The organism is Microbacterium insulae, from assembly GCF_042677065.1.
Classification (GTDB): Bacteria; Actinomycetota; Actinomycetes; order Actinomycetales; family Microbacteriaceae; genus Microbacterium; species Microbacterium insulae.
In genome coordinates this window covers 1,975,417-2,088,274 of sequence record NZ_JBHTII010000001.1, presented here as the reverse complement: position 1 = coordinate 2,088,274, position 112,858 = coordinate 1,975,417, and the positions used below count along the sequence as shown (strand labels likewise).

At 69.9% G+C, this 112,858-nt stretch carries 107 protein-coding genes (1 of these 107 cut by a window edge); 26 read left to right on the top strand and 81 right to left on the bottom strand.

Going from position 1 to position 112,858, the window contains the following annotated elements; all coding sequences use genetic code 11:
- Positions 1–81: 81 nt before the first annotated feature.
- From ACFQ0P_RS09660 to ACFQ0P_RS09645, 4 genes are all read right to left on the bottom strand, one after another.
- Positions 82–630: a type 1 glutamine amidotransferase domain-containing protein gene (locus ACFQ0P_RS09660; protein WP_204978490.1), complete on the bottom strand. Its 549-nt coding sequence runs from the start codon at positions 628–630 to the stop codon at positions 82–84.
- Positions 631–709: 79 nt separating this feature from the next.
- Complete coding sequence (locus ACFQ0P_RS09655; RefSeq protein ID WP_204978489.1) at positions 710–1,810, bottom strand: ABC transporter permease; 1,101 nt, start codon at positions 1,808–1,810, stop codon at positions 710–712.
- A complete protein-coding gene (locus ACFQ0P_RS09650) occupies positions 1,807–2,784 on the bottom strand; it encodes an ABC transporter ATP-binding protein (RefSeq protein WP_204978488.1) in 978 nt (325 codons plus the stop codon). The genes ACFQ0P_RS09655 and ACFQ0P_RS09650 overlap by 4 nt, the downstream gene beginning before the upstream one ends.
- Before the next feature lie 36 nt (positions 2,785–2,820).
- Positions 2,821–3,828 (bottom strand): glycerophosphodiester phosphodiesterase family protein, encoded by a 1,008-nt coding sequence (locus tag ACFQ0P_RS09645; RefSeq protein WP_204978487.1) that lies wholly within the window; start codon positions 3,826–3,828, stop codon positions 2,821–2,823.
- A gap of 152 nt (positions 3,829–3,980) precedes the next feature.
- On the opposite strand from ACFQ0P_RS09645, the gene ACFQ0P_RS09640 reads away from it, so the two are divergent.
- The 3 genes from ACFQ0P_RS09640 to ligD all read left to right on the top strand — a co-directional run bounded on the left by ACFQ0P_RS09640 (position 3,981) and on the right by ligD (position 6,702).
- Positions 3,981–4,889 carry a Bax inhibitor-1/YccA family protein gene (locus ACFQ0P_RS09640; protein ID WP_204981339.1) on the top strand — a complete coding sequence of 303 codons (909 nt, stop codon included), beginning with the start codon at positions 3,981–3,983 and terminating at the stop codon, positions 4,887–4,889.
- A gap of 144 nt (positions 4,890–5,033) precedes the next feature.
- A complete protein-coding gene (locus ACFQ0P_RS09635; protein ID WP_204978486.1) occupies positions 5,034–5,393 on the top strand; it encodes a helix-turn-helix domain-containing protein in 360 nt (119 codons plus the stop codon).
- Between the two features lie 64 nt (positions 5,394–5,457).
- Complete coding sequence (ligD, locus tag ACFQ0P_RS09630) at positions 5,458–6,702, top strand: non-homologous end-joining DNA ligase (protein WP_204978485.1); 1,245 nt, start codon at positions 5,458–5,460, stop codon at positions 6,700–6,702.
- On the opposite strand, the gene ACFQ0P_RS09625 is transcribed toward ligD, so the two are convergent.
- Positions 6,699–7,217 carry a TetR/AcrR family transcriptional regulator gene (locus tag ACFQ0P_RS09625; protein WP_204978484.1) on the bottom strand — a complete coding sequence of 173 codons (519 nt, stop codon included), beginning with the start codon at positions 7,215–7,217 and terminating at the stop codon, positions 6,699–6,701. The genes ligD and ACFQ0P_RS09625 overlap by 4 nt on opposite strands.
- Before the next feature lie 80 nt (positions 7,218–7,297).
- On the opposite strand from ACFQ0P_RS09625, the gene ACFQ0P_RS09620 reads away from it, so the two are divergent.
- On the top strand, positions 7,298–8,008 hold the full coding sequence (locus ACFQ0P_RS09620; protein WP_204978483.1) for an MBL fold metallo-hydrolase: 711 nt from the start codon (positions 7,298–7,300) through the stop codon (positions 8,006–8,008).
- Positions 8,009–8,030: 22 nt separating this feature from the next.
- On the opposite strand, the gene ACFQ0P_RS09615 is transcribed toward ACFQ0P_RS09620, so the two are convergent.
- The 10 genes from ACFQ0P_RS09615 to ACFQ0P_RS09570 form a co-directional block, all read right to left on the bottom strand.
- Complete coding sequence (locus ACFQ0P_RS09615) at positions 8,031–8,618, bottom strand: ClpP family protease (protein WP_204978482.1); 588 nt, start codon at positions 8,616–8,618, stop codon at positions 8,031–8,033.
- Entirely contained in the window at positions 8,615–9,241 is a 627-nt protein-coding gene (locus ACFQ0P_RS09610; RefSeq protein ID WP_204978481.1) for a ClpP family protease, read from the bottom strand. The genes ACFQ0P_RS09615 and ACFQ0P_RS09610 overlap by 4 nt, the downstream gene beginning before the upstream one ends.
- A gap of 79 nt (positions 9,242–9,320) precedes the next feature.
- Positions 9,321–10,715, bottom strand: coding sequence for a glycosyltransferase (locus tag ACFQ0P_RS09605; RefSeq protein ID WP_204978480.1), 1,395 nt, complete (start codon positions 10,713–10,715; stop codon positions 9,321–9,323).
- 221 nt (positions 10,716–10,936) lie between these two features.
- Positions 10,937–12,520 carry a glutamine-hydrolyzing GMP synthase gene (guaA, locus tag ACFQ0P_RS09600; RefSeq protein ID WP_204978479.1) on the bottom strand — a complete coding sequence of 528 codons (1,584 nt, stop codon included), beginning with the start codon at positions 12,518–12,520 and terminating at the stop codon, positions 10,937–10,939.
- On the bottom strand, positions 12,517–13,062 hold the full coding sequence (locus ACFQ0P_RS09595; protein WP_204978478.1) for a DUF3817 domain-containing protein: 546 nt from the start codon (positions 13,060–13,062) through the stop codon (positions 12,517–12,519). The genes guaA and ACFQ0P_RS09595 overlap by 4 nt, the downstream gene beginning before the upstream one ends.
- Before the next feature lie 9 nt (positions 13,063–13,071).
- Positions 13,072–13,908, bottom strand: coding sequence for an SURF1 family protein (locus ACFQ0P_RS09590; RefSeq protein WP_378772028.1), 837 nt, complete (start codon positions 13,906–13,908; stop codon positions 13,072–13,074).
- Positions 13,905–15,023, bottom strand: a complete 1,119-nt coding sequence (locus ACFQ0P_RS09585) for a GuaB3 family IMP dehydrogenase-related protein (RefSeq protein ID WP_204981337.1) — start codon at positions 15,021–15,023, stop codon at positions 13,905–13,907. Before ACFQ0P_RS09585 ends, ACFQ0P_RS09590 begins: the two co-directional genes overlap by 4 nt.
- Positions 15,024–15,071: 48 nt before the next feature.
- Positions 15,072–16,760 (bottom strand): ABC-F family ATP-binding cassette domain-containing protein, encoded by a 1,689-nt coding sequence (locus tag ACFQ0P_RS09580; protein ID WP_204978477.1) that lies wholly within the window; start codon positions 16,758–16,760, stop codon positions 15,072–15,074.
- 69 nt (positions 16,761–16,829) lie between these two features.
- Positions 16,830–17,144, bottom strand: coding sequence for a DUF2277 domain-containing protein (locus tag ACFQ0P_RS09575; RefSeq protein ID WP_204978476.1), 315 nt, complete (start codon positions 17,142–17,144; stop codon positions 16,830–16,832).
- Between the two features lie 52 nt (positions 17,145–17,196).
- On the bottom strand, positions 17,197–17,862 hold the full coding sequence (locus ACFQ0P_RS09570; protein ID WP_204978475.1) for a TetR/AcrR family transcriptional regulator: 666 nt from the start codon (positions 17,860–17,862) through the stop codon (positions 17,197–17,199).
- 95 nt (positions 17,863–17,957) lie between these two features.
- Here ACFQ0P_RS09570 and ACFQ0P_RS09565 point away from each other — a divergent pair, with 95 nt between their 5' ends.
- The gene (locus ACFQ0P_RS09565; protein WP_204978474.1) at positions 17,958–19,406 is read left to right on the top strand and encodes a DHA2 family efflux MFS transporter permease subunit; all 1,449 of its coding nucleotides are present in this window, start codon (positions 17,958–17,960) and stop codon (positions 19,404–19,406) included.
- Between the two features lie 38 nt (positions 19,407–19,444).
- On the opposite strand, the gene ACFQ0P_RS09560 is transcribed toward ACFQ0P_RS09565, so the two are convergent.
- The 3 genes from ACFQ0P_RS09560 to guaB all read right to left on the bottom strand — a co-directional run bounded on the left by ACFQ0P_RS09560 (position 19,445) and on the right by guaB (position 22,795).
- Positions 19,445–20,065, bottom strand: coding sequence for a TMEM175 family protein (locus ACFQ0P_RS09560; protein ID WP_204978473.1), 621 nt, complete (start codon positions 20,063–20,065; stop codon positions 19,445–19,447).
- Between the two features lie 129 nt (positions 20,066–20,194).
- A complete protein-coding gene (locus ACFQ0P_RS09555) occupies positions 20,195–21,058 on the bottom strand; it encodes an endonuclease domain-containing protein (RefSeq protein WP_204978472.1) in 864 nt (287 codons plus the stop codon).
- Between the two features lie 234 nt (positions 21,059–21,292).
- The gene (guaB, locus tag ACFQ0P_RS09550) at positions 21,293–22,795 is read right to left on the bottom strand and encodes an IMP dehydrogenase (RefSeq protein ID WP_204978471.1); all 1,503 of its coding nucleotides are present in this window, start codon (positions 22,793–22,795) and stop codon (positions 21,293–21,295) included.
- 265 nt (positions 22,796–23,060) lie between these two features.
- Here guaB and ACFQ0P_RS09545 point away from each other — a divergent pair, with 265 nt between their 5' ends.
- The 4 genes from ACFQ0P_RS09545 to ACFQ0P_RS09530 all read left to right on the top strand — a co-directional run bounded on the left by ACFQ0P_RS09545 (position 23,061) and on the right by ACFQ0P_RS09530 (position 27,173).
- Positions 23,061–24,365, top strand: a complete 1,305-nt coding sequence (locus tag ACFQ0P_RS09545) for a branched-chain amino acid ABC transporter permease (protein WP_204978470.1) — start codon at positions 23,061–23,063, stop codon at positions 24,363–24,365.
- A gap of 3 nt (positions 24,366–24,368) precedes the next feature.
- Positions 24,369–25,340: a branched-chain amino acid ABC transporter permease gene (locus ACFQ0P_RS09540; RefSeq protein WP_204978469.1), complete on the top strand. Its 972-nt coding sequence runs from the start codon at positions 24,369–24,371 to the stop codon at positions 25,338–25,340.
- A gap of 163 nt (positions 25,341–25,503) precedes the next feature.
- Positions 25,504–26,379, top strand: coding sequence for an ABC transporter ATP-binding protein (locus tag ACFQ0P_RS09535; RefSeq protein WP_204981336.1), 876 nt, complete (start codon positions 25,504–25,506; stop codon positions 26,377–26,379).
- A 44-nt stretch (positions 26,380–26,423) separates the two neighbouring features.
- A complete protein-coding gene (locus ACFQ0P_RS09530; protein WP_204981335.1) occupies positions 26,424–27,173 on the top strand; it encodes an ABC transporter ATP-binding protein in 750 nt (249 codons plus the stop codon).
- 50 nt (positions 27,174–27,223) lie between these two features.
- Here the strand turns inward: ACFQ0P_RS09530 and ACFQ0P_RS09525 are convergent, their stop codons facing one another.
- Positions 27,224–27,763 (bottom strand): putative immunity protein, encoded by a 540-nt coding sequence (locus tag ACFQ0P_RS09525; RefSeq protein WP_204978468.1) that lies wholly within the window; start codon positions 27,761–27,763, stop codon positions 27,224–27,226.
- A 96-nt stretch (positions 27,764–27,859) separates the two neighbouring features.
- The gene (locus ACFQ0P_RS09520; protein WP_204978467.1) at positions 27,860–29,146 is read right to left on the bottom strand and encodes an ABC transporter substrate-binding protein; all 1,287 of its coding nucleotides are present in this window, start codon (positions 29,144–29,146) and stop codon (positions 27,860–27,862) included.
- A 249-nt stretch (positions 29,147–29,395) separates the two neighbouring features.
- On the opposite strand from ACFQ0P_RS09520, the gene ACFQ0P_RS09515 reads away from it, so the two are divergent.
- Genes ACFQ0P_RS09515 through ACFQ0P_RS09505 form a run of 3 tightly spaced genes read left to right on the top strand, consistent with a single transcriptional unit; the run spans position 29,396 to position 32,224 of the window.
- The gene (locus ACFQ0P_RS09515) at positions 29,396–29,608 is read left to right on the top strand and encodes a heavy-metal-associated domain-containing protein (RefSeq protein ID WP_204978466.1); all 213 of its coding nucleotides are present in this window, start codon (positions 29,396–29,398) and stop codon (positions 29,606–29,608) included.
- The gene (locus ACFQ0P_RS09510; protein ID WP_204978465.1) at positions 29,608–31,905 is read left to right on the top strand and encodes a heavy metal translocating P-type ATPase; all 2,298 of its coding nucleotides are present in this window, start codon (positions 29,608–29,610) and stop codon (positions 31,903–31,905) included. The genes ACFQ0P_RS09515 and ACFQ0P_RS09510 overlap by 1 nt, the downstream gene beginning before the upstream one ends.
- 10 nt (positions 31,906–31,915) lie before the next feature.
- Positions 31,916–32,224, top strand: a complete 309-nt coding sequence (locus ACFQ0P_RS09505; RefSeq protein WP_378772022.1) for a metal-sensitive transcriptional regulator — start codon at positions 31,916–31,918, stop codon at positions 32,222–32,224.
- Between the two features lie 37 nt (positions 32,225–32,261).
- Here ACFQ0P_RS09505 and rarD read toward each other — a convergent pair whose 3' ends face one another.
- Together rarD and groES are read right to left on the bottom strand one after the other, a co-directional pair.
- Positions 32,262–33,185 (bottom strand): EamA family transporter RarD, encoded by a 924-nt coding sequence (gene rarD / locus ACFQ0P_RS09500; protein WP_204981333.1) that lies wholly within the window; start codon positions 33,183–33,185, stop codon positions 32,262–32,264.
- 167 nt (positions 33,186–33,352) lie between these two features.
- Entirely contained in the window at positions 33,353–33,649 is a 297-nt protein-coding gene (gene groES, locus ACFQ0P_RS09495; RefSeq protein ID WP_017203655.1) for a co-chaperone GroES, read from the bottom strand.
- 168 nt (positions 33,650–33,817) lie between these two features.
- On the opposite strand from groES, the gene ACFQ0P_RS09490 reads away from it, so the two are divergent.
- On the top strand, positions 33,818–35,014 hold the full coding sequence (locus ACFQ0P_RS09490) for a class I SAM-dependent methyltransferase (protein WP_204978464.1): 1,197 nt from the start codon (positions 33,818–33,820) through the stop codon (positions 35,012–35,014).
- Here the strand turns inward: ACFQ0P_RS09490 and ACFQ0P_RS09485 are convergent.
- The 10 genes from ACFQ0P_RS09485 to ACFQ0P_RS09440 all read right to left on the bottom strand — a co-directional run bounded on the left by ACFQ0P_RS09485 (position 35,001) and on the right by ACFQ0P_RS09440 (position 44,480).
- A complete protein-coding gene (locus ACFQ0P_RS09485) occupies positions 35,001–35,480 on the bottom strand; it encodes a hypothetical protein (protein WP_378772020.1) in 480 nt (159 codons plus the stop codon). The two genes, ACFQ0P_RS09490 and ACFQ0P_RS09485, sit on opposite strands and share 14 nt — an antisense overlap.
- The gene (gene tsaD / locus ACFQ0P_RS09480) at positions 35,477–36,547 is read right to left on the bottom strand and encodes a tRNA (adenosine(37)-N6)-threonylcarbamoyltransferase complex transferase subunit TsaD (protein WP_204981331.1); all 1,071 of its coding nucleotides are present in this window, start codon (positions 36,545–36,547) and stop codon (positions 35,477–35,479) included. The genes ACFQ0P_RS09485 and tsaD overlap by 4 nt, the downstream gene beginning before the upstream one ends.
- Positions 36,544–37,041 carry a ribosomal protein S18-alanine N-acetyltransferase gene (rimI, locus tag ACFQ0P_RS09475; RefSeq protein WP_204978463.1) on the bottom strand — a complete coding sequence of 166 codons (498 nt, stop codon included), beginning with the start codon at positions 37,039–37,041 and terminating at the stop codon, positions 36,544–36,546. Before rimI ends, tsaD begins: the two co-directional genes overlap by 4 nt.
- Positions 37,038–37,697 (bottom strand): tRNA (adenosine(37)-N6)-threonylcarbamoyltransferase complex dimerization subunit type 1 TsaB, encoded by a 660-nt coding sequence (gene tsaB, locus ACFQ0P_RS09470; RefSeq protein WP_204978462.1) that lies wholly within the window; start codon positions 37,695–37,697, stop codon positions 37,038–37,040. The genes rimI and tsaB overlap by 4 nt, the downstream gene beginning before the upstream one ends.
- A 61-nt stretch (positions 37,698–37,758) precedes the next feature.
- Entirely contained in the window at positions 37,759–38,208 is a 450-nt protein-coding gene (tsaE, locus tag ACFQ0P_RS09465) for a tRNA (adenosine(37)-N6)-threonylcarbamoyltransferase complex ATPase subunit type 1 TsaE (RefSeq protein WP_204981330.1), read from the bottom strand.
- Between the two features lie 95 nt (positions 38,209–38,303).
- Positions 38,304–39,428 carry an alanine racemase gene (gene alr, locus ACFQ0P_RS09460; protein ID WP_204978461.1) on the bottom strand — a complete coding sequence of 375 codons (1,125 nt, stop codon included), beginning with the start codon at positions 39,426–39,428 and terminating at the stop codon, positions 38,304–38,306.
- Entirely contained in the window at positions 39,425–39,787 is a 363-nt protein-coding gene (locus ACFQ0P_RS09455; protein ID WP_204978460.1) for a holo-ACP synthase, read from the bottom strand. Before ACFQ0P_RS09455 ends, alr begins: the two co-directional genes overlap by 4 nt.
- Positions 39,788–39,858: 71 nt before the next feature.
- Positions 39,859–41,712 carry a glutamine--fructose-6-phosphate transaminase (isomerizing) gene (glmS, locus tag ACFQ0P_RS09450; protein WP_204978459.1) on the bottom strand — a complete coding sequence of 618 codons (1,854 nt, stop codon included), beginning with the start codon at positions 41,710–41,712 and terminating at the stop codon, positions 39,859–39,861.
- Positions 41,713–41,793: 81 nt separating this feature from the next.
- Positions 41,794–42,747 carry a type I pantothenate kinase gene (gene coaA, locus ACFQ0P_RS09445; RefSeq protein ID WP_204978458.1) on the bottom strand — a complete coding sequence of 318 codons (954 nt, stop codon included), beginning with the start codon at positions 42,745–42,747 and terminating at the stop codon, positions 41,794–41,796.
- A 125-nt stretch (positions 42,748–42,872) separates the two neighbouring features.
- Positions 42,873–44,480: a M28 family metallopeptidase gene (locus ACFQ0P_RS09440; protein WP_204978457.1), complete on the bottom strand. Its 1,608-nt coding sequence runs from the start codon at positions 44,478–44,480 to the stop codon at positions 42,873–42,875.
- A gap of 182 nt (positions 44,481–44,662) precedes the next feature.
- Here ACFQ0P_RS09440 and ACFQ0P_RS09435 point away from each other — a divergent pair, with 182 nt between their 5' ends.
- The 3 genes from ACFQ0P_RS09435 to ACFQ0P_RS09425 all read left to right on the top strand — a co-directional run bounded on the left by ACFQ0P_RS09435 (position 44,663) and on the right by ACFQ0P_RS09425 (position 47,739).
- Positions 44,663–45,607: a Ppx/GppA phosphatase family protein gene (locus ACFQ0P_RS09435; protein WP_204978456.1), complete on the top strand. Its 945-nt coding sequence runs from the start codon at positions 44,663–44,665 to the stop codon at positions 45,605–45,607.
- A gap of 93 nt (positions 45,608–45,700) precedes the next feature.
- Positions 45,701–46,360, top strand: a complete 660-nt coding sequence (locus ACFQ0P_RS09430; protein WP_204978455.1) for an arsenate reductase/protein-tyrosine-phosphatase family protein — start codon at positions 45,701–45,703, stop codon at positions 46,358–46,360.
- Positions 46,351–47,739: a polysaccharide biosynthesis tyrosine autokinase gene (locus ACFQ0P_RS09425; RefSeq protein WP_204978454.1), complete on the top strand. Its 1,389-nt coding sequence runs from the start codon at positions 46,351–46,353 to the stop codon at positions 47,737–47,739. The genes ACFQ0P_RS09430 and ACFQ0P_RS09425 overlap by 10 nt, the downstream gene beginning before the upstream one ends.
- Here the strand turns inward: ACFQ0P_RS09425 and ACFQ0P_RS09420 are convergent.
- Positions 47,728–49,776: an SGNH/GDSL hydrolase family protein gene (locus ACFQ0P_RS09420; RefSeq protein ID WP_204978453.1), complete on the bottom strand. Its 2,049-nt coding sequence runs from the start codon at positions 49,774–49,776 to the stop codon at positions 47,728–47,730. The genes ACFQ0P_RS09425 and ACFQ0P_RS09420 overlap by 12 nt on opposite strands.
- 40 nt (positions 49,777–49,816) lie before the next feature.
- Here ACFQ0P_RS09420 and ACFQ0P_RS09415 point away from each other — a divergent pair, with 40 nt between their 5' ends.
- Together ACFQ0P_RS09415 and ACFQ0P_RS09410 are read left to right on the top strand one after the other, a co-directional pair.
- Positions 49,817–50,914, top strand: a complete 1,098-nt coding sequence (locus tag ACFQ0P_RS09415) for a hypothetical protein (RefSeq protein ID WP_204978452.1) — start codon at positions 49,817–49,819, stop codon at positions 50,912–50,914.
- On the top strand, positions 50,905–52,143 hold the full coding sequence (locus tag ACFQ0P_RS09410; protein WP_204978451.1) for a lipopolysaccharide biosynthesis protein: 1,239 nt from the start codon (positions 50,905–50,907) through the stop codon (positions 52,141–52,143). The genes ACFQ0P_RS09415 and ACFQ0P_RS09410 overlap by 10 nt, the downstream gene beginning before the upstream one ends.
- Here the strand turns inward: ACFQ0P_RS09410 and ACFQ0P_RS09405 are convergent.
- Both ACFQ0P_RS09405 and ACFQ0P_RS09400 read right to left on the bottom strand, forming a co-directional pair.
- Positions 52,131–54,419, bottom strand: coding sequence for a glycosyltransferase (locus tag ACFQ0P_RS09405; protein WP_204978450.1), 2,289 nt, complete (start codon positions 54,417–54,419; stop codon positions 52,131–52,133). The genes ACFQ0P_RS09410 and ACFQ0P_RS09405 overlap by 13 nt on opposite strands.
- Positions 54,416–55,018 (bottom strand): acetyltransferase, encoded by a 603-nt coding sequence (locus ACFQ0P_RS09400; protein ID WP_378772011.1) that lies wholly within the window; start codon positions 55,016–55,018, stop codon positions 54,416–54,418. The genes ACFQ0P_RS09405 and ACFQ0P_RS09400 overlap by 4 nt, the downstream gene beginning before the upstream one ends.
- A gap of 96 nt (positions 55,019–55,114) precedes the next feature.
- On the opposite strand from ACFQ0P_RS09400, the gene ACFQ0P_RS09395 reads away from it, so the two are divergent.
- From ACFQ0P_RS09395 to ACFQ0P_RS09385, 3 genes are read left to right on the top strand one after another with little or no spacing between them, the layout of a single operon-like run.
- A complete protein-coding gene (locus ACFQ0P_RS09395) occupies positions 55,115–56,395 on the top strand; it encodes a glycosyltransferase family 4 protein (RefSeq protein ID WP_378772008.1) in 1,281 nt (426 codons plus the stop codon).
- A complete protein-coding gene (gmd, locus tag ACFQ0P_RS09390; RefSeq protein ID WP_204978449.1) occupies positions 56,392–57,444 on the top strand; it encodes a GDP-mannose 4,6-dehydratase in 1,053 nt (350 codons plus the stop codon). The genes ACFQ0P_RS09395 and gmd overlap by 4 nt, the downstream gene beginning before the upstream one ends.
- Positions 57,437–58,408: a GDP-L-fucose synthase family protein gene (locus ACFQ0P_RS09385; RefSeq protein ID WP_204978448.1), complete on the top strand. Its 972-nt coding sequence runs from the start codon at positions 57,437–57,439 to the stop codon at positions 58,406–58,408. The genes gmd and ACFQ0P_RS09385 overlap by 8 nt, the downstream gene beginning before the upstream one ends.
- A gap of 3 nt (positions 58,409–58,411) precedes the next feature.
- Here ACFQ0P_RS09385 and ACFQ0P_RS09380 read toward each other — a convergent pair whose 3' ends face one another.
- From ACFQ0P_RS09380 to rplM, 5 genes are all read right to left on the bottom strand, one after another.
- Positions 58,412–59,857: a sugar transferase gene (locus ACFQ0P_RS09380; protein ID WP_204978447.1), complete on the bottom strand. Its 1,446-nt coding sequence runs from the start codon at positions 59,855–59,857 to the stop codon at positions 58,412–58,414.
- Between the two features lie 8 nt (positions 59,858–59,865).
- Positions 59,866–71,391 (bottom strand): PA14 domain-containing protein, encoded by an 11,526-nt coding sequence (locus ACFQ0P_RS09375; RefSeq protein WP_204978446.1) that lies wholly within the window; start codon positions 71,389–71,391, stop codon positions 59,866–59,868.
- A 372-nt stretch (positions 71,392–71,763) separates the two neighbouring features.
- Positions 71,764–73,122, bottom strand: a complete 1,359-nt coding sequence (glmM, locus tag ACFQ0P_RS09370) for a phosphoglucosamine mutase (RefSeq protein ID WP_204978445.1) — start codon at positions 73,120–73,122, stop codon at positions 71,764–71,766.
- A gap of 16 nt (positions 73,123–73,138) precedes the next feature.
- Positions 73,139–73,612, bottom strand: coding sequence for a 30S ribosomal protein S9 (gene rpsI, locus ACFQ0P_RS09365; RefSeq protein WP_204978444.1), 474 nt, complete (start codon positions 73,610–73,612; stop codon positions 73,139–73,141).
- Positions 73,613–73,638: 26 nt separating this feature from the next.
- Entirely contained in the window at positions 73,639–74,085 is a 447-nt protein-coding gene (gene rplM / locus ACFQ0P_RS09360) for a 50S ribosomal protein L13 (RefSeq protein WP_204978443.1), read from the bottom strand.
- 221 nt (positions 74,086–74,306) lie between these two features.
- Between rplM and ACFQ0P_RS09355 the strand changes: the two genes are divergently transcribed.
- Positions 74,307–75,173, top strand: coding sequence for a hypothetical protein (locus ACFQ0P_RS09355; RefSeq protein WP_204978442.1), 867 nt, complete (start codon positions 74,307–74,309; stop codon positions 75,171–75,173).
- Positions 75,174–75,185: 12 nt separating this feature from the next.
- Here the strand turns inward: ACFQ0P_RS09355 and ACFQ0P_RS09350 are convergent, their stop codons facing one another.
- Positions 75,186–75,890 carry an endonuclease/exonuclease/phosphatase family protein gene (locus ACFQ0P_RS09350; RefSeq protein ID WP_204978441.1) on the bottom strand — a complete coding sequence of 235 codons (705 nt, stop codon included), beginning with the start codon at positions 75,888–75,890 and terminating at the stop codon, positions 75,186–75,188.
- Positions 75,891–76,138: 248 nt separating this feature from the next.
- Here ACFQ0P_RS09350 and ACFQ0P_RS09345 point away from each other — a divergent pair, with 248 nt between their 5' ends.
- Positions 76,139–77,023, top strand: a complete 885-nt coding sequence (locus ACFQ0P_RS09345) for a response regulator transcription factor (protein ID WP_204981328.1) — start codon at positions 76,139–76,141, stop codon at positions 77,021–77,023.
- Here the strand turns inward: ACFQ0P_RS09345 and ACFQ0P_RS09340 are convergent.
- Positions 76,996–77,964: a glycosyltransferase gene (locus tag ACFQ0P_RS09340; protein ID WP_204978440.1), complete on the bottom strand. Its 969-nt coding sequence runs from the start codon at positions 77,962–77,964 to the stop codon at positions 76,996–76,998. The genes ACFQ0P_RS09345 and ACFQ0P_RS09340 overlap by 28 nt on opposite strands.
- A 163-nt stretch (positions 77,965–78,127) precedes the next feature.
- On the opposite strand from ACFQ0P_RS09340, the gene ACFQ0P_RS09335 reads away from it, so the two are divergent.
- Complete coding sequence (locus ACFQ0P_RS09335; RefSeq protein WP_204978439.1) at positions 78,128–79,786, top strand: sensor histidine kinase; 1,659 nt, start codon at positions 78,128–78,130, stop codon at positions 79,784–79,786.
- Complete coding sequence (locus tag ACFQ0P_RS09330; protein WP_204978438.1) at positions 79,783–80,961, top strand: GGDEF domain-containing protein; 1,179 nt, start codon at positions 79,783–79,785, stop codon at positions 80,959–80,961. Before ACFQ0P_RS09335 ends, ACFQ0P_RS09330 begins: the two co-directional genes overlap by 4 nt.
- A gap of 42 nt (positions 80,962–81,003) precedes the next feature.
- Here ACFQ0P_RS09330 and truA read toward each other — a convergent pair whose 3' ends face one another.
- Complete coding sequence (gene truA, locus ACFQ0P_RS09325) at positions 81,004–81,858, bottom strand: tRNA pseudouridine(38-40) synthase TruA (protein ID WP_204978437.1); 855 nt, start codon at positions 81,856–81,858, stop codon at positions 81,004–81,006.
- Between the two features lie 102 nt (positions 81,859–81,960).
- Here truA and ACFQ0P_RS09320 point away from each other — a divergent pair, with 102 nt between their 5' ends.
- Positions 81,961–84,036, top strand: a complete 2,076-nt coding sequence (locus ACFQ0P_RS09320; protein WP_204978436.1) for an acyltransferase family protein — start codon at positions 81,961–81,963, stop codon at positions 84,034–84,036.
- Between the two features lie 183 nt (positions 84,037–84,219).
- On the opposite strand, the gene ACFQ0P_RS09315 is transcribed toward ACFQ0P_RS09320, so the two are convergent.
- The 38 genes from ACFQ0P_RS09315 to ACFQ0P_RS09130 form a co-directional block, all read right to left on the bottom strand.
- Positions 84,220–84,690: a DUF559 domain-containing protein gene (locus ACFQ0P_RS09315; protein WP_204978435.1), complete on the bottom strand. Its 471-nt coding sequence runs from the start codon at positions 84,688–84,690 to the stop codon at positions 84,220–84,222.
- A 588-nt stretch (positions 84,691–85,278) separates the two neighbouring features.
- A complete protein-coding gene (rplQ, locus tag ACFQ0P_RS09310) occupies positions 85,279–85,878 on the bottom strand; it encodes a 50S ribosomal protein L17 (RefSeq protein ID WP_204978434.1) in 600 nt (199 codons plus the stop codon).
- Between the two features lie 40 nt (positions 85,879–85,918).
- Positions 85,919–86,908: a DNA-directed RNA polymerase subunit alpha gene (locus ACFQ0P_RS09305; RefSeq protein ID WP_204978433.1), complete on the bottom strand. Its 990-nt coding sequence runs from the start codon at positions 86,906–86,908 to the stop codon at positions 85,919–85,921.
- Between the two features lie 126 nt (positions 86,909–87,034).
- Positions 87,035–87,433 carry a 30S ribosomal protein S11 gene (rpsK, locus tag ACFQ0P_RS09300; RefSeq protein ID WP_056117708.1) on the bottom strand — a complete coding sequence of 133 codons (399 nt, stop codon included), beginning with the start codon at positions 87,431–87,433 and terminating at the stop codon, positions 87,035–87,037.
- A 32-nt stretch (positions 87,434–87,465) separates the two neighbouring features.
- Positions 87,466–87,840, bottom strand: coding sequence for a 30S ribosomal protein S13 (gene rpsM, locus ACFQ0P_RS09295; protein ID WP_204978432.1), 375 nt, complete (start codon positions 87,838–87,840; stop codon positions 87,466–87,468).
- A 151-nt stretch (positions 87,841–87,991) separates the two neighbouring features.
- Positions 87,992–88,108, bottom strand: a complete 117-nt coding sequence (gene rpmJ, locus ACFQ0P_RS09290) for a 50S ribosomal protein L36 (protein WP_005050492.1) — start codon at positions 88,106–88,108, stop codon at positions 87,992–87,994.
- A 69-nt stretch (positions 88,109–88,177) separates the two neighbouring features.
- Entirely contained in the window at positions 88,178–88,399 is a 222-nt protein-coding gene (infA, locus tag ACFQ0P_RS09285; protein WP_005050493.1) for a translation initiation factor IF-1, read from the bottom strand.
- Positions 88,400–88,576: 177 nt separating this feature from the next.
- Positions 88,577–89,266 carry a DsbA family protein gene (locus ACFQ0P_RS09280; protein ID WP_204978431.1) on the bottom strand — a complete coding sequence of 230 codons (690 nt, stop codon included), beginning with the start codon at positions 89,264–89,266 and terminating at the stop codon, positions 88,577–88,579.
- 10 nt (positions 89,267–89,276) lie between these two features.
- A complete protein-coding gene (gene map / locus ACFQ0P_RS09275; protein WP_204978430.1) occupies positions 89,277–90,116 on the bottom strand; it encodes a type I methionyl aminopeptidase in 840 nt (279 codons plus the stop codon).
- A gap of 3 nt (positions 90,117–90,119) precedes the next feature.
- Positions 90,120–90,719, bottom strand: coding sequence for an adenylate kinase (locus tag ACFQ0P_RS09270; protein WP_204978429.1), 600 nt, complete (start codon positions 90,717–90,719; stop codon positions 90,120–90,122).
- A complete protein-coding gene (secY, locus tag ACFQ0P_RS09265) occupies positions 90,716–92,041 on the bottom strand; it encodes a preprotein translocase subunit SecY (RefSeq protein ID WP_204978428.1) in 1,326 nt (441 codons plus the stop codon). Before secY ends, ACFQ0P_RS09270 begins: the two co-directional genes overlap by 4 nt.
- 100 nt (positions 92,042–92,141) lie before the next feature.
- Positions 92,142–92,795: a 50S ribosomal protein L15 gene (rplO, locus tag ACFQ0P_RS09260; RefSeq protein ID WP_204978427.1), complete on the bottom strand. Its 654-nt coding sequence runs from the start codon at positions 92,793–92,795 to the stop codon at positions 92,142–92,144.
- Positions 92,795–92,980 (bottom strand): 50S ribosomal protein L30, encoded by a 186-nt coding sequence (gene rpmD / locus ACFQ0P_RS09255; protein WP_023954062.1) that lies wholly within the window; start codon positions 92,978–92,980, stop codon positions 92,795–92,797. Before rpmD ends, rplO begins: the two co-directional genes overlap by 1 nt.
- The gene (rpsE, locus tag ACFQ0P_RS09250) at positions 92,980–93,630 is read right to left on the bottom strand and encodes a 30S ribosomal protein S5 (RefSeq protein ID WP_378772377.1); all 651 of its coding nucleotides are present in this window, start codon (positions 93,628–93,630) and stop codon (positions 92,980–92,982) included. The genes rpmD and rpsE overlap by 1 nt, the downstream gene beginning before the upstream one ends.
- Before the next feature lie 32 nt (positions 93,631–93,662).
- Positions 93,663–94,022, bottom strand: a complete 360-nt coding sequence (rplR, locus tag ACFQ0P_RS09245) for a 50S ribosomal protein L18 (RefSeq protein WP_204978425.1) — start codon at positions 94,020–94,022, stop codon at positions 93,663–93,665.
- 2 nt (positions 94,023–94,024) lie between these two features.
- Complete coding sequence (rplF, locus tag ACFQ0P_RS09240) at positions 94,025–94,561, bottom strand: 50S ribosomal protein L6 (protein ID WP_204978424.1); 537 nt, start codon at positions 94,559–94,561, stop codon at positions 94,025–94,027.
- Between the two features lie 6 nt (positions 94,562–94,567).
- On the bottom strand, positions 94,568–94,966 hold the full coding sequence (rpsH, locus tag ACFQ0P_RS09235; protein WP_204978423.1) for a 30S ribosomal protein S8: 399 nt from the start codon (positions 94,964–94,966) through the stop codon (positions 94,568–94,570).
- Positions 94,967–95,078: 112 nt separating this feature from the next.
- Complete coding sequence (gene rplE, locus ACFQ0P_RS09230; protein ID WP_204978422.1) at positions 95,079–95,669, bottom strand: 50S ribosomal protein L5; 591 nt, start codon at positions 95,667–95,669, stop codon at positions 95,079–95,081.
- A 2-nt stretch (positions 95,670–95,671) separates the two neighbouring features.
- The gene (gene rplX, locus ACFQ0P_RS09225; protein ID WP_204978421.1) at positions 95,672–96,031 is read right to left on the bottom strand and encodes a 50S ribosomal protein L24; all 360 of its coding nucleotides are present in this window, start codon (positions 96,029–96,031) and stop codon (positions 95,672–95,674) included.
- 3 nt (positions 96,032–96,034) lie between these two features.
- Entirely contained in the window at positions 96,035–96,403 is a 369-nt protein-coding gene (gene rplN, locus ACFQ0P_RS09220) for a 50S ribosomal protein L14 (protein WP_204978420.1), read from the bottom strand.
- A gap of 34 nt (positions 96,404–96,437) precedes the next feature.
- Complete coding sequence (gene rpsQ, locus ACFQ0P_RS09215) at positions 96,438–96,821, bottom strand: 30S ribosomal protein S17 (RefSeq protein ID WP_204978419.1); 384 nt, start codon at positions 96,819–96,821, stop codon at positions 96,438–96,440.
- Complete coding sequence (gene rpmC / locus ACFQ0P_RS09210) at positions 96,821–97,135, bottom strand: 50S ribosomal protein L29 (RefSeq protein WP_179437246.1); 315 nt, start codon at positions 97,133–97,135, stop codon at positions 96,821–96,823. Before rpmC ends, rpsQ begins: the two co-directional genes overlap by 1 nt.
- Positions 97,135–97,554 (bottom strand): 50S ribosomal protein L16, encoded by a 420-nt coding sequence (rplP, locus tag ACFQ0P_RS09205; RefSeq protein ID WP_045275476.1) that lies wholly within the window; start codon positions 97,552–97,554, stop codon positions 97,135–97,137. The genes rpmC and rplP overlap by 1 nt, the downstream gene beginning before the upstream one ends.
- Positions 97,554–98,306: a 30S ribosomal protein S3 gene (rpsC, locus tag ACFQ0P_RS09200; protein ID WP_204978418.1), complete on the bottom strand. Its 753-nt coding sequence runs from the start codon at positions 98,304–98,306 to the stop codon at positions 97,554–97,556. Before rpsC ends, rplP begins: the two co-directional genes overlap by 1 nt.
- The gene (gene rplV, locus ACFQ0P_RS09195; RefSeq protein ID WP_204978417.1) at positions 98,306–98,704 is read right to left on the bottom strand and encodes a 50S ribosomal protein L22; all 399 of its coding nucleotides are present in this window, start codon (positions 98,702–98,704) and stop codon (positions 98,306–98,308) included. Before rplV ends, rpsC begins: the two co-directional genes overlap by 1 nt.
- A gap of 25 nt (positions 98,705–98,729) precedes the next feature.
- The gene (rpsS, locus tag ACFQ0P_RS09190) at positions 98,730–99,011 is read right to left on the bottom strand and encodes a 30S ribosomal protein S19 (protein ID WP_204978416.1); all 282 of its coding nucleotides are present in this window, start codon (positions 99,009–99,011) and stop codon (positions 98,730–98,732) included.
- A gap of 12 nt (positions 99,012–99,023) precedes the next feature.
- Positions 99,024–99,863, bottom strand: a complete 840-nt coding sequence (gene rplB / locus ACFQ0P_RS09185; protein WP_204978415.1) for a 50S ribosomal protein L2 — start codon at positions 99,861–99,863, stop codon at positions 99,024–99,026.
- Between the two features lie 24 nt (positions 99,864–99,887).
- Positions 99,888–100,187, bottom strand: coding sequence for a 50S ribosomal protein L23 (gene rplW / locus ACFQ0P_RS09180; protein ID WP_204978414.1), 300 nt, complete (start codon positions 100,185–100,187; stop codon positions 99,888–99,890).
- Positions 100,184–100,846 (bottom strand): 50S ribosomal protein L4, encoded by a 663-nt coding sequence (gene rplD / locus ACFQ0P_RS09175; RefSeq protein ID WP_204978413.1) that lies wholly within the window; start codon positions 100,844–100,846, stop codon positions 100,184–100,186. Before rplD ends, rplW begins: the two co-directional genes overlap by 4 nt.
- A gap of 4 nt (positions 100,847–100,850) precedes the next feature.
- On the bottom strand, positions 100,851–101,510 hold the full coding sequence (gene rplC / locus ACFQ0P_RS09170; protein WP_204978412.1) for a 50S ribosomal protein L3: 660 nt from the start codon (positions 101,508–101,510) through the stop codon (positions 100,851–100,853).
- Between the two features lie 8 nt (positions 101,511–101,518).
- A complete protein-coding gene (rpsJ, locus tag ACFQ0P_RS09165; protein WP_013584016.1) occupies positions 101,519–101,827 on the bottom strand; it encodes a 30S ribosomal protein S10 in 309 nt (102 codons plus the stop codon).
- Between the two features lie 482 nt (positions 101,828–102,309).
- A complete protein-coding gene (locus ACFQ0P_RS09160) occupies positions 102,310–102,525 on the bottom strand; it encodes a hypothetical protein (protein ID WP_204978411.1) in 216 nt (71 codons plus the stop codon).
- A 106-nt stretch (positions 102,526–102,631) separates the two neighbouring features.
- A complete protein-coding gene (locus ACFQ0P_RS09155; protein ID WP_204978410.1) occupies positions 102,632–103,798 on the bottom strand; it encodes a nucleotide sugar dehydrogenase in 1,167 nt (388 codons plus the stop codon).
- Between the two features lie 129 nt (positions 103,799–103,927).
- Entirely contained in the window at positions 103,928–105,121 is a 1,194-nt protein-coding gene (gene tuf, locus ACFQ0P_RS09150) for an elongation factor Tu (protein ID WP_127818193.1), read from the bottom strand.
- A gap of 153 nt (positions 105,122–105,274) precedes the next feature.
- Positions 105,275–107,389, bottom strand: coding sequence for an elongation factor G (gene fusA / locus ACFQ0P_RS09145; RefSeq protein WP_204978409.1), 2,115 nt, complete (start codon positions 107,387–107,389; stop codon positions 105,275–105,277).
- A gap of 113 nt (positions 107,390–107,502) precedes the next feature.
- On the bottom strand, positions 107,503–107,973 hold the full coding sequence (rpsG, locus tag ACFQ0P_RS09140) for a 30S ribosomal protein S7 (protein ID WP_204978408.1): 471 nt from the start codon (positions 107,971–107,973) through the stop codon (positions 107,503–107,505).
- Between the two features lie 5 nt (positions 107,974–107,978).
- The gene (gene rpsL, locus ACFQ0P_RS09135; RefSeq protein WP_018171438.1) at positions 107,979–108,347 is read right to left on the bottom strand and encodes a 30S ribosomal protein S12; all 369 of its coding nucleotides are present in this window, start codon (positions 108,345–108,347) and stop codon (positions 107,979–107,981) included.
- A 321-nt stretch (positions 108,348–108,668) separates the two neighbouring features.
- Positions 108,669–112,858 carry the 3' portion of an FtsK/SpoIIIE domain-containing protein gene (locus ACFQ0P_RS09130; RefSeq protein ID WP_204978407.1) on the bottom strand. Its footprint extends 298 nt past the window's final position, so the window shows 4,190 of its 4,488 coding nt (coding positions 299–4,488); the start codon falls outside the window, past its right edge; the stop codon is at positions 108,669–108,671.

Sequence of the window (112,858 nt, the reverse complement as noted above, 5' to 3'; positions counted from 1 at the left end):
CGAATCCGGCGTGGCGCGACTCGCCACGCCGGATTCCCTGCGTACTCGGAGACTCGCCCGCTCCGCGCGACCCGACGCGGGTCAGGCCGTCTGGCCGGCGTGACGGCCTTCGGCGATCTCCTCGACCACCTTGGCGTTGAAGGCGGGCAGGTCGTCCGGCGTGCGGCTCGACACCAGACCCTGGTCGACCACGACCTCCTCATCGACCCACTCGGCACCGGCGTTGCGCAGGTCGGTCTTGAGGCTGGGGTAGCTCGTCACGGTGCGCCCCTCGAGTACACCCGCCTCGACGAGCGTCCAACCGCCGTGGCAGATCACACCCACGGGCTTGCCCTGGGCGAAGAAGTCGCGCGCGAGCGCTACCGCCCCGTCGTCCATGCGCAGGTTGTCGGCGTTCACGACGCCTCCCGGGAGGACGAGCGCGTCGAACTCCGCCGCCGAGGACTCCCCCGTTACGGCGTCGACGGACTGCGAATGCCCGTTCTTGCCCTCGATCGTGCCGGCCTCGGGCGCGATCAGCACCGCCTCGGCTCCGGCATCCGTCACCGCCTGCCACGGCGACGTCAGCTCGCTGTCTTCGAATCCGTCGGTCGCGACGAACGCGACCCGCTTCCCTGTGAGATCGGTCATTCCCCCACGCTAGGAAACCCGACCGCCGGTCCGGAGGGGGTTGACAGGTCGGGTGCCGCGCGCCGCACGGCGACCCCGCTCAGGCGATGCGGGTGCCGGGGGGAAGTCGCCGCGCCGGGGTGTCGGTGCGCGACCACGCCCACCACAGCAGACCGGCCGAGAGCAGGAGCTGCAGCCCCAGTCCCACGAACCAGCTGGGCGTGGACTGCTCGATGATCTGCTCGGGAGTGCGCTGCTGCTCGGCCGAGGGCGGGCTGCACTCGTCCCACGTCAGCTCCGCCTCGGGAGCCTGCTGCGCGCTGCGGATGCCCAGCTTGATCTGACCGAACAGGTCGACCGGGTAGCCCCGATCGTCGAAGGTGTTCGGCGTGGCATCCGCGAGGATCACGAAGGGGTTCGCGGCGAGCATCCACCACACGCGGTCGAATCGCGGAACCTCCTGCGTGTACGAGTACCACTCGCCGCACTCGGGGGACGGATCCTGCACGCACGGATACTCGTCGCTCGGAGTCTCCCCCGGCATGCACGGGAACTCGTCGTCCTCGTACGCCTCCCAGTCGATCGACCGGGTGTTCTGCGTCTGCTCGGTGCGCATCGTCGCCCCGAGCAGCCCGAATGCGATCGGGGTGCCGATCACGAGCGCCGCGACGACGAGGTAGGTGGTGGCGACCGAGAACAGCGGGCGCGCGATGATGCCGCTCAGCGCGACACCGATCGCGGCGATGACGCCGACCTCGACGACGAGGACGAGCAGCGAGATCGCGATGGTCGCGGCATCCGCACCGCCGGCCAGCGTCGCGATCACCAGGAACGGGATCGCGACGGCCACGAACGCGAGCCCGGTGACCCACGCGGCGAGGAACTTGCCGACGATGATCTCGGCAGTCGTCGCCAGCGTCACCTGCACGGGTGCGAGCGTGGCCGCGTCCCGGTCGCCGTTGATCGAGTTGCCGCTGAGGGTCGGCGAGACCAGCACGATCAGCAGCAGCGTGATGTAGACGATCGTGGAGTAGATCGCCGACCCCTGGTCCCGCTGCGCCCAGCTGAACGCCAGGAACGAGAGGGCCGTGACGATCACGAGGATGAGCGCGAAGACACCGAGCAGCACGTACCAGGCGATGCTGCGGGTGCGCTGGATCAGCTCGAGGCGGACGATGGTCCCCAGTCGCTGCGCGTTCACGGGGTGACCTCCTCGTCGGGCGCGGTGGGCGCGGTCGGGGCAGGCGGGGCGGGCGGCACGCCCTTCCCGAGGTCGAGGAAGGTGTGCTCGAGGCTGCCCTGGGCGGCGGCGAACTCGGCCACGGGCAGGTCGGCTGCGATGAGGGAGCGCAGCGCGGCCGCCGCGGCCTCGTCCGAGTCGAACTCGACGAGGACGTCTCGCCGGTCGACGCGCGCGGAGGCGCCGAGCACGCGCGCGATGCGTTCGGCGGCGACGGATGCCTCGTCCCCGGCGAGCCTCACCCTCCAGGGGCGCGCACGGCGCGATGCGGCGGCCACCCGGCGGCTGTCGACGGTCTCGCCGTCGACCATGAAGACGGCGTCGTCGACGACCTCCTCGAGCTCGCTGAGGATATGGCTGGACACGAGGACCGTGCGACCCTCCCCCGCGAACCGGCGCAGCAGAATGCGCAGGTCGATCCGCGCCTGCGGGTCGAGTCCCGACGCGGGTTCGTCCAGCAGCAGCACGCGCGGCTCGTGCACGAGGGCGCGCGCGAGTCCGAGCCGCTGCTTCTGGCCGCGCGAGAGCACCTTCGCAGCGGAGTCGGCGAGCGCGCTCAGCCCGACCTCGGCGAGCAGGGCCTCGGCGCGGGCCGCGGCGTGCGGCTTCGGCATCCCGTACAGCTGCCCGGTCACGACGAGGGTCTCGCGGGACGTCAGCGACCCCCACGCGCCCAGCGCGTCGGGCATCCATCCGATGAGGGCCCGGGCGGCATGCGGGTCGGCGACGGGGTCGACGCCGTCGATGCGGATCGTCCCGTCGTCGGGCGCGAGGAGCGAGGCGAGCATGAGGAGGAGCGTGGTCTTCCCGGCGCCGTTGGGCCCGACAAGACCCGTGACACGGCCCGCGTGGGCCTGGAGCGTCGCGCCTCTCACCGCGTGGATGTCGCCGAAGGAGCGCCGGACGCCGTGGACGTCGATGCCGGGAGAGGTCATGGGACTCACCATCTCATATCGGCGCGACGTCGCCCGTCAGGAGCGGAAGAACGCCACGCCGAGGTCGGGGTGGTCGACGAAGACCCCGTCGACGCCGGCATCCCGGATCCTCCCCCACTCGGCTTCCCAGTCGCCGAACGCCGCCGGGCCGCCTCGCCCGCGGAACTGGCCGATCAGGTAGCTGTTCTCGGGTCGGCATGTCCACGTGTACACCCGCAGCCCCCGCTCGTGGGCGTCGGCGACGACCGTGGACGTCCCTGCCCGGCCGAGCTTGTCGGGCGCGAGGATCATGCGCTTGTCGACGCTGATGCCGTCGACCCGCCCGACGAGGCCGTCGAGGCCCGCGGGAGCCGCCGTCTGCCGGTACGTCAGTGCGGACGTGCCCTGCCGCGAGAGGAGATCGAAGGGGCGCCCAGCCGCTTCGAGCAGGTACACGTAGGTCGCCCGGATGCCGCGTTCCTGCAGCTGGAAGAGGACGGTCGACTCGAACGCCTCGATCGTGAGAGGCAGGGCGCCCTCCGCCCAGCCCGCCTCGCGCAGCTCGGCGTCCACGAGTGCCGCGACATCCCACCCCAGGGCGGCGAAGTACGTCGCGTGCTTGATCTCGAGGACGACGCCGATCTCCCGGCCCTGGGCCAGCGACGCGTCGCGCACGAGGTCGAGGACGTCCTTCAGGCGCAGCACGGGCTGCTGATCGTCGAACGTCGCGCTCGACGGCCGGATCTTCGGCAGGCGCTCGCGGCAGCGGAGCCCGGCCAGCTCCTCCCACGTGAAGTCCTCGGTGAACCATCCGGTCAGCTCCGCGCCGTCCACGGTCTTGGTCGTCCGGCGGTCGCGGTACTCCGGGCGGTCGGCGACGTCGGTGGTCCCCGAGATCTCGTTCTCGTGACGAACGACGAGAACCCCGTCGGCGGAGACGACGACATCGGGTTCGACGCCGTCGACACCGAACTCGAGCGCGAGGTCGTACGACGACCGGGAGTGCTCGGGGCGATACCCGGGGGCGCCGCGATGACCGATCACGAGAGGAGTCGATCGCGGCATCGCTCCAGGCTACCCGCGGGGTCCGTCGGGGGCGGGCCACGGCATCCCTCATAGCCGTCTCACAGCGCCGGGCGTGCCGCCGCGCCGGGCCGTCGGATATCGTTGATCAACAGCACCGTGCTGTGCAACCCGTGACTTGGAGTGTGAGAGCAGTGGCCCTCAATAACCCCGCGTTCAACAACCCCGCCTTCCAGGACTCGAAGGCCGCGCAGACCTACCCCGGTCGCCCCGGCCTCCAGCCGCCCGCCGCGCAGACGCAGACCGCCTCGGCCCAGCACGCCGGAACGGATGCCGCGGCCCAGGCGCAGCTCGAGGGCATGTACGCCGCCCCGGCCGCCGGTGCCGTCGACACCGACCGCATGACGGTCGAGGACACCATCTGGAAGACCGTCGGCCTGTTCGCCATCCTGCTGGTCACCGCCGTCGGCGGCTGGATCTGGACGATGGCCCCCGTCGCCGAGACCGGCCAGCCGACCCTCATGCCGTGGATCGTCGGCATGCTCGGCGGTCTGGTCCTGTCGCTCGTGGTGATCTTCACCTCGCGCAAGAAGATCCGCCCGGCGCTCATCTTCGGGTACGCCGCATTCGAGGGCCTCTTCGTCGGCGGCATCTCGGCGTACTTCGAGATGATCTGGGAGGGCATCGTCCTGCAGGCGACCCTCGGCACCCTGTCGGTCGTCGGCGTGACCCTCGCCCTTTTCGCGAGCGGCAAGATCCGCGCGTCGAAGAAGGCCACGAAGGTCTTCATGATCGCGATGGTCGGCTACCTCGTGTTCTCGCTGCTGAACCTGGTGCTCATGTGGACGGGCATCAACACCAACCCGTGGGGTCTCCTCGGCGGCACCATCGCCGGGATCCCGATCGGTCTGCTCATCGGTGTGCTCGTCGTCATCATGGCGGCGTACTCGCTCGTGCTCGACTTCGACTCGATCCAGCGCGGCGTGCGCAACGGCGCCCCCCGTCAGTACGGCTGGCTCGGCGGCTTCGGCATCATGGTGACGGTCGTCTGGCTCTACATCGAGATCCTCCGCATCATCGCGATCGTCCGCGGCTCGAACTGAGTCGAGTGCGCGCGCAGCGCGTGTATCGAGATCTTCCGCAGGGTCGCACCTCATCCAAGAACGGCCGTCCGGGTTTCCGGGCGGCCGTTCTGCTGTGAGCGGAAGGGCTCGGCGGGCGCGGCATCCGCGTCCTATCGTGACGGCATGGCCGAGATCATCCCGCTGCCGACGACGTCCGCCCCGCGAGCGCCTCGCTCCCCGCGGCCGGCGCGCGAGCCCGAGCCGCTGTGGCGGGACGCGCTCGGCGAGCAGCTTCGCCGTCTCCGTCACGACCGCGGCGAGCGCCTCGCCGACACCGCGGAGCGCGCGGGGCTGTCGCCCCAGTACCTCTCCGAGATCGAGCGCGGTCTCAAGGAGCCGTCGAGCGAGATGATCGCCGCCGTCGCCGGCGCCCTCGAGGTCACGCTGGTCGAGCTGACCGCGGCGGTGGCCGACGAGCTGCGCGGTGCCGAGGCATCCCGCGCAGCCGCAACCTGCCGCGGCACCGTCGCCCTCGCCGCCTGACCGCGCCGCCTGATCGGAAGGCAAGCCCTGGCCGCTGTCCGCGGGCGCCGCTAGCGTGGGCCGGGTGAGCCCAGCGCGCAAAGAGGAGTTCCTCGACGTCGACGGACGCGAGGTGCGGGTGTCGAGCCCCGACAAGGTCGTGTTCCCGGTTCCCGGCCTCACCAAGCTCGAGATCGTGCAGTACTACCTCGCCGTCGCAGACGGGGCGCTGCGCGGCGCCGGTGGCCGGCCGATGGTGCTCAAGCGCTTCGTCAAGGGCATCGCCCAGGAGGCCTTCTTCCAGAAGCGCGTGCCCGAGAACCATCCCGATAACATCGACACCGCGACCCTGCACTACGCGCGCGGCACCTCGGCCGAAGAGGCCGTGATCCGGGATGCCGCGGGCCTGGCGTGGGTCGTCAATCTCGGGTGTCTCGACCTCAATCCGCATCCCGTGCGGGCCGAGGACCTCGATCATCCCGACGAACTTCGGATCGACCTCGATCCCATGCCCGGAGTGGACTGGTCGCAGATCGTCGACGTAGCGATGGTCGCGCGCGAGGTCCTCGACGACGTCGGGCTCGTGGGCTGGCCGAAGACGAGCGGGTCCCGCGGACTGCACATCCTCGTGCGGATCGCCCCCCACTGGGACTACAAGCAGGTGCGGCTGGCCGCCGAGACCCTCGCCCGCGAGGTCGAGAACCGCGCTCCCGGTCTCGCGACCGCCCGCTGGTGGAAGGAGGAGCGCGGCGAGAGCGTGTTCGTCGACTTCAACCAGAACGCCAAGGACCGCACGGTGGCCTCGGCCTACTCGATCCGCCCCTTGCCCGACGCGCGGGTCTCCACCCCGATGGACTGGGACGAGGTCGGCGTGCGCCGGCCCGAGGAGTTCACCGTGCGCTCGGTGCTCGAGCGCTTCGCGGCGATCGGCGATCCGCACCGCGGCATCGACGACGCCGTCGGCACCCTCGACGGCCTCCTCGCCCTCGCCGACGAGCTGGGTCCCGCCGAGAAGCCGCCGCGCGGGGGCGACGCCGACGGAAGACGGCAGTCGACGATGCCCCTGATCGAGGTCGCGCGCACGAAGACCAAGCCCGAGGCCCTCGACGCGCTCGAAGTGTGGAAGTCGCGGCATGCGTCGGCGGCGGAGCTGCTGCACCCGGCTGACGTCCTCGTCGACGGAATGCGGGGCTCGAGCTCGCTGTGGTATCGCGTGCGCGTGAACCTGCAGCACGTGCCCGACGACGAGCGACCGGCGCAGGAGGACCTGATCGCCGACTACGACCCGTGGGCGGGCAAGGTCTGGCCCGGAAGCCCGGGAACGGGTTAGGCGCTCTGCGCGAGGCGGGCGATCCCGTACTCGAACGCCGCGTCCACGTCGCCGCCGAGCCGGAACGCGCCGGCGAGCTCCATGCTCACGAACCCGGTCGCCCAGGCCGTGAGCAGGCGCGCCTCCTCGAGCGCGCGCTCCTCCCCCACCGCCTCCCGGGCGGCCCGCAGCACCGGCTCGCTGGCCCGGCCGAGGGCCTCGTCGTTCCCCGGGATCGCGTACAGCAGACGGAAGGCCTCGGGCCGGTCCCGCGCGAAGGCGCGGTATCCGCGGGCGAGCTCGGCGAGGGAGCCGTCGGATGCCGCGAGCCGACCGCCGAGATCCTCTACGGTCGCCTCGACGATGAGCCGCAGCAGCGCTTCTCGGTCGCGCACCCGCTTGTAGAGCGAGGGTGGCCGCACACCGACGCGGTCGGCCACGGCCTGCATCGTGACGGCGGATGGACCCCCGCGCTCGAGCAGGTCCCGGCCCGCGTCGACGATGGCTTCGAGCGAGGTGCGGTCTGGTGCCGGCATCCGGTCCTCCTGGCAAGGCTATTGACATAAGCCATCATGGCTACGTACAATAGCCTACACCTCGAAGCGAAAGAATCAGAATGCGACTCAACTCCCACCTCCACCGCATCGGCAACGACATCGTGGCCGCCTATCTCGTGGTGACACCCGAGGGCATCACCGTCATCGACGCGGGTCTTCCCGGGCACTGGGACGACCTGAAGACCGAGCTCGCCGAACTCGGACGATCGTTCGACGACATCCGCGGCCTGATCCTCACCCACGGTGACAGCGACCACATCGGGTTCGCCGAGCGTCTTCGCCGCGAGCACGGCGTACCCGTCTTCGTGCACTCGGCGGACGCCGACCGGGCGCGCGGGGGCGACAAGCCCAAGACGGCGATGGGACCCCTGCGCGTGGGTCCGACCGCCGGCTTCTTCGCCTACGCGGTGCGCAAGCGCGGCTGGCGCACCGAGTACCTGACCGAGGTGACCGAGGTCGCCGACGGAGACGTGCTCGACCTCCCGGGTTCACCGCGAGTGATCGGCCTGCCCGGTCACTCGCCGGGGAGCATCGCCATCCACGTCCCGATCGCCCGCGCGGTGTTCGTGGGCGACGCCCTGACCACGCGCCACGTGCTGACCGGCCGCCTCGGCCTTCAGCCGGCCCCGTTCACCGATGAGCCCGCACGAGCGGTCGACTCGCTCGATCGGCTGTCGGGTCTCGACGCGACCTGGGTGCTGCCCGGGCACGGGGCGCCCTGGCAGGGCTCGCCCGACACGGTCGCCGCCACCGTCCGCGCGGCGGGCTGATTCATCGCGTGCTCGAGTCGTCTCAGCGCGGCTCGAGCACGTGGTCGGCGAGGCCGTACGCGACCGCGTCCGGGGCGGTGAACACCCGGTCGCGGTCGGTGTCGGCGCGCAGCTGCGCGGCATCCTTTCCCGTGTGCCGCGCAAGGATCGCCTCGACGTCCCCACGCACCCGCACGAGCTCGTCCGCCTGCAGGATGAGGTCGGGGATCGCGCCCCTCCCCTGTCCCGCGGGCTGGTGCAGCACCACCCGGGCGTGCGGGAGGACCGCGCGCTTCCCCGCGGCGCCGGCCGCGAGCATGACGGCGCCCACCCCGATCGCCTGTCCGACGACGGTGGTGGCGACATCCGGCCGCACGTGCTGCATCGTGTCGTAGACCGCGAGCATCGCCGCCGGGTCACCCCCCTCGCAGTTGATGTAGAGCTGGATGTCGCGCTCCGGACTGTCGGCGTCGAGGTGCAGCAGCTGCGCGATGAGCGCGTTCGCGACGCCGGCGTCGATGCCCGTCCCGAGGTAGACGACGCGTTCGGACAGCAGGTGCGAGTAGACGTCCATGACGCGGTCGCCGCGTGGATGCTGCGCCACGACGTTCGGGATCGTGTAGGAGCTCATGCCGCCTCCCCGGGTGCGAGGCCGAGACCCGCGGGGCGCCGGCGCCGGGGAACGACCTGGTCGAAGTCGTCGACGATCCCGTCGATGAACCCGTAGTCGAGCGCCTGGGCGGCGGTGTACCACCGGTCGTGGAGGGAGTCTTCGAAGATGCGGTCGGCGCTCTGCCCGGTGTCTTCGGCGATGAGCCCGAGCACCGTGTCGCGCATATGCCGCAGATCGTCGGCCTGCACCTCGACGTCGACCGCCGAGCCACCGATCCCCGACGACCCCTGATGCATGAGGATGCGCGCGTGCGGCAGGGCGCGCCGCTTGCCCCTCGTGCCGGCGGAGAGGAGGAACTGCCCTGCGCTGCACGCGAGGCCGAGCGCGAGGGTGGCCACGTCGTTGGGGACCAACCGCATGATGTCGCGGATCGCGAGCATCGAGGGCACCGATCCGCCCGGCGAATGGATCCAGAGAGCGATGTCGGATGTCTCGTCCTCCGCCGCGAGGGCGAGGAGCTGCGTTGCGAGGAGGGTGCCGTTGTCGTCGTCGAGCGGACCGTCGAGCACGAGCACCCGCTGGTGGAACAGCTCGCGCCGCGCTTCGGCCCCGAACAGGGGGATCTTGCCTTCTTCAGCCATGACTCCAGCGTGCGGGCGAGGCGGGTGCGCGGCATCCCGTTCCGCCGTCGGCGGCTCCGCCCCGGGCGGAGCGCGGGCGTCAGACTCTGCGCGAGGGCGCGGCGAGGACGTCCTGCACCGCCTGAGCGAGGGCGGCGGTGACCCGGTCGGGGTCGACGCGGCGGGCCATCTGCGCGGCCTCGCGGGAGAGCCGCGCGTGCTCTTCGGGGTCGGCGATCACGCGCACGATCGCGGCCGCGAGGGCGGCCTCGTCGCCGTTCGGCACGAGCACGCCGCCGCCGCGCGCCAGGTGGTCGCGGGGGCCGTAGGGGACGTCGTAGGCGATGACGGGCGTGCCCCGCACCATCGCCTCGACGATGGCGAGGGCCTGCCCTTCGAAGGCCGACGTCGTGAGGAACGCGGATGCCGCGTCGAGCACGCGCTCGGGATCTTCGGTGATCCCGCGCAGGACGACATGAGCGGTGAGACCCTCGTCCTCGATGAGCCGCTGCAGGGCATCCTGCTCGGCGCCGGCCCCGTAGATGTCGAGGGTGGCGTGGGGGACCTCTTTTCGCACCTCGCGGAAGGCGCCGATCGCGTGGTCGACGCGCTTTCCCGGCGCGAGGCGGTTCAGCATGACGACGCGTCCCGGAACCCTCTCCGAGCCCGGCACGACGGCGGAGGCGGCGGGGACGCCCGCGGGGATCACGAGGTGCACGCCGGCCTCCCCGAACCTGTCGATGACGTCGGAGCGCTGCGCTTCGCTCAGCCACAGCACGGCGTCGAACCGCTCGGCGAGGCTGAACCAGCGTGTCCACAGCGGGTTGAGCGGCGCATCGGGCGTGTGGGGAGGCTCGAGATGGATGGTGTGGATGGAGTGGATGAGTCGGACGCCGGGGTCGTTCCACCCTGCGATGAGCTCTCCGAGCTGGCGGGACTCGCAGATCACGACGACCGGTTTCCCGTCGGCGGCGGAGCGCAGCTCGTCGACGACCGCGGCGAGCCACGCGCGGTACAGCGCGCCGAACCCTTCGACGACACCCGCGACGCGGCCGTCGCGGCCGTACACGGCGACCGGCGCGGTGGTGATGTGCCAGTCCGGGTCGCCGTGGATCACCGGCAGCCCCACGATCGGTCGCCCGTCGGCGTCGTTGATGCGGCGGTACTCGAGGGCGGGATCGGGGTCACCGGGCTGCGCGGCGTCGAGGAGCCACGCCGCCGCGCCGCCGCCCGGGTGGGAGGCCTCGTCGAAGAGGTTGCGCATGCGGTCCGCGCCGGTGATGAGGCCGCGCTCGTCGAAAGCGCGGCGATGCCTGGCGTGGTCGGCCGGCGTGCCGGGGTCGAACGTCAGGATGAGGGGTCCGCGGCCTCCCTCGACACCGGCCGCCGCCATCTGCCGTGCGCGGGCGAGGATCGCCATCGCGTAGCCGCCGTCGTGGTCGGGGATGAGCCGGCTCGACAGGATGAGGTAGGAGGCATCCGGGAACGTCGTCACCCTCTCATCCTCCCGCATCGGCCGCCGAGGTTCAGCGGGCCGGCGCACCCGCCGAGGTTTCACACCCTTCCGATTCCGTAGTGAGTACTCGCTCACAGGGACTCACGTGAGAACCCGCTCACACCGCACACCCGGGACCGCTCGGGGTCTGTGAGCACGAACTCATATACGAGGATCGGATGCCGCTCGAGCCGCAACACCGCGGCGCGAGAACGACACCGTCATTCCCACTCGATGGTGCCGGGGGGCTTCGACGTGACGTCGAGCACGACGCGGTTGACCTCGCGCACCTCGTTGGTGATGCGGTTCGAGATGCGGGCGAGCACGTCGTAGGGCAGGCGGGTCCAGTCGGCCGTCATCGCGTCCTCGGACGAAACCGGGCGCAGCACGATCGGGTGGCCGTAGGTCCGGCCGTCTCCCTGCACGCCCACGGAGCGGACATCGGCCAGCAGCACGACCGGGCACTGCCAGATCTCCCCGTCGAGTCCCGCGCGCGTCAGCTCCTCGCGCGCGATGGCGTCGGCGTCACGCAGAATCTCGAGGCGGTCAGCGGTGACCTCGCCCACGATCCGGATGCCGAGCCCGGGGCCCGGAAACGGCTGGCGGCCGACGATCGCCTCCGGCAGGCCGAGCTCGCGGCCGATCGCGCGCACCTCATCCTTGAAGAGCGTCCGCAGCGGCTCGACGAGCTCGAACTGAAGATCCTCGGGCAGGCCGCCGACATTGTGATGGGACTTGATGTTCGCCGTCCCGGTGCCTCCACCGGACTCGACGACGTCCGGATAGAGCGTGCCCTGCACGAGGAAGCGGATCGGCTCGCCGTCGGCTGCGGCCTCCGCGATGAGCTCGCGCTCGGCCGCCTCGAAGGTGCGGATGAACTCGCGGCCGATGATCTTGCGCTTCTCCTCGGGATCGGACACCCCGGCCAGCGCGGCGAGGAACTGCTCGCGCGCATCGATCGTGACCAGCCGCACCCCGGTCGACGCGACGTAGTCGTTCTCGACCTGCTCTCGCTCGCCCTTGCGCAGGAGGCCGTGATCGACGAAGACCGCGACCAGCTGATCGCCGACGGCCTTGTGAACCAGGGCGGTCGAGACCGCCGAGTCGACCCCGCCCGACAGCGCCGACAGCACGCGGCCGCTGCCGACCTGCTCGCGGATCCGCTCCACCTGCTCGGCGATGACGTTCCCGCTGTTCCAGTCGGCCGGAAGGCCGGCCGCCTTGTGGAGGAAGTTCTCGATGACCTGCTGACCGTGGTCGGTGTGCTTCACCTCGGGATGCCACTGCACACCGTAGAAGCGCTTCTCGTCGCTGCCGAACGCGGCCACCGGGGTGGCCGTCGTCGAAGCGAGCACATCGAACCCCTCGGGCGCGCGGGAGACCTGATCGCCGTGGCTCATCCACACGTTCTGATCCGCCGGCTGCCCGCCGAGGAGCACCCCGCCGTCACCGGTGAGCGAGGCATCCGTCGCGCCGTACTCGCGCAGCCCCGTGTTGGCGACCTCGCCGCCGAGGGCCTGGGCCATGACCTGGAAGCCGTAGCAGATGCCGAGCGTCGGCACTCCGAGGTCGAACACGCCCGCGTCCAGCGACGGCGCACCCGGCTCGTAGACCGAGGACGGGCCGCCCGACAGGATGATGCCGACCGGATTGCGCTCAGCGATGTCGGCGGCCGACGCCGTGTGCGGCACGATCTCGCTGTAGACCCCCGCCTCGCGCACGCGCCGTGCGATCAGCTGGGCGTACTGCGCCCCGAAGTCGACGACGAGGACGGGACGCTGCGAGGTTTCGGTCTGCTCTGTCAACGCTGGTTCTCCGTGGGGATCGCGTGGGTGAGGGTCGAATGGGTGGCCTGCGAGTGGAGCTCCGCATCCTCGCGGGTCTTCAGGTAGGACGTGACCTCGCGGCCGACCTTGGCCTCCATGAAGAACGACAGCAGCGGCACGATGCCGCCCAGCGCGAGGAGGAGGAACCGGCCGAAGGGCCAGCGCATGAGGCTCCACACGCGGAAGCACGAGAACAGGTAGACGACGTAGAACCAGCCGTGGGCGACCAGGATGAACAGCGACAGGTTGAAGCCGTCGCCGGTCGAGATCATCTCGCAGTCGTTGGTCATCGGTGCGAACAGCGACCACCACTCGCAGCCGGGGCCGGCGATGACCGGCGCGAACCACAGGAAGCCGCCGGAGCCACCGAGGAAGAGCTCGACATGCAACGGCGTGTATTTGAGGATCATCTCGGCCACGAGCAGCAGCAGGCCGACGCCGGTGATGATCGAGCACACCTGGTAGAACTTCAGGGCTCCACGGATCGCGGGGAAGGACGCGAGCTTCGGGGCGCGGGGCATGCGGCCAGTCTACCCGCGGGATTCCGGGGAGATTTCCGGCTCGAGGTCCTCGACCTCCTTCTCCCACGCGTCGCGCGCGAGGCGATACCAGAGGTAGAACGCGAACCCGGCGAAGATCGCCCACTCGGCCGCATAGAAGATGTTCAGCCAGTTGACGGTCGACCCCGCCGCAGGGGCGGGCGAGGAGATGTCCTCGAGCGGCGACGGAGCCTCCTGCGAGGCGATGTACGGGCGGTAGACCGACAGCCCCTCCACGTCGCTCCACTGGCCGAGGAGCGCGGCGGGAGACATGCGCGTCAGGGTCTGCGGGTCCGCGTCGCGCGGCGGCGGCACCGGCCCCTCGTCCGAGATGAGGCGCCCCGTCACCTCGACCGGAGTCTTCACGGGGGTGGATGCCTCGCGGTCGAGCTCGTCGACGGCCGCCTGCGCCGCGGCGAGCGTGGGCGCCCACCCGAGCGCGACCGCGACCGAGGTCTTCTGCTCGCTTCCCGCGATGCGCAGCTGCCCGGTGACCCAGTAGCCCTCTACGTCGTCATTGAACCGCGAGTGGACGATCACGAAGTCGCCGGGAAGCCAGAACCCTTCGGTGCTCACGCGCTGGCCGACGAGCGGCTCGGGGAGGTACTCCCCCGGCGCGGCGACGTCCTCGAGCGGACGCACGACCTCCGTCGCGCCCGGGGGTGGCGGGTCCGTGTCGATCGCGCGGCCGAGCTGCCACTGGCCGAGCCACGCGAACACACCCGCCACGACCAGGCACAAAAGCAGCACGCCGATCCACTGCGGGCGCAGCATCACCTCGCGCAGCGTCGGCGGGAACACCTCGCGGGCGTCGGCGGGCTCGGTCATCCCGCGCTGTACGGCGCCACCACGACCTCGACGCGCTGGAACTCCTTGAGGTCGGAGTACCCGGTGGTGGCCATCGACTTCCGCAGCGCGCCGATGAGGTTCGCGGTGCCGTCCGCGACCGGCGCCGGGCCGTAGAGGATCTCCTCGAGGGTGGCCACCTGGTCGACCTTCACGCGGCGTCCGCGGGGAAGCTTGGCGTGATGCGCCTCGGGACCCCAGTGGTAGCCCTGGCCCGGAGCATCCGTCGCGCGCGCCAGCGCCACGCCGAGCATGACGGCGTCGGCGCCCATCGCGAGCGCCTTGACGATGTCGCCCGACGTGCCCACGCCGCCGTCGGCGATCACGTGGACGTAGCGGCCGCCCGACTCGTCGAGGTAGTCCCGGCGGGCACCCGCGACATCGGCGACGGCGGTCGCCATCGGCGCGTGCAGACCGAGCGTCGCGCGCGTGGTGGATGCCGCGCCCCCGCCGAACCCGACGAGCACCCCCGCCGCGCCCGTGCGCATGAGGTGGAGGGCCGCGGTGTAGGTCGCCGCGCCGCCGACGATGACCGGCACGTCGAGGTCGTAGATGAACTTCTTGAGGTTCAGGGGCTGATCCACCGACGACACGTGCTCGGCCGACACCGTGGTGCCGCGGATCACGAACAGGTCCACGCCCGCAGCGACGACGGTCTCGTAGAGCTCCTGCGTGCGCTGCGGTGTGAGTGCTCCCGCGACGGTGACCCCGGCGGCCCGGATCTCGGCCAGGCGGTCGCGCACGAGCTCGGGCTTGATGGGCTCGGCGTAGAGCTCCTGCATGCGGCGGGTCGCGGCCGCCTTCTCGAGGCCCGCGATCTCGGCGAGCAGGGGCGCCGGGTCGTCGTAGCGGGTCCACAGCCCCTCGAGGTCGAGCACGCCGAGGCCGCCCAGCTGCCCGAGCATGATCGCGGTCTGCGGGCTCACGACGGAGTCCATGGGTGCACCCAGGACCGGGATGTCGAAGCTGAAGGCGTCGATGGTCCACGTGGTGGAGACGTCCTCGGGGTTGCGCGTACGCCGAGAGGGCACGACCGCGATGTCGTCGAACGTGTACGCGCGACGTGCGCGCTTGGCGCGGCCGAGTTCGATGTCCATGCTCACGAGGCCAGCCTACCCGCCGGGTTTCCGGCCGCGTTTCGCGGCTCAGCGGTCGCGGGCGACACGGGCCTCGTCCCACACCGGCGCATCGGCCTCGTAGACGCGGCCGTCGGCGCCGAAGACGACGAACCTGTCGAAGCTCCGCGCGAGCCACCGGTCGTGGGTGACCGCCAGCACGGTGCCCTCGAATCGTGCCAGTGCGTCCTGCAGCGCCTCGGCCGACACGAGGTCGAGGTTGTCGGTGGGCTCGTCCAGGAGGAGCAGCGTCGCACCGGAGAGCTCCAGCAGGAGGATCTGGAACCGCGCCTGCTGCCCGCCCGACAGGCTGTCGAACGCCTGCTCGGCCTGGCCGACGAGCCCGTAGCGGTCGAGGGCGGAGCTCGCGGCATCCCTCGGCAACCCCGCGCGGGCGTCTTCTCCACGGTGCAGGATGTCCAGAAGCGTGCGGCCGGCGAACTCGGGGTGCCGGTGGGTCTGCGCGAACCATCCCGGGACCACGCGGGCTCCGAGCACCGCGCGACCGGTGTGGGCGACGGCGTCGAGGGCCGCTCCCGTCGTGGTGACGTGGCCGAGCCGCGCGTCCGGGTCCGTCCCGCCGCGGGCGAGCAGGCGGAGGAAGTGGGACTTGCCCGAGCCATTCGAGCCGAGGACCGCGACACGGTCTCCGAACCACACCTCGAGGTCGAAGGGCCGCATGAGACCCGTCAGCTCGAGGCCCTCGGCGACGACGGCGCGCTTGCCGGTGCGGGCGCCGCGGAGGCGGAGCGCAAGGTCCTGCTCGGGCGGCCGCTCCTGCGGCGGGCCGGCCTCCTCGAACTTGCGCAGTCGCGTCTGCGCCGCGCGGTATCGCGACGTGAAGCTGTCGTTGGCGGTCGCCTTCACCTTGAGCGTCGCCACGAGGGCCTTCAGCTTCGCGTGCTGCTCGTCCCACCGGCGCCTCAGCTCGTCGAGGCGGGCCATGCGGTCCTCGCGTGCGCGGTGGTATGTTCCGAAACCGCCGCCGTGCACCCACGCCGTGCTGCCGGCACCGCCGGACTCGAGCGTCACGATGCGATCGGCCGCACGCGCGAGCAGCTCGCGATCATGCGAGACGAGCAGCACCGTCTTGGGCGTCTCGCGCAGGCGCTCCTCGAGCCAGCGCTTGCCCGGGACGTCGAGGTAGTTGTCGGGCTCGTCGAGCAGCAGGACCTGGTCCGGCCCGCGCAGGAGAGCCTCGAGCGCGAGCCGCTTCTGCTCGCCGCCCGACAGCGTGGTCAGCTCGCGGAACCGCGCGCGGGTGAACGGGATGCCGAGGGCCGCGGTCGCGCAGGTGTCCCACACCGTCTCGTACTCGTAGCCGCCCGCTTCGGCGTAGTCGGCGAGCGCGCCGGCGTAGCGCATCTGCGTGTCGAGGTCGTCGCGCTCGATGATCGCGGCCTCGGCGTCCTCCAGTTCTCGCGCGGCCTTGCGCACGCGGGTCGGGGCCACCGAGATGAGCAGGTCGTGCACCGTCTGGCCGGCCCCGCCGTGCCCGACGAACTGGTCCATGACCCCGAGCCCGCCGTCGATGGACACGACTCCCGAGAGCGCGGGGGTCTCGCCCCGGATGATGCGCAGCAGGGTCGTCTTGCCCGCGCCGTTGGGACCGATGAGAGCGGTCGTCGACCCTTCGCCGACGCGGAACGACACCTCGTCGAGCAGGGGCCGGCCGTCCGGAAGCGCGTACGAGACGGCGGCGATGTCGATGTACCCCACGGTGTTCCTGTTCTGCTCGCCGCGGCGTCCCGCAGCGAGCCGACCAGCTTATCGTCCGCCCGGGGTCGATCAGGAGGCCGCGCGTGCGTCGCGCTTCTGCTGCTGGAACGCGCGCAGCGCTTCGTACCGATCGGCGGAGCGCGCCTGCCGCTTGGCCGCCTCCTCCTGCCGGTTCTTGGGCGGTGCCGTGGTCACGAGGTCATCGAGCAGGTGGCGCGTCGCATGGGCGATCTCGGAGACGGCGCGGTCGAAGACCTCCTGATTGGCCTTCGAGGGCCTCGCCGCGCCCGTGATCTTGCGCACGTACTGAAGCGCGGCGGCGTGGCACTCGTCGTCGGTCGCGGCCGGTTCGAAGTTGTGGAGCGGGACGATGTTGCGGCACATGCCGCCGACGATACGCCGGGGCGCGGCATCCGTCATCCCTCTGCCGGGCGTCTCACCAGCGCTCGCCGCCGCGCGGCAGCACCTCGAGCACGTGGGGCAGCTCCGTCGGGAAGCACGAGCGGAACAGCTCGGTGATCTGCGGGTCGGAGCCGTAGTCGTCGACGATGCGCAGTCCGATCATCGTGCTGATGAGCATGCCTTCGGCCATGAACGAGCGGGCGTCGTCGGCGTCGAGGCCCATCTCGTCGCGGAAGAACCGCCACACCGTGGCGAATCCCTTCCGCGCGGCTGCGCCGATCGCCGGGTGGCTGCCGAGCAGGTAGGCGTGGGCGAGGGTCTGGTGCAGCCCGCGCACGGAGAGGAGGTCGACGTACGCCTGGCCGATCCTCGCCGCGATGGCCTTCTCCTCGGTCACGCCGGGCTCGCGCTCGCCGCTCTCATCGGCGAGCGCGGCGCGGAAGCTCGCGAGCAGGCGCGCGAGCGCCTCCTCGAGGGTCGCGAGGAACAGGTTCTCCTTCGAGCCGAACAGGCGGACGACGTACGGCTGGCTGACGCCGGCCGCGCGCGCCACGTCGTCGGTCGTCGCACCTTCGTACCCACGGGCTCCGAACACGGCGAGCGCGGCCACGAGGATCTGACGGCGGCGCTCGTCCGACGAGAGCCTCCGACCCGGCTCGTCCGTCGCGGACGCGGACGGCGGGACGCTCACGGAAGTCATCTCCCCAGGTTATCAGCGAATGACTTGACTTTGTAATCATTCGATTACTACATTCGTTCTCGCAAGTAATCATCCAATTACTACCGGAGCCCACGATGACGACCACACCCTCCGCCCAACGGGCGCGCCCCTTCGCGCTCGTCCTGGCCGCGGCATCCCTGCCCATGTTCATGGCCACCCTCGACAACCTCGTCATGACCAACGCCCTCCCCGTGCTGCACGAGCAGATGGGAGCGTCCGTCGAGGAGCTCCAGTGGTTCGTCAACGCGTACACCCTGGTCTTCGCGGGAGCCATCCTCGTCGCGTCTGCGCTCGGTGACCGCTTCGGCCGCCGCACCGTGTTCGCGATCGGCATCGGAGTGTTCGGGATCGGCTCCGTGCTGGCCGCGCTCAGCACGGATCCCGGCCAGCTGATCGCCGCGCGCGCCCTGCAGGGCCTGGGCGGCGCGGGCGTGATGCCGCTGTCGCTGGCCCTCCTGAGCGGTGCCGTCCCCGCCGCGCGGCGCCCGCTGGCGATCGGCATCTGGGGCGGCATCTCGGGCCTGGGCGTCGCGGTCGGTCCGCTCGTCGGAGGCGCGATCATGGAGGGCTGGGACTGGCAGGCCATCTTCTGGATCAATGTCCCGGTGGCGATCATCGCCATCCCTCTCGCGCTCCTCGTGCTCCGGAACGACTTCGGCGCCCGCGCCCGCATCGACGTGCCGGGGGCGGTTCTCGCCGCGGCCGGAGTGATCGCGCTCGTGCACGCCATCGTCCGCGGCAACGACGACGGCTGGGACTCGGCCGGCGTCATCGCCGAGATCGTGCTCGGCGCGGTCCTGATCGCCGCGTTCGTCTGGTGGCAGACGCGCACCGCGTCACCGCTGGTGCCGCTGCGCCTGTTCCGCGACCGCTCCTTCTCGGTCACCAACGTGATCGGGTTCGCGTTCAGCTTCGGCACGTTCGGCGCGGTGTTCCTCCTGATCCAGTACCTGCAGGTGGTGCAGGGCTCGACCCCGTTCGAAGCCGCGCTCCAGACGACGCCGTGGACGCTCGCGCCGATGTTCGTCGCCCCCCTCGCGGGACTGATCGCGCCGCGGATCGGAACCCGCGTGCTCATGGTCGCGGGCCTCGGGATGCAGGCGGTGGCCCTCGCCTGGATCGCCGCGATCATGGCGCCCGACACTCCCTACCCCGCACTCGTCGTCCCGTTCCTGCTGGCGGGGATCGGGATGGCGCTCGTCTTCGCCCCGTCGGCGACTGCGCTGCTGGCGACGCTCGGACTCGTCGACCACGCCAAGGCGTCGGGAGTGAACTCCACGGTGCGAGAGCTCGGCGTCGCCCTCGGCACCGCCGTCATGACCGCGATCTTCGTCGGAGCCGGGGGCGCCCTCACACCCGACCTCTACGTCGACGCGGCGCGTCCGGCGGTCTTCACCGGCGCGGCGGTGCTCCTCGGGGCGACGCTCGTGGCGCTGCGCCTCCCCGCGGGGCGCTCGGAGAGCGGGACGGATGCCGCCACCGCCGTCGCCGAGAAGGACCCCGCCCTCCAGCCCGTCGGGTGAACTCGCCCGGCTGACCCGGCGCCCTGCGAGGCGCCGGGTCAGCCTCTGCCGTGGAGCAGCCGGGTGAGCGGTCCGTCGAGCAGGAACAGCAGGAACGCCGCCGACCCGACCCAGGGCGCGATCACGACGATGACGGCGCCGATGATGAGGGCGCTGAGGGACGCGCGGCCATAGGCGGCAGCATCCTCCGCCGTCAGATCGGGGAGCATCACCTCGCGGTTGCGCACCGCCCACTGCCACTGCAGGGAGCTGAGGAGGATCGCCAGGAAGAACGTCACCGGCATGGCCAGCCGCCCGGCGAGGAAGTCGGCGTACTCGGTGGTCAGCCCTGTCGCGAACGGCACGAGCACGATGAAGAACAGCCGCCCGTTGTTGAGCCACAGCAGCGTGGTGTCGACCCGGGCGATGTGCTCGAACTGGCGGACGTGCACCATCCACAGCAGGCACAGCAGCGCGAAGCTCACCGCGAAGTTGAGGAAGAGCGGCCACATCGCCCCGAGCGCCGCCCACATCTCGCGGTCGGTGTCCACGTCGCCGACCGCGTGGCTCGTGAGGTCGAGGACCAGCAGTGTCGCCGCGATCGCGAACACGCCGTCGGTGAACGCCTCGAGGCGCGTCGTGCGCTCGGTCGCCGACGGATGCCGCCGCTGCCGGATCATGAGCACAGCGTAACGACCGGGACCGCCGCGGTGCGTCCGGGCTTCGCAGAATCGCACGAGAGTCGCACAGTTACGGGCGGATGCTGCGAACCTCGCGCGATTCTGCGAATGTGCGGTCGCCGTGGCCGCTCACGAATCCCGGTGCAAGCCTGCGGCCACTGCGCGCTGGATGATCCGCTCGACCCCCGGCCAGTCATGGACGATCTGGGAGTAGCTGAGACGGATGACGGTGAAGCCCCGCAGCCGAAGCTCGGCATCGTGCGCGATGTCTTGCGATCGTTGCCCGCTCGACGCGTGGAACTCGAAACCGTCGATCTGAAGGACGAGGCGATCGCCAACGAGGAGGTCCACGAATCGGCCCGCGAGCTTCACCTGCTGGCGAACGCGCAGACCCCGGCGTCGCAGCGGGATCACCACGAGCGTCTCGAGACCCGAGTCGGAAAGGCCCTGCACTTCGGTCGAGAGCTCGCGCGCCGCGCGTGACGTCCAGCCCACGCTTCGAAGCGCGTCGGGCGACAGGCGCTCGGTGCGAGCGGCCGACTCCCAGAGCACGAGCGCGCCGTCGCGATCGACGCAACCGGCGATGTGCTGAAGCGCGTCTTCGACGGACGCGATCAGCGATCGGCCCCCCGCCACGAGCGGCTTCGTCCAATGACGCACGACGGCATCGTTCCCCTCACGCACCGAGGCCGACCCGGGAAGGACGTGAAGGTGGAGTCCCTGGTCAAGCGCCGGCGGCACCCACCATCCCCGCCGCCGCGCAAGGGACAGGCAGCTGATTTGTCCGCCGGACGCAGCCGCTCCGCGCAGATCGGCTGCAGCGCCGGGGAGGGCGATCCACGACCGCCTGATCGCGGCCGCATCCCCGCCTCCGACGAGAACCCGCACCGTCGCCGCACTGAAGCCCGCACGCCGGATCTGCTCACGGTGTGCGATCCCCTCGTTCGCCGCAAGCCAGTCACGCAGCTGCTGTGGCGTTCTTCGAGACACCATCCGGCGAGCCTGGCATCGCTGCGACCGCTTCGTGTGCGGACGCGAACCCCCCGTGGAAGACGCGCGCCACACGCCGAGTGGGGAGGAAGCGGCATTCACTCGCACGTACTTCGCAGAAAGCACCCGCAACTGCTCGAATCGCGCGCGATCGTGCGAATCTCGCGCGATTCTGCGACGTCGGCGAGCGCCGCGGGCGGAACGACGAAGAGCGGATGCCGCGGCATCCGCTCTTCGTCAGCGCTTGTAGTTCGGCGCCTCGACCACGATCTGCACGTCGTGCGGGTGCGACTCTTTGAGCCCCGCGGCCGTGATGCGGACGAACCTGCCCTTGGCCTTGAGCTCGTCGATCGTGCGGGCGCCGACGTAGAACATCGACTGGCGGAGGCCGCCGACGAGCTGGTAGGCGACGGCCGACACGGGGCCGCGGTAGGCGACCTGGCCCTCGATGCCCTCGGGAATGAGCTTGTCGTCGCTGGGCACGTCGGCCTGGAAGTAGCGGTCCTTCGAGTAGGACGTCTTCTTGCCGCGCGTCTGGAGCGCACCGAGCGAGCCCATGCCCCGGTACTGCTTGAACTGCTTGCCGCCCTGGAACACGATCTCGCCGGGCGACTCGTCGGTGCCGGCGAGGAGCGATCCGAGCATCACCGTGTCGGCACCCGCGACGAGCGCCTTGGCGATGTCGCCCGAGTACTGCAGACCGCCGTCGGCGATGATCGGGATGCCCGCCTCGCGCGCGGCGAGGAACGCCTCGTAGATCGCGGTCACCTGGGGCACACCGACGCCCGCGACGACGCGGGTGGTGCAGATGGAGCCCGGACCGACACCGACCTTGACGGCGTCCACGCCCGCGTCGATGAGCGCCTGCGCGCCCTCGCGGGTGGCGACGTTGCCGCCGATCACGTCGATGTGGGCGAACGAGGCATCCGCCTTGATGCGGCGGACCATGTCGATGACCCCGGCCGACTGACCGTTCGCGGTGTCGACGACGATCACGTCGACACCGGCGTCGCGCAGCGCCTCGGCGCGCTGCCACGCGTCGCCGAAGAATCCGATCGCCGCGCCGACCCGCAGACGGCCGTGCTCGTCCTTCGTGGCGAGGGGGTACTTCTCGCTCTTGTCGAAGTCCTTGATCGTGATGAGCCCGGCGAGCTTGCCGTCGTCGTCGATGAGCGGGAGCTTCTCGACCCGGTGCTGGGCGAACAGCGAGATCACCTCGCCCGCGCTGATGCCGACACGGCCGGTGACGAGCCCTTCGCGCGTCATGACGTCGCGCACCTTGGTGCTCTGACGCTCGAAGCCCGACACGAAGCGCATGTCGCGGTTGGTCACGATGCCGAGGAGGCGACCGTCGTCGTCGACGACCGGAAGGCCCGAGATGCGGTACGTCGCGCACAGGGCGTCGACCTCCTCGATCGTGGCGTCGGCGGTCGTGGTGATGGGGTCGGTGATCATGCCCGACTCGCTGCGCTTGACGCGGTCGACCATCGCCGCCTGCTCCTCGATCGAGAGGTTGCGGTGGATGATGCCGAGGCCGCCCTCGCGCGCGATCGCGATGGCGAGGCGGGCCTCGGTGACGGTGTCCATCGCCGCTGACAGGAGCGGAGTGGCGACGGTGATGCGGCGCGTGACCCTGGACGAGGTGTCGGCTTCGCTCGGGATCACATCGGTGTGGCCCGGAAGCAGAAGGACATCGTCGTAGGTCAATCCGACGAAGCCGAAGGGGTCGTGATGCTCCATGGTTCTCCTGCGCGAAATCGAGGCCGACGTCCGTCTCGATTCTAAGCGCCGGCGGAGGGCCGGATATTCCGATTCGGTGTCACCGCCTGGGGATAAGTAGGCGAAACACGGCTGACACATTACAGTCGTACCGTCGTTCATCACGGCCGATGCGACCCGACTGTCATCGGTGAGCGTGGTGCCGCCGACTGGAGGTTCTGTGGGTCCTACGACTGTGATCGCGAGGAGATACGCCCGATGGGCGGTCGTCCTCGTCGGAGTGCTGATGGCCGCCGCACTGGTGCTGCTCGCCTCGCCGTCCGGCGCGCACGCCGCCGCCACCGCCCCCGACACGCCGGGGGGTGATCAAGAGCAGACCGACTTCTACTTCGGCGGTCTGATCGAGAACGAGGGCGAACCGGTCCCCGACGTCGTCATCATGGTCGAGGGCAACGGCTTCGAGGCGGAGACCATCACCGATGCCGAGGGCAAGTGGCGCCTCTACGTCCCCGAGAAGGACGAGTACGTCCTCATCATCGACGAGAGCACCCTCCCGGACGGGGTGATCGTCGACCCGGCGCTGCTCCCCGAGGGCATCCAGCCCAAGGAGGGGACCACCGGATCCTTCGACGTCTCCTTCGGCGCGACCGGAACGAAAATCCTCAACCTCTTCCTCGGAGAGGGCGAGCGCGTCACGACGTCCTTCCTGGACCAGTTCCTCGAGCGCCTCATCAACGGCCTCAACTTCGGCCTGCTCCTGGCCCTCGCCGCCGTCGGCGTCTCGCTGATCTTCGGCACGACGGGCCTGACGAACTTCGCCCACGCCGAGATGCTGACCTTCGGCGCGGTCATCGCGCTCATCTTCGGCGTCAACTTCGGCCTGCCGATGTGGCTGGTGATCCCGATCGTGATCCTCGCCGGCGCCGCCTTGGGGTGGTCGCTCGACGCCGGGCTGTGGAAGCCGCTGCGGCGCAAGGGACTGGGCCTCGTGCAGCTGATGATCGTCAGCATCGGCCTCTCGCTGGCCGTCCGCTACCTGTACCTGTTCTTCATCGGCGGCGGCACGTACCAGCTGCCGGGAGCGGGGTCCCCGCGCGACATCCGCATCGGACCCATCGCGCTGTCCTGGATCGACGTGCTGTCGATGGGCATCTCGATCGTGCTCCTCCTCGCCGTCGCCTACTGGCTGCTGCGCACGCGCGTCGGAAAGGCGACCCGAGCCATCTCCGACAACCCCGGCCTCGCCGCGGCATCCGGCATCAACGTCGACCGCGTGATCCGCATCGTCTGGATCCTGTCGGGCTCACTCGCCGCCGTCGCCGGTGTGCTGTGGGCCTACTTCCGCCCCGGCGTGAAGTGGGACATGGGCGTGCAGGTGCTGCTCCTCATCTTCGCCGCGGTCACCCTGGGCGGCCTGGGGACGGCCTTCGGCGCGCTCGTCGGCGCGCTGATCGTCGGCATCCTCGTGGAGCTGTCCACGCTGTTCGGCGTCCCGCCTGACATGAAGTACGTCGGTGCGCTGGCGGTGCTGATCATCATCCTCCTGGTGAGGCCACAAGGCCTGCTGGGTCGCAAAGAGAGGCTGGGCTAGGCCATGGATTGGGGACAGATTCTCAACAACACGGCCTACTGGCTGTTCAGCCCCGAGACGATCGCGTACGCGCTCGCGGCGACCGGACTGGCCGTGCACTTCGGCTACGCCGGACTGCTCAACTTCGGTATGGCGGGCTTCATGGCGCTCGGCGCCTACGGCTACGCGATCTCGATCCTGTCGTTCGGATGGCCGTGGTGGGTGGGCATCATCGTCGGATGCCTCGCGGCCATGGTCTTCGCGGTCATCCTCGGTATCCCGACGCTGCGTCTGCGCGCGGACTACCTCGCCATCGTCACGATCGCGGCGGCCGAGATCGTCCGGTTGGCGCTGACGACGCAGCTGTTCGACGAATGGACGAACTCCGCCGACGGTCTGGGCGGGTATCACGCGGGCTTCCGCGCCGCCAATCCCTTCCCGGAGGGCACGTACGGTTTCGGCCCGTGGACGTGGACCGCCGACCAGCTGTGGGTGCGCGTGTTCGGCATCATCCTGCTCGCGATCGCGGTGTACCTCGTGTGGGCGCTCATGCGCAGCCCGTGGGGCCGCGTGCTCAAGGGCATCCGCGAGGACGAGGACGCCGTGCGCTCGCTCGGCAAGAACGTCTTCGCCTACAAGATGCAGGCGCTCATCATCGGTGGTGTCTTCGGCGCACTGGGCGGCGTGGTCTTCGCGCTCCCGTCCGCCGTGGTCCCCGCCACCTACACGACCTCGCTCACGTTCTTCATCTGGACGATCCTGCTGCTCGGCGGGGCGGCGACCGTGTTCGGTCCCGTCGTCGGCTCGGTGATCTTCTGGGTGATCATGGGCTTCCTGGGCAACGTGCTGCCGGCACTCGCCGCGGTCCTGCCGATGTCGTCGGCCCAGGCGGGCGCCCTCCGCTTCATCCTCGTGGGTGTCGCGCTCATGCTGATCGTGATCTTCCGCCCGCAGGGCATCTTCGGAAACAAGAGGGAGCTGACCTTTGTCAAGTAACAGCACTCCCGAGCCCGGTGCGGGCGGCGCGACGCCGCCCGCGACCGGCTCGACGCCCACGACCGGCGCGGTCACGACCGCGACCGGCAGCATCCGCCGTCCGAAGACGACCGGGCTCGCGAAGGGCGATCCCGTTCCGGGCGTCGCCAAGAACGACCCGATCATGGTGATCGACAACGTCACGCGCCGATTCGGCGGTCTCACCGCCGTGGACGTGGCCCACCTCGAGATCCCGCGCGGCGCGATCACGGCCCTCATCGGCCCCAACGGTGCGGGCAAGACCACCCTGTTCAATCTGCTGTGCGGCTTCGACAAGCCGAACTCCGGGACCTGGTCGTTCGACGGCAAGAACCTCTCGGGGATCCCGTCGTTCAAGGTCGCCCGCCTGGGCCAGGTGCGCACGTTCCAGCTCACCAAGGCGCTCTCGCTGCTGACGGTGCTCGAGAACATGAAGCTCGGTGCGACGAAGCAGAAGGGCGAGCGGCTGTGGTCGAGCATCATCCCGGCCGTGTGGCGCAAGCAGGACGACGCCAACGAGGACAAGGCGATGGAGCTCCTCCAGCGGTTCAAGCTCGACGCGAAGGCCGACGACTACGCGGCTTCGCTGTCGGGTGGTCAGCGCAAGCTGCTCGAGATGGCCCGTGCGCTCATGAGCGATCCGACGCTGGTCATGCTCGACGAGCCGATGGCCGGCGTGAACCCGGCCCTCACCGAGTCGCTGCTCGATCACATCCTCGACCTCAAGGACCTCGGCATGACGGTGCTCTTCGTCGAGCACGACATGCACATGGTCCGCCACATCGCCGACTGGGTCGTGGTCATGGCCGAGGGTCGCGTCGTCGCCGAGGGCCCGCCCGAGAGCGTGATGCAGGACAAGGCCGTCATCGACGCGTACCTGGGCAGCCACCAGGATGTCGACCTCGGTGTCGTGACCGGGCGCGTGGCCGGCGAGCACAGCGCCTCCGAAGCCGAGCTCCTCGACGAGATCAGGGAGGCCGAGGCGGCCGAGATCGCCGATGCCGAGAAGGAGAACAAGTGAGCAGCGCAGCGGCCGCAGGGCCCGTGTCGACGACCGGCGCCGGCATGACGGAGGACGCCCGCACCGACCGCGTCGTCGTCGAGGTCACCGACCTGTACGCGGGGTACCTCCCCGGCATCAACATCATCAACGGCGCGAACCTCGTCGCCCGCAAGGGCGAGCTGATCGGCATCATCGGTCCCAACGGCGCCGGGAAGTCGACGCTGCTGAAGTCCATCTTCGGCATGGTGAAGGTGCGCTCGGGCACGATCACCGTCAACGGCGAGAGTGTCGTCGGGCTGAAGTCCGACAAGCTCGTGACCCGGGGCGTGGGCTTCGTACCGCAGACGAACAACGTGTTCCCCTCGCTCACGATCGAGGAGAACCTGCAGATGGGTCTCTACCAGGCCCCGAAGCAGTACGCGGAGCGCCTGGACTTCGTCACGGGGATCTTCGCCGAGCTGGGCAAGCGCCTCAAGCAGCGCGCGGGCTCGCTCTCGGGCGGCGAGCGTCAGATGGTGGCGATGTCGCGGGCCCTCATGATGGATCCCGCGGTGCTCCTCCTCGACGAGCCCTCCGCCGGCTTGTCTCCGGTGCGCCAGGACGACGCGTTCATCCGCGTCTCCGACATCAACAAGGCCGGCGTGACGACGATCATGGTCGAGCAGAACGCCCGCCGCTGCCTGCAGATCTGCGACCGCGGCTACGTCCTCGACCAGGGACGCGACGCCTACGAGGGCACCGGCCGTCAGCTCCTGAACGACCCGAAGGTCATCGGCCTGTACCTGGGCTCGCTCGGTTCCGAGACCGCCTGACGTCGACCACGGAGGAGAGTGGATGCCGCGGCATCCACTCTCCTTCTCGTTCACGCCGTCGCGGCCAGGTGGCCCTGGATCGCCTCGATGTGCGCGGCGAGGTCCCCTCGCGCGAGCAGCCCCGGCCCCAGCGGGCCGGCCGAGTCGTCGCCGAGCGGGGGCAGACGGCGCAGTGCGACCGCGACGGACGCCGTCATGCGGTCGAGCTGCCAGCGGAGCTCATCCGCGGCGGCAGTCGGGTTCCCCGGCGCGGTCAGAGCGGCGGCACGCGCAGCATAGGCGGCGGCACCGAGGGCGTGGGCGCCCATGTGCGCGACTCCCGCGGCCTGAGCCGCCGACCGGGCGGCGGCAGCGCCGGCGGGCGAGGCGGCCGAGTGGGCCGCACGCCCCGCGACGAATCGCCGCTTGATCTCACCCGCGGCTGACAGCTCCCCGCGTGCGAACGCCCTGGTGCGCGCGATCGCATCGCGAGCGCGGTCGTCTTCGGGCGCCTCCGCCTCGAAGACGGCGAGCGCGCGCTCCGCGCAGTCCGCTGCCCACGCCGCCACGATCCTCCGGTCGGCTTCGGCGAGCGACTGAGGAGAGAGCATCCTCGAAGCCTTGCACAGTCGGGCCCGCGCAGCGATCGCGGCCGGGAATGGGGAAGGGCCCCGGATCGCTCCGGGGCCCTTCCGTGTCTTGTCGACTCAGATGTCGATGCGGACGAAGGAGTTGTCGTCCTGGTACTGGAAGACACCCACCGTCGCCTCGGTCGGGTCGCCGACCTCGTCGAACGTGATCGGTCCGGAGTAGCCGTCGTAGTCCGCGACGTTGCCCGCCAGGATGATGTCGGCGCACGCCTCGTACGAGTCGCACTTCTCACCGTCACCGGTGCCGCCCGAGACCTCGACGAGCTTGCCCGCGACGTCCGCGGCCTCGGTCGAGTTCGCGGCCAGCGAGGCCAGCGCGAGGAGGATGACCGCGTCGTAGGACTCGTTGGCGTACGAGAAGTCGGTCAGCTCGGAGTTGCCCTCGCCGGTCCACCACTCGTTCAGCTCCGCCTGGAAGTCCTCCGGCGTCGACGGGCCGGCGGGCGTGGTGCCCTTGGCGCCCTCGAGGCTGAGGTCTGCCGGCCACTTGTCGTCGGCACCGAAGTTCTTCAGGTTGCCGTCGACGAAGTACAGGTTCTCGGCGGGGTAGCCGGCCTGCAGCAGCGCCGGGCCGATCGTGAAGATCTCGTCGAACGTGATCAGGACGATGGCGTCGGGGTTCGAGGCGAGCAGCGCGCTGACCTGAGCGTCGAACGAGGTGTCGCCGGTGTTGTACGACTGCTCCTCGACGATCGTGCCGCCGGCGCCCGTGAAGGTCTCCTGGAAGACGTCGTTGAGGCCGGTGCCGTACGAGTCGTTGAGGTACAGGACCGCGACGTTCTCGTGACCGTCTTCGGCGACCAGGTTGCCGAGGACTTCGCCCTGGAGCTTGTCGGACGGAGCCGTACGCCAATAGAGGCCGTCGTCGTCCCAGGTGGTGAAGTCGAGCGACGTGTTGGCGGGCGAGAACACGATGATCCCGGCCGCGACGGCGTCGTCGAGGAACAGCTTGGTGACACCCGACGACGCGGCGCCGATGGCGGCGGTCACGCCCTCCGAGATGAGGGTCTGGATCGTCGTGGCGTACGCCTTGTTTTCGGTGTCGCCCGAGTCGCCCCAGACGATGTCGTCCATGGTCAGGCCGGTCGTGTCGGCATAGTCGTTGACGTGCTGCGCGGCCAGACCGACGCCGGCCTCCTCCGGCGGTCCGAGGAACGACAGGCTGCCCGTCTGGGGCAGGATCGTGCCGATCTTCAGGGTGAGGTCGCGCTCCTCGGTGGGAGGGGCGCTGGTCTCGCCGCCCGTTCCTCCGCCGGCGCAGCCGGCGAGGACGAGGGCGCTGGCGCCGGCGAGCGCAACGACGCCTGCGAGGGCGGACTTGCGCGAGCGGGTGAAGACGCTCATGTTGCTCCTTGCTGTGATGAACGACGGGCGCGGCATTTCGGGAGCCGGCCCAGTGTCCCTAACCTAACCATCTGCGGCGCTCGCCAGTGTTGCCATTCGTTAACGATGTGTAACGGCTCGTATCCCCCGATCACGATATGGAAACGACGAGACGACGTCCTCTCCGGCCCTGGATACCCCAGCCGGGTATAACGTGGAGGGATGCCGTACCCCCTTGGGGTATCCCCCTCCTCACGAAAGGCGAGCCTCATGCCGCAGACGACCGAATACACCGTGACGGGCATGACCTGCGCACACTGCGAGATGTCGGTGCGCACGGAGGTCTCGAAGATCCCCGGTGCCGATGTCGTCCGCGTCGACGCCGCGAGCGGTTCGCTCGTCGTCGAGTCGGCCGCGCCCCTCTCGGACGCCGCCGTCCTTGCCGCGGTCGACGAGGCGGGTTACGAGGCGGCACGCGCCTGATGACCGCCACCCCTCCGCCGGGCGCCCGGATCGAGCTCGAGATCGGCGGAATGACGTGCGCGTCGTGCGCCGCCCGGATCGAGAAGCGCCTGAACCGGATGGACGGGGTGGAGGCATCCGTCAACTACGCCACCGAGAAGGCGACCATCACCGCACCCGCCGGAGTCGACCCCGTCGACCTCATCGCCGAGGTGGAGCGGACCGGCTACACCGCGGCGGTTCCCCGGCCACCCGCGCCCGAGCCGGCGGACGCGCGCGAGGGCGGCCGCGACGCCGAGCTCGTCGGCCTTCGACAGCGACTGATCGGCTCGATCGTGCTGTCCGTGCCGGTGGTCGTGCTCGCCATGGTCCCCGCGCTCCAGTTCACGTACTGGCAGTGGGCATCCCTCGCGCTGGCCGCGCCGGTGGTCGTGTGGGGCGCGTGGCCCTTCCACCGCGCCGCCTGGATCAACCTCCGCCACGGCGCGGCGACGATGGACACCCTCATCTCGCTGGGTGTGTCGGCGGCGTTCCTGTGGTCGCTCTACGCGCTGTTCCTCGGGCACGCCGGCATGCCGGGGATGACCCACGCGTTCGAGTGGTCGGTACAGCCCGGTGACGGCGCCGGGAACATCTACCTCGAGGTCGCCGCGGGCGTGACGACGTTCGTGCTCGCCGGGCGCTACTTCGAAGTGCGTTCCAAGCGCCGTGCCGGCGCCGCCCTGCGCGCACTGCTCGAGATCGGCGCGAAGGATGCCGCCGTCCTGCGGCCGTCCACAGGCGGCGGCGAGCTCGAGTCCCGCGTCGCGATCGCCGACCTGCGGGTGGGCGACCGCTTCGTGGTGCGGCCGGGCGAGAAGATCGCCACCGACGGCGTCGTCGTCTCGGGCACCTCCGCTGTGGACGCGTCGATGGTGACCGGCGAGTCGGTGCCCGTCGAGGTCGCGCCCGGCGACGCCGTGATCGGCGCGACGGTGAACGCCGGCGGGCGCCTGGTGGTCCGGGCCTCGCGCGTGGGCGAAGACACCCAGCTCGCTCAGATGGCGCGCCTCGTCGAGCAGGCCCAGTCGGGGAAGGCCGATGTGCAGCGGCTCGCCGACCGCATCTCCGGCGTCTTCGTGCCGGTCGTCCTGCTCATCTCCGTCGTCACTCTCGTGGCGTGGCTCGCGCTCGGCTACGACGCGGCCATGGCGTTCACCGCCGCCGTGGCCGTGCTGATCATCGCGTGCCCGTGCGCCCTGGGCCTCGCGACACCCACCGCGCTGCTGGTCGGCACCGGCCGCGGCGCGCAGCTCGGCATCCTCATCACCGGACCCGAGGTGCTCGAGTCCACGAGGGCCGTCGACACCGTCGTTCTCGACAAGACCGGAACGGTGACGAGCGGCCGAATGGCCCTCGTGGACGTCGTCCCCTCGCCCGGCACCGATCGCGAGCTGCTCCTGCGGCTCGCGGGCGCGCTCGAGCACGCCTCCGAGCACCCCGTCGCGCGGGCCGTCGCCCAGGCCGCGGAGGCCGAGGTCGGTCCGCTCGCGACTCCCGAGTCGTTCGAGAACCTGCCCGGCCGCGGCGTCTCGGGCGTGATCGACGGTCACGCGGTCGTCGTCGGCACGGCATCCCTCCTCGCCGAGTGGGCGCTCCGCGTGCCACCCGAGCTCGAGACCGCGAAGCGCGCGGCCGAGGAGGGCGGGGCCACGGCCGTGCTCGCCGCATGGGACGGCGAGGTGCGCGGCGTCCTCGTGGTCGCCGATGAGGTCAAGCCCACCAGCCGCCAGGCCATCGAGCAGCTGCACGGGCTCGGCCTGCGGACGGTCCTCCTCACGGGCGATTCCCGCGCTGTCGCCCGCACGGTGGCGGCGCAGGTCGGCATAGACGAGGTGGTCGCCGAGGTGCTCCCGCACGACAAGGCGGCCGAGGTGACGCGCCTTCAGTCCGAGGGCCGCGCGGTCGCGATGGTCGGCGACGGCGTGAACGACGCCGCGGCGCTCGCGCAGGCCGACCTCGGCATCGCGATGGGCACCGGGACGGATGCCGCGATCGAGGCATCCGACCTCACCCTGGTGCGTGGCGACCTGCGCAGCGTCGGCGACGCGATCCGCCTGTCCCGCGCGACGCTCCGCACGATCAAGGCGAACCTCTTCTGGGCGTTCGCGTATAACGTTGCGGCGATACCGCTGGCCGCCCTGGGCCTGCTCAACCCGATGATCGCGGGGGCGGCGATGGCGCTGTCCAGCGTCTTCGTCGTGGGCAACAGCCTGCGGCTCCGAACCTTCCGCAGCGGGTCGGGAGCCGGCTCGCCGGGCGCACACTCCACACGATGAGGACACGACGATGAGCGACACCATGGTCCACGCCGACCACACCCACGGGTACATCACCGACAAGGACAAGTACCTCAACCGCCTCAAGCGCATCGAGGGGCAGGCCCGCGGCATCCACAAGATGGTCGAGGACGAGAAGTACTGCATCGACATCCTGACGCAGATCAGCGCGCTCACGAGCGCCCTCGAGGCCGTCGCGGTGGGACTGCTCGACGATCACCTGCGTCACTGCGTCGTCGATGCGGCGCGACTCGGCGGCGCCGAGGCGGACGCGAAGATCAGCGAAGCCACGCAGGCGATCGCCCGTCTGGTGCGCTGAGCCCGCGTCGCCCCCCTCGCGTCTGCGCGGCCGGTGATCAGCCGGACGTGCGCGCGCGGCGAGCGTGGACGACGGAGTCCACGGTCAGGACGATCAGCGCGATCCACACGAGACCGAACCCGATCCAGCGTTCGAGCGGCATCGGCTCCCCCAGGTAGAGCCAGCCGACGAGGAACTGGAGCACCGGCGCCACGAACTGCAGCAGTCCGATCGTCGTGAGCGACACCCGCCGGGCGCCGGCCGCGAAGAGCAGCAGCGGCACCGCCGTGACGACTCCCGTGAGGCTCAGCAGAACGGCGTGGGGCCAGCCATACGCCCCCATCGTGAGACCCTGCGTCGCGGCGACGACGATGAGCACCGTCACCGCGATCGGCGTGAGCCACAGCGTCTCGAGCGTGAGCCCGCTCACCGCGTCGACGGACGGCCCGACCTTCTTCTTGACCAGCCCGTACACGCCGAAGCTCGCCGCGAGGGTCAGAGCGATCCACGGGAAGGTGCCGTAGCCGATCACGATCACGAGCACCGCGGCCGCCGCGATGCCGATGGCGACCCACTGGGTGGGGCGCAGCCGCTCGCGCAGCACCAGCACCGCCAGGAGCACCGTGGCGATCGGGTTGATGAAGTAGCCGAGGCTCGGCTCGATCACGTGGCCGGTCAGCGCGCCGTAGATGAAGACCTGCCAGTTGATGTAGATCAGGATGCCGGCGATGACGGTGAGCCCGACCACCCGGGGCTGACGCAGAACGGCCACGAGCCGAGGCCAGGCCCGCATGACGGTCAGCAGCAGGGCGCAGAAGGCGAGCGACAGCAGAATGCGCCACGCCACCAGCTCCCACGGGCCGGTCGGCGCGAGCAGCAGGAAGTAGAGCGGAAGGAAGCCCCACAGCAGATAGGCGCCGAAGGCGAAGAAGCCGCCGAGCGTCCGCTCCCGCGCCTCCGCGGCGGCGTTGCGAGCGCGGATCGTGCCCGTCGTCACGCCGAGGTCGAGGGCGGTCGAGTCGTCCAGGGCGTTCACCCCGCCCGGAGACGGCGGGACCTCTTCGCGACTCACCCGCCCAGCCTAGGCCGAGACGGACGAGAGGGCCGGATGCCGAGGCATCCGACCCTCTCGGGACGCTGTGCGCGTGATCAGCGGACGACGACCGCCAGGACGTCGCGCGCCGACAGGACGAGGAACTCGTCGGCGCCGAACTTGACCTCGGTGCCGCCGTACTTGCTGTAGAGCACGCGGTCGCCGACGGCCACGTCGAGCGGCACGCGGTTGCCGTTGTCGTCGATGCGGCCGGGGCCGACGGCGACGACTTCGCCCTCCTGGGGCTTCTCCTTGGCGGTGTCGGGGATGACGAGGCCACTCGCGGTGGTCTGCTCGGCCTCGACCTGCTTGATGACGATGCGGTCCTCGAGCGGCTTGATGGAAACCGACACGGTCTACCTCTTCTTTCCTTGAGACTGAAGACTCGTTAGCACTCTGGTACGGAGAGTGCTGATGACGATTCTAGGCATGCGCTGGCACTCATGCAACGTGAGTGCCAACCGCGTGACGTCGTGCGACGCGGCACCCCCGGTGGCGGCACCGGCACGTAGGCTGTCCCGGTGGAGATGGCCGAGCTGACCGCACTGCTGACCCCGGACGGACTGCGGCTGCTCGACGGGCTGCCTCCCGTCGAATCCGCCGACGACGTCGCGCGGACCGTCTCACGGCTCCGCAGGGAGGGCCACTCCCCCGACCTCGTGTCGGCGGTGGTCACGCAGTCGCGGCTGCGCGCCCGCGCCGGGGCGAAGTTCGGTCCGTTCGCCGAGCGGATGCTGTTCACCCGTGCCGGACTCGAGCAGGCGACGCGCCTGGGCATCGCCGCCCGGCACGCCGTGCGGTTCCGCGACGCCGGGTTCGAGCGGGTGGCCGACCTCGGGTGCGGGATCGGCGGGGACTCGCTGGGCCTGACCGCGCTCGGGATCCGGGTGACCGCCGTCGAGGCCGACGAGGTGACGGCGGCGATCGCGGCCTACAACCTCGCGCCGTTCGGCGACTCCGCAACGGTGCGCCACGGCACCGCCGAGACTACGGATCTGACGCACGTCGACGCCGTGTGGCTGGACCCGGCTCGCCGCACCGCTGGGCACACCGAGACCGCCCGCACGCGTCCCGAGGACTGGTCTCCGCCGCTGGACTGGACGCTCGAACTCGCCGGCCGCATGCCCGCCGGGATCAAGCTCGGGCCGGGCCTGGACCGCGCTCTGATCCCCGACGACCTCGAGGCGCAGTGGATCAGCGCCGACGGGTCCACCGTCGAGCTCGTGCTGTGGTCGGGACCACTCGCGCGCGAGGGCGTCCGGCGCGCGGCGCTCGTCATCCGGGGTGATGACGCGCACGAGCTGACGTCGGCCGCGGACAGCCCCGACGAGCCGGTCCGTGAACTGGGGGCGTTCCTGCACGAGCCCGACGGAGCCGTCATCCGCGCCCGGCTGATCGGCGAGGTCGCGCGTTCCCTCGACGCGGGCATGCTGGACGAGCATGTCGCCTACATGACCTCGGATGCCGCGGTCACGAGCCCGTTCGTGACATCCTTCCGCGTGCGCGAGGCGATGCCCGCGAAGATCCCCGCCATCAACAGCGCGCTGCGCGAGGCCGGCATCGGGCGCCTCGAGATCAAGAAGCGAGGCGTGGATGTCGATCCCGCCCAGTTCCGGCGCAAGCTCCGACTCGGCGGCGACGCCGAGGCGACGCTCGTGCTCACGCGGGTCGGGACACGGCGGATCGCCGTGCTCGCCGACCGGGTCAGCCGGTCGTGATACGGCCCGCGGCGTAGAGCAGCCATCCGGCGCTGTAGAGGACGGAGACCGTCCCCACCACCAGCGCCCACACGGCGACCGCTCGGCTCTCGAGCGGACGTCGCAGCGCGAGGATCGCCGAGCCGACTCCGACGAGGCCGATCGGGAATCCCCAGCCGACGAACAGCGACACCAGCAGTCCGGCGATCGAGAATGCGAGCGCCCACCCGGCCAGGCCGCGGTGCGGCGGCTCGGGCGCGGGCATGACCCACTGGGCCGAGACCAGCGGCACGTCCTCATCGGTGCCGGGCTCGGCCGGAGCGGTCTCGCGCGTGATCGCCACGGGCGCCGTCGGCAGGCGCAGGTACCCGCCGCGATGGACGCCGGGGAGCGCGGATACCTCATCCGCCGCCACCACGTCGGGCGACGGCGGCTCGATCCCGGGCCCGGGCGACTCGGGGGGATGCGGCATCCGCTCGTCGCTCACGGGGCCTCCTCGGCGACCTGGATCTCGGTGACCGGGAGCGTGGAGTCCGCGCCGAAGCGCAGGGTCGACGGGCGGCGCCCCGACATCACGAGCTCGGCGGCGAGCGCCGCGATCATGGCGCCGTTGTCGGTGCACAGCGACAGCGGAGGGATGCGGACGGTGACGCCTTCGGCGGCGGCGCGCTCCAGCGCGACGTCACGGAGACGCCGGTTCGCGATCACGCCGCCGCCGAGGAGCAGTCGCGGGACGCCGTGATCACGGCACGCGGCGAGCGCCTTCGTGACGAGCACGTCGACGACCGCCTCGCGGAATCCGGCCGCCACGTCCGCCACGGGCACTGGTTCGCCGGCGGCCTCGCGCTGCTCGATCCAGCGTGCGACGGCGGTCTTGAGGCCCGAGAACGAGAAGTCGTAGCGATGATCGGCCATGTCGCTCGCGCGGGACAGGCCGCGCGGGAAGCGGATCGCCCCGGGATCGCCCGCGGCCGCGGCGCGATCGATCTCGGGGCCGCCCGGGTACGGGAGCCCGAGCAGGCGCGCGACCTTGTCGAAGGCCTCGCCGGCCGCGTCGTCCATCGTCTCGCCGAGAAGCTCGACATCGCTCGTCAGGTCGCGCACGAGCAGCAGCGAGGTGTGCCCGCCCGACACCAGGAGGGCGACGGTGGGGTACTCGAGGGGCGGGGCATCGGCATCCAGGATGTCGGCCGCGATGTGCCCGACGAGGTGGTTGACGGCGTACAGCGGCCGGTCCAGCGACACGGCGAGCGACTTGGCCGCCCCCACGCCGACCATGAGCGCGCCCGCGAGTCCGGGACCCGACGTGACGGCGACGGCATCGAGGTCGGAGAGCGCGACGCCCGACTCCGCCAGGGCGGCGCGGATCGCCGGCTCGAGCGCCTCGAGGTGCGCGCGGGCGGCGACCTCGGGCACCACCCCGCCGTAGCGGGCGTGCTCGTCCATCGAGCTGGCGATGGTGTTGGACAGGAGGGTGCGGCCGCGCACGATGCCGATGCCGGTCTCGTCGCAGCTCGTCTCGATGCCGAGGATCAGCGGCTCGGCCCGGTTCACGTGCACACCCCGGCATCCTCGGCGGACGGCGTCTGCGCGGCCGACCAGCCGCGCAGGTCCAGCTTCATCACGACGGCGTCGACGTCGTCGGGCTGGTAGTAGCGCGGTCGGCGCCCCACCTCGTGGAACCCCTCCGAGGCATACAGCGACTGCGCGACGGGGTTGTCGGCGCGGACCTCGAGGAAGACCTCGTTCACCCCGCGCCGAGCGGCCTCGGTCAGCAGCGCCCGCAGGAGCGCACGTCCGCGACCGCGACCGCGGGAGGCCTCGGCGATCGCGATCGTCTGGACGTCGGCATCCTTCGCCCCACGCGCCGCCCGCAGACCGGCGTAGCCGGCGACGCGGCCGGCCACCTCGTCGACGATGTACCAGCCGTGCGGCGAGGCCAGCTCTTCGCGCATCATCGCGTCCGACCACGCGTCGGTGGGGAACGACGCGCGCTCGAGCGCCATGATCGCGTCGAGGTCGGCGGGCACCGCGGCGCGCACCGTCATGTCCCCACCCGCTTCGGACCGGCAGACGGCGTGACGTCGGGCGACCGCAGGTACAGGGCGTCGGCCGGACCGATCGCGCGTCCCGCGGCGAGTGCTCGCGCGGCGCACACTCCGAGCAGTCCGGCGGGGATGCGGTCGGCGTCGCGCCGGAGGGCGCCGTGGGCGACGAGGACGTCGTCGAGCGCGTCGCGGGGTGCGAGCTCGGGCGCGCGGAGGCGACGCGGAAGACCGTCGTCGTCGAGCCCGCGATAGATCGTGTAGGCGAACTCGCGCCGGCGCGCGTCGGTGACGACGGCGAAGGCGGAGTCCTCGCTCGCGTCGACGCCCCCCGTGAGCGCGTCGTGCAGCAGCAGCTCGAGGGCCACCGCATCGTGGCTCACCACCGGCACGACAGGTACCCCGCGTCCGAGCGCGAAGGTGCGGGCGGCCGCGATGCCGACGCGCAGCCCGGTGAACGGGCCCGGGCCCATGCCGGCGGCGACCCGCGTGATGTCCTGCGGGCGGACGGATGCCTCGGCGAGCGCCTGCTCGAGGAGCGAGCCGATGACCTCGGCGTGGCCGCGCGGGTCCGCGCTCTCGACCTGCGAGCGCACGACGCCGTCCGGCTCGACGACCGCGACCGTCGATCCGACCGACGTGTCGATGCCGAGGATCACGCCTTCCAGGGTAGTCGGCGCCGTCCGGTGCCCGGTCCGGCTGCGACGCGGCGCGGCTCCGTCAGGGCCGCCGCGAGATCGTGACGATGCGCGGCGAGTCGGCGTCGAGCGCCTCCGTGATCCGCGGCGACGTGCCGCACGCGGTGTCGATGCCGCGGCCGTGCCACTCCCTGTCGAGCTCGATCTCCCACCAGTGCTCGCGGAGTCCGTCCACCATGCCGCGGCCCCACTCCACGATCACCACGGACGAGTCGACGTCGATGTCGAGGTCGTCGAGTTCGGCGGGCGAGCCGAGCCGGTACGCGTCGACGTGGACGAGCGGCGCTCCCCCGACCAGGGACGGGTGCGTGCGGGCGAGCACGAAGGTCGGGCTCTGCACCGGGCCCCGAACGCCGAGCCCGGTCGCGATGCCCCGCGTGAGGGTCGTCTTGCCGGCGCCGAGGGGACCCGTCAGCACGACGAGGTCGCCGGCGCGCAGCATCCGCCCGATGTCCGCGCCGAGGGCCTCCATGTCGGCGGGCGACGCGACCTCGCGGGCTCCTGTCAGTGATTCGAGGGTCTGCTCCACATCGGAGGGAACGCGCCGGAGGTCTCCGGCCTTCCCGGTCACGCCGACACCTGCCGCCGCGGGACCCGGGGGCCGATGCGCGTCACGATCTCGTAGTTGATCGTGCCCGCCGCCGCAGCCCACTCGTCGGCGGCCGGGACACCCAGGGTCGGGTCGCCGAAGAGAATCACCTCGTCACCGACGGCCACCGGGTCGTCGCCGACGTCCACGACGAACTGATCCATCGCGATGCGGCCTGCGACCGCGTAGCGACGACCGCCGATCGTCACGGGGCCGGCGCCGGACGCCTGCCTCGGCACACCGTCGGCGTACCCCGCGGGGACGAGCGCGAGCGTCGTCTCTGCCTCTGTGCGATACGCGTAGCCGTAGGAGACGCCCGTGCCCGCGGGGACGCGCCGGACGGCGGCGACGGCCGCTCGCAGGGTCATCGCCGGACGCAGGCCGAGCTCGGCGGCCGAGCGGTCCTCGAACGGCGAGAGGCCGTAGATGCCGAGGCCGATGCGCACGCAGCCGAGCCGCGACTCGGGAAGCGCGATCGCGGCGTGCGACGCGGCGAGATGACGCAGCCGCGGTGCGACGCCGAGCGAGCCGGCCAGTGCCACGCCCTCCTCGAACCGCCGCAGCGCGGCGCGGTCGTCCTCTGCCGACGCGTTGGAGAGGTGGCTGAAGAGCGCCACGACCCGCAGCTTTCCGATGCGCTCGAGCCGCGCCGCCTCGGCGAACACGATCCGCTGGTCTTCCGGCGGGATGCCGTTGCGCGACAGTCCGGTCTCGAGCTTCAGGTGCACGCCGACGGGACGGTCCGCGGATGCCGCGCCCGCCGCCTGCAGCAGCTGATCGAAGCTCGAGATCCCCAGCTCGATGCCGAGCTGGGCGGCCTCGGCGAACGAGGTGCCCGGTGCGTGAAGCCACGCGACGATCGGGGCGTCGATGCCCGCACCGCGGAGAGCGACCGCCTCGGCGACGTCGGACACCCCGAGGCGGGACGCACCGCCGCGCAGCGCGGCCACCGCGGAGCGGACCGCGCCGTGCCCGTAGCCGTCGGCCTTGACCACGGCGATGATCTCGGACTCGGTGAGCCGGCGGAGGTGGCGGACGTTGTCCTCGATCGCGGCGACGTCGACGACCGCCTCGCGGAGCACGCCCGGCGCGAGCCTGCTCACCTCGCAGTCTCCGACTCGGCGATCACGTAGGCCGTGGCGAATCCCGCGTCGTGCGACATCGAGAGGTGCAGCGTCGTGATCCCCCGCTCGACGACCGCGGCGGATGTGGAGCCGGTGAGCGTGAACCACGGGCGACCGGATGCCTCGGGCGTCACCTCGATCTCGGTCCAGTGCACGCCGTCCGAGCCGCCGAGAGCCTTGATGAGCGCCTCTTTCGCGGCGTAGCGCGCCGCGAGCGAGCGGGGCTTGAGCTCGCGCTCGGCGGGCGAGAACAGCCGCTCGAGCAGGCGCGGCGTGCGCTCCAGCGTGCGCTCGAAGCGAGCGATGTCGACCAGGTCGACGCCGATCCCGACGATCACGAAAGTCTCCCGTCACGCCGCGGTCGCGGCATCCGCCACCCTACCGTCGCGCCGCGGTCACCCGAACGCGCTCACTCGACCGTGACGGACTTCGCGAGGTTGCGCGGCTGGTCGACGTCCAGGCCCTTCGCCGTGGCCAGCCCCATCGCGAAGATGTGCAGCGGCACGACGGCCAGCAGCGGCTCGAAGAACGGACCCGCGAGAGGGATGCGGAGGACTTCGTCGGCCTTGGGCAGCACGGCGGCGTCGCCCTCTTCGGCGACGGCGATGACGCGCGCGCCGCGGGCGCGGATCTCCTCGATGCTGGAGACGACCTTCTTGTGCATCTCGCCCGACTTGCTCGGCGACGGCACGATGACGAAGACCGGCTGGCCGGGCTCGATGAGGGCGATCGGACCGTGCTTGAGCTCGCCGGCCGCGAAGCCCTCGGCGTGGATGTACGCGAGCTCCTTCAGCTTGAGCGCGCCCTCGAGGGCGATCGGGTAGCCCACGTGACGGCCGAGGAACAGGACCGACCGAGTGTCGGCCATCCAATGCGCGAACTGCTCGATGCGGGGCTGCTCGCGCTCGAGGATCTGCGAGATCTTGGCGGGGATCGCCTCGAGCTCGGCGACGTGCGCCGCGGCGTCGGCGGCGGACACCGTGCCGCGCACGCGCCCGACGTGGAGGGCCATCAGGTAGAGCGCCGTCACCTGGGCCACGAAGGCCTTCGTCGACGCCACAGCGACCTCCGGGCCGGCGTGGGTGTAGACGATCGCGTCCGACTCGCGCGGAATCGTCGCACCCTGGGTGTTGCAGATCGAGAGCGTGCGTGCGCCGTGCTCGCGGGCGTACTTCACGGCCATCAGTGTGTCCATGGTCTCGCCCGACTGGCTGATCGACACGACCAGCGTGTCAGGGCCGATCACCGGATCGCGGTAGCGGAACTCGTGCGCGAGCTCGACGTCGACGGGAATGCGCGTCCACTGCTCGATGGCGTACTTGCCGACCTGACCGGCGTAGGCGGCGGTGCCGCACGCGATCACGATGATGCGCGAGATTCCGGCGAAGAGGTCGTCGAGACCGTCCAGCTCGGGGATCACGACCTCGCCGTCGCGGATGCGGCCGCGCAGCGTGTTGGCGACGGCTTCGGGCTCCTCGGAGATCTCCTTGGCCATGAACGAGGACCAGCCGCCCTTGTCGGCGGCCGAGGCATCCCACGTGACCTCGAACGGCTCGACCTCGACCGGGTTCCCGGCGAAGTCGGTCACCGAGACGCCCTCGGGCGTGATGGCCACGATCTGGTCCTGACCGATCGCGAGAGCGTTGCGGGTGTGCTCGACGAAGGCGGCGACGTCCGAGCCGAGGAAGTTCTCCCCCTCGCCCAGCCCGATGACCAGTGGCGAGTTGCGTCGCGCACCCACGACGAGGCCGGGCTGCTCCTCGTGCATCGCGAGCAGCGTGAACGCGCCCTCGAGACGCGAGACGACGTTGCGGAACGCGACGACGAGGTCACCCCCGGTCGCACGGTACTCACGGCCGAGGAGCACGGCGGCGACCTCGGTGTCTGTCTGGCTGCGGAAGGCGTAGCCCTCGGCGAGGAGCTCTTCCTTGAGCTCGGAGAAGTTCTCGATGATCCCGTTGTGGATGACGGCGAGCTTGTCGTCGTCGGCGAGATGCGGGTGGGCGTTGTCGTCGGTCGGACCGCCGTGCGTGGCCCACCGGGTGTGGCCGATGCCGGTGGTTCCGTCGGCCAGCGGCGCGGAGGTCAGGTCGTCGCGCAGGATGCCCAGCTTGCCGGCGCGCTTGCGCATCCCGAGGTCGCCGTCGGCGTCGATGACGGCGATTCCGGCCGAGTCGTAGCCGCGGTACTCGAGGCGGGCGAGCCCGGCGAGGAGGATCGCCTGCGATTGACGAGGGCCGACGTATCCGACGATTCCACACATGCCCCCCATGGTAGGCGGGCGGTTTTGCGAGGAACCTGAACGAAACGGGAGTGCCCGGTCAGTCGCGGATCGGATGCCGCGTCACAGCTTGCGCAGCAGCACCCGCTCGACGGTGTGATCGGCGGATTTGCGAAGGATCAGGCTCGCGCGGTGCCGCGTCGGCAGCACGTTCTCGATGAGGTTGGGCAGGTTGATGTCGTTCCAGTAGCCCATCGCCGTGCGGACCGCCTCCTCGTCGGTGAGATGCGAGAAGACGTTGAAGAACGAGCTCGGGTTCGCGAAGGCGCCCGCCTTGAGCGCCATGAAGCGCTCCACGTACCACCGCGCGATGTGCTCCGGGTCGGCGTCGACGTAGATCGAGAAGTCGAACAGCTCGCTCACCGCGACGTCGTTCGGCGTCGGCGGCGGCTGGAGCACGTTGAGGCCCTCGACGATGACGACATCGGGGCGGCGCACGGTCGTGTGCGCGTCGGGGACGATGTCGTAGCGCATGTGCGAGTAGAAGGGCGCGCGCACCTCGGGTGCACCGCTCTTCACCTCGGTGAGGAAAGACACGAGGGCGCGGCGATCATACGACTCGGGGAAGCCCTTGCGGTCCATGATCCCCCGCCGCTCGAGCTCGGCGTTGGGGTAGAGGAATCCGTCGGTCGTGACGAGCTCGACCCGGGGCGTGTCGGGCCAGCGGCTCATCAGCTCGCGCAGCAGGCGCGCGATCGTCGACTTGCCGACGGCGACCGATCCGGCGACGGCCACGACGAACGGGGTCGTGGAATCCGAGTCGCCGAGGAATGCGCTCGTCTCGGCGCCGAGGTTCTTCGTCGACTTCGCGTACAGCGACAGGAGCCGCGAGAGCGGCAGGTAGACCTGGGCGACCTCGGCGATGTCGAGGCGGTCGCCGAGGCCGCGGATCTGGACGATCTCGGTCTCGGAGAGCGGCTGCGTCAGCCCGGAGGCGAGCCGGGCCCAGTCACGACGGGAGATCTCGCGGTAGAGCGAGTGCGCGGGGGCGACGGCGGTCGCTTCTTCGGCGGACATCGGGCCCATCGTAGTCGCCCGGTGGGACCAAGCCCGGGCCCGCACCCTCGTGGACCTTCAGGGCGCACGCTGAACGGCCCCCGCTCCGCACGGGGAGCGAGGGCCGTCCGAGGACATCCGGGGACTCAGCCGGCCACGTGGTGACCGTGGTCGGGGTGCAGACCTCCCCCACCACCGGCCCACGTGCCTTCGGCACCGGCCGGCTCGGGCAGGTTCAGACCGCCCGGCACCGACCGTCCGGGTACGCCGTTGACGAGCTCGGTGGAGTACGAGTACGCCAGGACGGCGAGGGCGATGGCATCCGTGTTCGTCTCTAGCGCGTCGAGGCTCACGTTGTCGATGTCGTCGCACGCCTGGTGGTAGCACGGGTCGAGCCATTCGCCCGCCGTTCCGCCCCAGATCTCCGCCTGCTCGACCGTCTTCTCGTCCTCGGCTCCCGTGAAGAGACCGCCCGCCGGGATCCCCGCGAGGATGAACGCCTCGTAGTCGCTGCGTCCGCTGAATTCGGCGTCGTCGTACGGGGTATCGATGCTCGTGAAGTAGCGCTCGAAGAGATCCTCGATCTCGACGGAGCCCTCGGGCACGACCACGGGCGCCTCGAACGTCGACTCGTCACCGTCGTACACCATGTAGATGTAGTTCGGAGAGGCGATCATGTCGAAGTTGAGGTAGAGCGCGATGCGATCCCGCTCCTCGTCGCTCAGCCCCTCGACGTACGCGGCAGACCCGAGCAGGCCCTCCTCTTCAGCGCCCCACCACGCGAACCGGACGGTGTTCTGCGGCTTCAGCTTGGTCATGTTCTGAGCGATCTCGATGAGCGCCGCCGAGCCGGAGCCGTTGTCGTTGATCCCCGGTCCCTCCGGTACCGAGTCGAGGTGCGCGCCGGCCATCACCACGTTGTCCGGATTGCGACCGGGCAGCTCGGCGATGACGTTCTTCTGCGGGTTGTTCTCCGTGAACATCGACACGGTCGCAGTCGAACCCGGCTGCGCGAGGGCGGCCCCCGCGTCGAAGGACGTGCCCACGACCGGGACGTCCAGCGCCGTGGGGTTCGCGCCGATGAGCGTGACGTTGGTGAGGACGCCCGAGCGTTCGGGGGTGTTCCCCTGGTTCATGATGATGACGGCCTCGGCCCCGGCATCCTGCGCATTGCGCGCCTTCACGCCGAACTCGCATGTCCCGCGCTGGATCAGTGCGATGTCCTGATCACCGGTGAAGTCGAGACCCGCGAAATCGGATGCCTCGCAGCCGCTGGTGACCGGATCGCGCGGGAGCGCGAGGACGAGGTCGACCGGGATGACGGTGCCGGTGACCTCTCCCTCCGCGGAACCCTCGGAGAAGTACCCGGCCGGGTGCGCGACGTCCTGCGGCGTGAGCTGCTGGATGGTGGGGATCGGCAGGAGGTAGTCGAACTCGTCGATCGTGACGTTCCACCCGGCCGCCTCGAGCGTCTCGGCGACGTACTCGACGCTCTCCTCGTACCCCGACGTGTTGGCGGCGCGGTTTCCGTCGTTCGCGTCGGCGATGTCCTGGAACGCCTCCAGATGGTCCATGGTGCCGTCGGCGCTGACGCACTCGAGCAGCTTGGCGACGGTGTTGTTGTTGCGGTTGTCGCACTTCGCTGCGGGCGCTGCTGTTGCGGCGGACGCCGCACCGAGCGACAGGGCGAGCACGGTCACGCCGGTGGCGGCGAGCGCCAGCGTTCCCCGTGCGGTGTTGCGGGATCGATTCATGTTCTCTCCTTCACAGTTCGCGCTCCTCGTCGAGCACGGTATGCGGGGATGCCGGATGGGCACCCTGGCGCCGAGGCTAGACGCGCCTTCATCGGGCCGGTAGAGCGCGCGGCGACTTCTCATAGGGACCTCATCGAGCCGGACCGGCAACGCACGAGCCCTCACGCCGGTACTGTCGAGCCGTGCGCCTCGGAGTCCTCGACATCGGATCCAACACCGTCCACCTCCTCGTGGCCGACGTCCGCCCGGGCGGTCGCCCGCTGGCCGCGACCAGCCAGCGCACGGTGCTGCGGCTCATGCGGTACCTCGGACCTTCCGGCGAGATCACGGCCGAAGGCGTCACGGCCCTCGTGGACGCGGTGCGCCGCGCCAGGGAGGTCGCGGCATCCGAGAACGTCGACGAGCTGCTCGCCACGGCGACGTCCGCCGTGCGCGAGGCCGCGAACGGGCCCGAGGTGATCGCCCTGATCGAGGAGGCGCTGGGGCAGCCGCTGCAGGTGCTCGGCGGCGAGACCGAGGCGCGCTACACCTTCCTCGCGGTGCGCCGCTGGTTCGGGTGGGCGGCGGGCCAGATCCTCCTCTTCGACATCGGAGGCGGATCGCTCGAGATCGCGGCCGGCGGCGACGAACTGCCGGATGCCGCGGCATCCGTCCCCCTCGGCGCGGGTCGCATGACGGTGCAGTTCCTGCCCGACGACCCGCCGGGAGAGGACGCCGTCGAGGCGCTGCGCGCGCACTCCCGGGCCGTGCTCGCGCCCGTCGCCGGCTCGTTCGGCGCCCTCCCCCGCCCCGAGCACGTGGTCGGCTCGTCGAAGGCGATCCGCTCGCTCGCCAAGCTCGTCGGCTACCCGGTCCCGGGCTGGTCGGGGATCGAGCGGATGCTGCTCCCCCGCGCGGCGCTCGGGTCGTGGATCCCGCGGCTCGCGCGCATCCCCGCGAGCGCGCGACAGGAGTTGCCCGGGATCACGCCGGATCGCACCTTCCAGATCGTGGCCGGCGCGGTTGTACTGCACGAGGCCATGCGCGCGCTCGACGTCGACGAGCTCGAGGTCTCGCCGTGGGCCCTGCGGGAGGGGGTCCTGCTGCGATACATCGAGTCGCTGTCGTGGAGCGCCCCCGAGGCCTGATCCAGGGCGGTGGGCTCGCGCATTCCCCGACGACTCCGCGCGATTGGCTAGGCTCGACCTTCTGGTTCGGATCGCACGGCATCGGGGGGTGGCATGATCGGCGTCCTCTTCGTGTGCACGGGCAACGTGTGCCGCTCTCCCCTGGCAGAGCTCGTGCTCCGCGACCGGCTGGCAGACCTCCCCGTACGTGTCGCGTCGGCCGGGACCCGCACGCGCGACGGCCTGCCGATGACCCGCCAGGCCGCTCGATCCGCCGTCGCACTGGGGGCGGATGCCGCAGCTGCCGCACGACACGCGTCGAGGCGGGTGAGCGCGGACCTGCTGGAGGACTACGACCTGGTGCTCACGATGACGCGCGCGCACCGGAGCGCTGTCGTCGAGCTCGCGCCTTCCCGCACACCCTCCGCTTTCGTCCTGCGGGAGTTCGCGCGCACGGTCGCTGCGATCGAGCCGCCGGCGCCCGGCGACGGGCCCGACAGCGCGGGACGGCTGCGGAGACTCCTGCGCGAGGCCATCGCGCTGCGCGGAACCTCGACCGCACACGCCGCCGACGACGACATCCGCGACCCGTATCGGGGCTCCGCCGAGACGTACGCGCTCGTCGCGGCGCAGATCGCGCCCGCCGTCGACGTCGTCGCCGACATGATCAGGGCGGTTCACGCGGATAGGATGAGCGCCGGAGACGACGGTGCTCCGGCGCATCAAGGTCCGCACGCGAGCGGGGCGCATCCGAGAAGGACATCGTGGAGCTGACCGACTACATCCGTATCCTGCGCAAGAGCTGGCTGCTGATCCTGGCGACCGTGCTCGTGCTCGTCGCGATCGCCGCGGCGTGGTCGCTGACCCGGACGCCCCAGTACGAGGCCGCCTCGAAGGTGTTCGTCTCCGCGCAGGGCGGCACGTCGATAGGCGACCTGCAGCAGGGATCGACGTTCACGCAGTCGCGCCTCGCGGCGTACGTCGAGCTCGTCGAGACGCCCACCGTGCTCGATCCGGTGATCGAGATCCTGGACCTCGACACCACGGCCGCCGAACTCGCCGAGCACGTCACCGCCTCGGCTCCGCCGGACACCCCGATCATCACGATCACCGTGACCGACCCCGACCCGCAGACGGCGGCCGACATCTCCAACGCGATCGCGGCGAGTCTGACGGCGAGCGTCGTCGAGCTCGAGACCCTTCCCACCACCGGCACCAGCCCCGTCAAGCTCACCGCGGTGGCCGACGCGCTTCCCGCCGACGCGCCGGCGACGCCCAATGTGCCGCTCACCCTCGCGCTTGCCGCCGTGCTCGGCCTGGCGCTCGGAATCGGCGTGGGAGTCCTCCGCACCGTCCTCGACAACCGCGTCCGGATGCCACGGCACGTCGCGGAGGTGACCGACCACCCCCTCATCGGCTCGATCCCGTTCGACGCGGACGCCAAGCGACGCCCGATCATCCTGCAGGCCTCTCCCCACGATCCGCGGAGCGAGGCCTTCCGCGCGCTGCGCACCAATCTCCAGTTCCTCGACATGGACGGCGGACACAGCTTCGTCGTCACCTCGAGCGTGTCGAGCGAGGGGAAGACGACGACGGCGGTCAACCTCGCGATCGCGCTGTCCGATGCGGGCAAGCGCGTGGTCCTCATCGATGCGGACCTACGAAAGCCGAAGGTCGCCGAGTACATGCAGATCGAGGGGGCGGCGGGACTGACCGACGTGCTGATCGGCCGCGCGCAGCTCGAGGACGTCCTCCTCCCGTGGGGCCGATTGGGGCTCCGCGTCCTGCCGGCGGGTCCGGTGCCGCCGAACCCCAGCGAGCTCCTCGGCTCCCCGCAGATGCAGCAGCTCATCACGAGACTCGCCGCGGAGACCGACATCATCCTGCTCGACGCGCCTCCCCTGCTCCCGGTCACGGATGCCGCCGTCATCGCCGCGCGGGCCACCGGCGCGATCGTCGTGGTCGCCGCGGGATCGACGACGAAGCATCAGCTCAAGAACGCCATCGGCATCCTCGACGGCGTCGACGCGCGGGTGTCGGGAGTGGTCCTGACGATGCTGCCGACCCGCGGGGCGGACGCTTACGGCTACGGGTACGGCTACGGGTACGGCGAGACCGGGCGGACCGAGGGCGACTCCCGCTCAGTCGCCTGACGGGCTCGCCGTCGGCCCTTCCGGCACATCCTGGAGCGCCTCCGCGACCGCGGTCGCGATGGCCGCATGGCCGGCGTCGTTCGGGTGGATCCCGTCGGGAGAGATCAGCTCGGGACGGCCGGCGAGCGGCTGTCCGATGTCGAGGTAGGTGGCGCCGATCGCTTCGGCGTTGCGCCGGATCGCCTCCTCGAGCGGCACCAGCGCCACCGGCGGGCGGCTGCTGTCCCACAGCGGGGAGATCACGTAGATCGCCGTCGCCGGAAAGGTCTCTCGGAGCTCGAGGAAGAAGCGGTCGACGGCGAGCGCCGCTTCCGCGGGATCGGCGATGAGGTCGTTCCGGCCGCCGGAGACGACGATCACGTCGGGGTCCGCTTCGATCGCGGACGGGATCATCTCCGGATAGGACTCGCAGTAGTCCTGACCGCACGCGACCCGTGCCGCCGCGGCATCCTGATCCGGCCGCTCGATGAACCCGGTGCCGCCGCGTGCGAGGTTGACCGTTCGCCACTCGCGCCCGCGCGCGACGAGGGGCACGAAACCGCCCTGCGTGCTGCCCGCACCGGCGGCGTAGGAGTCTCCGATGAACGCCGCGACCACGGGCTCGACGGCCGGCCGCGCGAAGTCCTCGGCTGTGACCGGCGGGCGGGGCTCCGACGCCACGGGAACCGGACGCGGCAGCAGCGCGGCGGTGGCCAGTGCGACGACGGCGACGGCGGCAGCACCCGTCAGGACGAGCGCGCCGACGGTGCGTGGAGTGGACCTCCCTCGCGCGTGGGCCCAGACGGTCGGAGCCGGCGCCGACGCACCCGCGCTGAGCCGGCGGCGCGGCGGCGAGTCGTCGAGAGGGAGGGCCGCGATCGCGCAGGCCAGGATGACGAGCACGAACACCAGGGTCGATTCGCCCGGCGGCTGGGCGAGCAGAAGCGTGAGGAAGATGACCGCGACCGGGGCCGCTGCGCGGCGCCACTGCGCAGTCACGGCCAGGGGAAGCAGCACCGCGAGCGCGATCAGGAGCGAGTAGGGCCACCCCGTCTCGGCGACCGCCGCCACGAGGTTGACCCCGGGAATCCGCGAGTCGGACTCCTCGCCGAGCGACAGGCTCTGGAGAGCACGCAGCCCATCGAGCGTGGCGGCGTTGCGTTCCGAGAGGGAGGCGGCGTTCTGCGTCGCCTTGGCTTCGAGTCCGACGACCGGCGCCGCCACCGCGAGCCAGACGGCGAGCACGAGCAGCGCGACTCCGGCGACCTGCCGGAGATAGGCCCACACGAGGCCCGCGCCGTTGCGCGGGCGAACGATCAGTTCGACCGCCGCGACGACGACGAACACGCCGAAGCCGGCCGTCGACAGCGTCGCGACGATGCCCACGAGCAGGAACGCGCGCAGCACCACCAGCCGTCGCCCGAAGACGTGCGGCCAGACGAACCACGCGACGGCGGCGTACATCGCCATCCACCCGGGTTCGCGTCCGAGTCCGGTGAACCGGGGGATCTCGATTCCGAAGACCCACTGCGCACCGGAGGTGATGGTGAACGGGGCGTACACGCTCGCTTCGACGTCTGCCGTGATCGGGAACGTGAAGAGGAGGACGGGCGCGCCCACGATCGCCATCACCAGTGTGACGAAGCTCGACACGCTCATGACCGCAATGCCGACGAGGAGCCCGCGCGCGAGCATGCGTGCCCGATCGGCATCCGCAAGCACCAGCGCGAAGGCGCTCACCGCCAGAAGGATCGTGACGGTTCCCGTCAGCGTCGCGGCCAGTCCGATTCCGTTGTAGGGAACACGGAAGATCGCCCACGCCTGGGCCGCAGTCAGCAGCACGATCACGACGATCGCGGCGCGCGCCAAATGCGGACGCGCCCTGCTCTGCACCAGCACCAGGAATGCCGCCACGGCGATGAGGGCGACGCCCCATTCGGTGAAGCGCTCCCCCAGGATGCTCGGACGCAGAAGGGGGAACGCGGCCAGCGCGAGGACCACCGCGGCGATCGACACCGGCGACCGCGAGGCGGTGGGGGTCCCCGATCCCCAGACCATGGCGTCGATCCTATGCGGTCGGCTCCGCCCGACTGCTATCGTGAGCGCGGTGGGGCAGGCCGGGGAGCGACCGTCGGACGACGTGGTCCTGATCGTCGAGCCGAATCCCGACGGACACCGGCTCTACTACGTCTCCCTCCTCGTCCACTGGTGTCGTGCCGGCGGACATGATGTCTCGATCGTGACGACGCCGCGCGCCACAACGAGCCCGGAGTGGACGATCCACCTCGACGGTCAGCTGACCCCCGACGCGGTCGTCGTCCGGTCCGAGCCCTGGTTCACCTTCGAGAACCTCGCCGGGCACGCGCGTTCCGGTGCCGGTCTGACCGTGATCCCCGACGGCGACCGGTTCCTCCCGTCGGTCGCGCTCCGGGGATGGCCCCGCGGCCGGCGCCTCTCCGTTCTCGCGATGCGGCCCGATGCGCAGCCTGGGAGATCCCGCGTCGTGCGCCTCGTGCGCGGTGCCGCGAAGAAGGGGCTCATCGCCGCCGCCGGCGTCCGCCGCGGCGTCCGCGCCTTCGCGCTGCGCAGCCCCCTGTCCACCCGGCGCCCCCTCCTGCGGTGGGTCGCGGACCCGGTCACGCTCCGGTCGGACGACGAGACCGTCGCCGGGCTGCGCCGCCGGCTGGAGGCCGCCGGTGCTGACTATTGGATCGGGGTGTTCGGAGCGATCAGCGCCCGCAAGCACCTGCACGTCATCGCCGAGGCCCTCGCCGAGGTGCCGGGGGTGGGTCTTCTCGTCGCCGGCGAGGTCGACGCGGAAGCGCGAGAGCTCGCGCGCCCCGCGTTCGCGAAGCTCGACGCCGCCGCCCGGCCGCACGTCGAACTCGCGCCCCCGCTCGACGAGGCGACGTTCGACAGCGCGATCTGCGCCGTCGACTGCGTGGTGGTCGCGCACTCCAACGAGGGCTCCAGCGGGGTCGCCGCGAAGGCGGCGGTGGCCGGGCGACGGCTCGTCCTCGCCGGCGCGCGATCCCTGCGTCGCGACGCGGAGTCGCTCGGCGACCAGGCCGCCTGGGTCCCGATCGGGGTGGAGTCGATCGCGTCAGCCGTCGCGCGCGCCGCGACGACGCCGCAGCCCAGTGCCGCGCACGGTGCCGGTCACGAGGACTTCGTGCGGAGCCTGACGTGGTCGTAGCACCCGATGCCCGGCCTCCCCGTCCGGTGGGACTCCAGGCCGTGCTCCTGGCGGGTGCGACGGGCGTTGCCCAAGTGCTCGTCGCCGTCATCTACATCCTCACCGCGCGCAGCACCGATCCGTCCTCGTACGGCGCGATCGTCACCGCGATCGCGATCGGCACCGCCGCGGCAGGTCTCATCGACTTCGGCTCGAACGCCCTGTGGACGCGCGAGGCCGCCAGCGGCAGAGTCTCGTCCACGGACCTCGGCGCGCGGATCTCGGGCAAGCTGCTCGCGGCGGCCGCGCTGGCACTCGTCGCGACCGTCGTCCTCCTTCTCATCGCTCCCGCCTATGCGCCGGCGGGAGCCGTGCTGGTCGCGGTGCTGCTGGGGCAGAGCATGCTCGTGCCCCTGCGCGCGCTGCGGCGCGGTGAGACGGTCGCGCTTCTGCTCCTCGTCGAACGGGTCGCCGCCGTGGCGATCTTCGGCTTGCTCGCCGTCGCGGGTGCTCCTGCCACGGACGCTTTGTGGGTGAGCATCACGATCGGGACGCTGCTGCTCGCCGCCGCGGCGCACCGGCTCACACCCCGCGCGGCGCGCATGCGCTTCTTCGCTGAGCGACCGCGGAACCCCTGGGCGGGGGCCGGCCACTACGGCGTGAGCGCCGTGGCGGCCAGCGCGCAGCAGCTGGATCTGCCCACACTCGCGCTCGTGGCGGGGCCGGCGGCCAGCGGTCTCTACGGCGCGGTGAACCGCTGGACGCAGCCGCTGCAGCTGCTCTCCACGGCGTTCTCCAGTGCGGCGGCGCCGTTCCTCGCGCAGTCCGACGGCTGGGGCCACGCGCGCAGGCTCGTCATGCGCGCTTCGTGGATGCTCTTCCTCGCAGTGGCCGCGTGCGCACTGCTCGCGCTGTGCGCGCCCGTGGTCGTGCCGGTGCTGCTCGGCGAGCAGTACGAGGGCTCCGTCGCCGTGCTGCAGTGGCTCGCGTGGGGGACGATCCCCGCGATCTTCAATCAGCCCATCGCCACGGCCCTGCAATCGCGTCGATACGACCACTTCGTGTCGATCCCGTGGCTGTCGTGCGTCGTGGTGCAGCTCGGTCTCATCGTGCTGCTGGCGCCCACGCTGGGCGCGCTGGGCGCCGCGATCGCCTTCGCCGTGCTCCAGACGCTCCTCCTCTTCGCCCTCGTCGGATGCCTCGTCTACGCGGTGCGCTCCGAGCGGCGTTCCGCGGATCAGGACGCCTGAGGCTCCCGAGCGCGGGAGCGAGAGCGAGCGCACGGCGGGCGGAGCGCCGCCGCGAAGACGCGCGCGAACGCTCCCGGGTCGTGCGCGAGGATCTCGGGCTCCGCGATGGGGCCCTCCCAGGAGCGGGCCGATGCGCGCATGCCGTCCGCGAGGGCATCGCGTTCGGGCGCGACGACGAAAACTCCGCGCATCCCGGAGACGGATGCCGCCACGCCGGCGACGCTGCTCACGACGACGTGCAGCCCTGCGGCCAGGCCCTCGTTCGCCACGAGACCCCAGACATCCTCTCGGGAGGGCATCACCAGCGTGTCGTGCCGAGCCAGGATCTCGGGAAGGTCCGCGTTCTCGACCGGACCGCGGAAGTCCACGTCGGCGCCGATGCCCAGCCGCACCGCGAGCGCGCGCAGGTCGCCCTGCAGGGGGCCGTGTCCGACGATCGTCAGCGTGTCCTCGGGACCGCGGGCCCGGGCGAAGGCGGCGATCGCGAGGTCGACGCCCTTCAGCTCGATGAGTCGCCCGACATACAGGTAGCGATGCCCCGGTGCGCTTTCCGGCTCCCGCGCCGCTGTGGCCCGGCGGTGGATGTCGGCGACGTCGACGGCGTTGAAGCCCACCGAGATGCGACCGGCGTCGACCCCCATGGCGGTCAGGGCGTCCCGGGCCTCGACTCCCGGCACGACCACCGCGTCCAGGGAGCGGAAGTACCACCGTCGCGCCGCAGCGATCGGTCCCCGGCGGTGACGCTGGGTCCGCTGGATCGATTCGTAGAAGCCCACCACCCGGCGGCCGGTGAGACGCGCGACCAGGAGCAGCTGCCAGTACGCCGGTGATTCCCATCCGCCCAGGAGCACAGCATCCTGACGGATCCTCGGCACCCGCGTGAGCGCGTAGAAGCGGGCCTCGCCTCTCGCCACACGCAGCGTCGGAAGGCTCCGGATGCGCACATCCCGCACCCGATCCGACCGCCAGTCCGCTCCCCGGTTGGCGGCGACGTCGGCACTGAGGCGCGCGTCGTCCTCGAGGAGCGCGACCTCGAGGTCGCACAGCTGCGAGAGCTCCCGCCACACCGGCACGCGGTACGGGGCGGCGACGTTCGTCACCCACAGGGCGCGGAAGCGGGATTCGCCGCGCTCTAGATCGGGGTAGAGCTCTAGCAGCCGGTCCGCGACGCCGTCGATCGAGTAGTCGCGCTCCACGAGCTCCCGCCCGCGCTCGCCCATCGCCTGGGCCAGTCCGTCATCGCGGAGCAGCCGTTCGACGGCGTCGACGAGACCTCCCGTCGTGTCGTCGTAGACGATGCCCGCGGATGCGGACTCGACGGCCTCGGCGAGACCGCTGCCGGCGGAGATCACCACCGGGACCCCGCACGCCATCGCCTCCACGGTCGTGAGGCCGAAGGGCTCGTCCGCGGCCGGGAGGACGTAGACCGACGCCGCGGCGATGCGCGCGCGGACGGCGTGGGGCGGCACCGCACCTTCCCACGAGATCGCCGAGGAGCGCGCGGCGGCGATGGCGGACCGCACGCGATCGGCCTCGCCACCATCCGGGCCGACGAGGGTGAACACGACATCGGGATGCCGCTGCTCGAGCTCGCGCGCCATCCGGACGAAGTCGAGCGGGCGCTTGCGGGCGTTCAGGCGCGCGAGGAAGAGCACCTCCCGCCGGGCCGGAGCTCGCCCCGCGTCGCGGCGCTTCGCGTCGCTTCTGCGGTCGCGCGGGACCGTCTCCACGCCGTTCGGGAGCAGACGACTGCGCGCCGCGGGTTCGACCTCCCTGACCTGCGCCGCCTCCTCGGGGTTCAGGCAGAGCACGACATCCGCCATCCTCAACGTCGGACGGATGGCGAGCGCGTCCACCGCCCGGGCGAGGCGCGAAGAGGAGGGGATGATCATCCCGTGGGTCTGGACGACGACGCCGCCGCACCGGCGCCGACGGGCGCAAGCGATCATCGCAGCGAGCACCATGATGAGATCGCGACTGAGGTGCAGGTGGACGATGTCCGCCGAACGTGACGCGCGCCAGAGCCACATCCACAGGCCCGGCGCGACGAGTCGCGAGAACCGGGTGGTCCCTCCCCCGCCCCACACGCGGAACAGGCGGTACGCGACGCCGTCCCGTCGACGTGGCTCGTCTCCGTGGAAGCCCGTCGCCCCGGCGGCGATCGCGACCTGATGCCCGCGGCGGCGGGTCGCCCGTGCGAGCCGCTCGGCGACGTCGACCGGACCGCCGTAGCGGCCGTCGGGGCTCATCAGGGTGACGACGTGGAGGACTCTCATCGGCTCGACGGCGGCGTCTCGACGTCTTGCCCCGCGCGCCGTCGGATGCCCACGACCCCGGGTCGCGCCTCGGGCGGCGCGCCCCAGATGACCGACGGGGGAACGTCACCGCGAACGACGGTGCAGGGTTGGACGACCGCGGATCTGCCGATGTGCGATCCCCCCAGGACGAGGCAGCGCGTCGTCACCCACGCGCCGTCGTCCACCCGGATCGGACGCGTGATGAGGGCCATGTCGCGGTGGACGGCGTGGCTCCCGGTGGTCAGCATTGTCTCCTGCGAGAGGACGACGTCGCTCCCGACGGTGATGCGCGCCTGGTTGTGGAACCACACGCCCTCTCCGATCCACGAGCGATCGCCGATCTCGAGCTTCCACGGGAAGCGCACGCGCGTCCGCGGCCGGAAGACGACGCCGTCGCCGATTCGGGCCCCGAACGCCCTCAGCGCCGCGATCCGCACGCGTGAGCTGATCTGCCACGGGTTGGTGACGAAAAGGAGCTCGACCACGCCCCACGCGTACACGACCCATCGCGGGCGGTCCCACGCCCCGCGTTCCCCGGGCGCCTGCGAGAGATCGATCACGGGATCGGTGTCGTCCATGATCCTCCTCGGACGGATGCACGAGCCGATCCCCACGATATCCGCACACGCCCGCGCGCCGGGGACCGGCGCCGGCATCCCCGGTAATCTGAGCCGGTGGCTACCCGCGGGCGCATTCTCATTGTGAGCCTGCACGCGCGACCGGAGCAGACCGGCAACGCCCCCTACGTCGGCTCTCTCGCCACGGGTCTCGCCCGCGAGGGATGGCGGGTGCGCCTGCTCGCGGCGCATCCGCACTATCCCCAGTGGCGCGTGTACGACGGGTACGGGCAGTGGACGCGCACCGATATCGAGTCCGGCGTCCGGGTCGACCGGCTGCGGCACTACGTGCCCTCCCGGCCCTCCGCTCTCCGGCGCCTCGCCGCCGAGGTGTCCTTCGGCCTGCGCGCCCTGACCACGCGCTGGGGGCGCCCCGATGCCATCGTGCTGGTCAGCCCGGCGATGGTGTCCTCGTCCCTCGCGATGATCCGGGCGCGCCTCCTGCATCCCCGCACGCCGACCGTCGTGTGGGTGCAGGATCTCTACGGCCAGGGGATGTCGCAGACGGCGACCGGCGGGCGCTTCTCGCGGGCGCTCATCGCGCGCGCGGAGGGGCGCCTCCTGCGCGCGGCAGACCGCGTCGTCGTCATCCACCGGCGGTTCCGCGAGATCGTCCTCGACCGGTTCGGAGCCCGCGGCGATCGTGTCGCCGTCGTCCGCAACTGGTCGCACCTGGCGGCGTGCGAGCCGTCCGCCCCTCCGCGGGAGGTGCGCGCCGCGCGCGGATGGGGAGACGAGATCGTCGTGCTCCACGGCGGCAACCAAGGGGTGAAGCAGGGGCTCGAGAACGTCGTCCACGCGGCGAGGCTCGCCGACGAGCGCGAAGCGGACGTCCGGTTCGTGCTCGTCGGCCACGGGAGCCGCAACGCCGAGCTGCGGCGGGCGGCGGAGGGCGTCGAGCGCATCGAGTTCATCGGCCCGCTCGACGACGGGGAGTACACCGCGATCCTGGCCGCGGCGGACGTGCTGCTCGTCAACGAGCTCCCCGGAGTGAGCGACATGGCCGTCCCGAGCAAGCTGACCACGTACTTCCGTGCCGGCCGCCCGGTCCTGGCGGCCACCGAGCCGGGGTCGATCACGGCAGAGGAGGTCGCCGACGCCGATGCCGGCCTGCGCGTCCACGCCGCGCGTCCGGACGCACTGCTGGACGCGGCGCTCGAACTCGGAGAGGACCCGGCGGCGCGGGCACGGATGGGGGCGGCGGCACAGGACTACGCACGCCGTCACCTCGAGGAGAGCGCCGCCGTCGCCGCGTTCTCGCGACTTCTCCACGAGGTCGTCTCCGCCCCCGCCGACCCGGATAGACTCCAGCCACCCGACGGACGTAGGACTCCATGATCAGCACCCGCCGTGCCCTCATCACGGGCATCACCGGCCAGGACGGCTCGTACCTGGCCGAACTGCTCCTCACGAAGGGATACGAGGTGCACGGCCTGATCCGTCGCGCCTCGACGTTCAACACGGGGCGCATCGAGCACCTCTACCGCGATCCGCACGATCCGAACGCGCGCCTGTTCCTCCACTACGCCGATCTCAACGACGCGGCCCGGCTGGGGGCGCTCCTCACCGAGATCCGGCCCGCCGAGGTCTACAACCTCGCCGCGCAGTCGCACGTGCGCGTGTCGTTCGACGAGCCGGTCTACACCGCCGACATCACCGGCACGGGCACCGCGAGACTGCTCGAGGCCGTGCGCCTGTCGGGCATCGAGACCCGGTACTACCAGGCTTCGTCGTCGGAGCTCTACGGTTCGTCTCCGCCCCCGCAGGACGAGGACACGCCGTTCCTGCCCCAGTCCCCGTACGCCGCCGCGAAGCTGTACAGCTACTGGATGACGCGCAACTATCGCGACGCCCACGGAATGTATGCGGTGAACGGCATACTCTTCAACCACGAGTCGCCGCGGCGCGGCGAGACGTTCGTGACCCGCAAGATCACGCGCGCGGCGGCCGCCATCGCCCTCGGCCGTCAGCAGCACCTGTATCTGGGCAACCTCGACGCGGTCCGCGACTGGGGGTACGCCGCCGAGTACGTCGAAGGCATGTGGCGGATGCTCCAGCCCGATGTCCCTCGCGATTACGTGCTGGCCACGGGAGTCGGCCTGACCGTCCGAGACTTCCTCCAGGCCGCGTTCGAGCGCGTCGGACTGGACTACGAGAAGCACATCCGCTTCGACGAGCGGTACCTGCGCCCCACCGAGGTCGACGCGCTCGTCGGCGATGCGACGCGGGCGCGCGCAGACCTGGGATGGGAGGCGACGGTGGACGGCAAGCGTCTGGCGCAGATCATGGTCGATGCCGACGTGAAGATCCTCGAGCACTCCGGGAGCCCGTGGGTCGACGAGGTCGACGTGCCCGCGTGGAGCAACAGGTCGGTGCTCGGTGTCTGAGGTCGCCGACGCCCCCGTCGATCGGAGCGCCACCACCTACGTCGCGGGCCATCGCGGGCTGGTCGGATCCGCGATCTGGCGCCGGCTGGAGCGCGAGGGGTTCTCCGACCTGCGCGGGCGCACCTCGCAGGAACTGGACCTCCGCGACCGCGATCGCGTGTTCGAGTACTTCCGCGCGACCAGGCCACGATACGTGGTGCTCGCCGCTGCGCGCGTGGGAGGCATCCTGGCGAACGCGAGCAGACCGGTGGAGTTCCTCAGCGACAACCTGCGCATCCAGACCAATGTGATGGATGCCGCGCTCGAGGCCGGCGTCGAGCGGCTGCTGTTCCTGGGGTCGTCGTGCATCTACCCCCGCCTCGCTCCCCAGCCCATCCGTGAGGACGCCCTCCTCACCGGACCCCTCGAGCCGACGAACGAGGCCTACGCTCTCGCCAAGATCGCCGGCATCGGTCAGGTCCAGGCCACGCGCCGCCAGTACGGCCTCCGGTGGATCTCGGCGATGCCGACGAACATCTACGGGCCCGGCGACAACTTCTCTCCGACGGGATCCCACGTCCTCCCCGCGCTCATCCGCCGATACTGGGAGGCGCGGGAGAGCGGCGCATCCGAGGTCGTCAACTGGGGAACCGGCTCCCCGCGGCGCGAGTTCCTGCATGCCGACGACCTCGCCGACGCCTGTCTTCACCTCCTCGACTCGTACGACGACGATGCGCACATCAACGTCGGCACCGGGGTGGACGCGACGATCAAGGAGATCGCCGCTCTGGTGTCGGACGTGGTCGGATTCGAGGGGACGACCCGGTGGGATGAGACCCGGCCGGACGGGACACCGAGGAAGGTCATGGACGTGAGCCGGCTGACGGCGCTCGGCTGGACGCCCTCGATCCCGCTGCGCGAAGGCCTCGAGTCCACGGTCCGCTGGTTCGAGGACAACCCTTCGCGGGCGCTCGCGCGCGGGTGATCGTCAGTACGCCTCGGCTCCCGGCCGGACGACCGCGCGCATCGTGCGCCACAGGATCACCAGATCGCCCGTGAGCGACCAGTTGTCGATGTACGACAGGTCCAGTCGGATGGCGTCCTCCCACGCGAGCGTCGATCGTCCGCTCACCTGCCACAGACCGCTGACGCCCGGCTTGACGATGTGCCGCCGCGACGCGAACTCATCGTAGAGGGCCACCTCTGCGGGCCGCTGCGGGCGCGGGCCGACCAGGCTCATGTCGCCGCGGAGGACGTTGAAGAACTGAGGCAGCTCATCCAGCGAGTACTTCCGGATGACGCGTCCGACCGGCGTCACGCGCGGGTCATCGGCGACCTTGAACAGCGGCCGACCCGATGAGCCCTGGGCGAGGAGGAGCGCCTGGAGCTCCGCATCCGAATCCACGCGCATCGACCGGAACTTCAGCATGTGGAACGGCCGGCCGCCGCGGCCGATCCGCTCCTGCCGGTAGAGGAATCCGCCCGGAGACGTCATCGCCACCGCGAGCGCGGTGCCGAGCATCAGGGGGAGCGAGAGGAGGATCAGTGCGAGCGCGCCGACGATGTCGACCGTGCGCTTGGCGACTGCCTTCGCTCCGACGAGCTCGGGGTAGTCGACCTGCAGTAGCGGCAGGTCGGCGACGGGCCTGGTGTGGATGCGAGGGCCGGCGACGCCCACGAGCCCCGGCGTGACGATGAGCTCGGCGCCGTGCTGGGCAAGGCTCCACCCCAGCTGCTGCATCCGCTGCGGTCCGAGTGCGTGGACGGACGTGACGATGACCGCTTCGGGGCGCATCACCTCGATGATCGCTTCGAGGGACGCGATCGGGCCCAGGTGCTCGGTCCTCACGGTCGGCTCGTCCGAGACGACGCCCAGCAGGCGGTATCCCGACCCCGGGAAGCGGGCGATCGCGTCGGCCGTGTCTTCGCTCGTGCGATCTCCCACGATCACGACGGGCGCCAGGCGCCGGCCGGCATCCTGCTCGCGCCGCAGCCACTGGCGCCACAGCCACCGCGAGAGTGCGAGGGCGGGCACTCCGACCGCGAACGCGGTCACGAGATAGGCCCGGCCGAGCTCGACCGCGCCGACATACGACGAGATCGCGATGAGCCCGAAGACGACCACCGACGCCTCGACGACGCGGCGGTACTCGGTCGCACCGCTGCCCACGAACCGGGGGTCGCGCGTCTGGAAGGCCTCGAGGGCGATCAGCCACACGCCCAGCAGCAGCACCGAGACGAGCCAGTACGGGACGGGTGTCACCTCGCCGCCGGCGAGGACGACGTTCGACCCCCGCGGAATCCACAGCAGGTCGGCGGTGAGCACGGTCGCGGCCACGACCGCCGCATCCGTCTGCGCCATCGAGCGCGCGTAGGAGCGTCGCCAGCTTCCCCTCCCTCCGCTCGCGATGTCGCGAGCGGAGGGGATCGTCATCGCCATGACTACGGGACCCTGATGATCTCGAACGCGTTGATCGACGGCTGGTTCGCGGTGGCGGTGAAGTCGATGTCGACCTTTCCGTCCGTCACCGTCGCGGTGAACTGCTCGATGTCCAGCGCGGTGGGTCCCACGTCCTGGAGGATCGAGTAGTTGGCCCGCCCGGTCTGCCCGTTCTCGATGTTGATCGAGAACCGGCGGGCGTTGATGTTGTTCGGGCCGCTGTTGGGAGCCCCGTAGTACACCTCCACGAAGTGCAGTCGCACCTGGTAGGTCCCGTTCGGGACCGGGATGTCGTAGCCCCAGCTGGTCGCGTTGTCGCTGCGCGTCGAGAAGTAGAGCGCGTCGTCGTTCGTGCCGCTGATCTGCGTGACGTTGGAGTTGGTGTACGAACGGTAGCCCGGCGTTCCGATCGCGGGATCGGCCGCCCAGCTCGTCCCGTTGACCGTGATCGCCCCGCCGCCGGCGTTGAACCGGAGCGGCTGGAACGTGATCGCCGACGTGTCGACCGGCGCCGACGCACCCGCCGTGGCGTTCCCCGAGGCATCCACTGCGACCACGCGGTAGTGCGTCGTCGCCGCCGGACCCGCGGTCGTGTCACGGAAGGTCGTACCCGAGACGAGGCCGGTTCCGCTGACGTTCGTCCACGGGCCGGTCGACGCCGCCGAGCGCTCCACACGGTAGCCGATCAGGTCGGCATCGGTGGAGGCCGTCCACGACAGGTTCACGCCGGTGGCGTCCGCCGTTCCCGTCGGTGCGGCCGGTGCGGCCGGAGCGGTCGTGTCAGACGAGGCGACGGGCAGGGCGTTCGTGATGAGGTACACGTTGTCCTGGTAGTCGCAGTTCGTCGGGCCGGTTCCGCACTGGCTGGGCGACTGGATGTAGTCGTGACCGGCGAACCAGGCACCCGGGATGGTCTTGCCCGCGGCATCCTTGACAGGCCACATCTTGATCGCCATGTAGTTGGCCTGGTTGGTCGTCTGACCGGCCACGACGATGTTGAAGTTGCCTCCGGGGCTCGTCGAGATCGCCGTCTTCGTGCCGTCGGACTTCAGCGGGTAGATCGCCTGGCCGTAGGCACCGGCGTGGGTGGCCGAGGCTCCGTTGATGTTGAAGTTCTCGGTCTGACCGCAGCATCCGTGGAACGCACCGAGCTGCACCGCCTGCACCGGCTTGGACGAGTCGAGGCGCTTCCACTGCAGCGAGCGCACCTCGTCGCCGTCCATCGGAGCACCGGGGTTCTCCGAGCCGTTGCCCAGCGAGTCGCCCGTCGAGCCCGACGAGGTGGTGCTGTCGAACAGCGTGAAGATCTGCTGCAGCGTGAGCTCGCTGTTGCCCTCGGGGCTGCCCATGTAGCCGCCGCGCAGCTTGATCACCTTGCTGGGCTGGGCCGGGTCGCTCGATGCCACGGTCACCGTCGCCGTCCGCACGCCCTTGGACCCGCTGGTCGCGATGAACTTCGCGGTCAGGCTGGCCGTCTGGCCGGGTGCGATGATGAGCGGCAGCGTCGGCGGGTTGACCAGCTCGAACTGCGCGGCCTGCGGACCGCCGAGCGTCAGCGCGGTGATGCGGAGGTCCTTCGTCCCGGTGTTGCCGAGCGCGACGGTCGCGGTGTCCTGGAACAGAAGGTTCGCGTGCGACGGGTTCGTGCCCAGGCTGTTGACGCGGTGCATGACGAGCACGTCGTCGTACAGACCCGGAAGCGGCGCGCCACCCTGAGCCTGGCGCACGACCTGCTGGTTCGTGAGCCGGAGCGTGCCTCCGATGTCGAGGACCTCCAACTCCACAGTCCGCGAGCTGCTGCGGTCCTCCGAGTCGACGGCGGTGACCTCCAGCGTGTAGGAGCCGGCAGCCGAGATCGTGAAGGGCTCGGTGTAGGGCTCCTCCTCGCCACCGTCGATCGAGTACGTGAGGGACTCGAGGGTCGCGCCGCTCGCGACCGCCGCGGAGAGGGCGATGGTCGCCGGCCCGCCGTCGTACGAGGTCTCGACGGCCGAGCCGTTCGCGGTCACCGTGATCGCCGGGTCGGCCAGGGCCGTGCCCGTGATCGTGATCCAGTTCATCTTGGTGTTCACGCCCGTGGGGACGATGGTGAGCTTGCCGTCCGTCACGAGGACCGTGGTGGAGGCGGTCGCGAAGGGGACGGCGGTGGTCGGCGTGAAGCCGTTCATCAGCGTCTGGCCCTCGGCCGTCATCGAGTGCACGGAGTCGACGGCGGTCGTGTCGCCCGCCGAGACGGTGACTTCGTACTCACCGGACGGGAGCGCGTACTCCCACGTTCCGACCGTGCCGCCCGTGATCGTCGTGCCCGTCGTCGTGACGTTCTGCATCAGGATGAGCGTCTGCAGCTTGACGTCGCTCGGGTAGGAGATCCCGTTCGCGGGCGCGGTCCGGTTGCGCGTCATGTTGGAGCGGTCGAACGGCGCGCCGTCGACGTACCAGCCGAAGCCGCGTGCGGCGTCGTAGGCGAAGCCGTTGTCGGCGACCCAGCCCACCGGCGCCGTGGTGCCCGACGGCCGGAAGTCGATCTGGGCGGTGACGGTGGGCGTCACCGGGCCCAGGCCGTCTCCCTTGATCGAGATCCAGTTGAGCTTGGTGTTGGTGCCGTCGCTCGAGATCGACAGACGTCCGTCGGTCACCGTGACCGTGCGCACGCCGACCTGGAAGGGTGTCTGCGCGGTGGGGACGAACCCGTTGATCACGGGCTGCCCCTCGGCCAGCACCCGGTGGACCGAGTCGATGAACTGCGCGTCGCCGACGGATGCCGCGACCTCGTAGGTCCCGTTGGGCACCGCGTACTCCCACACGCCGTCGGTGAGGGTGGTCACGGTCGAGTTGTCGACGATCGTGAAGCCCTGCTGACGCGGGTCGGTCGGGAAGGCGATCCCGGCGCCGGCGGTCGTGCGGTATCGGGCCGCGTTGCTGCGGTCGACCGGCTGACCCGTCGCCTCGTTGAGCCATCCGAAGCCGGCCGCCGACGAGAACGCGGCGCCCGTGTCGGCCGTCCATCCGGTCGGCACCGTGGTACCCGTCGTCTGGAAGGTGACCTTCACCTGCGCGCCGTCCGACGGGTCGTCGCCGCCCGGATCCACGGTCACCGGCACGATGTCGATGAACGCGATCTTCGTGTTGGTTCCGCCGATCGGGTCGACCGTGAGGAACCCGTCCGCGACCTGCACCTGCGTCGTGGCGATCGAGTGGCGTGTGCTCGAGGCCTGGATGCCGGAGGGGATGAATCCGGCGATCGCCGTCGCCCCCTCGAGGTTGATCCGGTGGACCTCGGCGTCAGCCCCCACATTGGGGTCGCCCACACCGACCGTCACCTCGTAGGTGCCGTTGGGGAGGGCCATCTCCCAGAACGCGTCGACGTTCGTCCCGTTGAAGTTCGGGACGTCCGAGGGCTGCATGTGCATGATGCTGTCGAGGCGCACATCCGGCTGGCTCGTGTTGCGGTCGCGTGCGTTGCCCGGGATCGTGCCGCCGACGGACAGGTTCACGTCGTTCTCGGTGGCCAGGTCCTTCCAGCCGTAGGTGAGCCCGCTGCCCTGGTCCGCCCCGGTACGAGCACCGAACGCCTGACCGAAGTCGCGGATGTACCCGCTCGCCAGGTCGCCGCTCGCCGTCGTGAAGTCGACCTTGATCGCGTCGCTCCCCGAACCGGTGTCGGTGACCGGCTTGATCCCCGACACGAGGAAGACGTAGTCCTGGTAGTCGCCGTTGGAGGCATCCTCGAAGGCGACGACGTACGTGTTCGGAATGAGCACACCGCTGCGGTTCTTCGCGGGGTAGATGCGGGCGCGGTGGGCATCGGACGCCGGCGAGTTGAGCCGGTCCTCCGTGAACCCGTAGCGGTTGAAGTACGCCGAGTAGTAGTAGAGCCCGAAGCTCGCAGCCCCCGGATCGAACGCCATCGTGCTGCCCGCGATCACCGGCGGGTTCAGCGTCTGGTAGCCGCCATTCGTCGTGTTGGTGCCGTCCATCCCGCCGAGCGAGCGACGATCGGCCGCGGCGCCGTCACCGGTGTACCAGCCGAACCCGAGGTTCTCCGGCGGCGCGAAGTGCGCGAGCGGACGCCACGTGATCGATCCGCTTCCCGCCTTCTCGAACAGCGGCTCGAGCACCTCGTCGCCCTTGGCGACCGCCTGCATGCCGCCGGCGAGGTTCGTCCAGCCCACGTTGATGCCGTAGCCGAGCGTTCCCATGACGTTGTTGAAGGTCGGCTCGTTGCCGCCTTCGATGCCCTCCAGCGACAGCCCGTAGAGGCCGACGCTCACCGAGGAGCCCGCCGCGGTCAGAGTCAGCTGAGCGGAGCGCTGCCCCACCGTCGTGCCCGGTGTGAACGTCACCTGAGCGGTGGCGCTGGCTCCGGGAGCGAGCGTCGACGGGATGCCCGACGCCGAGAACTCCCCGGCGTTCGCGCCCGTGATCGCACTGGACACCGCCAGCGTCTCGGTGGACTGGTTCGTCAGCGTGATCGACTCGACATCGGTCTTCTTCGCACTGACGGACGCGGCGAGATTGCCGTTGCTCTTGACCGCCGAGAAGACCGCCTCGCTCTTCGATACGCCGATCTTGGCTGCCTGCTGGTTGGCCGGCACGCGGAGCAGGAACAGCTTCTGCTGGTTTCCGCCCAGGTTGTACTGGTTGACATAGAGGTTGCCGTTGGCCGGGTTCTCGATGATCTCGAGCGGGTCGTTGAAGCCTCCCACACCGGACATCGTCGTGTTGGCGACACCCGGGATGCCGACCTCGGTCTGGCCGCCGAGGATGCTGCCGTCCGGAGCCGTCTGCAGCCAGATGATGTCGTTGTTGTTCGAGAACCGGACGATGGCGAGGCGTCCCTTGAGCTGGCCGCCGAACGTGTTGCTCTTGTACTCGATCGTGCCGTTCGGGCTCTTGTTGTACTCGAAGTCGTACGCGATCGGCTTGAAGTTGTCGTCGGGTGCGACCCCGACGGGGTACTTCGAGCCGCCCTGGCCCGCCCACAGTTCGGGTGCGCTGTCGACGTTGCCCTCGTGCAGCACGAACTCGCATCGCTGCGGGTTGGGGTGACCGTAGTACCCGCCCTGGACGACGTCGTAGAGCGTGTCGCGCTGCGTCGGGTGGTTGCCGATCGCCGGCACCGAGCGCGGGACGAAGTTCGGGTCACGGGCGTCGCGTGCACGGCACTGAGCGGTCAGGTCGCGGCCGTTGGACTGCGCGAAGCCGGGGATGCCGGCCGCCGAGACCTGGGTGTAGGTGTTCGTCGCGGCGTTGTAGTTCACGCCGGGAGAGTTGCCGCCGCCGGCCGTGCCGTTGGTCGCCACGTAGAGGTGACCGTTCGAGTGGTACGACAGGTCGTAGGCGTTGCGGATTCCGGTCGCGTAGATCTTCAGCGGCGCGGTGGGCGCGTACGGGTCGTACGGCGTGGCCACGCCCTCGGTCCGCACGTTGAGCGGGTCGTTGCCCGACGCCGAGGCGATCGACTGCTGGACCCGCGCGTGGTCCGGATCGAAGTGGAGCAGCGCAGCCGTGAGGAGCTTCTCACCGCGGGCGCCCCACGAGCCGTCGCCGTCGCCGGCCGCCGTGTTGGAACCCTGGAGGACGTAGATGTCGTCGTTCGGGCCGTACACCATCGAGTTGGTGAGGTGGTCGCGGAGCGAGCGCGGGAGCTGGGTGAAGACCCGCTTGCGGTTCTCCAGGTTCGCGCCCGTGAGCAGGCTGACGCCGCTCGCCCACTCATCGGACTCGCTGCCGGTGTTGGCGGTGGTGTGGGTGATCCACAGCTTCAGGTTCCCCGCGGTCGACGACTTGTCGAAGAGGAAGCCGACCATGGCCTCACCGGCGTAGCCGAGGTTCTCCTCGTTCGACAGCGTGCCGTCGGCGTTCACGGTGTACCGGAAGATGCCCTGGCCGATCGTGGAGCCGTAGAGCTTCCCGTCGGGACCGAAGGCCATCGACGCCCAGTACCGTCCGGCCGCGATCGGCAGCTCGATCTTGTCGAAGGCGATGTTCGTCGCCGGCGTGAACTCTCCGGGGTCACCCGGATCGATGATCTCGGGCGCCGTCGTGAACACCGACGTGAACGGGATCCAGGAGTTGCCGAGGAAGTCCTTCACACCGTCGGTCACGACGTAGCGGTACATGGTGTTCGGCTCGAGGGGCGCATCCGGCGAGAAGTTCATCGTGTCGCTGCCGCCCGACGTCTGCGACGTGCCCGAGACCTCCGAGCCGTCGGAGACCTTGAAGAGCTTGATGTTGCCCTGCATCGTCGTCGGGTCGATCCCGAAGCCCGCGAAGGGCGTCTTGATGGTCGCCGACACGCCGCCGTTGACGTCCGCGTCCTGGGCGCGGTTGAGTGGCAGCGGACGCTCGATCACGGGCTGGTCGAACTCGAGCCCGGTGATGGTGACGTAGCCGATCTTCGTGTTGGTGCCCCCGAGGGCGTCGATCGTGAGCCGGCCGTCGAAGACACCGACCGTCGTCGTGACGGTGCGGAACTCCGCGCTCGTCGTCGCCTGGAACGACTCCAGCGCCGCCGAACCCTCGACGTTGATGGCGTGGAGCGAGTCGTAGATGTTCTCCGCACCCGGCTGGTCGCCGACCGCGAAGGTCACTTCGTAGACACCGTCGGCCACGGCGATCTCCCACGCACCCGGCGTGGTCACTCCGTTGCCGCCGGCCGTGACGTCGCCGTACTGCATGTGGATCATCGAGTCGACCAGGTCGGGAATGCCTGCGCGGCCACGGTCGCGACCGTTGCCGACGAGGCTGAGCTCGTGACCGTCATTGTCGACCCAGCCGTACGTCAGGCCCGTGCCCTGGTTCGGGCTCGTGCGAGCGCCGTAGGCCTGGCCCCAGTCGGCGAAGTAGCCGCTGACGGGCACGCCGTTGGTCGCGGTGAAGTCGATCTTCACGTCGGTGGTGTTCGGCACGCGGGGTGCCACGATGGCCTCATTCGAGGGCCCGGACTCGTTGCCGGCCAGGTCGACTGCGACAACCTCGTAGAAGTAGGTCGTCCCGTTGCTGACGCTGGAGTCGACATACGTCGTGCCGACGACGGGCGCAGCGCCCGAGATCAGCTCGCCCAGCCCGACGGCACCCGGCTGGATGCCGCGGTAGACCTGATAGCCGATGGCGTCGGCCGAGGCCGAGGCCGTCCACTCGAGCGAGACGGTGGCGTCCCCGCCGGTGGCGGTCAGCGCCGTCGGGGCTGCCGGTGCCTCGGTGTCGGGCGTGGTCTCGGCCATGCCGATCGCCTCGTTCGAGACCTCCGACTCGTTGCCCGCGGCGTCGACCGCCGTCACGACGTAGTAGTACTCCGTGTCGGCTTCAGCGGTGTCGTCGGTGAACTCCGTGCCCGTGACCAGCGCGACGTTGAGCTTGTCGCCGGGCGCGGAGGTCGTGCCCGACTCGGTCGAACGGTACACGTTGTAGCCGACCGTGTCGGTCGAGACGCTCGGGTCCCACTCGAGGACGATGTCCTCGCCGTCCTGAGCCGTCCGGAGCGCGGTGGGCGCGGTCGGCGCTTCGACGTCGGCCCCTTCGCGCTCGTAGTCGAGGGAGAGGAGCGCGCCGCCCCAGCCCTGGAAGTACTCCACCGTCACCACGTGCGGGCCGTCACCGAGGGTCACCGCGGCGACGTACTCGTCGGTCGAGTACGACCACTCGTCGATGACCAGCTCGCCGTCGACCAGAACCCGCACACCGTCATCGGCGCGAGCCGTGAACGTGTAGGTGCCCGCACCCTCGTCGATCGTCTTCACGAACCGCGCGGAGTAGTTGTCCCCACGCACCCCCGCGAACGGCGAACCCGACTGGACGTGGTCGATGTCCACGCTGTCGAGGCATCCCGTCTCCACCGGAGCACCCGCCAGGGACGTGTTGTGGAAGAACGAGCCCGACCACTCGGTGACCGAGCAGGTGTCGACCGAGACCGAGTAGTCGAAGGACAGCAGCGCGCCGCCCCAGACCTGGTAGTACTCCACCGTCACCACGTGAGGACCGTCACCGAGGGTCACCGTCGCGACGTACTCGTCGGTCGAGTACGACCACTCGTCGATGACCAGCTCACCGTCGACCAGAACCCGCACACCGTCATCGGCGCGAGCCGAGAACGTGTACGTGCCCGCCCCGTCATCGATCGTCTTCACGAAGCGCGCGGAGTAGTTGTCCCCACGCACCCCCGCGAACGGCGAACCCGACTGCGCGTGCGCCAGCGAGATGTCCTCGAAGCAGTCCACCGCGACCGCAGCACCCTGCAGATCCGTCGAGTGGAAGAACGAACCCGACCACTCCGACGCCACACACGTGTTGGTGGTGACCGAGTAGTCGAGGGAGAGGAGCGCGCCGCCCCAGCCCTGGAAGTACTCCACCGTCACCACGTGCGGGCCGTCACCGAGGGTCACCGCGGCGACGTACTCGTCGGTCGAGTACGACCACTCGTCGATGACCAGCTCGCCGTCGACCAGAACCCGCACACCGTCATCGGCGCGAGCCGTGAACGTGTAGGTGCCCGCACCCTCGTCGATCGTCTTCACGAACCGCGCGGAGTAGTTGTCCCCACGCACCCCCGCGAACGGCGAACCCGACTGGACGTGGTCGATGTCCACGCTGTCGAGGCATCCCGTCTCCACCGGAGCACCCGCCAGGGACGTGTTGTGGAAGAACGAGCCCGACCACTCGGTGACCGAGCAGGTGTCGACCGAGACCGAGTAGTCGAAGGACAGCAGCGCGCCGCCCCAGCCCTGGAAGTACTCCACCGTCACCACGTGAGGACCGTCACCGAGGGTCACCGTCGCGACGTACTCGTCGGTCGAGTACGACCACTCGTCGATGACCAGCTCACCGTCGACCAGAACCCGCACACCGTCATCGGCGCGAGCCGAGAACGTGTACGTGCCCGCCCCGTCATCGATCGTCTTCACGAAGCGCGCGGAGTAGTTGTCCCCACGCACCCCCGCGAACGGCGAACCCGACTGCGCGTGCGCCAGCGAGATGTCCTCGAAGCAGTCCACCGCGACCGCAGCACCCTGCAGATCCGTCGAGTGGAAGAACGAACCCGACCACTCCGACGCCACACACTCTCCCGGAGTCGTGGTCTCCTCGATCGTGGCCGAGACCGACTCGGACGGACCCGAGACGAAGTCCTCCGCGCCGAGCGCCACCACGACGTAGTGGTACTCGAGGCCCGGGACGGCCGTCGTGTCGACGAACTCGGTGGTCGTGAGCGCAGCCGCTCCGCTGAGCGCCTCACCCTCGACCGAGACGGGGGTCGACGCGCCGCGGTACACCCTGTAGCCGACCGCGCCCTCGACCTCGCCCCACGTGATGGTGATGTCTTCCTCGCCCGCCGTGGCCGACACGCCGGTCGGCGCGACCGGCTCGACCGGAGCGGACGGCACGAGGACGCTGGCCTCCGTCGCCGGCGCGGAGTTCGGGATGCCGTCGCCCAGAGCGACGACGGTGTAGAAGTAGGTGGTCCCCGCGACGACCGTGTCGTCGGTGAACGAGGTCGTGGTGAGCGGTGCCGCGTTCAGCGGCTCCCCCTCCGTGCCGACCGGCGAGACCTCGCTGCGGTACACGTTGTAGCCCGCGGCACCGTCGACGGCCTGCCAGCCGAGGTCGACGGACTCGGCGTCCTCGCCGAGGGTCGCGGAGAAGTCGGCCGGTGCGTCCGGACCGAACAGCTCGAGCTCGTAGATCTCGAGGAAGGCGAGCTTCGTGTTGTCGCCGTTCGTCGGCGCGACGGTCAGCTTGCCGTCGAGGACCTCGACCTCGACGACCCCCTGGATGAAGGGGCGGGCCGGGGTGCCGACGAACTGCGATACCGCGTCCTCTCCTTCGACCACGACGTTGTGCGAGCTGTCGAAGTTTCCTCCGGAGGTATCACCCGCGGCGACGAGCACGTTGTAGCGACCGTTCGGCACGACGCGCTCCCACACGCCTTCCTCGGTCACGATGCCGTTCGCGGGGTTGGGGGGGCTCTGCGCGTTTCCGCTCGTGCCGTACTGCAGGTGGATGAGCGACAGCAGGCGCGGGTCGGTGACTCCGTCGGCCGCGGCACGCACGCGGGTGTTGAGGCCGAAGTCGAACGGCTGACCGTCGTCCACGGTGATCCATCCGCTGCCGGTCTGGTCGCTGTAGGCTGCGCCCGCGTCCTTCTCGTAGCCGGGCTGAGCGGTGCCTGCCGCGGTCGTGAAGTCGATCTTGACGAGCGGGTCGCCCGCGGGGACGGGGGTCGTCGCCGATGTCGAACCACCGGCCGAGACGTTGCCCGAGGTGTCCACGGCGTACACCGAGTAGTTCCACGTCTGCCCGACGAAGACGTTCGCGTCCGCGAAAGACGTCGCGGTGATCGGGGTGGCGCCGCTGATCAGGTTGGCGCCCGTCGGGGCGACGACGCCCGCCGTAGCCGATCGGTACACGCGGTACCCGACGAGATCCGCATCTGCCGGCGCGGACCACGAGAGTTCATTGGCACCGGTGGTCGCCGTCGCGGTGACCCCGGCCGGAGCGCCGGGCGCCGTCGTGTCGAGCTCCGTCATCGCGAAGCGCGAGAAGGAGAACGTCACGGGCGTGGCCTCGGGCATGTTGCGCTTGGTGGCGAAGACGCCACCGAACGCATCGACGCCCGGCATCTCGGGCGCCGCCGACGAGAGGAGGGAGCCGTCGAGGAAGTTCGCCGGGATGTCCATGGTGCCGATCGCCGTGACGGCGCCGCTTCCGATCTGGTACGAGCCGGTGACCTTGAGGGTCGCGGGGTTCACATCCATGAACAGCGTGACGGTCTGCCCGACGGGCACCGTTCCGTTCTGAGCGATGTTGATCTCGTTGACGGCGGCCGAAGAGGTCACGCCGGCGATCTCGCGCTTGAGCTGCACCTGCCGGACGGTGTCGCTGGAGGACGACGCCGTTCCCATGAACGCGACCTTGAAGAAGTTGTCGTCGTCCGCACCGAACCAGACGCCGGCCTGGGCGGCGTTGTAGATGCCCGCCGGGTTCACGACGGTGGTCTGGAGGCGGATGGGCGACGTGCCGGGGTCGACGCCGAGTCCGAGGGTGTTGTCCTGGCGGTTCTTCTGATCGGTGTTGCCCGGAGTGGTCGACGCCCACTTCTCGAACGCGATCCCCTTCGTGGCGGTGATGTTCAGGTTGCCGCCGGCGACGGAGAGATTGGCCGGGAGGTAGTACTCGGTGTCGAGCAGGACCGACGGCGCGGTCGGGTTCACGGCGCTGGACGGCTGCACCATGGTGAAGCCGGTGTCGACGTCACCTGATGCGTGGAGCCCTCCGCCGGTGCCGTCGAACTCAAGCGTCGCCGTGTTGCCGACGGCGGCGATCTCGCCCGGCTGCAGCGGCGAGTATGGCGTGGTCGCCCACTGGGCGGGGTTGGCCGGCACCTCGGCGAGCGGCACCGCCGCAGCCGGAGCCGCGAGGGCGACTCCCGATCCGATGAGTGCGGCGGATGCCAGGATGCTGGTGAGACGCATCGGAAGCGTCCACCCCTGAGCACGATCGGCGTCGACAGTCGACAGGGCGCGAGTGCGCATCAGACCCCCAGTGTCTGCATGGAAAGCAGTCACCGATACGGTTCAGGATTTCCCAGCCCTGGAACCCGGTGTCTGCGTTCCCGATGTGTCCTGCCTCGGGTGGCGGGACACTTCCCCAACGTCGCCGAAATCCGACGACGGGACCGACGCTAGGGGATTCTCACGGAATACACAACAAATTCTTGGAAATCGTTCGGGAACGATCCGAAAAGCGCGGGGGCCGTCCGGTAAACGCGATCCGGCCGCCGCTCCCCGCTATGCGAGATTCGCAGAATCACACGAATCACGCATGGTGTCGGCCGAAACCTGCGAAGTACGAGCAATTCTGCGAGCGCCGCGAAGCGCGTGCGCACGAACCGCGCGCACGCCGGGCTACAGCGCGAGACGGTCGCGGACGACCTCGGCGAGCGTCTCCGCGTGGCGGTGCGCATCCTCGGCGGAGGCGGCCTCGACCATCACGCGTACGAGAGGCTCGGTGCCCGACGGGCGCAGCAGGACGCGGCCGGAGTCGCCGAGCGCGGCGGCGGCGGTGGCCACGGCATCCGAGACTCCCGGATCGGTGTTCGCCCGCGAGCGGTCGACGCCCGTGACGTTGACCAGCACCTGCGGATACACCGTCATGATCGAGGCGAGCTCGGCGAGCGTCTTGCCCTGACGCGCCATCTCGCCGACGAGGTGAAGGCCGGTCAGCAGGCCGTCGCCGGTGGTGGCGAAGTCGCTCATGATGACGTGCCCGGACTGCTCGCCGCCGAGCGAGAACCGGCCCTCGTTCATGCGCTCGAGGACATAGCGGTCGCCGACGGCCGTCTGCTCGACACGGATGCCGTGCTCGGCCATCGCGCGGTGCAGGCCGAGGTTGCTCATGACCGTCGCCACGAGCGTGTCGTGCGCGAGCTGCCCGCGCTCCTTCATCGCCACCGCGAGGATGGCCATGATCTGGTCGCCGTCCACGACGCGCCCTTCGGCGTCGACCGCGAGACAGCGGTCGGCGTCGCCATCGTGGGCGATGCCGACCTGGGCGCCATGGGCGCGGACGGCCGCGGCCAGCTTGTCGAGGTGCGTCGAGCCGACGCCGTCGTTGATGTTCAGGCCGTCGGGGTCCGCCCCGATGACCGTGACCTGGGCGCCCGCGTCGCGGAACGTCTCGGGGGAGACGCCGGATGCCGCGCCGTGCGCGCAGTCCAGGACGACGTGGATTCCGTCGAGCCGGTGAGGCAGCGACGCCAGCAGGTGGACGACGTAGCGGTCCTCCGCGTCGGCGAAGCGCCGGATGCGCCCGACCGCCGCGCCCGTGGGCTGGAGCTTGGGTCCGGCCATCGCGTGCTCGATCCGCTGCTCGACGATGTCGGGGAGCTTCACTCCGCCGCGGGCGAAGATCTTGATGCCGTTGTCGGGCGCGGGGTTGTGCGACGCCGAGACCATGACGCCGAAGTCGGCGTCCATGTCGGCGATGAGGAACGCCGTGGCGGGAGTCGGCAGCACGCCGGCATCGAGCACGTCCACGCCGGAAGAGGCGAGGCCGGCTTCGACAGCCGCCGAGAGGAACTCGCCGGATACGCGCGGATCGCGCGCGACGACGGCGGTCAGCCGCTTGCCGGCCGCGCGGCGCGCCTCGGCAGTACGACCCTGGCCCAGGACGACGGCCGTCGCCTGGGCCAGGGAGAGTGCGAGATCGGCGGTGAGAGGGCCGTTGGCCAGCCCTCTCACCCCATCCGTGCCAAAGAGCGGCATACCCGGAATGAGCCGATCAGCGCTTCGAGTACTGAGGAGCCTTGCGGGCCTTCTTGAGACCGGCCTTCTTGCGCTCGATGACGCGGGCGTCCCGCGACAGGAAGCCGGCCTTCTTGAGCGCCGGGCGGTTGTTCTCGACGTCGATCTCGTTCAGGGCGCGGGCGATGCCGAGGCGCAGGGCGCCCGCCTGGCCCGAGGGGCCGCCGCCCTGGATGCGCACGATGACGTCGTAGGCGTCCGTGAGGCCGAGCACGGTGAAGGGATCGGTGATCAGCTGCTGGTGCAGCTTGTTCGGGAAGTAGTCCTCGAACGCCCGGCCGTTGACGGTGATGGTGCCCGAGCCGGGGATCACGCGCACGCGCGCGATGGCCTGCTTGCGACGCCCGACGGCCGCGCCGGAAACCGAGAGCACGGGGCGCTCGGCGGCGACGACGGTCTCGTCGGCCGGGGTCTCGGTCGAGTAGTTGGTGGAGTCTTCGATGTTCGCCACGAGTGTGTCCTTAGTCTGGGCGGTGCTTACTGGGCGACCTGGTCGAGGGTGTACGTCTTGGGCTGCTGGGCCGAGTGCGGGTGCTCGGCACCGCGGTAGACCTTCAGCTTCGACAGCTGCTGGCGACCCAGGCTGTTCTTCGGGAGCATGCCCCGAATGGCCTTCTCCACCGCGCGGACGGGGTTCTTCTCGAGCAGCTCCTCGTAGGAGACCGCCGTGAGGCCGCCCGGGTAGCCGGAGTGGCGGTAAGCCATCTTCTTCTGGAGCTTCTGACCGGTGAGGGCCACCTTCTCGGCGTTGACGATGATGACGAAGTCACCCATGTCGACGTGGTTCGCGAAGGTCGGCTTGTGCTTGCCGCGCAGGAGCGCGGCAGCGTGCGAGGCGAGACGGCCGAGGACGACGTCGGTCGCGTCGATGACCAGCCACTCGCGCTGGGCTTCGCCAGCCTTGGGGGTGTAAGTGCGCGTCACAGTAGTGCTGCTTTCTTGATTCGAACGGAGAGGTTCGTGAATCCCACTCCGGGGTGGTTCGCGGCCGAGAGGGCCGTGAACACGCCAGTGGAGGGCTCACGTTCGTGGTGCCGGGTCAGCCGAGCCGCACACCAAAGGTCGAGTCTACGTCATCCGAGCACGCTCACCAAACGAGCATCGCTCGGGATGCCGCGTCCGCCGTCCTCGCTATCCTCATCGTCATGCCGTCCGCCGCGCCGTCCACCTCGGTTCAGCGCACCTACCGGTACCTGCGCATCGCGATCGCCGGCACCGTCGTGGTCATCTTCGTCGCGGTCGGTCTCGCCGCGGCATCCGTCGGGTGGCTCACCTCGGTGAGCGACTACTACTACACGCCCGCGCGCGACGCGTTCGTCGGGGCGCTCATCGCCGCCGCACTCGCTCTCGTCGCGCTCTCGGGCCGCGGGTCCGACCGCGCGCTGCTCGACGCAGCAGCCCTCTTCGCACCCCTGATCGCCCTCGTCCCCACGACCCTCGCCCCGGGCAGCATCCCCGGCGTCCCGGTGCCGTGCAGCGATCGCTGCGTCCCCCCGGAGTTCGAGGCGACGACCGCCAACGGGGTGGCGACCTACCTCGTGATCGGCGTCCTGACGGTCCTCGTCGTCCTCCTCCTCGCGGCGCTCGGTCAGGTGCCCTTCCGCGCGGTCGGGTTCAGCCTCGTCAGCAGCGCAGCCGTGCTGGTCGTCGTGGGAGCAGCCTGGCTCTTCGCGCGCGACGCCTTCCTCGCCCACGGCCACGCCGTCGCCACGATCGCGTTCTTCGCGCTGTTCGCCCCCGTCGCGGTGCGGGCGGCCTTCCCCCGGCGCGAGTCTCCCCCGCCGCCGGCTTTCCGCGCCGTCTACGTCGCGATCGCGCTGGGACTGGTCGCCGTCCTCGTGGTCTACGTCGTCCTGCTTCCGGGTGCGGATGCCCGCGGCATCCCCGTGGTGCTCCTGGCCGAAGCCGCCGCACTCATGCTGTTCTTCGCGTTCTGGGTGGCGCAGAGCATCGAGAAGTGGGACGAAACCGACCCCGGCATCGTCGCGCGCCGTGACCGGTCCAGACCCTGACCCCGGGCTGGTTCAGGAGGCCGCGGCTCGCGGCGAAGCCGCGGCAGGCTCCGCCGGGCGAGCGGTGACCAGGATGGGCAGGTGATCGCTCAGCCCCTGCGGGAGGGTGCGGACGCGGTCGATCTCGAAGCCGACGGATGTCGCGAAGTCGTAGTGCCCGCGGAAGAACCGGTACCGGGTGTAGGTGCGCGAATCGCTGAGGTTCAGCTCGTACCCCTGCTCTCGCACCTTCTGGCCGAGATGCTCTTTGAACACGGGGTAGTTGTAGTCCCCCACCATGAGCGCCGGCGTGCCCTCCCCCAGGGCCTGGAGCTCGTCCAGTGCGGTGCGGATCTGGTGTCGTCGCAGCGAGTTCAATGCGGTGAGCGGCGCGGCGTGGAACGAGGCGACGATCACGTCGCGTCCGTCGTCGATGTCGTGCAGCCTCACGCCGAGCAGGCGTTCCTCGGCGGGCTTGAGGACACGATCGTGCAGGGACTTCTTCAGGGCGAGGGCGCGCACATCCACGGCGCGATACGTGTTCTCCCGGTAGTAGACGGCCAGGCCGAGCCGATTGCGCTGGGTCGAATCCGCCAGCCGCAGCCCGGCGATCTCGTCGGGCAGATCGCTCGTGTCGGCCTCCTGCAGGCACAGCACGTCGGCGGCATGGTCCTGCACCAGGCGGAGGAGCTCGCCCGCGGCGCGATGCTTGCGCAGGTTGTACGAGATGACCTTCATGACGACGACAGCCTAGAGGGGGCGCGTGACGCAGGGGTTTCCACACGGTGGATCCTGCGCGCACTCACAGAGTACGAACAGCGGCGCGGGTTGAGCGAGTACTGAGGTAATCCTGGCCCGCGGAACAGTCACCGAGCGGGGGTCCGCGGTACCATCGGAGCACCTCGCCATCGGGCGCGGAGCGTCGTATCTGGGGTCCGGCGCCCGTCGCAGGTGGATCTCCTGCACGAGAAGGACCCATGAGCAGCATGAGCACCCCAGCTGAAGAGCTCAAGACCGCCGTCATCATCGAGGACGATCCCGAGATCCGGCACATCCTCTCCGACGTGCTCGAGTCCGCCGGCTTCTCCACCGTCTCGGTCGGAAACGGCGTCGACGGGGTCCGCGCGGTCCTCGCCTATGAGCCCCTGCTGGCCACCATCGACGTGAACATGCCCGGGATCGACGGGTTCGAAGCGGCTCGCCGGATTCGCGCGGCGCAGTCCGACACGTACATCATCATGCTGACCGGCCTCAACGACGAGGCCGACGTCGTGGCCGGTCTCGGGGCCGGCGCCGACGACTACCTCCTCAAGCCGTTCCGCCCGCGCGAGCTCCGCGCCCGGGTCGACGCCCTCCTGCGACGGGCTCGGGGCGACAGCACGGTGCCCGTCGTCGTCGCGCCGTCCGCGCCGGATGCGCGCCCGGCGGCTTCGATGCCCGCGCCGACCCCCTCGCCCGCCCCGCCCGCGAGGGAGAGCGATGTGGCCGCGGCGGCCGCGGCATCCACCGGTTCGACGCCTTCCGGCGCCCTCCTGGACGACGGCTGGATGGCGCACCGCGACCTCCTCCTCCACCCGGAGAACCGGCTCGTGTCGATCGGCGGCGAGGACCTCGATCTCACGCGGACCGAGTTCGATCTGCTCGCGACCCTGCTCGAGTCCAAGCGCCGGGTGCGCAGCAAGGCCGACCTGACCCTCGTGCTCCGCGGCGAGTCCTACGTCACGAGCTACTTCGTCGGCGACGCCGACAAGCGCGCCGTCGAGGCCCACATGACGAATCTCCGCAGGAAGCTCGGCGACAGCCCGACGAACCCCCGGTACATCGAGACCGTGCGCGGTGTCGGCTACCGCCTCACCTCGGAGATCGTCTGAGTACGCCGATGAGCAGCGGATGCCGCGCCGGCCCGGTGAGGCACGCGTGTCGTGATCGCGCCGCGCGCGGGCCAGCCCCCGCGTGCGCGACGGCGGGAGGTGAGCGCGAACGATCGCGAGAGAACGCCCGCCGCGACCGCGGCCCCGACGATCGGCAGCACCACCGACGCCACCCGGCGAAGCGGCTTGGCGCGGCGCGCGGGCGCCGTCGGGTCTGTTGCGGTGAGGTAGCCGGCGGCTTCGAGCTGCTGCGTCAGCAGCGAACCGCCGGCCGCGCCGCGCACCCACGGGGTGGCCTGGTGGTTGAGGGCCATGACGGTGCGCAGCGCCTGCGTCGACAGCAGCGAGAACACTCCCCGTCGAGCGGGCGCACCACGGCCCGCGGCGGCGGAGACACTGCCGATCCGGGCGTCGGAGGCGGCCGTCGCCTCGAGGGCCGCCACGGCCCCCGCGTCGGGGGCCGCGACGCCGTCGACGTCGAGCAGGTAGTCGTACGCCTCGACGAGCGCATAGCCGTAGTTGAGGGCTCCGACCTTCTCGTCCGACTTCGCGCCGAGGTCGTGCACGAACACCTCGGTGAACTGTTCGCCGAGGTCGGTGACGAGCTCGTGCGGTCCGGCGTAGCGGGACGCGATCTCGACGGTCGCGTCCGACGTGTTGGTGATCACGACGTGGATGACGTCCGGCACGCGGGTCTGCGACAGCAGCGACTCGAGCAGCCGGGATATGGACAGTTGCTCGTCGTGAGCGGGGATGACGCAGCCGATCGTCGGACGATGCCACGAGCCGTCGCCGGCAGAGGACGGGGAGGCCGCGGCGACCCGGGGCGCGCCGGACACGCCGTCGACGCCGGTGGCGCCGCGCGCGAGGTCGCGGCCCGCGGATGCGCGGGCGCGGGTGGCAGGCTCGGTCAGGGTCGTCCCTTTCGATGGAGGGGGCATGCGGACGGCGCGGCTCGTGCGCCGGGATCCAGCCTGGGCCAACGAGCGCAACGCGACGGTGGCACCGGCATCTGCGAGCCTCAACGTTTGCGCAAGACTGGCGCAACGACGGCTCGCGCCGCGCTCCCGGCGAGGGGCGGACATGGCCTCTAGACTCCGTGGCATGGCTACCGAGCGGCAGTCGGCCGATGCCGCGTTCGCGGCTCCGGGCACGCGGACGCGCTCCATCTGGCTGACGCAGCTCGTGCTGGCCGCCAGCGTGGTGATGCTGTGCGTGCTGGTGCTCATCCTGCAGCCGACGCTCTTCGCCCGGTGGAACTTCGCGCTCGGGATGCTGGCGCTGGTCGTCCTCACCATGGCGACGCTCGCCCTGCCCTGGGCCCGACTGCCGCGCAACGCCGCGCTCGCGGTGCCCTTCCTGGACGCGCTGGCGATCGGTCTGGTCGCCAGCGACACCGACCTGCGATTCGCCTTCCTGTGGGTGTTCCCGGTCATGTGGGTGGGCATGCACTTCCGCATCGTCTACCTCGCCGCCATGCTGGCGCTCGTCGGCACGATCCTGCTGATCGACTCCGCGCTGGCACCCGACGACCAGGCCTCGCTGCGCATCTTCACCGTGCTGCTGTCGCTCACCTTCATCGGGATCACCGCGCACCTGGCCATGCGGCAGACCCATGCGCTGCGTCGGCTCCTCGGGCGCCAGGCGGGGCGTCTCACCGTCGCCCTCGACCGTGCGTCGGCGCAGGAGCGCCGCACCAACGAGATCCTGAACGGCGTCGACACCGGCGTCGCCCGACTGTCGCCCTCGGGCGAGGTCCTCGCCGTCAACGAGGCCTACACGAGGCTGTACGGCCTCGACCCCCTCGACCCGAGTCTGCCCGCCCGGTCGGTGGAGTACACCGAGCTGCGGGGGATGCCGATGCCGCCGTCCTCGCGCCCGTTCGCCCGTGCGGCGCGCGGCGAGCTCTTCTCGGACGCGCGCGTGTGGCTGTTCACGCAGGACGGCGAGTGGCGGGTGCTGTCGGTCACGGCCAAGCCGCTGGCCGCCGCCGCCAACGAGGAGGCGAGCATTCTGCTCGTCGTCCACGACGTGACCGCGATCACTCACGCGCAGCGCGAGCGCGAGCGCCTGGCGGCGATGGCGTCGCACGAGCTGAAGCATCCGCTCACCGTCATGATCGGCAACGCGGAGCTCGCGCTCGAGACCGAGGATCTCAGCCCGCGCATGCGTCAGCGGCTGGAGGCGATCGTGAGCGCGAGCGAACGGATGCTGGACATGGCGAACAGCATGCTCTACACCTCCCGCACCGCGTTCGCGGCGCGGGAGTCGTTCGACGACCTCGACCTGCGCCAGATCGTCATCGACTCCGTCGACTCCTTCCGCGCGACTGCGAACACGCACGAGGTGGAGGTGTCCCTCGAGCTCGACGAGCGGCTGCCCGTGACGGCCGACGGCTTCCGGGTCCGGCAGGTCGTGGACAACCTCGTCAGCAACGCCATCAAGTACACCGGCCGCGACGGCCGCGTGCGCATCGTCGGCGAGGTCGAGGGCGACACGGTGTCGCTCGTCGTGTCGGACACGGGGATCGGCATCGGCCAGAGCGAGCTGCCCCACATCCTCACGCCGTACTTCCGCACCGAGCGAGCCAAGGAGACGGCCAGCGGCACGGGGCTCGGCCTCGGCATCACGCGGGAGATCGTCGCCGCGCACGGCGGCACGCTCTCGATCGACAGCGAAGCGGGCGTGGGCACGACGGTGTCGGTGCGTCTCCCGCGCAGCGTCCACGCTCACGCCTCGACCGGGACGGAGAGCCGCGCATGAGCTACCTCAGTGAACTCGCGGGGGCGAATCTCGGCGTCGCCCAAGCCGCGATCACGACGCTGGCCACGATGCTGACCATCGGCGTCGCCTTCCTCAGCAAGCCGAGTGTCGCCACCCTCTACTGGTCGTGCGGCCTGGCCCTGTCGATGGTGGCCACGCTCGGGGTCGTCGCGGGCGACCTCAACGACCTCGAGTCCCTCCGTCGCGCGTGCCTGGGCATCCTCCTGGGCGCTCCCGCCCTGCTGTGGTCCGGCTTCCGGGCATTCTGGGGCATGCGGCCGTTCGGCTGGATCGGACCGGTCTTCGGCGCTTCGGCCGGGGTGGCGCTGGCGACGGCGACCGACATCACGGTGTTCGTCGTCGCGTACCGGATGGCGTACTTCGGCGCTTCCGTCTTCGCGCTCCTCCTCTTCCTCGACTGGCTGCGGGTTCCCGCACGACGGCAGGACCGGGCGGTGCTGCCGCTCGCGATCGTCTCGGTGGCGTTCTTCGCCGCCGGGGTCGCCAGCCTCGGGGCGGGCGTGCTCTACCCGCCGTCCGGCGGCGACGACTTCGCGCTCCAGCGGCCGGTCTCGTCCGTCGGGATGCTGATCTACGTCGCGTGCGCGATGGTGGCGATCCTGGGCATCGCGATCAGGGACACCTCCTTCGCCCGCACACCCGCGACCCAGTCCGACTGGCACCGGTTCGAGGACGTCGCGGCCGATCGGCTGCGCCGGGCGCAGCGGACGGCCGAGTCGTGGTCGGTCGTCTACATTCAGCTCGACGACGCCGCCGACATCCGCCAGACGGCCGGCGCGGCGACGTTCGCCGCCCTGTCCGCCCGCCTCGAGAGAGAGGCGCGCGCGATCTTCCCCGCCGACTCCGAGGTCGGCACGCCCCCTGCCGCCGGGGGCACGGTCTTCCTCGTGCCGCGGCCCGACGCGGTCGTGCGCGACTGCCTGCGCGCCGTCCTCCAGCGGGTTCCGCAGCTCGACGTCGACGGACGGCTCGCGATCCGGCCGACCGCCAGTGCGGGGTGGGCCCCTGCCTCCGTCCTGGGCTACGACCTCGATGCGCTCGTGTACACCGCCCGCGAGGCGGCCGGCCTCGCCGCCGAGAAGGGCGGGGACCGGTGGGAGAAGGTGAGCGCGGCGCTGGTGGAGGGTCTTCTCAACCGGACGGAGCTGCGCTGAGCGCGCCCGCCGCGCACCGCGAGTGGATGCCGCGACCCCTCGTCAGGGGAGCGATCGCCGTGCGCGCGTCTGCTCCGCGCGCGAGCCGAGCAGCTCGTCGGTCGGGTACCCGACGCCGGTGAGGGTCAGCCCGCGGGCGGCGAGGACCTTGACCTCGGGGACGCGATCGCCCGCGTCGCGGATCTCGACGACGTCGTCGACGCCGAGCCGCCCCTCCCCCACAGCCACGCATGCGCCGACGAGGGCGCGCACCATGCTGTGGCAGAACGCGTCCGCCTTGACGTTGGCGATCAGGACGCCGGCGTCGTCGCGACGCCAGTCGAATTCGAAGAGCGTCCGGATCGTGGTCGCCTCCTCCCGCGGTTTGCAGTAGGCGGCGAAGTCGTGGAGTCCGACGAGGGCGCGGGCCGCGGCATCCATCGCCTGGGCATCCAGCCGCGCCCGCACCGAGGTGGTGCGGTGCCGCTCGAGCGGGTCGTAGCCCGACACGACGTCGGCGACGCGGTACGAGTAACGCCGCCACACGGCCGAGAACCTCGCATCGAACCCGGGCGCCGCCTCGACGGACCGGTTCACGACGACGTCCGAGTAGGCGCCGAGCACCCCGCTGACCCGTGCGGCGAGCGCGGCCACGGGATCCGCGGCCTCCCCCGCCGAAGCCCGCGCGCGTCCTGACCGCACGCGCTCCTCCTGCGCGTCGTCGAGATCGACGTGCGCGACTTGCGCGGTCGCGTGCACCCCCGCATCGGTGCGTCCGGCCACGACGAGTCGCGGGTCACCGCCGATGACGCGGCCGAGCGCAGCCTCGATCGTCTCTTGGACGGTGCGCAGTCCGGGCTGGCGCGCCCAGCCGCGGAAATGCGTGCCGTCGTAGGCGATGTCGAGGCGGAGGCGCACGCCCCCAGCCTATTCCGGCGGGGTCGCAGCCTCCGCCCGCGAGGGAGCCGGGGCCGGTCGAAGTGCCGTCGTAGAATGACTGCTTGCCTTGAGCACACCATGATGTCCGACGCACCCACCCTCCCCCAGAAGCGCTTCGCGGGCCTGGACGGCCTGCGAGCGGTGGCGGTCGTGCTCGTCGTCGTGTACCACCTGTTCCCTCCCGCTCTTCTGCCCGGCGGATTCATCGGGGTCGACGTGTTCTTCGTCATCAGCGGGTTCCTCATCACCACCCTCCTGCTTCGCGAGCACGACTCGACCGGCCGCATCCGACTGGGCGCCTTCTGGGTCAGGCGCGCCCGCCGCCTCCTTCCGGCGCTCGCCGTCGTGGTCACCGTCTGCTCGACGCTCGCTTGGCTCGTCGGCGGTGACGTCCTCCTGCGACTCGGCACGCAGGTGGTCGGTGCGGCGACGTTCAGCTACAACTGGCTGTCGATCGCCGGCGACACCGGGTACTTCGCCGGCGCGACCCCCGAGCTGTTCCGCAACTTCTGGTCGCTGGCGGTCGAGGAGCAGTTCTACGTCCTCTGGCCGCTCGTGCTCCCCCTCTTCCTGCTGCTGCCCCGCGGCGCCGCGCGCGTCGTCGCGGCACTGGCCCTCGCCGCCGCGTCGGCGGTGTGGATGGGTGCTGTCGTCGCGCAGGGCGGCGACCTGACCCGTGCGTACTTCGGCACGGACACGCACTCGTTCGGCATCCTCCTCGGCGTCGCGCTCGCCTTCGCGCTGATGCCGGTGCTTTCACGGCCGCCCCACTCGGACGCCGTCCCACTGCCCGGCGTCACCCTCCCCGCCGGCTGGAAGCTCGTGGTCCCCCCGACCGCGAGGACGCTCTCCCGACCGCGGTGGGTGGACCACCCCGCCACCCGCCGGGTGAGCGGGTGCCTCGGCATCCTGGCCCTCGCAGGGGTGGTCGCGATCGCGGCCACGCCCCGCACCGACGGCGCACTCACCTTCCCGGGCGCCCTGGTAGCCGCGAGCGTGTGCACGGCGGTCGCGATCGCCGCGGGCGTGTGGCCGCGCTCGTGGTTCGGACCTGCGCTCGATGTCCAGCCTCTGCGATGGATCGGCGATCGCTCGTACGGCATCTATCTGTGGCACTGGCCGCTCCTGGTGCTGGCGATGGCCGCCGTGCCCGGAACCGAGACGCCGGTGTGGATGGGGCTCGGCGTGCTCGCTGCGACTCTGGGGGCGGCCGAGCTCAGCTACCGCTTCGTGGAGACCCCGATCCGTCGGAAGGGGTTCCTCGCATCGCTGCGGAGCCTCGGCGGGCAGGCCCGTGCCGGCCGTCGCGGGATGGCGCGCGCCGCGACCGCAGGGCTCGTGGCCGTGCTCGCGCTCGGGGGGACGTCCGCCGCGATCGCGGCCGCACCGCGGACCTCGACCGGTGAGGCCGCGGTCACCGCCGGGCAGGCGGCGCTCGACCGTGCCACGGCATCCCCGACACCGACCGCGAGCGCCACCCCGTCGCCCGCCGAGACCGAGCCGCCCGCCGAGAGCCCGTCGCCGGAGCCCTCGCCGGTGCGCACGCAGCCCAACGGGCCCGTCACGACGAAGCCGTCGCCGACGCCGAGCCCGACACCGGTGACCGGAGACCAGGTGACCGCCGTGGGCGACTCGGTCATGCTCGCCTCGGCCCCGGGACTGCTCGAGACGCTCCCCGGGATCCAGATCGATGCCGAGGTGTCGCGCTCGATCTGGGCCGGGCCGGGGATCCTCGAGCGGCTCGCGGCGCAGGGTGCGCTGCGCCCGTACGTCGTGGTCGCGCTGGGCACCAACGGTCCCGTGGATGCGGGATCCCTCGATCGCATGGCCGAGATCGTCGGCCCCGACCGTCACCTCGTGCTCGTCAACGCCTACGCACCGCGCGATTGGATCCCGGGGGTGAACGGCGACCTCGCGGAGTTCGCCGCCGCGCACCCCGGTGTCGTCGTCGCCGATTGGTCCGGCGCGATCGCCCCACGCACGGACCTGCTCGCCGGAGACGCGATCCATCCGGGGGCCGCAGGAGGGCGCGTCTTCGCCGAGACCGTGGCGCGCACCGTCGACGCGATCGAGCGCGACCGCGCGCAGCGGCAGTACGAGAACGAGCTGCGCCTGTACCAGCGCCTGGCCGAGCGGCCGCTTCCCGTCGCGGAGTGAGGCCGACGGCCGCGACCCTGCCGCGACCCCGTCTCGTAGGCCCTCCTCCCCGCGGCGCATGACTCCTGCAGAACCTCGGCAACACGAGCCCGCATCGCCCGGCGGCGGTCTCCTCTGCGCCCGCGCGCCCGATGTGCAGAAGTTGTGCGCACGGGAATCGCTCGCGCGACAGCGCGGCGGCCATCAGGGGTGGGCGCGGACGACGTCGGCGAGGACCGACATCACTTCCTCCGGCCGGAAGAGGATGTCCTCGGCCAGCAGTCGCGCGGTCACGAAGCCGCGGCGAGCCGCCTCCTGATCCCGGCGGATGTCGCGACGACGCTGGTCCCAGTCGGAGTGATGCGCCCGGCTGTCGCACTCGAGGATCAGACGCTCGCCGACGAGGAAGTCCACGCGCCCGACACCGGCGATGCGCACCTGGGGGTCGAAGTCGGCACCGAGCATCCGCAGCATCAGGCGCACCAGCGTCTCCGGACCGGATTCCGCGCGCCCGTCCGCGAGTGCGAGCAGCACCTGGTATTTCGCGGGCAGCCGGCCGAAGATCTCCCGCAGTTCTCGCATCGATCGCAGGCCCTGGTTGAGGATGCTGTCCAGCGCAGCGACGACCTCTCGAGCGGTGAGCGCACCATCGTCCGGATCGCGTCGTCCAGGCACACCGCCTCGCGGTCCGCGCCCGAGGCGGCCACGCCCCGGTGGAGACAAACGCGGGCCCCGTGCATCCGTCGACTCCATCGTCGGCGGCGATCGCCCGGGGCGCGCAGGCGAGACATGCCCCGTTCGACATGAACATGGATGCGGCCGTCAGACACGACGAACACGCCTCGTGCCTCCAGCGCAGAGATGCACGACAGGAGCCCGCCGATCCTCACCGCCGTGTCGGCCGCAGGGTCGGGCACGGCGACGGTCAGCGTCGGGTGTATCCACGCTCTTGCCCGGCACGCCCGAGCGATCTGTGGATGCCGCACCCGGCCGAGACGCCTGGGGAGGAGCCGACACGCGCCTACGTCTTTCCGACCGTCCGCGCACAACTCCTGCAGTTCGCCGGCGCGGACGCGCCTCGGGCGGGCGATCCCGGCGTGTCGCGGACTCGCCGTCACGAGTTGCAGGAGTTATGCGCGCGGGCCGGCAGTCCGTGAACCGACGCCGGACGCAGCGAGACCCGCGGGCCCGAAGGCCCGCGGGTCTCGCGGTGCAAGGGTGGTCGCCGCAGCGACCTGCCGGGCGCGGACGCCCGGACGCCGATTACTCGGACTTCTCCTCGGCGGGAGCCTCGACGGCCTCCTCGGCCGCAGCCTCGGCGGCCGCGCCCTCCTCGGGCGACTCGGCGCCGGCCTCGGTGGCCGCGTCGTCGGTCGAGGTCTCCTCGGCGGGAGTCTCCTCGGCGGGGGTCTCCTCGGCGGGGGTCTCCTCGGCGGGGGTCTCCTCGGCGGCCGGAGCAGCCTTCGCGGGGGCAGTCCGCTTCGACGACTTCGCCTTCGGGGTCACGGGCTCGAGGACGAGCTCGATGACGGCCATGGGGGCGTTGTCGCCCTTGCGGTTGCCGACCTTCGTGATGCGGGTGTAGCCGCCCTCGCGGTCGGCCACCAGCGGTGCGATCTCGGTGAACAGGACGTGCACGACTTCCTTGTCACCGATGACCGACAGCACCCGGCGACGGGCGTGCAGGTCGCCGCGCTTGGCGAAGGTGATCAGGCGCTCGGCGAGCGGACGCAGGCGCTTGGCCTTGGTCTCGGTCGTCTTGATCGACTTGTGGGTGAACAGCGCGGCCGCGAGGTTGGCAAGCAGCAGGCGCTCGTGAGCCGGACCGCCGCCGAGGCGGGGACCCTTCGTGGGCTTGGGCATTCTCAGTTACTCCAGTGTCTTTAAGGTCGAAAGCCGAAACTCAGACGGTCTCGTCGTCGTATCCGCCGTAGAAGTGAGCGCCGTCGAACCCGGGGACCGAGTCCTTCAGCGACAGGCCGAGCGAGACGAGCTTGTCGCGCACCTCGTCGACCGACTTCTGACCGAAGTTGCGGATGTTCATGAGCTGCGTCTCCGACAGGGCGACGAGCTCCGACACGGTGTTGATGCCCTCGCGCTTGAGGCAGTTGTACGAACGGACCGAAAGGTCGAGGTCCTCGATCGGCATCGACAGCTCGTTCGACAGGACGGTCTCGACCGGCGCGGGGCCGATCTCGATGCCCTCGGCCTCGACGTTGAGCTCACGGGCCAGGCCGAAGAGCTCCGTCAGAGTGCGGCCGGCCGAAGCGACGGCGTCGCGCGGCGCGATCGACGGCTTGGTCTCGACATCCAGCACGAGCTTGTCGAAGTCGGTGCGCTCACCCGCACGCGTCGCGTCGACGCGGTACGAGACCTTGAGCACCGGCGAGTAGATCGAGTCGATCGGGATCTGACCGGCCTCGGCGTACTCGTTGCGGTTCTGGGTCGCCGAGACGTAGCCGCGGCCGCGCTCGATCGTGAGCTCCAGCTCGAACTTCGCGGTGTCGTTGAGCGTGGCGATGACCAGCTCGGGGTTGTGCACCTCGACACCGGCCGGGGCCGAGATGTCGGCGGCGGTGACCTCACCGGAGCCGGTCTTGCGGAGGTACGCGGTGATGGGCTCGTCGCGCTCGCTGGAGACGACCAGCTGCTTGATGTTGAGGATGATCTCGGTGACATCCTCCTTCACACCCGGGATGGTGCTGAACTCGTGGAGGACGCCGTCGATGCGGATCGACGTGACGGCCGCGCCGGGGATGGACGACAGGAGGCTGCGACGCAGCGCGTTGCCGATCGTGTAGCCGAAGCCGGGCTCCAGCGGCTCGATGACGAAGCGGCTGCGGAACTCCCCGATCTTCTCCTCGGTCAGAGTGGGACGCTGTGCGATGAGCACTATGTGTTCCTTTCGATCACGTGCCCGCTATATGACACGTGCGGTGGGTGAGGTGTTGAGTTTTTCTCTGGGATGCCGCGACCGGCCACGCGGGCAGCGCGGCCGGTGCGGCATCCGGAATCTGTGTCAGACGCGGCGGCGCTTGGGGGGACGGCAGCCGTTGTGGGCCTGCGGCGTCACGTCCTGGATCGAGCCGACCTCGAGGCCGGCGGCCTGGAGCGAGCGGATCGCGGTCTCGCGACCCGAGCCCGGGCCCTTGACGAAGACGTCGACCTTCTTGACGCCGTGCTCCTGCGCCTGGCGGGCGGCCGACTCCGCGGCCATGCCGGCGGCGTACGGCGTCGACTTGCGCGAGCCCTTGAAGCCCACTCCACCCGACGACGCCCAGCTGATGACGGCGCCCGACGGGTCGGTGATCGAGACGATCGTGTTGTTGAACGTCGACTTGATGTGGGCCTGGCCCAGCGCGATGTTCTTCTTCTCCTTGCGGCGCGGCTTGCGCGCGGCGGTCTTGGCCTGTGCCATGTGCGTGTTCTCCTAAACCCTGGGGCCGCGCCTTAGCGCGCCTTCTTCTTGCCGGCGACGGTGCGCTTCGGGCCCTTGCGGGTACGAGCGTTCGTCTTCGTGCGCTGACCGCGCACCGGGAGGCCGCGGCGGTGGCGCAGGCCCTCGTAGGAACCGATCTCGACCTTGCGGCGGATGTCGGCGGCCACCTCGCGGCGGAGGTCTCCCTCGACCTTGTAGTTGGCCTCGATGTGGTCGCGGAGGGCGATGAGCTGGTCGTCGCTGAGGTCCTTGACTCGGATGTTCTCGTCGATCTCCGTCGCCTTGAGGATCTCGTTCGAGCGGGTACGGCCCACGCCGTAGATGTACGTGAGGGCGATCACCACGCGCTTGTCGCGCGGGATGTCGACGCCGGCAAGACGTGCCATGCGGTTCTCCTAGGAGTGAGTGGAGGTGTGGAGCAGAGCCGGTGCCCGGGCCTCCGCCCGAGGTGTCCCCCGCGAACGGGTTCTGGTCCTGCCTGAGGTGTGTTCAGTTGTGGAGTCGGATGCGATCTCGCCGAGGCATCCGCAAGCCTGATCAGCCCTGACGCTGCTTGTGGCGGGGGTTGGACTTGCAGATGACCATGACGCGACCGTGACGACGGATGACCTTGCAGTGGTCGCAAATGGGCTTGACGGAGGGGTTGACCTTCATGATTTCCTGTTTCGCTGTCTTCGCCGGGCGCTTCCTGTACGGGATGCGGGGCGTTACTTCTCGACCGGTCTAGCGGTAGCGGTAGACGATGCGCCCGCGGGTGAGGTCGTAGGGGCTGAGCTCCACGACCACGCGGTCCTCGGGGATGATGCGGATGTAGTTCTGCCGCATCTTTCCCGAGATCGTGGCGAGCACCTTGTGGCCGTTGGTCAGCTCGACGCGGAACATCGCGTTGGGCAGAGCCTCGGACACGACGCCCTCGATCTCGATGACACCGTCTTTCTTCGCCATACGCTCGCTATCACTTGTGCAGGCCGGTCGGTCTGCGTTGGATGGGATTTGCGGTGCTTGGACACGCCGATAAAGGCGCAACGCACCAAAGATCAAGCATACGTGATATCGGATGCCTCGGCAAACCGACTCAGGAGCCGCCCAGACTCACGCGCGAGCGACCCGACCGATGCGATCTCAGTCGAACAGAGTCGCCAGCTGGCCTTGGGGGGGCAGCTGCGAATTCGAGATGACCTCGCCATTGACGGTGATCGTCGGAGTGCCGATGCCGTTTGCGCCGGGCTGCACGGGCGTGTCCTCCGTCATCGCTGTGACGTAGTCGGCGTAGACACCGTCGTTCACGCAGGACTCGATGCCGGTCACGCCAGCCGATTCCGCGATCTGCAAGATCTCTTCGTCGGTGAGTCCCGGCGTTCCCTCCTGCGGCTGGTTCGCGAACATCGCGTTCATGAAGGGAAGGGATGCCTCGGCATCCGCCACTGCCACGCAGTACATCGCATTGGCCGCACGCGTCGAGAAGTCGGTGCCCTGCGACCGGCTGTCGAGGATCGAGATCGGATGGATCGCCAGCGTGATGGATCCGTCGTCGACGAGGCTCGAGATCTCGCCGCCGTAGACCTCTTCGAACTGGTTGCAGACGGGGCACATGAAGTCGATGTAGGTGCCCAAGGTGTCGTCGGCCTCGCCGACCAGGATGGCACCCGTTCCGGCGTCGATGTTCGATGCGGAGGGTGTCTGCCCCGGCTCCGGGTCGACCGCCTGGTTGTTCAGCGTCACGACGAGGACCGCGACGACCACGAGAGCAGCGACGACGCCGACGCTCACCCAGATGGCGAACCAGTTGACCTTGCGTGGACTCTCAGCCATTGTGCACTCCTCAGACGATCTCGGTCGGCGTCACGCCGAAGGGCGCGAGACCCGCCGCGCCGCCGTCGGGCGCGGTGAGCACCCAGATACCCCCAGCGTGCACGGCGACGCTATGTTCCCAATGTGAGCCGGCCGTGCCGTCGAGCGTCGAGACCGTCCACCCGTCGTCCTCGACGAACGTCTCCTGGTCGCCGATGACGACCATCGGCTCGATCGCGAGCACGAGGCCGGGACGCACCTCCGGCCCCGGGTCGGCCACGCGGTAGTTGAAGACGGACGGCGACTCGTGCATCTTGCGGCCGATGCCGTGGCCGACGTACTCCCGCAGGATCCCGTAGCCGGGCTCGGGAGCGTTGGCCTCGATGTGCTCCTGGATGGCCGCTCCCACCTCGCCGAGGTGGCGGGCGGTGGCGAGCCTCGCGATGCCCGCCCACAGCGACCCCTCGGTCACGTCGGACAGGCGCCGCCGTTCGGCCACGATGTCGGGCCGCTGCGGATCGTCGAGCACGACGGTGAACGCGGAGTCTCCGTTCCAGCCCTTGTACTCGGCGCCCGCGTCGATCGACAGGATGTCTCCGGGGGCGAGCTCGCGGGATCCGGGGATGCCGTGCACGACCTGCTCGTTCACCGACGCGCAGATCGTGTGACGGTACCCCCGCACCATCTGGAAGTTGGACTTCGCACCGCGCGCGGTGATGACGGCGGATGCCGCGGCATCCAGTTCACCGGTCGTCACCCCGGGAGCGACCAGCTCGCGGACGGCGTCGAGAGCCGCCGCGGTGATGAGTCCCGGTTCGACCATCGCGCGCAGCTGCGCGGGCGACTTGTAGATCGAGCGTCGCAACGACACGGCTCAGGCCGCGGCGGGACCGAACAGCCCCCGCGCCTCGAGCGCGGCGAGGATGCGGTCGGTGATCTCGTCGAGCGAGCCGACGCCGTCAATCTCGTCGACGATGCCGCGCGTGTGGTAGACGCCGAGGATCGGCGCGGTCTCGCGCTCGTAGATGGCCAGGCGGTTGGCGATGACCTCTTCGGTGTCGTCGGTGCGACCCTGCTCCCGTGCGCGCAGCGACAGACGCGAGATGCTCTCGTCGCGCGGCACGCTCAGCTCGATGACGGCGTCGAGGGTCTCACCGCGCCCCTCGAGGAACTCATCGAGGTGGGCCACCTGGCTGATGTTGCGCGGATAGCCGTCGAGCAGGAATCCGCCCTCGGCGTCGGACTGCGACAGACGGTCGCGGACGACCGCACTGGTGAGCTCGTCCGAGACGAGGTCGCCGGCCTCGATGACCGACTGGACCTGCTGGCCGAGCTCGGACCCGTCGGCGACGGCGGCGCGGAACACGTCCCCGGTCGAGACGGCGGGGATGCCGAGCTCGCGCGCGATGCGCACACCCTGCGTGCCCTTGCCCGAGCCCTGGGGGCCGACGATGAGGAGTCGTGCGTCGGTCATCGCAGAAGCCCTTCGTAGTGCCGCTGCTGCAGCTGCGCGTCGATCTGCTTCACCGTCTCCAGACCCACGCCGACGATGATGAGGATCGAGGCGCCGCCGAACGGGAAGTTCTGGTTCGCACCGACGGTCGCCAGCGCGATCAGCGGGAGGAGCGCGATGGCGCCGAGGTACAGCGAGCCGGGCAGCGTGATGCGCGTGAGGACGTAGTCGAGGTACTCGGCCGTCGGGCGCCCTGCGCGGATGCCCGGGATGAAGCCGCCGTACTTCTTCATGTTGTCGGCGACCTCGACCGGGTTGAACGTGATCGCGACGTAGAAGTACGTGAAGCCGACGATGAGGAGGAAGTACACCGCCATGTAGATCGGGTTGTCGCCGTTGGTGAAATACTGCTGGATCCAGGCGACCCACGGCGCGATCTGGTTGTTCTCGTCGGGCTGCGCGTTGAACTGCGCGATGAGCGCGGGGATGTACAGCAGCGACGAGGCGAAGATGACGGGCACGACGCCGGCCATGTTCACCTTGATCGGGATGTAGGTGTTCGTGCCGCCGTACGTGCGCCGGCCGACCATGCGCTTGGCGTACTGCACCGGGATGCGCCGCTGCGACTGCTCGACGAACACGACGAGCGCCACGACGACGATGCCGACCGCGAGGACGAGCAGGAAGACCTCGAAGCCGCGCGACTGCCAGATCGCCCACATGGCCGCCGGGAAGGTCGCGGCGATCGAGGTGAAGATCAGCAGCGACATGCCGTTGCCGATGCCGCGCTCGGTGACCAGCTCGGCGAACCACATGATGAGGCCGGTGCCGGCGGTCATCGTGATGATGATGAGGAGCTGGGCCCACCAGATGTCGTTGGTGAGCAGCTGCTCGCACTCGGGCACACCCGTGGACGGGAACAGCTGACCGCTGCGCGCGACCGTCACGAGGGTGGTCGACTGCAGCAGCGCCAGGGCGATCGTGAGGTAGCGCGTGTACTGCGTCAGCTTCGCCTGGCCCGACTGGCCCTCCTTGTAGAGGGTCTCGAAGTGCGGGATGACCACGCGCAGCAGCTGCACGATGATCGTCGCGGTGATGTACGGCATGACGCCGAGCGCGAAGATCGACAGCTGCAGGAGCGCACCGCCCGAGAACAGGTTGACCAGCGACAGCAGGCCCTCGGTGCTTCCGGTCTGCTGCAGGCACGACTGCACGTTCGGGAAGTCGACGAACGGCGCCGGGACGTGAGCGCCGAGGCGGTACAGGGCGATGATCGCCAGGGTGAATGCGATCTTCCGCCGAAGGTCGGGAGTGCGGAAGACCCGCGCGATGGCGCTGAACAAGAGGATGCCTCCAGAAGGGATGCCGGCACGCACGGCGACGCACCGACGTCCAGGGTAACCCAGTGGGGGCCGGAGCAAGCTCCGGCCCCCACTGTGCGTACTACTTGACGGTGCCGCCCGCGGCGACGATCTTCTGCTCAGCCGAGCCGGAGACCTTGTCGACCGACACGTTGAGCTTCACCGAGATGTCGCCGGTGCCGAGCACCTTGACCTTCTCGTTCTTGCGGACCGCGCCCTTGGCGACGAGGTCGCCGACGGTCACGTCTCCGCCGGACGGGTAGAGCTCCGCCAGCTTCTCGAGGTTCACGACCTGGTACTCCACGCGGAACGGGTTCTTGAACCCGCGCAGCTTCGGGGTGCGCATGTGCAGCGGCATCTGACCGCCCTCGAAGCCGACCTTGACCTGGTAGCGGGCCTTGGTGCCCTTCGTTCCGCGGCCGGCCGTCTTGCCCTTCGAGCCCTCACCGCGACCCACGCGGGTCTTGGCGGTGTTGGCGCCGGGGACAGGACGCAGGTGGTGCACCTTGAGGACACCCGGGCGGGATGCCGGAGCATCCGCCTTCTTCGCGGGGGCCTTCTTGGCAGGAGCCTTCTTGGCGGGCGCCTTCTCGGCCTTCTCCGCGGCGTCGGCCTTGTCGGCCTTCGGCGCGGCTGCCTTCGCGGGCGCCTTCTTCTCAGCGGTCGCCTTCGAAGCGGCGGGCTTCTTGGCCGCCTTCTCCTCGACGGCCTCGTTCTTCTCGGCCTTCTCAGCCATCAGTCGATCTCCTCAACCTTCACGAGGTGGGCGACGGTCTTGACGTAACCGCGCGTCTGCGCGTCGTCGGGACGGACGACCGAGTCGCCGATCCGCTTCAGACCCAGCGAACGCAGCGTGTCGCGCTGGTTCTGCTTCTCGCTCACCTTGGACTTGACCTGGGTCACCTTCAGGCGCGCAGCCATCAGACACCTGCCTTCGCAGCAGCCGCGGCCTCGGCCTCGGCACGGACGAGACGGGCGGGGGCGACCTGGTCGAAGTCGAGGCCGCGACGCGCGGCGACCGCACGGGGCTCCTCGAGCTGCTTCAGCGCCTCCACCGTCGCGTGGACGATGTTGATCGTGTTGGACGAACCGAGCGACTTCGACAGCACGTCGTGGATGCCGGCGCACTCGAGCACGGCGCGCACGGGACCACCGGCGATGACACCGGTACCCGCGGCAGCCGGACGAAGGAGCACGACACCGGCCGCGGCCTCACCCTGCACCGGGTGCGGGATGGTCGAGCCGACACGGGGCACGCGGAAGAAGTTGCGCTTGGCCTCTTCGACGCCCTTCGAGATCGCCAGGGGGACCTCGCGGGCCTTGCCGTAGCCGACGCCCACGACGCCGTTGCCGTCACCGACGACAACGAGTGCGGTGAAGCTGAATCGGCGACCGCCCTTGACGACCTTCGACACGCGGTTGATCGTGACGACGCGCTCGAGGAACTGGCTCTTGTCGGCGTCACGCGAACCGCGGTCGCGGTTCGGGTTGCGCTCGCGACCACCGCGACGCGGCTCGCGCTCGCGCTCGGCGGGCGCTTCGGTCGTGGCGGCAGCGGGCTGCTCGGTCACTTCGGTCTCCACGTTGTTGTTGGTTGTTTCGCTCACAGGTTCAGACCTCCTTCGCGAGCGCCGTCGGCGATCGCCGCGACACGGCCCGCGTAGCGGTTGCCACCGCGGTCGAACACGACGTCCGAGATGCCGGCCGCCTTGGCTCGCTCGGCGACGAGCTCGCCGACCTTGCGGGCCTTGGCGGTCTTGTCACCGTCGAACGTGCGCAGATCGGTCTCGAGGGTCGACGCCGAGGCCACGGTGCGGCCCTTGCTGTCGTCCACGACCTGCACGAAGACGTGGCGGGCCGAGCGGGTGACGACGAGGCGCGGACGCAGCTCGGTGCCGACGACCTTCTTGCGAAGGCGGGCGTGACGACGCGCGCGCGCGTCGGTCTTCGACTTCACAGCCATGGTTACTTACCAGCCTTTCCGGCCTTGCGCCGCACGACCTCGCCGGCGTAGCGCACACCCTTGCCCTTGTACGGCTCGGGCTTGCGGATCTTGCGGATGTTGGCAGCCGCCTCGCCGACGGCCTGCTTGTCGATGCCGCTCACGGTGACCTTGTTGTTGCCTTCGACCGTGAACGAGATGCCCGCGGGCGGATCGACCAGGACGGGGTGCGAGAAGCCGAGGGCGAACTCGATCGAGCTGCCCTTCTGCGCCACGCGGTAACCCGTGCCGACGACCTCGAGGCCCTTGGTGTAGCCCTGCGTGACACCGATGATGTTGTTGTTGATGAGCGTTCGGGTCAGGCCGTGCAGCGAGCGCGACGAGCGCTCGTCGTCGGGACGGGTCACGACGACCTGACCCTCTTCGACCTTGACCTCGATGGGGCGCGCCACGGTGAGCGAGAGCTCGCCCTTGGGGCCCTTGACGGCGACATCCTGTCCGTCGACCGAAACGGTCACGCCGGCGGGGATGTCGATGGGAAGTCGTCCGATTCGCGACATGTCAGATCACCACACGTAGGCGAGGACTTCCCCACCCACGCCCTTCTGCTCGGCCTGGCGGTCGGTGAGGAGACCGGAGGAGGTGGACAGGATGGCGACGCCGAGCCCGCCGAGGACGCGGGGGATCTCGGTCGACTTCGCGTAGACGCGCAGACCGGGCTTGGAGACGCGCTTGATGCCGGCGATCGACCGCTCGCGGTTCGGGCCGTACTTCAGGGTCATGGTGAGGGTCTGGCCGACACGGGCGTCGGAGACCTCCCAGCCGGCGATGTAGCCCTCCTGCTGGAGGATCTCGGCGATGTGCGTCTTGAGCTTCGAGCTCGGCAGCGACACGCTGTCGTGGTGCGCCGAGTTCGCGTTGCGCAGACGGGTCAGCATGTCTGCGACCGGGTCTGTCATTGTCATTTCTTGTTTCCCTTGTTCATGAGGTTTCGACTGCCGTTACACGACAGGCGACCTTCGATGTGTTCCGATGCGCCGGCCGCACCCAGGAGGCGACGACCGACTCGCATCGGGGTCAGGCCTGCGCGTCCTCGCTGCGGAACGGGAAGCCGAGGTGACGCAGGAGCGCGCGGCCTTCGGCATCCGTCTTCGCCGACGTCACGACCGTGATGTCGAAGCCGCGGACGCGGTCGATCTTGTCCTGGTCGATCTCGTGGAACACAGCCTGCTCCTGGAGACCGAACGTGTAGTTGCCGTGGCCGTCGAACTGCTTGGCCGACAGGCCGCGGAAGTCGCGGATACGGGGCAGGGCGAGGTTGACCAGGCGGTCGATGAACTCCCAGGCACGGTCGCCGCGGAGGGTGACGTGCGCGCCGATCGCCTGTCCTTCGCGCAGCTTGAACTGCGCGATCGACTTGCGGGCCTTGGTGACGACCGGCTTCTGGCCGGTGATCTTGGTGAGGTCGTCGACCGCGCCATCGATCACCTTGCTGTCGCGAGCCGCCTCGCCGACGCCGGTGTTCACCACGACCTTGACCAGGCCGGGGATCTGCATGACGTTGGCGTAGCCGAACTCGTCCTGCAGCTGCGACTTGATCTCGGTGTTGTACTTCTGCTTCAGGCGGGGCTGGATCTTGCCAGCCTCCACGGCAGTGGTGGTGCTCATGTTCAGAGGTCCTTGCCTGACTTCTTCGCGTAGCGCACGCGGACGGTGCGCTTCACGCCGTCCTTCGTCTGCTCCTCGACACGGTGGCCGACACGGGTCGGCTTCTTGGTCGAGGGGTCGACGAGTGCGACGTTGGAGATGTGGATCGGGGCTTCCATCGTCTCGATGCCGCCCGTCTTGGTGCCGCGCTGGCTCTGGCCGACGCGGTTGTGCTTGGTGACGTAGTTCACGCCCTCGACGATGACGCGGTTCTGCTCGGTGAGGACCTCGAGGACCTTGCCCTGCTTGCCGCGGTCGCCGCCCTTGTCCTGCTTCTTGCCAGTGAGGACCTGAACCAGGTCGCCCTTCTTGATCTTGGCCATGGGTCAGATCACCTCCGGTGCGAGCGAGACGATCTTCATGAACTTCCTGTCGCGGAGCTCACGACCGACCGGTCCGAAGATGCGGGTGCCACGGGGCTCCCCGTCGTTCTTCAGGATGACGGCGGCGTTCTCGTCGAACTTGATGTACGAGCCGTCGGGACGACGGGTCTGCTTGACGGTGCGGACGACGACGGCCTTGACCACGTCGCCCTTCTTGACGTTTCCGCCCGGGATCGCGTCCTTCACCGTGGCCACGATGATGTCGCCCAGACCGGCGTACCGGCGGTGCGAGCCACCGAGCACGCGGATCGTGAGCAGCTCCTTGGCGCCGGTGTTGTCGGCGACCTTGAGGCGGGACTCTTGCTGAATCACTTGTTACTCCTTGGGTTCCAAGCAGGCCGGGGCCTTACTTGGCCTTCTCGAGGATCTCGACCAGGCGCCAGCGCTTGGTCGCGCTCAGCGGGCGGGTCTCGTTGATGAGGACGAGGTCGCCGATGCCGGCGGTGTTTCCCTCGTCGTGCGCCTTGACCTTCGACGTGCGACGGATGACCTTGCCGTAGAGGGGGTGCTTCACGCGGTCCTCGACCTCGACGACGATCGTCTTGTCCATCTTGTCGCTCACGACGTAGCCGCGGCGGGCCTTGCGGTAGCCGCGGGCGTTCTCGTCGCGCACGTCGTGCGCGGCGGACTCGTGCCCGGCGACCTGCGCCTTGACCTCGGCCTCGGCGGCCGAAGCCTTGGGGGCCGCGGCCTTCTTGGCGGGTGCCTTCTTCTCGGTGGTCTCAGCCATCACTCGGCCTCTTCCTTCACGGCCGTGTCGGCGGCATCCGCCTTCTTGGCCTTCGTCTTCTTCGCCTTCGTCGCCGTCTCCAGCGGCGCGGGCGTGGCACGGATGCCGAGCTCGCGCTCACGGATCACGGTGTAGAGCCGCGCGATGTCGCGCTTGACCGCACGGATGCGGCCGTGGCTCTCGAGCTGGCCGGTGGCCGACTGGAAGCGCAGGTTGAACAGCTCTTCCTTGGCCTTGCGCAGCTCTTCGACCAGGCGCTGGTCTTCGAACGTGTCGAGCTCGCTCGGAGCGAGCGTCTTGGTGCCGATCGCCATTACGCGTCGCCCTCCTCGCGCTTGATGATGCGTGCCTTGAGAGGCAGCTTGTGGATGGCACGGGTCAGGGCCTCGCGAGCGAGCTCCTCGTTGACTCCGGCGACCTCGAAGAGGACGCGACCCGGCTTGACGTTCGCGACCCACCACTCGGGCGAGCCCTTGCCGGAACCCATGCGGGTCTCGGCCGGCTTCTTCGTGAGCGGACGGTCGGGGTAGATGTTGATCCACACCTTGCCGCCACGCTTGATGTGACGCGTCATCGCGATACGAGCGGACTCGATCTGACGGTTGGTCACATAAGCGGGCGTGAGTGCCTGGATGCCGAACTCGCCGAAGGAGACCTTCGTGCCGCCGGTGGCCTGGCCATCGCGCTTGGGGTGGTGCTGCTTGCGGTACTTGACCTTGCGGGGGATAAGCATTACGCCGATGCTCCTTCTGCGACGGGGGCCTCGCTGCGGGGCCCGCGACGCGGACGGTCGTCACGACGACGGTCCGACTTCGGCGCGTTGGCCTGCTCGCGCGCGAGCTCCTTGTTGGTCAGGTCGCCCTTGTAGATCCAGACCTTCACGCCGATGCGGCCGAAGGTGGTCTTGGCCTCGTAGAAGCCGTAGTCGATGTTCGCGCGCAGCGTGTGCAGCGGCACACGACCCTCGCGGTAGAACTCCGAACGGCTCATCTCGGCGCCGCCGAGGCGGCCGGAGACCTGGATGCGGACGCCCTTGGCGCCGGCGCGCTGCGCGCCCTGCAGGCCCTTGCGCATCGCGCGGCGGAAGGCCACGCGAGCGCTGAGCTGCTCGGCGATGCCCTGCGCGACGAGCTGGGCGTCGGCCTCGGGGTTCTTCACCTCGAGGATGTTCAGCTGGATCTGCTTGCCGGTGAGCTTCTCGAGGTCGGCGCGGATGCGCTCGGCCTCGGCGCCGCGGCGACCGATCACGATGCCCGGGCGGGCGGTGTGGATGTCGACGCGGACGCGATCACGCGTGCGCTCGATCTCGATGTTGCTGACGCCCGCGCGGTCGAGCGAGGTCGTCAGCAGACGACGGATCTTGATGTCCTCGGCGACGTAGTCGGCGTAGCGCTGTCCGGGCTTCGTCGAGTCCGAGAACCAACGCGACACGTGGTCCGTGGTGATGCCGAGGCGGAAGCCGTACGGGTTGACCTTCTGGCCCATTACTTGCTCGCCTTCTTCGTCTGGGCAGCCGGGGCCGCCTCGGCGACCTCGGGCGTCGAGAGCACGACCGTGATGTGGCTCGTGCGCTTCTTGATCTGGAATGCGCGACCCTGGGCGCGGGGCTGGAAACGCTTGAGCGTCGTGCCCTCGTCGACGTACGCGTTCTTCACGTACAGGTCGGCCTCGTCCAGGTACTCGCCGTCCTTGTCGGCCTTCACGCGAGCGTTCGCGATCGCCGAGGCGACGAGCTTGTAGATCGGCTCGCTCGCACCCTGCGGCGCGAACTTGAGGATGGCCAGGGCCTCCTCGACCTGCTTGCCCTTGATGAGGGCGACGACACGACGAGCCTTCTGAGGGGTCACGCGGATGTGTCGCACACGTGCGATGGACTCCACCATTTCTCTCTCCTCTTTCGTCCCCGCGTCAGCGGCGACGGCCCTTCTTGTCGTCCTTCACGTGGCCGCGGAAGGTGCGGGTGGGCGCGAACTCGCCCAGCTTGTGTCCGACCATGGTCTCGGTCACGAACACGGGGATGTGCTTGCGACCGTCGTGCACGGCGATCGTGTGGCCCAGCATGGCGGGCACGATCATCGAGCGACGCGACCACGTCTTGATGACGTTCTTGGTACCGGCTTCGTTCTGCGAGACGACCTTGCGAAGCAGGTGCTCGTCGACGAAGGGGCCCTTCTTGAGACTGCGTGGCATCTTCCTCTACTCCTACTTGCGCTTCTTGCCGGCGTTGCGACGGCGAACGATGTACTTGTCGCTTTCCTTGTTCGCGTGGCGGGTGCGGCCTTCGGCCTGGCCCCACGGCGTCACAGGGTGGCGACCACCGGAGGTCTTGCCCTCGCCACCACCGTGCGGGTGGTCGACGGGGTTCATCGCGACGCCGCGGACGGTCGGGCGGATGCCCTTCCAGCGGTTGCGACCGGCCTTGCCCCAGTTGATGTTCGACTGCTCGGCGTTGCCGACCTCGCCGATGGTCGCGCGGCAGCGCGCATCGACGTTGCGGATCTCGCCCGAGGGCAGACGCAGCTGGGCGTAGGGGCCGTCCTTCGCCACGAGGCGGACGGACGCACCGGCGGAGCGCGCCATTTTCGCGCCGCCGCCGGGGCGGAGCTCGATCGCGTGGATCACGGTACCGGTGGGGATGTTCTTCAGCGGCAGGTTGTTGCCGGGCTTGATGTCGGCCGAGGGACCCGACTCGACGATGTCGCCCTGCTGCAGCTTGTTCGGGGCGAGGATGTAGCGCTTCTCGCCGTCGAAGTAGTGCAGGAGCGCGATGCGCGCCGTGCGGTTGGGGTCGTACTCGATGTGCGCGACCTTGGCGTTGACGCCGTCCTTGTCGTTGCGACGGAAGTCGATGACGCGGTACTGGCGCTTGTGCCCGCCGCCGATGTGGCGGGTGGTGATGCGGCCCTGGTTGTTGCGGCCACCGGTCTTGGCGAGCGGGCGGAGGAGCGACTTCTCAGGCGTCGATCGGGTGATCTCGGCGAAGTCGGCCACCGACGAGCCGCGGCGACCCGGGGTCGTGGGCTTGTACTTGCGAATAGCCATATCTCTAGTCCTCTATCCCGACCGTCAGCCGACTGCCGTGAAGATGTCGATGGTGCCCGACTTCAGGGTCACGATGGCGCGCTTGGTGTCCTTGCGCTTGCCGGTGCCGAAGCGGGTGCGGCGGGCCTTGCCGACGCGGTTGATCGTGTTGACCGCAGCCACCTTGACGCCGAAGATCTTCTCGATCGCGAGCTTGATCTCGGTCTTGGAGGCGCGCGGGTCCACGAGGAACGTGTACTTGCCCTCGTCGATGAGCCCGTAGCTCTTCTCGGAGACGACCGGCTTGAGGATGATGTCGCGCGGGTCCTTGTTCACGGCGGTCATGCCGAGACCTCCTCGGTGGCGCCGGTCTTCGAGGCGACGAACGCGTCGAAGGCGGCCTTGGTGAAGACGATGTCGTCGGAGACGAGCACGTCGTAGGCGTTGAGCTGGTCGGCGTACAGCACGTGGACGTACGCGAGGTTGCGCACGCTCAGGATGCTGAGCTCGTCGTCACGCGTGATGACGACCAGCACGTTCTTGGTCGGGGCGAGCGACGCCAGGACCGCGGCAGCGGCCTTGGTCGACGGCGCGCCCTCGATGCCGAAGGAGTCGACGACGTGCAGTCGGTCGCCGCGGGCACGGTCGCTGAGCGCGCCCAGGAGGGCGGCCGCGATCATCTTCTTGGGCGTGCGCTGGGCGTAGTCGCGCGGCTTCGGGCCGTGGACGATGCCACCGCCGGTCATGTGCGGCGCGCGGATCGAACCCTGGCGGGCGTTACCCGTGCCCTTCTGCTTGAAGGGCTTGCGGCCGGCGCCCGAGACCTCACCGCGACGCTTGGTCGAGTGGGTGCCCTGGCGAGCCGCGGCGCGCTGCGCCACGACGACCTGGTGGATGAGCGGGATGTTCGTCTTGACGTCGAACAGAGCGGCGGGCAGCTCAACGGAGCCGGCCTTCTTGCCGTCTGCCTTCACGACGTCGAGCGCGAGAGTCGAGTCAGCCATGAGTTCAGGCACCCTTCACTGCGTTGCGGACGTAGACGATGCGGCCGCGGGCACCGGGGACGGCGCCCTTGACGAGCAGCAGACCCTTCTCGGCGTCGACGGCGTGCACCGTGAGGTTGAGGACGGTCACGCGCTCGCCGCCCATGCGGCCGGCCATGCGCATGCCCTTGAAGACGCGGCTCGGGGTCGACGAGGCGCCGATCGAACCGGGCTTGCGGTGGTTGCGGTGCGCACCGTGCGAGGCGGAGACGCCCTTGAAGTTGTGGCGCTTCATGACACCGGCGGTGCCCTTGCCCTTGCTGGTGCCGACGACGTCGATCAGCTGGCCGGCCTCGAAGACGCCGTCCACCGTGAGCTCCTGACCGAGTGAGTAGTCAGCAGCATCCGCGGTGCGGATCTCGGTGAGGTGACGACGGGGGGTCACACCGGCGGCCTCGAAGTGGGCCGTCTGCGGCTTGTTGACCTTGCGGGGGTCGATCTGGCCGTAGGCGATCTGGACGGCCTTGTAGCCGTCCTTCTCGGGCGTGCGGACCTGGGTGACCACGTTCGGCGCGACCTCGATGACGGTGACGGGAACGAGCTTGCCGTTCTCGTCCCAGACCTGGGTCATGCCGAGCTTGGTGCCCAGCAGTCCCTTGGAAATCTTGTTGTTGATGTCAGCCATGTCGAACCTCAGAGCTTGATCTCGATGTTGACGTCGGCCGGCAGGTCGAGGCGCATCAGGGAGTCGACGGCCTTGGGCGTCGGGTCGATGATGTCGATCAGACGCTTGTGGGTGCGCATCTCGAAGTGCTCGCGGCTGTCCTTGTACTTGTGGGGCGACCGGATGACGCACACGACGTTCTTCTCGGTCGGAAGGGGCACGGGGCCCACGACGGTCGCGCCCGCACGGGTCACGGTGTCGACGATCTTGCGCGCCGAGCTGTCGAGGCCGGCGTGATCGTACGACTTCAGGCGAATGCGGATCTTCTGTCCCGCCATTGTCTGCTCACTCTCTTTCTCGCGTCTTACCGTTCCGGGTTCCCCGGAGGCATTGGACGCACGATGGCGCTTGCGCGCCGTGGCACTTCTGCACCGCTTGCGCAGTGCGTTGCTGCACCGCTGTTCTGATGTCAATCCGGATGCCGCGCCGAAGCGCCGCTCCCGGCATCCGCTCCCCCGCCCGGGCACAAGAGGAACGCTCTCGTGATGGAGGGGGTTTGAGATGTGGTGGTTCTGCTGCCCGCGGCCTAGGACCCTGCGCTTCCGCGCCGCCTATGCACTGCCCTGGCAGTGATCCGGAGCACGCCGAAAGACGTGCCGGAATGTGGAACCTCGCTAGTCTACGTGTCGCCCGGGCGTGTCGCAAACTCGGGCGTGTCGCACGACCGCTATCCTAGGCTGCTTCCCAGGGGCGGCGCGTCACTTCCACGAAGAAGCGGCCCGGGCTGGACGCCACGGGCCGCTGTCAGGCTTCGAACGCGCTACTCGTTGCCGATGGACTTGTCGATGCTGTCGCGCACGCCGTCGACGTGCTGGTCGACGCTGTCGGGTGCGATCTTCTTGACGAAGTCCGCCGCAGCATCGAGCACGTTGTCGCTGACGCCCTCGGCCTGGTCGGACTTGATGACGTCGTCGATCTTGTCCTTGTTCTGCTCGAGGAAGTCCTTGCCTTGATTGACCAGGTCGTCGATACCCATCTTCTGCTCCTTCGGCGCCCCCCGTGGGCGTACTCCGCAATTCTGGCGGTCCGGGGCTTCCGACGGAACCGTCTCCCAGAAAGCCGCGGCCGGCGATGGACCTTCGTCAGTCGCGACTGAAGATGTCTCTCGTGTACACCTTGTGGCCGACGTCGGCGAGGACGTCCGTCGAGCGGTTCGCGATGATCACGTCCGCTCGGGACTTGAAGTCGTCGAGATCGCGTACCACCTCGGAGTGGAAGAACTCGTCGTCTTCGAGCGAGGGTTCGTAGACGATCACGTTGACGCCTTTGGCCTTGATGCGCTTCATGATCCCTTGGATCGACGACGCACGGAAGTTGTCCGATCCCGACTTCATGATCAGCCGGTAGACGCCGACCGTCCGAGGCTCGCGGGAGAGGATGTCGAAGGCGACGAAGTCCTTCCTCGTGCGATTCGCGTCGACGATCGCGGCAATGAGGTTCTGCGGGACCTCGGAGTAGTTCGAGAGAAGCTGCTTCGTATCCTTCGGCAGGCAGTAGCCGCCGTAGCCGAAGGACGGGTTGTTGTAGTGCATGCCGATGCGCGGATCGAGCCCGACTCCCTCGATGATCTGACGCGGATCGAGCCCGCGTACCGCCGCGTAGGTGTCCAGCTCGTTGAAGTAGGCCACGCGCAGCGCCAGGTAGGTGTTCGCGAAGAGCTTGATCGCCTCGGCCTCGGTCGACCCCGTCAGCAGAACCGGGACGTCGTCGTCGAGAGCGCCTTCGATCAGCAGGTCTGCGAATCTCCGCCCCACGGGCCCGGAATCACCCACGACGACACGCGAAGGGTGGAGATTGTCGTACAGAGCACGGCCCTCGCGGAGGAACTCGGGCGAGAACACGATCGTCGCGCCGGGGTGCGCCTCGCGCATGCGGGTGGTGAATCCCACGGGGACGGTGGACTTGATGACGATCGCGGCGTCCTCGTTGGCGGCGAGGACCTCGTCGATGACCGATTCCACCGAAGAGGTGTCGAAGAAGTTCGTCTCCTCGTCGTAGTTCGTCGGCGTCGCGATGACGACGAAATCCGCACCGTGATAAGCAGACCGCGCATCGAGTGTCGGCGTGAAGTCGAGTTCGCGCGTGCGGAGGTAGTCCTCGAGTTCGACATCGACGATGGGAGAGCGGCGCTGCGCCAGCAGCTCGATCTTGCGAGGGTCCACATCCACGGCGACGACCTCGTGATTCTGGGCGAGGACGACGGCGTTCGAGAGACCGACATAGCCGGTCCCGACGATGGCGATCTTCATGTCAAGAGCGTATCCCGACCCGTGCTGACGCTCCGACGCGGGCCTGCGGATCGGACGCCGACCTCCGTGACGAGGGAACGACGAAGGGCCCCCGGGGAATCCCGGGGGCCCTTCGCGAATCAGATCAGATCACTTGAGGATCTTCGTGACCGTTCCGGCGCCGACGGTGCGGCCACCCTCACGGATGGCGAAGCCGAGGCCCTCCTCCATGGCGATCGGCTGGATCAGCTCGACCGTCATGTCGGTGGTGTCGCCGGGCATGACCATCTCGGTGCCCTCGGGCAGCGTGATGACGCCGGTGACATCGGTGGTGCGGAAGTAGAACTGCGGGCGGTAGTTCGTGAAGAACGGGTTGTGACGGCCGCCCTCCTCCTTGGACAGGATGTACGCCGTGCCCTCGAAGTTGGTGTGCGGGGTGACCGAACCGGGCTTCACGACGACCTGGCCGCGCTCGACGTCGTCACGCTTGGTGCCGCGAAGGAGCAGACCACAGTTCTCGCCGGCCCACGCCTCGTCGAGCTGCTTGTGGAACATCTCGATACCGGTGACGATCGTCTTCTGCGTCGGGCGCAGACCCACGATCTCGACCTCGGAGTTGATGGCCAGCGTGCCACGCTCGGCGCGGCCCGTGACGACGGTGCCACGACCGGTGATCGTGAAGACGTCCTCGATGGGCATGAGGAACGGCTTGTCCTTATCACGCACCGGGTCGGGGATCGACTCGTCGACGGCGTCCATGAGCTCGACGATCTTCTCGACCCACTCGGCGTCGCCCTCGAGAGCCTTCAGGCCCGAGACGCGGACGACCGGCGCGTTGTCGCCGTCGAAGTCCTGCGACGAGAGCAGCTCGCGGACCTCGAGCTCGACGAGCTCCAGGATCTCCTCGTCGTCGACCATGTCGCTCTTGTTCAGCGCGACGAGCAGGTAGGGCACGCCGACCTGCTTGGCGAGCAGGACGTGCTCGCGGGTCTGAGCCATCGGGCCGTCGGTGGCGGCGACCACGAGGATCGCGCCGTCCATCTGAGCGGCACCGGTGATCATGTTCTTGATGTAGTCGGCGTGACCCGGGGCGTCGACGTGCGCGTAGTGGCGCTTCGGCGTCTCGTACTCGACGTGCGAGATGTTGATCGTGATGCCGCGCTGGCGCTCTTCGGGAGCGGAGTCGATCGACGCGAAGTCGCGCTGCACGTTGGTGGCCGACGGGTACTTGTCGGCGAGCACCTTCGAGATCGCTGCGGTGAGCGTGGTCTTGCCGTGGTCGACGTGACCGATCGTTCCGATGTTCACGTGCGGCTTGGTCCGCTCGAACTTGGCCTTAGCCACTGGGTCCTCCTCAGGACGGTCGTGTAGAACTTCCGGGCACTGGTTTGCGACCGGTCGTCTACGGGGATATCTCCAGCTTACTGGAGACGGTTCTGGTGATTCTGTGTGAAGTTGTGCCCGGGCACCCGCGTCGCCGAGGGTGCCCGGAAAGGGTTACTCGCCCTTGGTCTTCTGGACGATCTCGTCCATGACGTTGCGCGGGACCTCGGCGTAGCTGTCGAACTCCATGGAGTAGACGGCGCGGCCGGAGGTCTTGGAGCGCAGGTCGCCGATGTAGCCGAACATCTCCGACAGCGGCACGTTCGCGCGCACCACCTTGACGCCCTGGGCGTCCTCCATCGACTGGATCTGTCCGCGGCGCGAGTTCAGGTCGCCGATGACGTCGCCCATGTACTCCTCGGGCGTACGCACCTCGACGGCCATGATCGGCTCGAGGATGACCGGGTTCGCGCGGCGGACGGCCTCCTTGAAGCCCATCGAACCGGCGATCTTGAACGCCATCTCGGACGAGTCGACGTCGTGTGAGGCGCCGTCGAGCAGGATCGCCTTCACGCCCACCATGGGGTAGCCGGCGAGCACGCCGACGTTCATGGCGTCCTGGAAGCCCAGGTCGGTGGGGCCGATGTACTCGCGCGGGATCCGGCCACCGGTGACCTTGTTCTCGAACTCGTACGTCTTGTCGGCCGTGACCTCGAGGGGCTCGATGGTGAACTGGATCTTGGCGAACTGGCCCGATCCACCCGTCTGCTTCTTGTGGGTGTAGTCGTGCTTCTCGACGGCCTTGCGGATCGTCTCGCGGTAGGCCACCTGGGGCTTGCCGACGTTGGCCTCGACCTTGAACTCGCGCTTCATGCGGTCCACGAGGATGTCGAGGTGCAGCTCGCCCATGCCCTTGATGGTCGTCTGCCCGGTCTCGGCGTTCTGCTCGACGCGGAACGTCGGGTCCTCTTCGGCGAGCTTCTGGATCGCCAGGCCCAGCTTCTCCTGGTCGGCCTTGGTCTTGGGCTCGATCGCGACCTCGATGACCGGCTCCGGGAACGTCATCGACTCGAGCACGACCTGGTTGTTCGCGTCCGAGAGCGTGTCGCCCGTCGTGGTGTCCTTGAGGCCGATCACCGCGTAGATGTGACCCGCGGTGACCGAGTCGACCGGGTTCTCCTTGTTGGCGTGCATCTGGAAGATCTTCCCGATGCGCTCCTTCTTGGACTTGGTCGAGTTGACGACCGCCGAGCCCGAGTCGAGGTGACCCGAGTACACGCGGATGTAGGTGAGGCGACCGAAGAAGGGGTGCGTCACGATCTTGAACGCGAGGGCCGCGAACGGCTCGTCACGGTCGGCGTGACGCTCGATGATGTTCTCTTCGTTCTTCGGGTCGTGCGCCTCGATGGCCGGGACGTCCAGCGGCGAGGGCAGGTAGTCCACGACGGCGTCGAGCATGGGCTGCACGCCGCGGTTCTTGAAGGCCGAGCCGCAGAGGACAGGGTAGAGCTCCGAGGCGATCGTGAGCTTGCGGATGGCGCCCTTGATCTCGGCGACCGTGAGCTCCTCACCGCCGAAGTACTTCTCGAGCAGCGCCTCGTCGGACTCGGCGACGGTCTCGAGAAGCTTCTCGCGGTACTCGGCGGCCTTGTCGGCGAGGTCGGCGGGGATCTCCTGGATCTCGTACTTGGCGCCCATGGTCACGTCGCCCTTGGCGTCGCCGGGCCAGACCAGTGCGCGCATCTCGACGAGGTCGATGACGCCCACGAAGTCGTTCTCGGAGCCGATCGGCAGCTGGAGAACGAGCGGCTTGGCCTTGAGGCGGTTCACGATGGTGTCGACGGTGAAGTAGAAGTCCGCGCCCAGCTTGTCCATCTTGTTGACGAAGCAGATGCGGGGGACGTCGTACTTGTCGGCCTGGCGCCACACGGTCTCGGACTGGGGCTCGACGCCCTCCTTGCCGTCGAAGACCGCGACCGCGCCGTCGAGGACGCGCAGCGAGCGCTCGACCTCGACCGTGAAGTCGACGTGGCCGGGGGTGTCGATGATGTTGATCTGGTTCTTGTCCCAGAAGCAGGTCACGGCGGCCGACGTGATCGTGATGCCGCGCTCCTGCTCCTGCTCCATCCAGTCGGTGGTCGCGGCGCCGTCGTGCGTCTCGCCGATCTTGTGGTTGACGCCCGTGTAGAACAGGATGCGCTCGGTCGTCGTCGTCTTGCCGGCATCGATGTGCGCCATGATGCCGATGTTGCGGACCTTGTTGAGGTCGGTGAGCACTTCTTGTGCCACGGGGTTTCCTTATCTGTCGGTGATCGAGTAGCGGCGAAGCCGCGTATCGAGATCCGGGATGTCGCGGTGGCGCCGGCCGGAGGGGTCGCCCCCGGCCGGCAACCGGAGCGCTGTTACCAGCGGTAGTGCGCGAAGGCGCGGTTGGACTCGGCCATCTTGTGGGTGTCCTCGCGGCGCTTGACCGCGGCACCCAGGCCGTTCGAGGCATCCAGAATCTCGTTCTGGAGGCGCTCGGTCATGGTCTTCTCACGACGACCCTTGGCGTAGCTCACGAGCCAGCGGAGGGCGAGCGTGTTGGCGCGGTGAGGCTTGACCTCGACCGGCACCTGGTAGGTCGATCCGCCGACGCGGCGGCTCTTGACCTCGAGCGTCGGGCGCACGTTGTCGAGCGCCTTCTTCAGCGTGGCGACGGCGTCCTGACCGTTCTTCGACTCGACGCCGCGGAGGGCGCCGTAGACGATCGACTCGGCCAGCGACTTCTTGCCGTCGACGAGGATCTTGTTGACGAGCTGGGTGACGACGGGGGCGCCGTACACCGGGTCGTTGACGACGGGGCGCTTGGGGGCCGGTCCCTTACGAGGCATCTAACTCAACCCTTCTTCGCGCCGTAGCGGCTACGGGCCTGCTTGCGGTTCTTGACGGCCTGGGTGTCCAGGGCGCCGCGAACGATCTTGTAGCGGACACCCGGGAGGTCCTTCACACGACCGCCGCGCACGAGCACCAGCGAGTGCTCCTGCAGGTTGTGGCCCTCGCCGGGGATGTACGCGGTGACCTCGGTGCCGTTGCGGAGCTTGACACGGGCGACCTTGCGCATCGCCGAGTTCGGCTTCTTGGGCGTGGTCGTGTACACGCGGGTGCAGACACCCGCCTGCTGCGGGTTCGCCTTGAGCGCCGGCGCCTTGGTCTTCGAGACCTTGGGCGAGCGACCCTTGCGAACCAACTGCTGAATGGTTGGCACGTTCTCTCCTATGTTGTGCTGCGCGGTTCCGTGGGGGTTTCGCGCAGGTGCTGCACGGTGACAGCGTTCGTGTCTCCCCCGCAGCATCCGGATCTTTCGATTCGTGACGCGGCGGGCTCACATTCATCCACCGGCGCGGCAGGATGGTGCCGAGCGTTCGTTGGTGGATATGCCGTGGGGGTGGCCTGTTCGCAGGTCGATCCCTGAGATGGGGCGCTTCACGATCCGCCTTCCGCACCGAGGCACGGCGGACGGCGCGCGTGGGCGCACACCGGGTCAATGATACGCGGGTTTGAGGCAGGCGGTCAAACGCGCCCGGCGTCACTCCTCGTCGGCGACCAACGGCAGCTGGACCGTCACGAGCCGGCCGTTCTCGACGAAGATCCCGCGGCCCGCCGGATACTCGTGGCGCTGGACCTTCGGGAACGGCACCTTGAACAGCGAATCGCCGTCGTAGGTCTCGGGGCGCAGAGCGATGCCGTGGCGTCCGGCCTTGAGCTCCCCCACCAGCCCGTACCCGCTGCTCAGCTGCGAGACGTCCCCGTCCGCGACGAGGAAGTGATCGCTGCGGTTGATCGCCTGGAAGAGCTCCTTCAGCGGGCGCTCGGCGTCGGTGTCGCCGAACTCGGTGAGGTTCTCGACGACGATCGCCAGGCGCTGCGAGACCGTCTCGTCGGCGACGATCTCCTTGAGCTCCTTCGCGAGCGCGCGCACCTCCTCGATGCCCGACTCCGCCCGGCGCCAGCGGCGGAAGCCGCGCAGCGCGGCGCGGCGGCCGCCGATGTGGAACAGCTGCACCTCGGGGTCGAACCGCTCGAGCGCCGTGACGATCGCGCGGAGCGCGGTCGTCTTGCCCGACTGCGGGGGTCCTGCCACGACGAACGTGCCGACCGGCTCGAACCCGGTGGGTCCGAGCGTGTCGTCGCCGATGCCGAGCGCGGGGTGCTCGCCGACCCGTGCCGGCAGCTCGTCCGCATCCAGCTCGGTCGGAAGCGACCCGATGTTCTTGGCCTCGACGGCGCCCGATGCGCGCAGCGCCGCCGCGAACTCCTCGGCGGCGGCGTTCTGCTCGGCGACGTTGGTCGTTCCGCCGATGACGGCGACCTGGGTCTCGAGGCCGTCCACGATCGCCCGCCCGGGCACGCTCCGCTCGTTCAGGACGTCCTTCGCGACGCCGAGGATCGAGTACGCCCCTTCGTCCGACATCCGCAGCACGATCCGCTTCGTGACGTTCGCGCTGACGGCCGTCGGCACCGCGCCGTAGCGGTCGGCCGTGGCCACGACATGCACGCCCAGCGGGCGCCCCTCGCCCAGCAGCCGCATGAAGATGCCGTAGAAGGCGGCCCGGGTCGACGACGTCTCCCAGTCCTGCTTGAAGACCCCGAAGCCGTCGAGCAGCAGGATGATCCGCGGCTCGGCGGTGTCGCCGGTGATCTCGCGGTACTCGGTGAGGGTCGCGGCGTTCACGTCGGAGTACCGCTTCGCGCGATCGTCGAGCACACCGCGCAGCGTGCGGAGGAGCCGCTGGACGCGCTCGACGTCGTCGCCGGACACCACGGAGCCCACGTGCGGCATGGTCTCGAGCGAGCGCAGCGCTCCGGTGCCGAAGTCGATCCCGTAGACGGCGACGCGGCCGACGTCCGGCCGGGCGCCCGCGGCGATGCCGATCGTGCGCAGCGCGGCGCTCTTGCCGGCCCCGCTCGTGCCGTAGACGAGCATGTGGCCGTCGGTGTCGGGGTGGAAGAAGACCGCCTCCTGCAGCTGGCGCTGCGGGATGTCGGCGAGACCGATCGGGATTCGGCGGTCCCCGTCGAGGGGCAGGTCCCGCAGATCGATCGTGGGAGCCAGGTCGTCGAGCCACGGACGGCGCGGGTGCGGGATGCGGGCCTCGGATGCCGCGCGCACCAAGTTGGCGACGAGGCGCTTCTGGTCGTTGGGGCCGAGGTCCTCGTCGTGGGCCTCGGAGTCGTTCTCGCCCTCGGCCTCCCACAGCGTCACCGAGCCGAAGCGGAGCTCCGCCACCCGCACCTGTGCGCGATCGGGCTCTTCGGAGGTCCATCCGCCCGCGTAGCCGGACTGGAAAGGCACGAGGCGGCCCGGACCGGTCTTGGCGATCCCGCGCCCGGGGATCGAGGGGTCGAAGGTGGACGCGACCACGTCCCCCACCACGTCGTTCGAGTCGGCGGCGTCCGCCATGCGCAGGGCGACACGCAGGTTGGTGTTGGCGCGCAGGTTGTCCTTGATGACTCCCGCGGGCCGCTGCGTCGCCATGATCAGGTGGATGCCGAGGGACCGACCGCGCTGGGCGATGTCGACGACGCCGTCGACGAACTCCGGGACCTCGGTGGCGAGCGCCGCGAACTCGTCGATGACGAGGACGAGGGCCGGCGGGGTCTCCGGGTCCTGGCGCTTCTCGAGCTCGAGGAGGTCCTTGGCCTTCTTGCGGTTGAAGAGGTGCTCGCGGTGGTGGAGCTCGGCGCGCAGGCTCGTCAGGGCTCGCCGGACGAGGTGCGGGCTGAGGTCGGTCACGAGGCCGACGGTGTGCGGGAGCTCGACGCAGTCCGCGAACGCCGACCCGCCCTTGTAGTCCACGAACAGGAACGTCACGCGGTCGGGGCTGTACTCGGCGGCCATCCCGAGCACCCAGGCCTGCAGGAACTCCGACTTGCCCGACCCCGTGGTGCCGCCCACGAGGGCATGCGGCCCCTGGGTGCGGAGGTCGAGCGACATCGCATCCGGGCTGCCCTGCCCGACGTACGCCTTGAGCGTTCCGGCGCGCTTGAGACGGGGGCGCGGGCCGCGCGAGCGATCGATGATCGAGTTGTTCTGCCGCCACCGTTCGATGGCCGCCTGGGGCTCGGCGGCCATGTCGGTGCCGATGAGTCGCAGGAGCGAGACGCTCGCCGGGAGGTCGGACGAGTCCGCCGCGACCGAGCTCGAGTCGACCACCGGGGCGAGCCGCTTCGCGAAGATCTCGGCGTACTCGCGCGAGACCCCCTCGATCGCGACGCCCTGCGCGCGGTCGCCCGCGCGCACCCAGCCGACCATGGCCTCATCCAGGCCGCCGGTGACGTCGATGAACGTCCGGCACGAGGCGGGGAGCGACTCGACGGTGGGAGCCACGAAGACGGTGTAGACACCGGCATCCGGTCCGCGCTCGATCACCTGCGTGAGGCGCGGACGGTCCACCGGCGCGTCGTGGGTGACGAACAGCACGAGCGAGACGTCTCCGGGCACCTGTGAGTCGCCGCCCCCTGCCTGACCCACGCGCTTGCCGAGCGACATCGAGGCGTCCTGCTCGGCGAGCGGACCGCGCCGCGTGGCCGACCCCGACAGCCTCTCGAGGATCGCCTCCTCGAGACCGTTGAGCAGCGCGGTGCCGGCGGACTGGCTGTCGGCGAGGGCCATGTCGGCGAACGGCGAGCGCGGGCTCGTGGTGTGCGGCAGCCACTTCATCCACTCCATGTCGCCCGTCCACCCGGGGTCGACGATGGCGGCGGTGACGACCTCGTTGGGCGCGTGCAGCCCGAACAGCTGCACGCCGAGCCCCCGCACCACGTCGGCCGCGAGCTCGCGCGGACCGGCGATGCCGATCGCACCGGCCGAGGGCAGCAGTTCGATGACGGGCACGTCGTCGATGCGCGAGAAGCGGTCGCGCAGTCGGCGCACCTGCTGCGCGTACTGGGCGATGCCGCGCTGGTCGTTCGCCTCCTGCACGGTGTTGCGGCTCGCTCCCTCGCCCACGCCGAGGCGCAGGCCGAGGAAGTTCCAGTGCTCGGGCCGCCGCGTCCACAGCAGCGGGCCGAGCGACATCGCGTTCTCGTAGACCGTCGCCGTCGCCGGGGCCTCGGCGCGGCGGCGCTCGCGCTCGACGACCTCCTCCGCCTCCAGCTGCTCCTCGAGCTCGTCGAGCTGCGTCTCGAAGGTCTCGATCTCGAGCTGGAGCTTCTTGCCCTGCTGGGTGCGCTGACCGATGAAGTTGCCGAGCATCATGAGCGGCGCCATCGCGACGATGAGCAGCGACGTCGGCCGCTGGGTCACGGCGAACATCGCGAAGCCGAGCAGCACCGGCGCCATGATCATCGGCCACGGAAAGATCCGCGGGTCGGCTTCGCTGGGAATGATGGGATGCCGGAACTCCTGGCCCGAGTACCGGTCCTCCACGCGCGGCGAGCGGTTGAACATCAGCGCCCCGCCGCGCTCCAGGACCAGCGAGTCGTCCGTGACGACGCGCGGGACGAGCGCGAAGGACACCTCGGTGGCGCCGATCGTGATGCGCTGCCCCGGGATCACCCGAACGCGCTGGACGAGCCCGCCGTCCACGACGAGGCCGTTGGCGGAGTTGAGGTCGATGAGCTCGATCCCCTGGTCGACCTCAACGCGCGCGTGCCGCTTGGAGACGAGCGGGTCGTCGAGCACCACCTGGGCCGGGGCGACGCGCCCGATGACGCTCGATCCGACGGGGAGTGCGACGGTGCGTCCGGCCTCGGGCCCGTTGTGGATGCGCATGA

Coding starts and splice junctions, on each gene's coding strand:
- ACFQ0P_RS09660 (WP_204978490.1), bottom strand. CDS start 630: ATGACCGATCTCACAGGGAAGCGGGTCGCGTTCGTCGCGACCGACGGA.
- ACFQ0P_RS09650 (WP_204978488.1), bottom strand. CDS start 2,784: ATGACCTCTCCCGGCATCGACGTCCACGGCGTCCGGCGCTCCTTCGGC.
- ACFQ0P_RS09645 (WP_204978487.1), bottom strand. CDS start 3,828: ATGCCGCGATCGACTCCTCTCGTGATCGGTCATCGCGGCGCCCCCGGG.
- ACFQ0P_RS09635 (WP_204978486.1), top strand. CDS start 5,034: ATGGCCGAGATCATCCCGCTGCCGACGACGTCCGCCCCGCGAGCGCCT.
- ACFQ0P_RS09625 (WP_204978484.1), bottom strand. CDS start 7,217: ATGCCGGCACCAGACCGCACCTCGCTCGAAGCCATCGTCGACGCGGGC.
- ACFQ0P_RS09620 (WP_204978483.1), top strand. CDS start 7,298: ATGCGACTCAACTCCCACCTCCACCGCATCGGCAACGACATCGTGGCC.
- ACFQ0P_RS09615 (WP_204978482.1), bottom strand. CDS start 8,618: ATGAGCTCCTACACGATCCCGAACGTCGTGGCGCAGCATCCACGCGGC.
- ACFQ0P_RS09610 (WP_204978481.1), bottom strand. CDS start 9,241: ATGGCTGAAGAAGGCAAGATCCCCCTGTTCGGGGCCGAAGCGCGGCGC.
- ACFQ0P_RS09595 (WP_204978478.1), bottom strand. CDS start 13,062: ATGCCCCGCGCCCCGAAGCTCGCGTCCTTCCCCGCGATCCGTGGAGCC.
- ACFQ0P_RS09590 (WP_378772028.1), bottom strand. CDS start 13,908: ATGACCGAGCCCGCCGACGCCCGCGAGGTGTTCCCGCCGACGCTGCGC.
- ACFQ0P_RS09585 (WP_204981337.1), bottom strand. CDS start 15,023: ATGGACATCGAACTCGGCCGCGCCAAGCGCGCACGTCGCGCGTACACG.
- ACFQ0P_RS09575 (WP_204978476.1), bottom strand. CDS start 17,144: ATGTGCCGCAACATCGTCCCGCTCCACAACTTCGAACCGGCCGCGACC.
- ACFQ0P_RS09570 (WP_204978475.1), bottom strand. CDS start 17,862: ATGACTTCCGTGAGCGTCCCGCCGTCCGCGTCCGCGACGGACGAGCCG.
- ACFQ0P_RS09565 (WP_204978474.1), top strand. CDS start 17,958: ATGACGACCACACCCTCCGCCCAACGGGCGCGCCCCTTCGCGCTCGTC.
- ACFQ0P_RS09560 (WP_204978473.1), bottom strand. CDS start 20,065: ATGATCCGGCAGCGGCGGCATCCGTCGGCGACCGAGCGCACGACGCGC.
- ACFQ0P_RS09555 (WP_204978472.1), bottom strand. CDS start 21,058: ATGGTGTCTCGAAGAACGCCACAGCAGCTGCGTGACTGGCTTGCGGCG.
- guaB (WP_204978471.1), bottom strand. CDS start 22,795: ATGGAGCATCACGACCCCTTCGGCTTCGTCGGATTGACCTACGACGAT.
- ACFQ0P_RS09545 (WP_204978470.1), top strand. CDS start 23,061: ATGGCCGCCGCACTGGTGCTGCTCGCCTCGCCGTCCGGCGCGCACGCC.
- ACFQ0P_RS09540 (WP_204978469.1), top strand. CDS start 24,369: ATGGATTGGGGACAGATTCTCAACAACACGGCCTACTGGCTGTTCAGC.
- ACFQ0P_RS09535 (WP_204981336.1), top strand. CDS start 25,504: ATGGTGATCGACAACGTCACGCGCCGATTCGGCGGTCTCACCGCCGTG.
- ACFQ0P_RS09530 (WP_204981335.1), top strand. CDS start 26,424: ATGACGGAGGACGCCCGCACCGACCGCGTCGTCGTCGAGGTCACCGAC.
- ACFQ0P_RS09525 (WP_204978468.1), bottom strand. CDS start 27,763: ATGCTCTCTCCTCAGTCGCTCGCCGAAGCCGACCGGAGGATCGTGGCG.
- ACFQ0P_RS09520 (WP_204978467.1), bottom strand. CDS start 29,146: ATGAGCGTCTTCACCCGCTCGCGCAAGTCCGCCCTCGCAGGCGTCGTT.
- ACFQ0P_RS09515 (WP_204978466.1), top strand. CDS start 29,396: ATGCCGCAGACGACCGAATACACCGTGACGGGCATGACCTGCGCACAC.
- ACFQ0P_RS09510 (WP_204978465.1), top strand. CDS start 29,608: ATGACCGCCACCCCTCCGCCGGGCGCCCGGATCGAGCTCGAGATCGGC.
- ACFQ0P_RS09505 (WP_378772022.1), top strand. CDS start 31,916: ATGAGCGACACCATGGTCCACGCCGACCACACCCACGGGTACATCACC.
- rimI (WP_204978463.1), bottom strand. CDS start 37,041: ATGACGGTGCGCGCCGCGGTGCCCGCCGACCTCGACGCGATCATGGCG.
- tsaE (WP_204981330.1), bottom strand. CDS start 38,208: ATGGAGGCCCTCGGCGCGGACATCGGGCGGATGCTGCGCGCCGGCGAC.
- glmS (WP_204978459.1), bottom strand. CDS start 41,712: ATGTGTGGAATCGTCGGATACGTCGGCCCTCGTCAATCGCAGGCGATC.
- coaA (WP_204978458.1), bottom strand. CDS start 42,747: ATGTCCGCCGAAGAAGCGACCGCCGTCGCCCCCGCGCACTCGCTCTAC.
- ACFQ0P_RS09440 (WP_204978457.1), bottom strand. CDS start 44,480: ATGAATCGATCCCGCAACACCGCACGGGGAACGCTGGCGCTCGCCGCC.
- ACFQ0P_RS09430 (WP_204978455.1), top strand. CDS start 45,701: ATGATCGGCGTCCTCTTCGTGTGCACGGGCAACGTGTGCCGCTCTCCC.
- ACFQ0P_RS09420 (WP_204978453.1), bottom strand. CDS start 49,776: ATGGTCTGGGGATCGGGGACCCCCACCGCCTCGCGGTCGCCGGTGTCG.
- ACFQ0P_RS09405 (WP_204978450.1), bottom strand. CDS start 54,419: ATGAGAGTCCTCCACGTCGTCACCCTGATGAGCCCCGACGGCCGCTAC.
- ACFQ0P_RS09400 (WP_378772011.1), bottom strand. CDS start 55,018: ATGGACGACACCGATCCCGTGATCGATCTCTCGCAGGCGCCCGGGGAA.
- gmd (WP_204978449.1), top strand. CDS start 56,392: ATGATCAGCACCCGCCGTGCCCTCATCACGGGCATCACCGGCCAGGAC.
- ACFQ0P_RS09380 (WP_204978447.1), bottom strand. CDS start 59,857: ATGACGATCCCCTCCGCTCGCGACATCGCGAGCGGAGGGAGGGGAAGC.
- ACFQ0P_RS09375 (WP_204978446.1), bottom strand. CDS start 71,391: ATGCGCACTCGCGCCCTGTCGACTGTCGACGCCGATCGTGCTCAGGGG.
- glmM (WP_204978445.1), bottom strand. CDS start 73,122: ATGCCGCTCTTTGGCACGGATGGGGTGAGAGGGCTGGCCAACGGCCCT.
- ACFQ0P_RS09355 (WP_204978442.1), top strand. CDS start 74,307: ATGCCGTCCGCCGCGCCGTCCACCTCGGTTCAGCGCACCTACCGGTAC.
- ACFQ0P_RS09350 (WP_204978441.1), bottom strand. CDS start 75,890: ATGAAGGTCATCTCGTACAACCTGCGCAAGCATCGCGCCGCGGGCGAG.
- ACFQ0P_RS09345 (WP_204981328.1), top strand. CDS start 76,139: ATGAGCACCCCAGCTGAAGAGCTCAAGACCGCCGTCATCATCGAGGAC.
- ACFQ0P_RS09340 (WP_204978440.1), bottom strand. CDS start 77,964: ATGCCCCCTCCATCGAAAGGGACGACCCTGACCGAGCCTGCCACCCGC.
- ACFQ0P_RS09335 (WP_204978439.1), top strand. CDS start 78,128: ATGGCTACCGAGCGGCAGTCGGCCGATGCCGCGTTCGCGGCTCCGGGC.
- ACFQ0P_RS09330 (WP_204978438.1), top strand. CDS start 79,783: ATGAGCTACCTCAGTGAACTCGCGGGGGCGAATCTCGGCGTCGCCCAA.
- ACFQ0P_RS09320 (WP_204978436.1), top strand. CDS start 81,961: ATGTCCGACGCACCCACCCTCCCCCAGAAGCGCTTCGCGGGCCTGGAC.
- rplQ (WP_204978434.1), bottom strand. CDS start 85,878: ATGCCCAAGCCCACGAAGGGTCCCCGCCTCGGCGGCGGTCCGGCTCAC.
- rpsK (WP_056117708.1), bottom strand. CDS start 87,433: ATGGCACAGGCCAAGACCGCCGCGCGCAAGCCGCGCCGCAAGGAGAAG.
- rpsM (WP_204978432.1), bottom strand. CDS start 87,840: ATGGCACGTCTTGCCGGCGTCGACATCCCGCGCGACAAGCGCGTGGTG.
- rpmJ (WP_005050492.1), bottom strand. CDS start 88,108: ATGAAGGTCAACCCCTCCGTCAAGCCCATTTGCGACCACTGCAAGGTC.
- infA (WP_005050493.1), bottom strand. CDS start 88,399: ATGGCGAAGAAAGACGGTGTCATCGAGATCGAGGGCGTCGTGTCCGAG.
- ACFQ0P_RS09280 (WP_204978431.1), bottom strand. CDS start 89,266: ATGGCTGAGAGTCCACGCAAGGTCAACTGGTTCGCCATCTGGGTGAGC.
- ACFQ0P_RS09270 (WP_204978429.1), bottom strand. CDS start 90,719: ATGACCGACGCACGACTCCTCATCGTCGGCCCCCAGGGCTCGGGCAAG.
- rplO (WP_204978427.1), bottom strand. CDS start 92,795: ATGGCTGAGAAGGCCGAGAAGAACGAGGCCGTCGAGGAGAAGGCGGCC.
- rpmD (WP_023954062.1), bottom strand. CDS start 92,980: ATGGCTGCGCGCCTGAAGGTGACCCAGGTCAAGTCCAAGGTGAGCGAG.
- rplR (WP_204978425.1), bottom strand. CDS start 94,022: ATGGCTGTGAAGTCGAAGACCGACGCGCGCGCGCGTCGTCACGCCCGC.
- rplF (WP_204978424.1), bottom strand. CDS start 94,561: ATGTCGCGAATCGGACGACTTCCCATCGACATCCCCGCCGGCGTGACC.
- rpsH (WP_204978423.1), bottom strand. CDS start 94,966: ATGACAATGACAGACCCGGTCGCAGACATGCTGACCCGTCTGCGCAAC.
- rplE (WP_204978422.1), bottom strand. CDS start 95,669: ATGAGCACCACCACTGCCGTGGAGGCTGGCAAGATCCAGCCCCGCCTG.
- rplX (WP_204978421.1), bottom strand. CDS start 96,031: ATGGCCAAGATCAAGAAGGGCGACCTGGTTCAGGTCCTCACTGGCAAG.
- rpsQ (WP_204978419.1), bottom strand. CDS start 96,821: ATGGCTGAGACCACCGAGAAGAAGGCACCCGCCAAGAAGGCCGCGGCC.
- rpmC (WP_179437246.1), bottom strand. CDS start 97,135: ATGGCGATCGGCACCAAGACGCTCGCTCCGAGCGAGCTCGACACGTTC.
- rplP (WP_045275476.1), bottom strand. CDS start 97,554: ATGCTTATCCCCCGCAAGGTCAAGTACCGCAAGCAGCACCACCCCAAG.
- rpsC (WP_204978418.1), bottom strand. CDS start 98,306: ATGGGCCAGAAGGTCAACCCGTACGGCTTCCGCCTCGGCATCACCACG.
- rplV (WP_204978417.1), bottom strand. CDS start 98,704: ATGGTGGAGTCCATCGCACGTGTGCGACACATCCGCGTGACCCCTCAG.
- rpsS (WP_204978416.1), bottom strand. CDS start 99,011: ATGCCACGCAGTCTCAAGAAGGGCCCCTTCGTCGACGAGCACCTGCTT.
- rplB (WP_204978415.1), bottom strand. CDS start 99,863: ATGGCTATTCGCAAGTACAAGCCCACGACCCCGGGTCGCCGCGGCTCG.
- rplW (WP_204978414.1), bottom strand. CDS start 100,187: ATGACCGCCGTGAACAAGGACCCGCGCGACATCATCCTCAAGCCGGTC.
- rplD (WP_204978413.1), bottom strand. CDS start 100,846: ATGGCTGACTCGACTCTCGCGCTCGACGTCGTGAAGGCAGACGGCAAG.
- rplC (WP_204978412.1), bottom strand. CDS start 101,510: ATGGCTGACATCAACAACAAGATTTCCAAGGGACTGCTGGGCACCAAG.
- rpsJ (WP_013584016.1), bottom strand. CDS start 101,827: ATGGCGGGACAGAAGATCCGCATTCGCCTGAAGTCGTACGATCACGCC.
- ACFQ0P_RS09160 (WP_204978411.1), bottom strand. CDS start 102,525: ATGGGTATCGACGACCTGGTCAATCAAGGCAAGGACTTCCTCGAGCAG.
- ACFQ0P_RS09155 (WP_204978410.1), bottom strand. CDS start 103,798: ATGAAGATCGCCATCGTCGGGACCGGCTATGTCGGTCTCTCGAACGCC.
- rpsG (WP_204978408.1), bottom strand. CDS start 107,973: ATGCCTCGTAAGGGACCGGCCCCCAAGCGCCCCGTCGTCAACGACCCG.